The 84,930-nt window shown below is 48.2% G+C and carries 71 protein-coding genes, 1 tRNA gene and 1 pseudogene; 43 read left to right on the forward strand and 30 right to left on the reverse strand.

The window, feature by feature from the left end:
• A pseudogene (locus IKG78_RS02595) lies at window positions 1–711 on the reverse strand (thiamine pyrophosphate-binding protein); the annotation flags it as partial.
• A gap of 286 nt (window positions 712–997) precedes the next feature.
• Between IKG78_RS02595 and IKG78_RS02600 the strand changes: the two are divergent.
• Complete coding sequence (locus IKG78_RS02600) at window positions 998–2,176, forward strand: MBL fold metallo-hydrolase (RefSeq protein ID WP_290938860.1); 1,179 nt, start codon at window positions 998–1,000, stop codon at window positions 2,174–2,176.
• A gap of 99 nt (window positions 2,177–2,275) precedes the next feature.
• On the opposite strand, the gene IKG78_RS02605 is transcribed toward IKG78_RS02600, so the two are convergent.
• From IKG78_RS02605 to IKG78_RS02625, 5 genes are all read right to left on the reverse strand, one after another.
• Window positions 2,276–2,449 (reverse strand): hypothetical protein, encoded by a 174-nt coding sequence (locus IKG78_RS02605; RefSeq protein WP_290938862.1) that lies wholly within the window; start codon window positions 2,447–2,449, stop codon window positions 2,276–2,278.
• 37 nt (window positions 2,450–2,486) lie between these two features.
• Window positions 2,487–2,858 (reverse strand): PD-(D/E)XK nuclease family transposase, encoded by a 372-nt coding sequence (locus tag IKG78_RS02610; protein ID WP_366074621.1) that lies wholly within the window; start codon window positions 2,856–2,858, stop codon window positions 2,487–2,489.
• Between the two features lie 54 nt (window positions 2,859–2,912).
• Entirely contained in the window at window positions 2,913–3,446 is a 534-nt protein-coding gene (locus tag IKG78_RS02615) for a hypothetical protein (protein ID WP_290938865.1), read from the reverse strand.
• Window positions 3,447–3,683: 237 nt separating this feature from the next.
• Entirely contained in the window at window positions 3,684–4,073 is a 390-nt protein-coding gene (locus tag IKG78_RS02620; RefSeq protein ID WP_290938867.1) for a hypothetical protein, read from the reverse strand.
• Window positions 4,074–4,276: 203 nt separating this feature from the next.
• On the reverse strand, window positions 4,277–4,813 hold the full coding sequence (locus tag IKG78_RS02625) for a glycogen-binding domain-containing protein (RefSeq protein ID WP_290938869.1): 537 nt from the start codon (window positions 4,811–4,813) through the stop codon (window positions 4,277–4,279).
• Window positions 4,814–4,876: 63 nt separating this feature from the next.
• Between IKG78_RS02625 and rpe the strand changes: the two genes are divergently transcribed.
• A complete protein-coding gene (gene rpe, locus IKG78_RS02630; RefSeq protein WP_290938871.1) occupies window positions 4,877–5,530 on the forward strand; it encodes a ribulose-phosphate 3-epimerase in 654 nt (217 codons plus the stop codon).
• 160 nt (window positions 5,531–5,690) lie between these two features.
• On the opposite strand, the gene IKG78_RS02635 is transcribed toward rpe, so the two are convergent.
• Window positions 5,691–6,371 (reverse strand): hypothetical protein, encoded by a 681-nt coding sequence (locus tag IKG78_RS02635; protein ID WP_290938873.1) that lies wholly within the window; start codon window positions 6,369–6,371, stop codon window positions 5,691–5,693.
• 283 nt (window positions 6,372–6,654) lie between these two features.
• A complete protein-coding gene (locus IKG78_RS02640; RefSeq protein ID WP_290938875.1) occupies window positions 6,655–8,415 on the reverse strand; it encodes a glycoside hydrolase family 9 protein in 1,761 nt (586 codons plus the stop codon).
• 320 nt (window positions 8,416–8,735) lie between these two features.
• On the opposite strand from IKG78_RS02640, the gene IKG78_RS02645 reads away from it, so the two are divergent.
• Window positions 8,736–9,890 (forward strand): NYN domain-containing protein, encoded by a 1,155-nt coding sequence (locus tag IKG78_RS02645; protein ID WP_290938877.1) that lies wholly within the window; start codon window positions 8,736–8,738, stop codon window positions 9,888–9,890.
• Window positions 9,891–10,207: 317 nt separating this feature from the next.
• Here the strand turns inward: IKG78_RS02645 and IKG78_RS02650 are convergent, their stop codons facing one another.
• From IKG78_RS02650 to IKG78_RS02665, 4 genes are all read right to left on the reverse strand, one after another.
• Complete coding sequence (locus IKG78_RS02650) at window positions 10,208–11,506, reverse strand: TolC family protein (protein WP_290938879.1); 1,299 nt, start codon at window positions 11,504–11,506, stop codon at window positions 10,208–10,210.
• A gap of 98 nt (window positions 11,507–11,604) precedes the next feature.
• Window positions 11,605–11,679, reverse strand: a tRNA-Val gene (locus IKG78_RS02655).
• Between the two features lie 221 nt (window positions 11,680–11,900).
• Window positions 11,901–12,365 (reverse strand): PTS sugar transporter subunit IIA, encoded by a 465-nt coding sequence (locus tag IKG78_RS02660; protein ID WP_290938881.1) that lies wholly within the window; start codon window positions 12,363–12,365, stop codon window positions 11,901–11,903.
• Window positions 12,366–12,442: 77 nt separating this feature from the next.
• Entirely contained in the window at window positions 12,443–13,204 is a 762-nt protein-coding gene (locus tag IKG78_RS02665) for a type I 3-dehydroquinate dehydratase (RefSeq protein WP_290938883.1), read from the reverse strand.
• A gap of 472 nt (window positions 13,205–13,676) precedes the next feature.
• Between IKG78_RS02665 and IKG78_RS02670 the strand changes: the two genes are divergently transcribed.
• From IKG78_RS02670 to IKG78_RS02710, 9 genes are all read left to right on the forward strand, one after another.
• Entirely contained in the window at window positions 13,677–14,258 is a 582-nt protein-coding gene (locus IKG78_RS02670; protein ID WP_290938886.1) for an ATP-dependent Clp protease proteolytic subunit, read from the forward strand.
• A complete protein-coding gene (gene ftsY / locus IKG78_RS02675; protein WP_290938888.1) occupies window positions 14,258–15,178 on the forward strand; it encodes a signal recognition particle-docking protein FtsY in 921 nt (306 codons plus the stop codon). The genes IKG78_RS02670 and ftsY overlap by 1 nt, the downstream gene beginning before the upstream one ends.
• Window positions 15,179–15,217: 39 nt before the next feature.
• Window positions 15,218–15,598, forward strand: a complete 381-nt coding sequence (locus tag IKG78_RS02680) for a hypothetical protein (protein ID WP_290938889.1) — start codon at window positions 15,218–15,220, stop codon at window positions 15,596–15,598.
• A complete protein-coding gene (locus IKG78_RS02685; RefSeq protein WP_290938891.1) occupies window positions 15,598–16,071 on the forward strand; it encodes a DUF255 domain-containing protein in 474 nt (157 codons plus the stop codon). The genes IKG78_RS02680 and IKG78_RS02685 overlap by 1 nt, the downstream gene beginning before the upstream one ends.
• The gene (locus tag IKG78_RS02690; protein ID WP_290938894.1) at window positions 16,068–17,219 is read left to right on the forward strand and encodes a glycosyltransferase family 2 protein; all 1,152 of its coding nucleotides are present in this window, start codon (window positions 16,068–16,070) and stop codon (window positions 17,217–17,219) included. Before IKG78_RS02685 ends, IKG78_RS02690 begins: the two co-directional genes overlap by 4 nt.
• Window positions 17,220–17,475: 256 nt before the next feature.
• On the forward strand, window positions 17,476–17,934 hold the full coding sequence (locus tag IKG78_RS02695; protein ID WP_290938896.1) for a hypothetical protein: 459 nt from the start codon (window positions 17,476–17,478) through the stop codon (window positions 17,932–17,934).
• Window positions 17,935–18,162: 228 nt separating this feature from the next.
• Window positions 18,163–18,375, forward strand: a complete 213-nt coding sequence (locus tag IKG78_RS02700) for a hypothetical protein (RefSeq protein ID WP_290938898.1) — start codon at window positions 18,163–18,165, stop codon at window positions 18,373–18,375.
• A 225-nt stretch (window positions 18,376–18,600) separates the two neighbouring features.
• A complete protein-coding gene (locus tag IKG78_RS02705) occupies window positions 18,601–19,512 on the forward strand; it encodes a hypothetical protein (protein ID WP_290938900.1) in 912 nt (303 codons plus the stop codon).
• 11 nt (window positions 19,513–19,523) lie between these two features.
• On the forward strand, window positions 19,524–19,916 hold the full coding sequence (locus IKG78_RS02710) for a hypothetical protein (protein ID WP_290938902.1): 393 nt from the start codon (window positions 19,524–19,526) through the stop codon (window positions 19,914–19,916).
• A 201-nt stretch (window positions 19,917–20,117) separates the two neighbouring features.
• Here IKG78_RS02710 and IKG78_RS02715 read toward each other — a convergent pair whose 3' ends face one another.
• From IKG78_RS02715 to IKG78_RS02730, 4 genes are all read right to left on the reverse strand, one after another.
• A complete protein-coding gene (locus tag IKG78_RS02715; protein WP_290938904.1) occupies window positions 20,118–20,504 on the reverse strand; it encodes a GNAT family N-acetyltransferase in 387 nt (128 codons plus the stop codon).
• Complete coding sequence (locus IKG78_RS02720) at window positions 20,486–20,704, reverse strand: hypothetical protein (protein WP_014546264.1); 219 nt, start codon at window positions 20,702–20,704, stop codon at window positions 20,486–20,488. The genes IKG78_RS02715 and IKG78_RS02720 overlap by 19 nt, the downstream gene beginning before the upstream one ends.
• 284 nt (window positions 20,705–20,988) lie before the next feature.
• Window positions 20,989–22,059, reverse strand: coding sequence for a glycoside hydrolase family 5 protein (locus IKG78_RS02725; protein WP_290938906.1), 1,071 nt, complete (start codon window positions 22,057–22,059; stop codon window positions 20,989–20,991).
• A 47-nt stretch (window positions 22,060–22,106) separates the two neighbouring features.
• On the reverse strand, window positions 22,107–22,397 hold the full coding sequence (locus IKG78_RS02730) for a hypothetical protein (RefSeq protein ID WP_290938908.1): 291 nt from the start codon (window positions 22,395–22,397) through the stop codon (window positions 22,107–22,109).
• Window positions 22,398–22,485: 88 nt separating this feature from the next.
• On the opposite strand from IKG78_RS02730, the gene IKG78_RS02735 reads away from it, so the two are divergent.
• From IKG78_RS02735 to IKG78_RS02745, 3 genes are all read left to right on the forward strand, one after another.
• Window positions 22,486–23,307 carry a menaquinone biosynthesis protein gene (locus IKG78_RS02735; RefSeq protein WP_290938910.1) on the forward strand — a complete coding sequence of 274 codons (822 nt, stop codon included), beginning with the start codon at window positions 22,486–22,488 and terminating at the stop codon, window positions 23,305–23,307.
• Between the two features lie 50 nt (window positions 23,308–23,357).
• A complete protein-coding gene (locus IKG78_RS02740) occupies window positions 23,358–24,227 on the forward strand; it encodes a diguanylate cyclase (protein WP_290938912.1) in 870 nt (289 codons plus the stop codon).
• A gap of 69 nt (window positions 24,228–24,296) precedes the next feature.
• Window positions 24,297–24,539 (forward strand): hypothetical protein, encoded by a 243-nt coding sequence (locus IKG78_RS02745; protein WP_290938914.1) that lies wholly within the window; start codon window positions 24,297–24,299, stop codon window positions 24,537–24,539.
• Between the two features lie 66 nt (window positions 24,540–24,605).
• Here IKG78_RS02745 and IKG78_RS02750 read toward each other — a convergent pair whose 3' ends face one another.
• The 4 genes from IKG78_RS02750 to IKG78_RS02765 form a co-directional block, all read right to left on the reverse strand.
• Window positions 24,606–25,247 carry a bifunctional 4-hydroxy-2-oxoglutarate aldolase/2-dehydro-3-deoxy-phosphogluconate aldolase gene (locus IKG78_RS02750; RefSeq protein WP_290938916.1) on the reverse strand — a complete coding sequence of 214 codons (642 nt, stop codon included), beginning with the start codon at window positions 25,245–25,247 and terminating at the stop codon, window positions 24,606–24,608.
• A gap of 134 nt (window positions 25,248–25,381) precedes the next feature.
• Complete coding sequence (locus tag IKG78_RS02755; protein ID WP_290938918.1) at window positions 25,382–28,600, reverse strand: glycoside hydrolase family 9 protein; 3,219 nt, start codon at window positions 28,598–28,600, stop codon at window positions 25,382–25,384.
• A gap of 136 nt (window positions 28,601–28,736) precedes the next feature.
• Entirely contained in the window at window positions 28,737–29,942 is a 1,206-nt protein-coding gene (locus IKG78_RS02760) for an ABC transporter permease (protein ID WP_290938920.1), read from the reverse strand.
• A 193-nt stretch (window positions 29,943–30,135) separates the two neighbouring features.
• Entirely contained in the window at window positions 30,136–30,900 is a 765-nt protein-coding gene (locus IKG78_RS02765; RefSeq protein ID WP_290938922.1) for an ABC transporter ATP-binding protein, read from the reverse strand.
• A 227-nt stretch (window positions 30,901–31,127) separates the two neighbouring features.
• Here IKG78_RS02765 and IKG78_RS02770 point away from each other — a divergent pair, with 227 nt between their 5' ends.
• On the forward strand, window positions 31,128–33,251 hold the full coding sequence (locus IKG78_RS02770; RefSeq protein WP_290938924.1) for a polysaccharide biosynthesis tyrosine autokinase: 2,124 nt from the start codon (window positions 31,128–31,130) through the stop codon (window positions 33,249–33,251).
• Window positions 33,252–33,270: 19 nt separating this feature from the next.
• Window positions 33,271–35,373 carry an OmpA family protein gene (locus IKG78_RS02775; RefSeq protein WP_290938926.1) on the forward strand — a complete coding sequence of 701 codons (2,103 nt, stop codon included), beginning with the start codon at window positions 33,271–33,273 and terminating at the stop codon, window positions 35,371–35,373.
• Window positions 35,374–35,754: 381 nt separating this feature from the next.
• Here IKG78_RS02775 and IKG78_RS02780 read toward each other — a convergent pair whose 3' ends face one another.
• On the reverse strand, window positions 35,755–36,210 hold the full coding sequence (locus tag IKG78_RS02780; RefSeq protein WP_290938928.1) for a GtrA family protein: 456 nt from the start codon (window positions 36,208–36,210) through the stop codon (window positions 35,755–35,757).
• A gap of 26 nt (window positions 36,211–36,236) precedes the next feature.
• Between IKG78_RS02780 and IKG78_RS02785 the strand changes: the two genes are divergently transcribed.
• On the forward strand, window positions 36,237–37,730 hold the full coding sequence (locus tag IKG78_RS02785; protein WP_290938930.1) for an acetyl-CoA hydrolase/transferase C-terminal domain-containing protein: 1,494 nt from the start codon (window positions 36,237–36,239) through the stop codon (window positions 37,728–37,730).
• Between the two features lie 379 nt (window positions 37,731–38,109).
• Here IKG78_RS02785 and IKG78_RS02790 read toward each other — a convergent pair whose 3' ends face one another.
• Both IKG78_RS02790 and IKG78_RS02795 read right to left on the reverse strand, forming a co-directional pair.
• Window positions 38,110–40,278, reverse strand: coding sequence for a PorV/PorQ family protein (locus tag IKG78_RS02790; protein ID WP_290938932.1), 2,169 nt, complete (start codon window positions 40,276–40,278; stop codon window positions 38,110–38,112).
• The gene (locus IKG78_RS02795; RefSeq protein ID WP_290938934.1) at window positions 40,271–40,834 is read right to left on the reverse strand and encodes a hypothetical protein; all 564 of its coding nucleotides are present in this window, start codon (window positions 40,832–40,834) and stop codon (window positions 40,271–40,273) included. Before IKG78_RS02795 ends, IKG78_RS02790 begins: the two co-directional genes overlap by 8 nt.
• A 72-nt stretch (window positions 40,835–40,906) precedes the next feature.
• Here IKG78_RS02795 and IKG78_RS02800 point away from each other — a divergent pair, with 72 nt between their 5' ends.
• Window positions 40,907–42,097 carry an FKBP-type peptidyl-prolyl cis-trans isomerase gene (locus tag IKG78_RS02800; protein ID WP_290938936.1) on the forward strand — a complete coding sequence of 397 codons (1,191 nt, stop codon included), beginning with the start codon at window positions 40,907–40,909 and terminating at the stop codon, window positions 42,095–42,097.
• Window positions 42,098–42,372: 275 nt separating this feature from the next.
• Here IKG78_RS02800 and IKG78_RS02805 read toward each other — a convergent pair whose 3' ends face one another.
• Window positions 42,373–42,840 carry a hypothetical protein gene (locus tag IKG78_RS02805; protein ID WP_290938938.1) on the reverse strand — a complete coding sequence of 156 codons (468 nt, stop codon included), beginning with the start codon at window positions 42,838–42,840 and terminating at the stop codon, window positions 42,373–42,375.
• A gap of 351 nt (window positions 42,841–43,191) precedes the next feature.
• Here IKG78_RS02805 and IKG78_RS02810 point away from each other — a divergent pair, with 351 nt between their 5' ends.
• From IKG78_RS02810 to IKG78_RS02850, 9 genes are all read left to right on the forward strand, one after another.
• Window positions 43,192–44,058, forward strand: a complete 867-nt coding sequence (locus IKG78_RS02810; protein ID WP_290938940.1) for a DUF4423 domain-containing protein — start codon at window positions 43,192–43,194, stop codon at window positions 44,056–44,058.
• On the forward strand, window positions 44,055–45,287 hold the full coding sequence (locus tag IKG78_RS02815) for a hypothetical protein (protein WP_290938943.1): 1,233 nt from the start codon (window positions 44,055–44,057) through the stop codon (window positions 45,285–45,287). The genes IKG78_RS02810 and IKG78_RS02815 overlap by 4 nt, the downstream gene beginning before the upstream one ends.
• Before the next feature lie 120 nt (window positions 45,288–45,407).
• Complete coding sequence (locus IKG78_RS02820; RefSeq protein ID WP_290938945.1) at window positions 45,408–47,633, forward strand: carbohydrate-binding protein; 2,226 nt, start codon at window positions 45,408–45,410, stop codon at window positions 47,631–47,633.
• A 394-nt stretch (window positions 47,634–48,027) separates the two neighbouring features.
• Entirely contained in the window at window positions 48,028–49,029 is a 1,002-nt protein-coding gene (locus IKG78_RS02825; protein ID WP_290938948.1) for a PD-(D/E)XK nuclease family transposase, read from the forward strand.
• Between the two features lie 164 nt (window positions 49,030–49,193).
• Window positions 49,194–49,340 (forward strand): hypothetical protein, encoded by a 147-nt coding sequence (locus tag IKG78_RS02830; protein WP_290938951.1) that lies wholly within the window; start codon window positions 49,194–49,196, stop codon window positions 49,338–49,340.
• A 292-nt stretch (window positions 49,341–49,632) separates the two neighbouring features.
• Window positions 49,633–53,355, forward strand: a complete 3,723-nt coding sequence (locus IKG78_RS02835; RefSeq protein ID WP_290938954.1) for a hypothetical protein — start codon at window positions 49,633–49,635, stop codon at window positions 53,353–53,355.
• Between the two features lie 181 nt (window positions 53,356–53,536).
• Window positions 53,537–53,668 carry a hypothetical protein gene (locus tag IKG78_RS02840; protein WP_290938957.1) on the forward strand — a complete coding sequence of 44 codons (132 nt, stop codon included), beginning with the start codon at window positions 53,537–53,539 and terminating at the stop codon, window positions 53,666–53,668.
• Between the two features lie 20 nt (window positions 53,669–53,688).
• Window positions 53,689–53,838: a hypothetical protein gene (locus IKG78_RS02845; protein ID WP_290938960.1), complete on the forward strand. Its 150-nt coding sequence runs from the start codon at window positions 53,689–53,691 to the stop codon at window positions 53,836–53,838.
• Window positions 53,839–54,426: 588 nt separating this feature from the next.
• A complete protein-coding gene (locus IKG78_RS02850; RefSeq protein WP_290938963.1) occupies window positions 54,427–56,664 on the forward strand; it encodes a carbohydrate-binding protein in 2,238 nt (745 codons plus the stop codon).
• Between the two features lie 75 nt (window positions 56,665–56,739).
• On the opposite strand, the gene IKG78_RS02855 is transcribed toward IKG78_RS02850, so the two are convergent.
• A complete protein-coding gene (locus IKG78_RS02855; RefSeq protein WP_290938966.1) occupies window positions 56,740–57,588 on the reverse strand; it encodes a hypothetical protein in 849 nt (282 codons plus the stop codon).
• Entirely contained in the window at window positions 57,585–60,992 is a 3,408-nt protein-coding gene (locus IKG78_RS02860) for a hypothetical protein (protein WP_290938969.1), read from the reverse strand. Before IKG78_RS02860 ends, IKG78_RS02855 begins: the two co-directional genes overlap by 4 nt.
• Before the next feature lie 279 nt (window positions 60,993–61,271).
• Between IKG78_RS02860 and IKG78_RS02865 the strand changes: the two genes are divergently transcribed.
• Together IKG78_RS02865 and IKG78_RS02870 are read left to right on the forward strand one after the other, a co-directional pair.
• Complete coding sequence (locus tag IKG78_RS02865) at window positions 61,272–63,467, forward strand: carbohydrate-binding protein (RefSeq protein ID WP_290938972.1); 2,196 nt, start codon at window positions 61,272–61,274, stop codon at window positions 63,465–63,467.
• 255 nt (window positions 63,468–63,722) lie between these two features.
• Entirely contained in the window at window positions 63,723–65,858 is a 2,136-nt protein-coding gene (locus IKG78_RS02870; protein WP_290938975.1) for a family 43 glycosylhydrolase, read from the forward strand.
• A 548-nt stretch (window positions 65,859–66,406) separates the two neighbouring features.
• On the opposite strand, the gene IKG78_RS02875 is transcribed toward IKG78_RS02870, so the two are convergent.
• On the reverse strand, window positions 66,407–66,535 hold the full coding sequence (locus IKG78_RS02875; RefSeq protein ID WP_290938977.1) for a hypothetical protein: 129 nt from the start codon (window positions 66,533–66,535) through the stop codon (window positions 66,407–66,409).
• A 123-nt stretch (window positions 66,536–66,658) separates the two neighbouring features.
• On the opposite strand from IKG78_RS02875, the gene IKG78_RS02880 reads away from it, so the two are divergent.
• From IKG78_RS02880 to IKG78_RS02925, 10 genes are all read left to right on the forward strand, one after another.
• Window positions 66,659–67,504, forward strand: coding sequence for a TIGR02147 family protein (locus IKG78_RS02880; protein WP_290938982.1), 846 nt, complete (start codon window positions 66,659–66,661; stop codon window positions 67,502–67,504).
• The gene (locus IKG78_RS02885; protein WP_290938985.1) at window positions 67,501–68,769 is read left to right on the forward strand and encodes a carbohydrate binding domain-containing protein; all 1,269 of its coding nucleotides are present in this window, start codon (window positions 67,501–67,503) and stop codon (window positions 68,767–68,769) included. Before IKG78_RS02880 ends, IKG78_RS02885 begins: the two co-directional genes overlap by 4 nt.
• 150 nt (window positions 68,770–68,919) lie before the next feature.
• Window positions 68,920–69,828: an LPS export ABC transporter periplasmic protein LptC gene (gene lptC, locus IKG78_RS02890; RefSeq protein WP_290938988.1), complete on the forward strand. Its 909-nt coding sequence runs from the start codon at window positions 68,920–68,922 to the stop codon at window positions 69,826–69,828.
• Entirely contained in the window at window positions 69,825–71,204 is a 1,380-nt protein-coding gene (locus IKG78_RS02895) for a hypothetical protein (RefSeq protein ID WP_290938991.1), read from the forward strand. The genes lptC and IKG78_RS02895 overlap by 4 nt, the downstream gene beginning before the upstream one ends.
• Entirely contained in the window at window positions 71,201–71,938 is a 738-nt protein-coding gene (gene lptB, locus IKG78_RS02900) for an LPS export ABC transporter ATP-binding protein (protein WP_366074640.1), read from the forward strand. Before IKG78_RS02895 ends, lptB begins: the two co-directional genes overlap by 4 nt.
• A gap of 8 nt (window positions 71,939–71,946) precedes the next feature.
• Window positions 71,947–73,584 carry an RNA polymerase factor sigma-54 gene (gene rpoN / locus IKG78_RS02905; protein ID WP_290938993.1) on the forward strand — a complete coding sequence of 546 codons (1,638 nt, stop codon included), beginning with the start codon at window positions 71,947–71,949 and terminating at the stop codon, window positions 73,582–73,584.
• A gap of 405 nt (window positions 73,585–73,989) precedes the next feature.
• Window positions 73,990–74,307: a ribosome-associated translation inhibitor RaiA gene (gene raiA / locus IKG78_RS02910; RefSeq protein WP_290938996.1), complete on the forward strand. Its 318-nt coding sequence runs from the start codon at window positions 73,990–73,992 to the stop codon at window positions 74,305–74,307.
• The gene (gene hprK, locus IKG78_RS02915; RefSeq protein ID WP_290938998.1) at window positions 74,307–75,335 is read left to right on the forward strand and encodes an HPr(Ser) kinase/phosphatase; all 1,029 of its coding nucleotides are present in this window, start codon (window positions 74,307–74,309) and stop codon (window positions 75,333–75,335) included. The genes raiA and hprK overlap by 1 nt, the downstream gene beginning before the upstream one ends.
• Window positions 75,328–76,245: an MlaD family protein gene (locus IKG78_RS02920; RefSeq protein WP_290939000.1), complete on the forward strand. Its 918-nt coding sequence runs from the start codon at window positions 75,328–75,330 to the stop codon at window positions 76,243–76,245. Before hprK ends, IKG78_RS02920 begins: the two co-directional genes overlap by 8 nt.
• A gap of 200 nt (window positions 76,246–76,445) precedes the next feature.
• Entirely contained in the window at window positions 76,446–76,919 is a 474-nt protein-coding gene (locus IKG78_RS02925; protein WP_290939002.1) for a TraR/DksA C4-type zinc finger protein, read from the forward strand.
• Between the two features lie 301 nt (window positions 76,920–77,220).
• Here the strand turns inward: IKG78_RS02925 and IKG78_RS02930 are convergent, their stop codons facing one another.
• From IKG78_RS02930 to IKG78_RS02940, 3 genes are all read right to left on the reverse strand, one after another.
• Complete coding sequence (locus tag IKG78_RS02930; protein ID WP_290939005.1) at window positions 77,221–78,258, reverse strand: serine hydrolase domain-containing protein; 1,038 nt, start codon at window positions 78,256–78,258, stop codon at window positions 77,221–77,223.
• Window positions 78,259–78,602: 344 nt separating this feature from the next.
• Window positions 78,603–78,917 carry a hypothetical protein gene (locus tag IKG78_RS02935; RefSeq protein ID WP_290939007.1) on the reverse strand — a complete coding sequence of 105 codons (315 nt, stop codon included), beginning with the start codon at window positions 78,915–78,917 and terminating at the stop codon, window positions 78,603–78,605.
• A 45-nt stretch (window positions 78,918–78,962) separates the two neighbouring features.
• Window positions 78,963–80,036: a glycosyl transferase family 2 gene (locus IKG78_RS02940; protein WP_290939010.1), complete on the reverse strand. Its 1,074-nt coding sequence runs from the start codon at window positions 80,034–80,036 to the stop codon at window positions 78,963–78,965.
• A gap of 127 nt (window positions 80,037–80,163) precedes the next feature.
• Here IKG78_RS02940 and uvrC point away from each other — a divergent pair, with 127 nt between their 5' ends.
• The 3 genes from uvrC (at window position 80,164) to IKG78_RS02955 (ending at window position 84,767) form a co-directional block, all read left to right on the forward strand.
• Entirely contained in the window at window positions 80,164–82,041 is a 1,878-nt protein-coding gene (gene uvrC, locus IKG78_RS02945; protein ID WP_290939013.1) for an excinuclease ABC subunit UvrC, read from the forward strand.
• Window positions 82,042–82,101: 60 nt separating this feature from the next.
• A complete protein-coding gene (locus IKG78_RS02950; protein WP_290939015.1) occupies window positions 82,102–82,548 on the forward strand; it encodes a hypothetical protein in 447 nt (148 codons plus the stop codon).
• Window positions 82,549–82,949: 401 nt separating this feature from the next.
• A complete protein-coding gene (locus tag IKG78_RS02955; RefSeq protein ID WP_290939018.1) occupies window positions 82,950–84,767 on the forward strand; it encodes an ABC transporter substrate-binding protein in 1,818 nt (605 codons plus the stop codon).
• The last annotated feature ends 163 nt before the right edge of the window (window positions 84,768–84,930 follow it).

Raw genomic sequence — 84,930 nt, forward strand, 5'->3', positions numbered from 1 at the left:
ACCGAAATCGGCGCTGCGCATTTCGACCTTATTCGGGCCTTCAGCAACGTTCCAGGCTTCCATTTCGTCCATCTTGGCGCGGAGGCGACGGCCAGCCGGCTTCGAGAAGCCAGGCACCATCACGTGCTGGGCGATGTTGCGTTCAAAGTTCGGCACCATTGCCGGGAGTTCTTCCTTCGGAACGACAATAGACTTGGAATGGTCCACGCGGGTGGTCATGCGGAGGATGACAGGAATCTTGAACTTTTCGCTCGTCTGCATGGCAATGCGGAAGAAGTCGTAGGCTTCCTGGGAGTTGGACGGTTCGAACATCGGGCAAACGGATGCCTTCGCGTGGTTACGCGTATCCTGTTCGTTCTGGGAGCTGCCCTGACCCGGGTCATCGGCAACAATCCACACCATGCCGCCATCGACACCCGTGTAAGTTGCGGTATAGAGAACATCACTTGCCACATTCAAGCCAACCATCTTCATGGTGACCACACTGCGGGCATGTCCAAAAGCGGCACCGAGAGCGACTTCGGCAGCGACCTTTTCGTTCGGAGCCCACTGGGCATAGCCGCCCAGTTCAGAGTAATCTTCCAAGATTTCGGTGGAAGGAGTTCCCGGATAGCCTGCGGCAAGCTGAACATTGCAATGACGCATGGAAAGGGAAATGGCTTCGTTGCCCGAAATCAGCATCTTTTTCGCATTTGGATCAAAAGCTGGCATGATATTCCTTTTTGTTTTAATCGTTTTTTTAAACGAACGCAAATATAGAAAATTCGATTTTGCACATCCTTGGCACGAACTTCAAGAAACGCAAAAACAAGAAGTAATTTTTTGTTATATATTATTAGGGTTTTAACTATGCAACATTTAATTCTTTATGTCATTCCCGCGTAAGCGGGAATCTCCTTCTTGTAAAGCAATAAAGGAGGTGCCCGCTTACTTCGACTGCGCTCAGCACAGGCTCCGGCGGGCATGACAAGTTTAGGATTAAAATAAGAGGAATAAAATGATCGTTTCAGATTTTAGCGAAAGCATTAAGTTCGTTGGGGTAGATGACCGCGAAATTGACCTTTTTGAAGGGCAGTACAAAGTTCCTGACGGAGTTTCGTACAATTCCTATGTGATTTTTGACGAGAAGATTGCGGTCACAGATTCCGTAGATGCACATAAAGTAAGTGAATGGTTGACAAATGTTGAAAACTCATTGCAGGGCAAAACGCCCGACTACTTGATTGTCCACCATTTGGAACCCGACCACGCCGGCGGTTTTCTCGAATTTATCAAGAAGTACCCGGACGCAACTATCGCTGCATCTGCAAAGGCGCTTGCGTTCATTCCGCAGTTCTTCAAGCTCCCGGAAGGCACAAAGACGCTCACGCTCAAGGATGGCGACACACTTTCGCTCGGCAAACACACGCTAAAGTTTATCGCAGCCCCGATGGTCCACTGGCCCGAAGTTTTGCTCAGCTACGATGAATCCGAAAAGATTCTGTTCTCCGCCGATGCGTTCGGCACATTCGGACTCTCCGGCAAACTCGGCGAAGACTGGGTCAGCGAAGCAAGGCGCTACTACATCAACATCGTCGGGAAATACGGTATGCAGGTACAGAGCGTTTTGAAGAAGCTCGCCGGTATCGAAGTCAAGATGATTTGCCCGTTGCACGGCCCCGTTCTTACAGACAATTTAAGTTTCTACATTAACAAGTACAACACCTGGAGTAGCTACGCGCCCGAAACGCAGGGCGTGTTTGTCGCCTATGCAGGCGTTTACGGCCACACGGCAGAAGCCGCAAAAAAGCTCGCCGAATCGCTCCGCGAAAAAGGCGTTGATGTAACGATTATGGATTTGGCCCGCACATATTCTTCGGAAACAGTCGCACAGGCATTCCGCTACAGCCATCTTGCTGTATGCGCGACAACGCTTGATGCAGGCCTCTTCCCCGCAGCAGAAAAATTCCTCACGCATCTCAAGGCGAAAAACTACTGCAATCGCAAAGTAGGCATTGTCGAAAATGGCACATGGGCGCCGATGGCCGCGAAGAAAATGCACGAGATTCTTGACACGCTCAAGAACGTGACATTCTGCGAAACGACGGTCACACTCAAGTCCGCACTCGACGAGACTTCTGCCGCAAAGCTTGAAGAACTTGCTGTAGAATTTGCGAAGGATTTGGGCAAAGCGTAGTTTGTAATTCGAAAAAAGAAAAGCCAAGGATGCTGGCGTCATAGCGGACTCGATCAGCTATCAGTCTGCCATGACGTTTTTTTGCCTTTTTTAATGAGCCTACTTAGAATTATTCGAAAGTCCTAAAGAAGTTCGAATTTTATCCATTGACGCCCCCTTCTTTAGCATTCGTTCAACCTTGTCAATCACCTTTTCCTCAATTTTCTTGACAAAATCAGGGTGATCTTCAGCAAAAGCCAATTCTTGAGCATATCTGTCCCATTTCAAGTGCATAATATACCTGTACCTTTTAAGTTCCTTTTTATTAAATCTAGCTAGTTTGGCAAACGGAAGCAAGCCCTCGAACTTTTCCGTTTTTAGGGCTGGTGGAAGTTCCTTGAGGCGATGCAAATAGCGAAAAATAGACCGGTTTGACATCGTAATCCCAATCGGGACCGGGTTCGCCTTGTTGTACAATCATCTGGCTTGAATAAAACAACAAACGCTTCAAAAAATTCGTTTCTCGTTCAATTTGGATTTCAATCTCAATAAAGTTATAGTGTTCATCGCGACAATGCAGGTCAAGAATTGACGATTTAGACGCCTTGCTACCAGAATCATTGAGTTCCGGTTGTTGCGAAAACACATCTTTGATTTTTTGCGGGATTTGTCCTTGATGCATATCGTTTAGCAGGTTCAACAAGTTGTGTTTTATAATTTTTCAATTTCAAAACATTCATCAAAGTCAATCTTTCAACTATTCTAGCAAGTCATAATAAAATCTATCCGTAAACTTTTTAATGCACAAAACTACAGCATCATCGAAATTTCCGATATCATTTTCGTTTTTCGAAAACAGCAATGGTTTGCCTTTTGATTTTGTCATTGTTTGGAATACATAAAAACCATCTTCTTCGCCGTTTCTATAAAGCACAAGATTCACCGGTTTAAAGTTGTATGGAGTCTTGTCTTCTTTTCGCATAGACAAGCGAATTTTCAACGAGTCTCTCTCGGTCATGGAACTCTTAATCACATAGGCCTTGATGACTCTCGACAATCGGCTATTGATAAGCTTTGATCTTTCCGTAGCAGAGGAAATAGAATCCATCAATGGGATTCTAGGAGAAAAAGATTTAACAAATCCATTTTCGCGAAGTTCACCATACACAATACCAGAGAATGTCACGGGAACGGATTCCGTCAGCAAAACTTTTTCACCAGAATTTTTATCCGAGCATGCAACGCATAAAATAACATATAACGACAATACTACAGTTTTCAAGATATTCATACAAACGCCTCCCAAATTGATTTTATAAAAGCAACCTACAAAATCAAACTAAAGGGAAGCGGCGTTTTAACTGAATTAGTATGTAAAATTAAATTGTGGTTTTTTATGTTTTCAGTTTTACAAGATGCAAAAAAAGCCGGCGGAGGCCGACTTTTTTCGTTAAGAGATTGTTACTGGATCCCCTCACTTCGTTCGAGGATGACGAGGCAAGGACGGGGTTCTGGATGACGTTACTTATTACTTCTTGCTTGCGAGTTCTTCTTCGAGTTTTTTGTTGCGGCTGTCCTGCATTTCGCAAACATTCTTGAGGTTGCTGATTTCTGCGCTCTGCTTGGCGATTTGCTCCTTGAGGTCTTCGCACTTGGCTGCAAAAGTCTGTTCAGATTCAATGCGGCTGCTCAATTCCTTGCGGAGGCTCTCGATTGAACTGCGGAGCTGTTCGATGGTATCGTTGGGAACGCTCTTTTCTGCATCATCGGCAGTTTTCTTTTCTGCATTTTCGGCGCAGTTCGGAACTGAATCATCGCTTGCATTTTCGCAAGAACAGCAATTAAAAAACTTTTTCGAAACAGCAACGGCGGCAGCGGCTCCGAGAACGGCACCCACTAAAAAGCTATTCGTTTTCATTGTAAAACTCCTTTTTATACATTCATCTAGTAATATCAATTAAACAAAAGCAAAAGTCAAGAGGATTTTTGCATAAACCGTGAAAATCTATTTTTTCGCTAAAATAAAAAACAACCCCGCAATCCTTCGGTGCGTTCTTGGCATCGAAAATGCGGGGCTATCGTTAGCCTCTCGTCTGGAGAGACGCAAATTTTTAGTCTGGCTTAGACGTGCTTGATTTTGTTTTCGCCTTCGTCCCAGTACTGGCCATCACAAACAAACTTGTATTCGTAGTCGCCCGGAACGAGAGAAACCTTTGCAGTCCAAAGGCCGGTCTTCTGGTCTTTCTTGAGCATGTCTTTATCGACAGCCCAATCGTTGAAAGAACCTGCGACAGAAACTGTCGTTGCGAGCGGACAATCGGCGATAAATTCGACTTCTACAGTTTTCGGAGCCGCTTTCGAGGTTGCTTTCTTTGCCGGGGCTTTCGTAGCTTTTGCAGCCTTAGCCTTCGGAGATTCTTTTACGGTTTCCTTGGCCGGAGCCTTGACTTCTTTCGTTGCGACCTTAGCTGCCTTTACAGCTTTTTCTGCTTTAGGGGCGGCCTTCTTTGCAGGAGCTTCCTTGACTTCGGCTTTCTTTGTCGTAGCCTTTGCAGCAGACTTGGTTTCTACTTTCTTTGCTGCGGTTTTCGTAGCTTTCGCTGCAACGGTTTTCTTGGCGGCAGGTTTTTCTACTACAGTTTTGGAATTCTTAGACATGGATTATCTCCTCTTATTTCTTAGTGATGTCAAATTTAGTAAAATTTTTTTTAAATTTGTAGTATGCTCAAACAAATCATCGCACCCAGCGTCTTGAACGCAAATTTTCTCTCCCTCGGTGACGGCCTCAAAGCCATTGAAAACGGTGGCGCAGGACTTGTCCACCTTGACATCATGGATGGGCACTTTGTCCCAAATATCAGCTTTGGGCCGGGCATTTCCGCTTGCGTCAAAAAAGGCACTAAGCTCCCGCTCGATTGCCACTTGATGATTGAGAATCCCGAAAATTACGTGGGCGAATTTGCAAAAGCAGGTGCAAGCATCATCAGCGTGCATGCCGAAACGACAAACCATCTCGATCGTCTGCTGCACCAGATTGCAGAACTTGGCGTCAAGCCCGCCGTTGCCATCAATCCGGCGACTCCGCTTGAAAGCATCAAGTACGTGCTCGACATCGTGGATATGGTGCTTATCATGTCCGTCAACCCCGGATTCGGCGGCCAAAGCTTGATTCCGTACTGCCTTGACAAAATTCGCGAACTCCGCCAGATGAAACCGGAACTCGACATCCAAATTGATGGCGGCGTAAAGCTCGACAACATTCTTGCCTGCAAAGAAGCGGGTGCAAACGTATTTGTCGTCGGTAGCGCCATTTTCGGCAAACCGGACCCCGAAGCCGTCTGCCGTGAATTTGTCAATTTAGTCAGCGGTTGCTAGTAATATTATAGCTGCGGCGATTAAATAAATTTTAGAACAACGTTATGCCGCACGGATGGTGATGCTGTAGCGAATAAATGGCGATGTCATGCCGGATCTATTCCGGCATCAGTTGTTCTTGTCGAGACGGTTTATATTACGTTTGCTATATACCTTGTAATTAAAATCGTCTCAGCATGCCCGCTCGGTAAAGAATCCCTAGCGTGTTTAGATAACGTTTGTATTTAATTTCTTCAGGGCACGAATTCTTTTTGCAGTATTCGTCTATCTCGTCAATGACTAACGGTATTGTCGAGAAATTTCTTCTTTTCAAAAGATTCAGTATCTTTTGGCGATTCTCGTTCGGTTTCTTGCGGCTTTGAATTTTTTCGATAAGCTGATAAGGCAAAACGTTCACTGTGCTTAGTGACGTCTCGTTTGGATTTTTCCAAAGGACTTCGGAATACCCGTCGTTAAAGAAAATTCGTTTTACGTTTGGGTTCGGTATGTAATAGCCGTAACGGCGGATTTCTATTGCGGAATCGCGGTCTTGATAAAGGAAATATCCCGACTTGACGACCATCGTAATGGTGATGACGTATTGGTCTTTGGCGGGGCGGATCCACTTATCTCTTGCTTTATCGTAATAATAATCGACGAGAATTTTTACCCTTTCCAAACTGATAAAGTTAAACCGATTCATGAGTTGCTTGTATGTATTGCGGACATCCGGAGTTGCTTTTTTCAAGAGCAAATCGTTTCTTTGCATCAGTTGCTCGTTCAACAGGTAAAAAAGACTTTCGGCGACGAACAAATCTTCGTCATCGGTTGTTTCAAGGGCGCGTTTATCATTTGCTTCCAAGACATGCCCATACACGGCAATAAATTTTGTGTTAGAACTATCTAGTTTTGAACGGACCGATGGCAAATGCAAACGCTTTGAAATAATCGAATCTATTTTTTCTTCAAAACTTTTTTCGGTTTTGAGCTCTTCTCCTTTTGATGATTCCGGGGACTCAAAAGCATGGGCTTTAGGTAGAACGAATAAAGCAAAAATCAACAAAAAAAGGGTAGAGCGTAAAGTCATACCCGTAATATATATTATTGTGAATCGCAAATTGAACTTTTTTTGCTGTTCTAAAAGCTTATTTCACCACGGCAGCCGTGTGCCCGCTGTAAATGGCTTGCAAGGCGCCGGCGAGGTAAGCGAGCGGAGCGTTCCAGTTGATGGCCACTTCGTTTGTCGCATAGCTGCAACGGTTGTCGATATAGGCTAATGCAGGTTTGTCGGCAGAAGCGTAGTTCGGGCATTTCCAGAGTTCCTTGCCGTCGAGGTTGATGTCCTGCTTGCCTAAATGCGGACCGCCTACGAGCATGCCCGGCACCGGATCATCGACAAAGTCCGATTCGCTCACACGGTGGTGCGGGTTGCGCGGACTTCTGTAGCCAAAGCCTGTAACGTACGTGATTTCCATCGGATTCTTGCCCAAGAGATAATCGAGGCACTGCTGGGCGCCGTCCAAAAAGCTTTTGTCGCCTGTAACGTAATATGCGTGCAGCAAAACGATTCCGTTGTTCGCCATGGCACTGTTGCTGCCCCAGTTCCAGCTAGACGGGAATGCCGGGAGCCTGTAAGCGCTCGTATCGCCGACATTGCGAAGTTCCGTCGCAACGTGGAGCAATATTTTGCGGGCTTCGCCGCCGAGCTTCGCTCCAAAATCCGCAGAGTCGAGAGCTACATGGTAGGCGGCTAGCATGTTCACGTCTCCCCACCACGGACCATCGGGCCTGAATTTGTACTGCTTCAAGTCCTTGAGGTAATCGGCTTTCTTTGTTGCGCGATAAAGTTCCGTCGCTGCAAAGGCAAATTCGTCCTTGCCGTTTTCTTCACCGTACGTGTAGTTTCCGGTTTCTACGTCAGAGGGCTGCTTGTACAATGCTTTCGGGTGGCGCTTTGCCCAATAATAAGCGACTTCTGCCGCCTTGAGCATTCGCTTCGAAAATTCCGCATCGAACGGAGCATATACGCGGGAGGCTTGCGCCATCACAGCTGCAAAATCAAGCGTGGCGGTCAAGCTCTTTTCAATGGCGTAACGCAGAGATCCGTCAATTTCGGGCATCGTGCTAGAGCCGAACTTGAGCGATGTTAATTTGTGATAAACGGCGCCGTCCTTGTCCTGCATCGAAAGCATCCAGTCCAGATTCCAGCGGATTTCTTCCAAAAGCTCCGGCATTTTCGGGAATTCACGCGGGATGTTCCAATGAAGGGAGTCCATGAATGCTGGGAAGTGTTCGTAAAGCTCCAGAAGCGTAAAAACGGTAATCCCGGAGTTCACGATGTACTTGCCGTAGTCCCCTGCATCGTACCAGCCGCGCTGCGACTTGATAATTTTAGCATCCGCCTTCTTCGGAGCCGCCTTACCATTCGCCTTCGCGACCGCCGTCGCTGTCGGGAGGTCCGTGCCATAGACAATCACCTTATCGTCTATATGGCCCGCCGCGCGCGCCCACTTGCCTGCATAACGCGTTTCCAGAGCCATGCCTGCACGCTGGTAGTAGAACCACTTGAGAGCAGCTTTTGTTACGTCTTCATAGACATTCTCTCCCACCACAATCGGATTCCCGATGTAGCCGTCCCTGAACAGGCGGTATGTGCCCGGTTTCTTGATAGACGAAATGTCGTAAGTCTGGACTTCTTCGCCGCTGTATTCCCAGTCATAGACCATCGGGGCTTCGAGCGTAAGCACCACGTTGCCATTCATGTCGCGGACTTCAAGCGGATTGGCGTCGTTGCCGGGGATGACAACGGTCTTTTCGGATTCGGGGGCAAAACCAAGCTGGTTTACCAGCGGAATGGCAAAAGATGGCACCGTGAACGCTAATGCAGCAAATAGATGTTTACGCATACAAAACCTCATTTTTAGATAAAAAATACCTTTAATTTTTACAAATCGTACCCATGTACCCCATTTTAATGTTTACCATAGGCAACACCAAGTGTATCGAGTGTATCTTAGAGGTCTTTGTTGCCTGCTTGTAATTGTCACTTTGGTGCCATTGATGTTTTTCTATTTGTGAACCGAGATTGTGGATGCTGGATGTGTCCTCCATGGTCGCGATGATGCTTTGTGTCTTGCAAAACGGTTTGAATATATGAAAATAATTTTTCATGCATCGTTCACCCTATAGGTGTTTGTCGTCTCTTGTCTTTACTATATATACCATCATGAACCACATTGCAATTTTTATCGATGCAGAGAACCTGACCAACTGGATCAAAAAGGACGGCGTGCAGTCGCTGATGGACGAACTCTTGCCGCTGGGGCAGATTGTCGTGCGAAAGGCGTATGGCAAGTGGTCTTCCCGTGAGCTGATTTCGCTGCAATCGACGTTGAACGAGAACGGATTCGAGCTGGTTCACACGTTCCACCCGGTGAGCGGTAAAAATTCGACGGACATCAAGATGACGGTCGATACGATGGAAGTCGCGCTCGATTCGCAGGTGCAGTGGATTGTGCTTGCGACAGGCGATTCCGACTTTTCGCCCTTGTTCCGCAAACTCCGCGAGCAGGGCAAGGAAGTGATTGGCGTGGGGCCGAAGTCTCCGCTGAGCGAGTGCGTCAAGAATTCTTGTTCGAGATACATTTATACCGACGATACGACTGCAATGGACGACGATTCGGGCGATGAAGCCGCCGATGCAAAGGAACGAGCAAATCAGCTGGTTTCTGAAAAAATCGATTCCATGGAAATGCTCAGGAACGTGCTGCAAAAAGAAGACGGCCCGATTCTCCTTGCGGCGTTAAAGCCCAAGATGCTCGGGCTGGACAATGCGTTTAACGAAAAACGCCTCGGTTTCAAGACGTTCAAGGATTTCGTGAAATCCGCAGACTTTGTGCAAATGGCAGATGCCGGCGGCGGTTCTTATACGGTATCGCTTGCCGAACAGAAAGTGACCGTCGAAGAAGATTCGCAGATGATTCTGGCGAAGGCTTTAAAACGCAAGGGCTGGGACATGTTCCCGCGCAACATGCTCAAGAAAATTTATGCGGAAGCGTGCGACATCACGTCGTTCGTGCCCATGAGCAAGCAGGACCTGGTTCAGGAAATCGTTTCGAAGAACATCGCGGGCACGACGAGCAGCATCATCAACCGTGCGTTGGGAACGTTTTTCAAGGCGAAACTCGTGACCGTCAGTGGCGGCGATGACAAGCTTTGGACCATCAACGAGACGAACCAGTACTGGAAAGAAATCGATAAGGCGATGCTCGACAGGCTCCGCGTGAGCCTCAAGGAAACGGGCCAGAAAATTGCAAAGAAAGATATCGTTTCTATTTTGTACGGGAAATACGCCGAAGGCGAAGCCGAAAAGTTGGTGTAGCGGCTACGCCGCAGTAGGCAGTAGGAAGTAGAAAGTAGGAAGTAGGCGGTAGGAAGAAGTTAGGTAGGTATGAGCACGCACCCTTACGGGCGCTTTGTCTTTTCACCGTCATCCTCGGAGCAACGCGGAGGGGATCCAGTGCAGTACCCTTCACATTGTCACCCCGGACTAAGGTTGGTGAGCCTGCCGAACTATTCCGGGGCCAGCATTCTTTTAATCAACAACTGATGCCGGAACGGAGTCCGGCATGACATCGTTTGTTCTGTCTCCCCGGACTAAGGTTGGTGAGCCTGCCGAACTATTCCGGGGCCTGTGTTCTAGTCCAGCTTTCCTTGGTACAAATCCAGCAGATTGCGTGCAAGCAAGCTTGTGTATTTTGCGTTCGTGAGCGTGGATTGTGCGCTTTCGAGACGGTTCTTTTGCGAAAGGTAATCGGTATAAGTGAGCGCTCCGACGTTACGTTGTTCTTCGGCGACGAGCAAAGCTTCGTTTTCCGCTTCGACTTGGAGGATGGCGGCCTTCCACTGCATGTCGGCACTGAGAGCGTTCAGATAAAGTTTCTCGATGGTGTTTTCAAGAGTCTTTGCCTGCTCTTTTAACGCCACCATGCTTTCGGTTTCGCTGAGCTGAGCCTGCAATATTTTGTTCTCTGTCGCACCGCCGTCAATGATTGGAATGTTGATGTTCATCGAAATGCTGTGCGAATAACCGTTCTTGACTTGGCTGCCGTACTTGCCGGATTCCCATGCTTGGAGGCCCGTGCTTGCGCTTGCTCCGAGCGAAACCCTGACGGACTTGCCTTTGCCTGCGATTTCCGTGTTCTTCTTGGCAACCTGGATAGAAATGCTGTCGGACTTTAAGCCGGGGTTGTTGTCCGTCGCAGACTTTTGAAGTTCGTTCAGCGAAGGAATGGGGCTGAGAGCGTCCGGCGAAGGAGTTTCCGTTTCGGGAGCGGATACTTCGAACGTTTCGCTTTCGGGGAGTTCCAAAAGTTGGCGGAGAGTCGTCTTTGTTGTGTTGACGCTCAACTGTGCGGAAAGCTGTGCCGCTTCTTTTTGCAAAACGTTCGCTTGCGATTGCGTCAAATCTTTCTTGGTGATGGAACCTGCTTCGAACAACGTGCTGTAATGCTCGAATTCCGCCTTTGCCAGTTCGACGGATGCATCTGCGGTGCGCAACTTTTCGATAGCGGCAAGCAAGTTCATGTAGGCGTTCAGAACGCTTTCCTGGATGGTGCGTTCTGTTTCTTTAGTCGAAAGCCGTGTCGCTTCTTTGTTCAGCTCGCTTGCTTGGATGGAAAGCTTTGTAGAGCCGCCGTCCCACAGCGTATAAGAACCGCTAATGCCGACGCTTAAGCGGTAATGGTCTTGCGGACCATCGCGGAACGGGGAATCGTAAAGGGAATTGCCAATACTTGCCGAAAGAGTGGGGTAGTTTGCGACCTTCGCTTGCTCGATGCTCACGTCGGCCTTCTGTTCGCGGAGTTTCGCGGATTCGAGTTTGAGGCTTTTTTCTTTGGCCTGCTTGAGGCATGCGGCTAGAGTCCATGGACCGTCAGCGAAAACAAGCGATGCTGACGCAAGAATACCGAGAACGACTGCTTTTTTATAATTCATACCTTTTAAATGCCCCAGCTACGTATATTGGTTGCGTTCTTTTAAAATAGAAAATTTGTACATAAACAAAAAGGCTTCCCTGCGGAAGCCTTTTCGAATGGACGGTACTGGATTTGAACCAGTGACCTCTGCCGTGTGAAAGCAGCGCTCTAAACCAACTGAGCTAACCGTCCGAGGTGAAACCAAATATAGTAAAGCAATTGAAAGCTGTCAAGAGGTGAGAAAGTGGTTAGTGGTTAGTGATTAGTGGTTGGTGGTTAGTAGGAAGTAGTCGGTAGGAAGTCGGAAGTTTTTATAATCGCGGCATGGTTCGGCAAGCTCACCAACCTAGTCAGGTCCCTGAGCCTGTCGAAGGGCTGCCTACTGTTTACTAATCACTGCGCCTCTGGCGCTGCTACAAGTACTTGTCTTCTGCGGCGCGGAGGATGGTGAGGAACTCTGCCGGTGTCTTGGAAGCGATGAGGTCCTTGCGCACGTTCCCGTCAGCGAGCAAACGGCTCACAGAAGAGAGCGCCTTGAGGTGCGGCCCGACAGTGTTGCCCGGACTCACGATGAGGATGAGCAAATAAACCGGTTCGCCGTCAAAGGACTGGAAATCTAGACCTTTTTCGATGGTGGCGGCGACCATGCACATACGATCTACATAATCGCTTTTGGCATGCGGAACTGCAAGACCGCAACCAATGCCCGTGGAACGGCTTTTTTCGCGGCTCCAAATGGCCTCGAAAATTTCGTCACGGTGGTCTAGTTTGTAAGCGCTGCAGAGTGTATCGACCAATTCGTTAAGAATGGCTTCCTTCGTTTCACTGGAAGAATTAATCAAGATGCAATTATCTACAAATCTTTCAGAAAGTCGCATGATGTATAACGTTCCTTTTAATGTGCTTATCAAACAAATATTTTAGAAAAAATTTGCCATTTAGGAAAGATTTGTACCTAAAATATGTTTAAAAAAGATGATAATTCTATCTGTGAAGTCGTAATTTCGAGCTTGTCGATGGCTTTTCTCATGAGAGCGACGTCGATTTGACCGGGTGCGGCTGCTTTGCCAATGGAGCCGTAAGTGAGGTTTGCTCCTTCCTTGAGCGACCAAATTCGGCTGATTTTCCCTGTTTCGCCCATGCCGAAAGCTGCAATCAGTTTGAACCCTTTTGCTTTTTTGGCGAACTTGTACAGCCTTGTGCAGTCTTCGTCGGTGTTGCTCATGGCGGCGATTTTGATACCGTCTGCCTTGATTCGTTTGACGTCGGTGAGGTAGTTCTTGAGTTCAAGGTCGCCTGGAATGCGGGTAAAGTTGTGTTCCGAAACGAGTATTTTAACGCCTTTCGGTTCGGCGAGTTCGCGGAGTTCGTTAAAGTCGTGGAGATAGTCTCGTTCAAGATCTAGCCATTCCGGAATGTCCGCGGCATTGAGAATTTTTTGCCATAAGGCGGTACGCTCGATGGCTCTTGCATCGGGGAAAGTCCCGCCGTCGCGTTTGAGTCTGATCGTGCCCAACTGTATCGCTTTCGGTGCGATTTTGCGGACACGCCCTGAAAGCCCTAGCCATTCGGATTCGTCGAAAAAGTCATAACGGATTTCGAGGATGTCGCAATTTTCGTAATCAATGCGTGATGGGTGGAGTTCTTCGCTTTCGGCGGCGGTTAGCGTTTCGGGATCGACAAGCCCGACGAGGTATTTTGGTGAATCGGTTGGCATGGCTGTAAATTTAGCATAAGGCGAGCGTCGCGACAAGCGGACAAAGTACGATTGTCATGACCGAGCCCAGCATTGAACGCCTTTGGCGTTCGTGGTTGCGATTATGATATATCAGAACACAAGTATTCTGCTGCATCATAACCTTGCACACTACTGGTATATGAGCCGAAGGCGAATATACAAAGACGAGAGATGGAAAATGCATAAGGCGAGCGATGCATTAAAAACAAGATATAACTGGATCCTTCGTCGTGAACTCCTCAGGATGACGGCTTCAGAATGACCATGTTGAATCTAGTAACTAAGTTCTACAAGCGTAGCGTCTAACTTCTGTCAACCATTTACTCCCCCTAACCACTAATCACTAACCACTGCTTACTTTCTATTCCCTAATCACCGCCTACTTCCTACTTCCTACTTCCTACTGCTAATTGCGAATTTTCTAAATTATACCCGAACAAAAGGAATTTTTATGGCAGATTGTAACGAAAACAAAGAAAAGCAGACCCCGGACATGCTCAAGAAGGCTGAAGAATACCTCGCCTCCAAGCGAAGAATTTTCTTGTGGGGTGGTGTCGATGACGAAAGTGCCGAACGCATTGTGAAGGAGCTCCTGTATTTGGATTCTTTGAATCACGATGATATTTATTTCTTCATCAACAGCCCGGGGGGCGTGATTTCGAGCGGGCTTGCGATTTACGACTGCATGAACGCTATCCAGAGCGATGTCGTGACGGTTTGCTGCGGACAGGCCGCCTCGATGGGTGCCGTGCTCCTCACTGCCGGTGCAAAGGGCAAGCGCGCTGCATGGCCGAACGCCCGCATCATGATTCACCAACCGCTCATTCACGGCGAAATTGTGGCGCCTGCAAGCGACATCCAGATCCAGGCCGAAGAAATGCTTCGCATCCGTGGCATCACGGGCAAGATTCTTGCCGAAACGTCTGGCCACACGATTGAACAGATTGACCGCGACACCGAACGCGACAACTTCATGTCTGCCGAAGAAGCGAAGGCCTACGGTCTCGTGGATAAAGTCGAGAGTATTATCTAATGGGTTTATTTTCTGCAATTAAGAGTGGCCTCGCGAAGACCCGCGACGCTCTCCTCGGGGAGTTGAAGGGTATTGTCGGTGCCGGTAAGATTACGGACGAGACGCTCGAAGAACTCGAAGAGCATCTCATCAAGGCTGATGTCGGCGTCGAAGCGGCGTTCCTCTTGACGGATGCGCTTCGCGAAAACGCTTTGGGCAAGTCGCTCACGACGGAGCAGGTGCTCGACATCATGAGGAGTGAAGCGGAACGCCTCTTAAAGGACCCTCCGCCGTTCGAACTCAAGGGCAAGCCGCATGTGGTGCTCGTGATTGGCGTGAACGGTGCGGGCAAGACGACGACAATCGGTAAGTTGGCTGCACGCTGGAAAGACGAAGGCAAGAAGGTGATGATTGCCGCTTGCGATACGTTCCGTGCGGCGGCGATTGACCAGCTCGAAACGTGGGCCGAACGCAGCGGTGCCGAATTCGTGAAGCATCAGGAAGGTTCCGACCCGGCTGCCGTGGCTTTTGACGCTTGCAATGCGGCGGTGGCCCGTGGCTGCGATGTGGTGCTGATTGATACCGCAGGTCGTTTGCACAACAAAGACTACTTGATGGAAGAACTCAAGAAGATTGTCCGCGTCATCAAGAAGGTGAGCCCGGAAATGCCGCACGACATGTGGCTCGTGATAGACGGCAACACTGGACAGAACACTATCAACCAGACGAAGATTTTCAACCAGAGCTTCCCCTTGACCGGTCTTGTGGTGACAAAGCTCGATGGAACCGCGCGCGGTGGCTCCGTGCTCTCGATTGCAAGCTCGTTGCAAATCCCGATCCGTTGGGTCGGCATGGGCGAACGCATTGACCAGCTCGTGGAATTCAACAAGAGCGATTACGTCGATGGTCTTTTCGAGAATGCTTTGGAAGACCGAAAGTAATTTTTCGGATGTCTCGCATTTGAATAAATTGGTATGACGATGTACAAAAGAACGTTGTCTAAATTCGCTAGAATCGGAGCTTGGAAAACCGGGCTTCGTTTCGCGTTTTTCGGAGCGGCTCTTTTTGCATTTGTGGCGTGTTCCGATTCTCCTGAAAAAGCGGATGAACGCCTTGTGGCTGCGTTTGTCGAAATGCGTGTCGCAGAACAAGTCTATGGTGGCGAAACACCTTTTAGTCGTATTGCCCGCCGTGACATTTTGACGAAGTACGGCTACAGCCGAGAAGAATTTATCAAGTCTGTAGATAAAGTTCTCGATGATGAAAGACGTTGGCTTGTGTTCCAAGTGGCCGTTACGGATAGGATTGATTCTTTGCTTGGAATTCCGAAGCCGAAACCGGAAAAGAAAGGGAAAAAGTGATGAAAGCGTATTTGTGGGTCGTAATGGCCTTGAGCCTTGCTCTTTCTGCTTTTGCAACTCCTCCGGCAAAGCCGAAACTTGTGCACTGGATGAATTACACCGAAGCTCTTGAAAAAGCGAAAGGGGCGAACAAGCTCATATTCGTCGATCTTTATGCGGACTGGTGCGTCCCGTGCCGGATTATGGATGCGAACACTTATTCGGATCCGACGGTCGCTTCGCTTTTGAATACGCGATTTTTCCCAGTAAAGCTTGATGTGGATTCGCAAGATACGATTGTCTGCGATAACAAACGCAAGACCGTGCAGCGTTGCTACTTTGACGTGTGGAACCTGAGCGTGCTCCCCGCGTTTGTTCTGATTGCCCCGAAGGGCCTTTCGATTTTGACCATCAAGGATTCCTATACGGCAGAAGAAATGAAGTACTTGCTTTATCAAATTCTTGAAAAAGAGAAGGAGTGGATTTCGAAATGAGTGAAGACATTCTCTTTTATGTGCAAATAGCCTTTTGGGTTTTGCTTTTTTTGATCGTTCATTGCTATTTGTTGTTCCCGATGACGCTCCCGTTTGTGAGCGAAATCTTCAAGCGTAGAAAAAAGCCTGTTGCTGGAACGGTGGAATTGCCGACTGTTTCCATTTTGATTTCGGCCTTTAACGAAGAAGCGGTGATTGAACGCAAAATCCAGAATATTCTCGAAATTGATTACCCCAAGGAAAAGCTTGAAGTTTTGATTGGCGATGACGGTTCTGCGGACAAGACGGCAGAAATTATTGCGCGTTACGCGGACCAGGGAATTACGTTGGTCAAAGCTTCGAAAAATGCGGGCAAGGCGGCGATGCTGAACCGCTTGCAGAAAATTGCAAAGAACGACATTTTGCTGTTCTGCGATGCAAATACGATGTTCTTCCCGAATGTGGTGCGTAAACTTGTCGATCCGTTCCATGACAAAAAAATCGGTTGCGTTTGCGGTCACTTGATTCTTTCGGACAAGAGCGGAAGTGTTTTGGGCAAGGGCGAAAGTTCTTACTGGGATTTGGAAAGTGAAATCAAAAAATTTGAAGGCGTGCTCGACCGCTTGATTGGCGGTAACGGCGCTCTTTATGCGATTCGCAAGGAACTTTATACGGAACTCCCGGTGAAGAAGAGCGTCATGGACGACTTCTTTGTGACGACGAAAATTTTGCAGAAAGGTTTTTACTGCACATTCGTAGCTAGCGCTATCGGTACGGAACAGACTTCGAAAGAATCGAGCGGTGAATTTAGACGTAAAGTGCGTATCGGTCGTGCGAACTTCAATTACTTGTTCTCTTATCTGCCACTTTTGAATCCGTTCCGCCCGCTGTTGGCGTATCTGTTCTTTTCGCATAAGATTGTGCGCTGGTTTTCGCCGCATATCATCATTCTTTTGTATGTCGCAAATGCGTTGCTTTTGACGAAGGGCCTTTTCTATCAGGTGACTTTTGGATGCATGACGCTTGCGCTTATTGTCGCAGTGACGAAAATTCTGCCGAGCGCTTACTACTTTTTGCTCATGAATTTTGCGATGCTTAAAGGGTTCTTCCTTGCGTTTAAACGCGAACGTAGCGGCGGCTGGAAACGTGAAGCTCGCAGCGACGAGTAGTATCAGACGAAAGACCGCCCTCCGGGCTACAGACGACAAATGCGTAAGGCGAATGTTGCAGGGCAGCTCGCTGACCTATAACTGAGCCTAGCATTTGGTACTTGTACAAAGACGAAAGGAATTCGTCATCCTCGAACGAAGTGAGGGGATCCAGTAACGTCTTGTACCGTGCTGTCATCCCGGATTTATTCCGGGATCAGTTTACACATTCCCCTCTCGTAAATGAATAATAATTTGTATATTAGTGTATAGACCTATGAAAAAAATTTTGACAGCTATCATATTCGCCTTTGCTTTTGTCGCAGTCCCGGCAAACGCATTGACTTTGGACGCTCAAGGCGGCATTTGCAATCGCGTGAGCAGCATGGGCCACTTCAACATGAGCTTTTATGGGCACTTCTGGTATCCGATTGACCAGATGCTTTTTGCGGGCCTAGGCGGCGGATACGAGGAACTCAATAACGTGGGCTATATTCCTTTGTCTGGAAGCCTCTGGGTGCGTCTCCCGATAGGACGCACCGTGCTGCCGGTCGCCACAGGCGATTTTGGCTACATGTTCGGCAAGGACCATCAGATGTTCTGGCGTGCAGGAGCAGGCCTTGATATCAAGAATGGCGACAACTCGTCCATCATCGTGTCTGGCGGCTACCAGTTCTTGAACAACTCCGGCTATGGTTACATCTATTTCCACGCCGGAATTCTTATAGAGATGTAAAGCAGGCTGTCATCCTGAGCGAAGTCGAAGGATCTAGGGCAAGTCTTATGCTACCCCTTCTAGCGGGCTTCAGACGCCAGCCCGCAACGCCCGGGCTCGTCCTAATGCGAAAAATAACTTGACTTTTATACACTCTGTATATATATGATATTCGAATGGGACGAAAAAAGGCTAAAATCAATTTCGCCAAGCATAAGGTGACTTTTGAGGAAGCTCGGACAATGTTCTATGACGAAGATGAAATCATCCGAGTTATCTCGTCACGTCAAGAAGACGATTTGCATCAACATCAGTGAGTCGGTCCTTGCCTATTTCAAGGCTCTCTCCGAAAAGACTGATATTTCGTATCAGGTTCTAATCAACATGTTCCTTGCTCAGGCGAAAGCTGAAAAGATGGAACCGCGGTTTATTCCAAAATCCCGTAAAAAGCAAGTCGCCTAAATATAGGTCTTTATCAAATAGAATATGCCCTGATGGTTTGCGTTTCGTCGGGGCTTTTATAGTAAACATGGCGAATCATACAGATAAGCGAACTTTTCATGCAGTATTTTTGACCGTTTGTCGTAAAAGCGGATGATGTTCATTGATTGTGAATTGCTTCTTGCGTATATTTACATTGGATAAATTTATTTCTTGTTTGTTTTAAAAAGACAAGGGAGGGATTTTATGATGGGTGGAATTTTTAGGCTGATTTGTGTTGCGATTGGCGTGCTCGCATGCGTATGCATGTGGGGGTGTGGGGATGATGATTATCGGCGGTGGGGTGGACGATATGAGGGAACCCTAGTTGCAATAATAGATGATTCTCTTGCTTTGCTGACGAATTCCAGGGGGTATGAAGATTGTCATGATGTTTTCATGGGCAGCGAAGAATGTGAACGTGGGGGGACAAACGACGGTTTGTTCTTGGTGAATTATAGAAAACAACAATCTCCATATTGGGGGGATACGGTTGATGGTGAAATCAGTTTAATTAGCGGCTATTACAGTGACTCTACCGTGCTTTTTTCAAATGCAAAGAACGAATTTGGCTTTTGGAAGATTGGTGAGAGACCCAGAGTTGTTCGGAAGTGGAATTGCGAGATCCCGTGCAGATGTGATTGGCGAAAATACGGACGCCCTTGGATTGATGGAAATGTTTTGCTCAAGATGGAAAATCAAAAGGAGTGCCCTTATGCTGTGTTGGATACAGTATCAGGAATCGTGAAGAATCTGGAATTTTTAGGCGAATATGCGTGGCTGGAAGGATGTGATGATATCACGTACATTGATGGGGCGACTTTGTGCGTGAAAAGATTGGGAGATGTCATGGGATCCATAAGCATACTGACTTTAGATGATGTTGTAGATTCCTTGGAAAATACGAAGGAACGAGATTTTTTGGGTTATTCTCCTGTGTTGTATGGAAATTTTATGATGACGCAGGTATATAAGAAAGGAATGCTTGTGACTAAAATAAAGAAGGATGGCTTTGATGCGAATTATCCTGAAACATGGCTAAAAGATAATTCATTTGTTGATTCTACGGGTTCCTTGATAAGTTATTATCCCTCTGAAGATCTAATTGTTACGAAATAAGGAAATTGGTCATGAAAACATTTCTTTGTCTTATTATTGCAATCGTCTGTGTTGTATTTGCTATTCCAAAGCCGATGGAATCGCTAAATCACTACAATGTGGTTTTGGTGCATGGAGCAGCACCAGAAACACAAGGCTTTGAAAGTGAATGTAATAGTGGTGCTATAAGGGATGCTTACACTATTGCTGCCAATTATATTGACAAACCGGATTCGTTTGGTTGGAATTTGGGTGATGCCGTTGGGATGTTGGGGGCCTATGATAGGACGTTTAATCCTAACAAAGATGAGGATTATAATGAGAGGTCTGCAAAGCGTTGTGATGGAAATCGTTTCTGCAAAAGCGAGGCACATTCTCCCCGCGAAAATGTTCGATATAGAGTAGATTTACTCTTCTTTTTTTGAATGTCTGTTGCTGCGTCAAGTGGCCGCGTAAAAAATGCCCGCACATGGCGGGCATTGTAAAATTATGAACTGAAAGAATCCTGTCGGTCGCGACTTTCCTTTCAGGACGAACCTCTAAGTTCTAAGCTCTAAGTTCTAACTCCCCCTTTGCAATCATTTCCATGAATTCGGAGTCGAGTAGGTCTTTTTCCGTTTATTGCCTTACGCCACCAGATCCATCAAGTCGAAGTACATCAATCGTGTATGCGGATCGTTGTCTTCCAGATTCATCATGCGGAATCCGTTCTTTTCGTAGAACGGAACTGCTGCCAAGTAGGCGTCAACCGTTATAAAGCGACAGCCTGTCTTGTTGTTGATGACGAACATGGACTTGATGATGTTTAGAACTTGTGTACCGAGTTTTTGATTTTTGGCGCAGATGTCAACACAGGTGTAGCTGACCGCTAACATGTATTTGTCAAAAAGAGTTGCGCGATTTAAAATGAAATCGTTTAAATCAGCATCTCCGCAGTCAAAACTTTTGACTTTGTTGAATGGTTGCAGTCGAATAAATCGAATAGACTCGTTATCTATATATTGTCGAACCATGGATCTTTACCTCCGTTAGCGGCTTCGCGGGCACGCTTTTCTCGCATGCCTCGTTCAAAAGCTTTTAGGAAAAATTCGTAGTCCCGTAAACGTTGGGCACGAGCTTCCGGAGTTTCGGGGTGCCTCTCCTGCATACGGGCGATAAACCGGCGAGCATCCTCGCCGAACAAAATCGGAGTTTCTCTGATGGGTCTTGCCATGAGTATCCTATTTGTTAGTTGTTAGAATAAAAGTAACTGATATATTAACGCCCGGCTGGACCGGATGGCATCCTCAATGGATCCGTACTAAAAAATATATAAGCCAAAAATAAAATGCAAGGGGTCGGAATTTTGACCGTTCATTTCGTCAACAACTGTTAGCAAGGGACTGTGGCAAATGTGCTATTTGTTAGTTGCTCAATAGTAAAAAATGCCCCGGATTTAATCCGAGGCGTTCTTGTCTAAATTCTGAGTTCTGCTGGCTGCTTACTGCGGCTCCGCCGTTACCCCTTCGCAATCATTTCCATGAGTTCCGTGTCAAGACGTTCGGGGTTGTTGTACTGCGGTAAATCGTTGTGGAGCGATTCGCCCTTCGAAACAAGGCCGAAGTCCAGATTCTTGTAGTTCCAGTAGCTGTAACCCACGTCGGCATCGCGGAGAATGTCGAGAAAATCGCGCATCCAGGCGAGCTGATACTTGCGGGGAACTTGTACATACACACCGAACTCGTTGCAGCTTACGGGCAAGTCGTACTTGGCGCGGAAATCGAGAGCGTTCTGGATGCTCGCCTGCAAACGGGACTTGTCCCACTGGCCAAATTCCACATGGAGTCGCGTGGCGCAATCTCCTTCGGGGGCGGCGTAGTCGCCTGGCCACGGGCGTTCGATCTTGAAGAACGGGTCGTCAATCCAGGCGGCACCTTGGTGCGTGAACGTCACCGGCGTGTAGGTGTGGAAACTGTAGATGGCGTTGTCGTCGTCGAGCGGAGTGAGGAATTCGAATTCTCTTGCGCTGTTCCACTTGTTCGCTCCTACGACAATCGTGTTCTTGGGCGCGTGCTTGCGGATTTCCCAAAAGATTTCGTCCTTGACTTTGTCCCAAACCTTGGAGTCGCTTGCGGCAGGTTCGTTCAAAAGTTCCATCATTACGCGTGGCATGGAGCTGTAGCGTTCGGCTAAAAAAGCCCAAATCTTGCGGGTGTCCTTGCGGGCGTTCGCGTCAGCAAAGAAAGCTTGTTCGTGATTGCTTGCCAAGTGAAAATCGTGACCCGGGCATTTGTGCAAGTCCAAAATCACGTCCAGGTCTGCGTCCTGAATGTCCTTGAGCGCTTTGTCGAGCAGAGTGAACGCTTCTTCGTCGGGCTTGAGATCGTCGCCTTTAAACAAATTAAAGTAGTCCACCGGCAAGCGTACGTGGTTGAACCCCGCATCGTGGATGCGTTTAAAATCGCTTGTTCCAAGGAACGTCTTGATGTGTTCGATAACCCCCGGAAACCCGACAGGGTCCTTCTCTTCGATACAGTCCACCTGACTGAACCATCCGCCCAAATTCACTCCGCGCAATCTTTCTTTCATGCGTGACATCCCATACTTTGGCTGCTGGAACAGCCGGTTTGAATGAATTATTCGTTTACGATATTCAAATCTTCGTCGGCGATATTCAAGTCCATAATGACTTCCATATCGTCGGGAAGGTTATAAAAATCTACAACCAGGCCCACCTTCTTGTCTTCGTCCTTTTGCTTGTCGAACTGGATTACGTCGTAAATTTTCATCTTGACGACGGCTTCCTGCGTTACAGGGATTTCAATGGTCATTCCCTTGCTGATGGGTCCTTCTACAATCTTGCCTTTGAAAACCAGACTGGTCTGGTCCTCGCCGAGCGAGGTCTTCTTCACGTGAAATACAGCCATTATTCTTTAGCCATTAACTTATTATTTAATCGGTTTGTTTTTGATGTGGCCTACAATTTTACCACGTGTAAAAATTTAACTTTTTTACATGACTCTCCGTGTTGGCCGAATCCCTTTTTTAGTCTGTGCGCCGTTTTTCTTTAATTCTGTTGGGCGTGAAAATGAATTTCCGGATATAGAATTTTTGGATGGCCCGCCGAGTGCGCATTGTGCAGGTCTCAAGGATGGCTCGATTCATCTTTCTCCGGCATCGTCGATTACGTTTGCGCAAAAGCCCGGTGCTTTTGTGTTGTCGCCTTCGCTTTGTACGTCGTGTTCCTTCGAAGTGCGGTCGGTCAAGCTTTTTTCGCAGTTCCCGATAGAAGAATTTTCCGGTAAGCGCGTCCGCATGACTTCGCAGAGCAAAACTTCTGTTACGTTATTAAGGATTCTCTTGGAAAACCGCTATGGGCTTAAGCCCGAATATGTGTCGGGGCTTGCTGCGGAGGACGCGGATGATGCGTGCCTTTTGATTGGCGACTTGGCGCTTGAAGAAAACGAACGCCGCCGCTTTGCGTTCAGCTATGATTTAGGAACGCTTTGGCAAGAATGGCAAGGGCTTCCGTTTGTGTTTGGGGCGTGGCTTATTTCAAAGGATGCTCTCCAGCCGCAGTTGAAGCCAGTGCTTGAAAATTTCATGGATCGGTTGGAAATTGGCATTCGGGAATTCCGCAAAAATCCGTCGCAAGCTTTGGACGTGTGGCTTGCAAAATATCCAGTGAGCTTGCCTCGCCCTTTGATCGAAGATTATTTTAGTGTCTTGGATTACCGTTTTACGGATGAACGCAAACAGTCGCTTGCAATTTTCTTTAAATTGGCATCTCAAATGGGGCTTGTCGAGTCTGCTCCGCCAATCGAGTTCCTTGAGTAATTTTATTTTTGGTCTGGATTGGGCGAGTGTAGGGATGGCAAGGAGTAAAAATGGTAGAAGAAAAAATTCTAATCGTTGATGATGACGAGTTGGAGTCTAAAAAGAATTCGGGCATCTTGACGGACGTTGGCTACGAAGTTATTGTCTGCAAGTCTGGCGCTGAAGCTTTGGAGTACTTGAATCGTAATCCGGTGGAGCTTGTTTTGCTCGATGTCAACATGCCGGAAATGAACGGTTATGAAGTTTGTTTGAACATCCGCAAGCAATTCCCGCTAGATAATCTTCCCATAATTTTCCTCACGAATCAAGAGAACGAAGCTAGCGTGACGCAAGGATTCCAGTCGGGAGCTTCTGATTTTGTCTGTAAGTCGGCAGCTCCTGATATTTTGCTTGCAAGAATTGGTGTCCATTTGCGTTTGACGAGATCTCTACGCAACTTGCGCGATATATCGTTGACGGATGATTTGACGGGAGCCTATAACCGTAGGCATGCGATATTCTCTCTCCGCGAAATGTTTGCCCGCAGTAAACGTTACGGTACTCAGTTTTCGTTAATTTATTTTGACTTGAATGGGCTGAAACGCGTCAATGACGAACATGGACATTTGGCGGGCGATTTGTTGCTCCGTTCTGTTGTGAGCGTCTGCGAAAAGCTGCTTCGTGAATCGGATATGTTGTTTAGAATGGGTGGAGACGAATTCTTAGTGCTTTGCCCGGATACCGACTTGAAGGGAACTGTAGTTTGTGCGGAACGCATGCAGGCGGCGGTCAAGGCTCTTACGATTGTTGACCAGACTGTAGGCTTTGCGTATGGTATCGCTTGCTCCACCGAAGATTACAAGGATATGGACGAGATGCTCCAGAGCGCGGATTCTTCGATGTACGAATGCAAACGCAAAATGCGTGCGGAACGTGTTTAGACGACAAATGCGTAAGGTGAATGTTGCAGGGCAGCTCGCTGACCTATAACTGAGCCTAGCATTTGGTACTTGTACAAAGACGAAAGAATTTCGTCATCCTCGAACGAAGTGAGGGGATCCAGTGAAGTCTCGTATCGCATTCTTGTCATCCCGGATTTATTCCGGGATCAGCTTACACATTCCGTCATCCTCGAAGCTGTCATCCTGGAGCCTGTCATCCTCGAAGCGAAGCGGAGGGGAACCATTATTTCTTGGTTTGCATTTGGCGATAGGACCCATTATTGTCTCGAAAGTCACTTATCGAAGGATTAAAAAATGCCACGGGATTCCGCGGCATTTTCGCAATTGTCACCCCGGACTAGTTCCGGGGTCGCCATTTTATGCAATCGCAGCTTTCACTGCATCGAGCAACTTCTGGAGTTTAGATTCGATTGTCGTCCAGTCGCCTGCTTTCATGAGGTCCGCGTTGAAGATGCTTCCGCCGAACGAGAGCAAGTTTGCGCTTGCCTTGAGGTAGCTAGCCGCATTTTCTGCATTCACGCCGCCGCATGCCATCAACGGAATGTCGCGGAACGGCCCGCGCAGAGCCTTGATGTACTCGGGACCGCCCACGCAGTTCACCGGGAAAATCTTGATGGCGGTTGCACCGAGGTCGTATGCTTTCTGCACTTCGGTCGGAGTGAGCGCTCCCGGAATAATCGGGATGCCTGCGGTATTCGAAAGTCGGATGACTTCGTGACGCGTGTTCGGCGTGACGATGAATTCAGCACCGGCAGAAATCGCTTTTTCCACATCGCTCCCATGGCGGACAGTGCCTGCACCGACCTTGATGCCAAGAGGCTTGGCGTAAGATTTGAGCTTTGAGAGAATTTCAGTAGCGGCGGCGGTATTCATCGTGACTTCAATCGCCTTCAGACCGCATTTGGCGGATGCGTTCACGCACGCTTCTTCTGCACCTTGAGGAATGTCGCGGAGAATGCCCACGACCGGCATCGGTTGTAAAAATTCAAGAAAATTCATGATTTTAAAATAGATTATAGACGAGAGACGAGAGACGAGAGAAAATAAAAAAGTGTTGTTTTTTTTATTTTACAGAGAATGTAAAAAAGCGGGCCTAAGCCCGCCGTTATTTGCAAATCCCTAATCCCTATAACCTAATACCTAAATGTTTGTATCGCAAGTTGTTTGTTGTTTTGCATGATCCTTGCGACTAGAGTCCCGCGGTGTGGAAGATTTGCGAGGTTTACTTCTGTGCGAGTTCCGTCAAAGGTCTTTTCCATCAGCTGGTTTCCGAGCAGGTCGAAAAGCTTGAGAGTCTTTGTCCCTTGTGCTGTTGTAAAGGCGAAGAGTCTGTTGCCGTTCAGCTGCATGCGGGTTTTACTGATGTTTGCGACGTTTGTGATGTTCACGCGGTCGTTGGTGGTCTTGGCTGGGCCGTAACCCCACAAAAGTTTTCCCTTGCTGCGAATGACAATGTAGGGATCTTTAGGCGCATCTTGCATGTCGCCTTGGTCCTTGGGCCAGTCCGGGGTTCCTGCATAGGCCGGGGCGTCGTTGTTTGCAGCGTGGCTCGTAAAGCTCCAGGCTTCGGTGGCCTTGATTTTTGTTGTAGTGCGGAGAGTTTCACATAGCCCGTTGACAGAAACGCCAGAAGATATGCCTACGTCCATTCGGATTTTTGAGCCAAAGCCGATTTTGCCCACGCTAATCGGTTGTGCCCAGGTGTAAGTCTTTTTGTCTTTGTTGTACGTGTCTTCTACTTTCTGAGGAGCATTGGCTCTCATGAAGTTTATGATGTCTCTGTCATTACTGCAAGGCTTGCTGAATCCGATCATGTCATAAGATATGCAAATGTCTTCGTCAATGACGACTCCGCAGCTGTTAACGTCTTCCTCGGTAGCGTCAAAGTAGATGTATGCAACGACGCTGTCTAGGTCGTCCATTGTGTTGTTATGGATTTGGAGATTGAAAAAGTCGATATCGCTAAATGTATAGTGGTATGTTGTCGCATAGACTCCTTCCCCTGAATAGATTGCAGAAGAGTCGGATTTGCAGTTGTTGCATTGCTTTTCGAAGTAATCGTTACCGCCGTTGCTTACAAGGGTGAGTGCAGATAAAAGAGTCGCGGATGCGTCAAGGCAAGTTTCTGAAATGTGGTAATCTTCCCAGCTCTTGGAGGAAGGAATCCAAGAGTTTGTTTTATCTGGAGTGATACCGCCTAAAAGTCCTCCGACGGGAGGTCTGTATTTATAGCTGAGTCCCGGTGCGTTTTTCCCTTCGGGGTTTGATGCCCTGTGGTGCGGGTGCGCGTCATTCTTGTCGCCGATGCCATATACAAGCGAAATATCCCACGGGTTCATGCCGAACATGTAGTTCAGCTGGTTGATGCCAAGCTGGTGCATTACGCTTGTGTTGAATCCGGTGCTAGCCATGCTCGGAAACTTGATGCCTTGCTTTTCGATGTCGGCTGCCACATCGGCGTAAGCGAGAACTTCAAAGATGTTGCCTGCTTGGTAGCGGTTGTATGTCCAAGAGGCGTCAGTTTGCATAAAATACCATGTGGGGTCGTAATGGAGCGTGTTGGAAGTCCATACCATATCGTTTGTCGGTAACGTAATGTATGTCGTGAGATTGCCCACGCTTAAGTCGCCCAAGTTTGCAATCATGTCGGCAAAGCAGTCTTCGATGGCGTTTATGCGCTCTTCTTCGGTGAGGCCGTATTCGTCTATGGCTTTGGCCTTGTCTGCGAGAATGAGCTTGTACAGAGCATACAGTGCGTAGGCATGTGCGTTTGCCCAGCTTGTGTTTTTGGCTTTCTTTAGCATGGCTGCATCCGGGCTTGCAAACCAGCCGCCAGCAAAGAGACCAGCCCCTTCTCTGATGATTTGATCCTGGGTCAAGTCTTTGGCACGAATCATGTCGTCGGCGTAAGTTTTTTTGCCTGTGGCGTAGAGAAGTGCCACCGAGGCAAGAGCCAGATCGTCATAGAATTCATTGTTCCCGTTGTAGGCGTGGGTGCTGAAGGTCGGGCGCTTGTTGTTTTTGTAGTTCTTGCCTTGGGCAAGAGACTTTGCGAAGTCGTACATTTTTTCGGCGACCGTCAAGCAGCTGTCTGCAAATTTTGGATTGTAATTCTTGTAATTCTTGGAGAGGATGGCTAGCCCTGCTGCGATTTCGCCGGAGATGTTGGCTCCGAGTTCACCGAGGCGAACCGTTCTTGTTGCTGGACCGCCATAGTACATTGCTGCGGTAGAGCTGTCAACAGGAAAATTGTCCATAACTTCTGGGCGGCTCCAGAAACTGTGTTCAGGACCGAAGTTTCCGATAGAGACTGGCATGTCGTCAATAACGCCCTTGGCAAAATTGTACGCCTTTAGGAAAAAGTCGGCACCATGTTTTGCTTCGCGCAGCATGTCGGGCACGCCGTCGGTGTTGATGAAATCACCTTGGTTGAAAGCGTAGTGGTCAACGTCCTTTGAAGGGTTCGTGGCCGCCATCACGGCAAGCGCCATGAAGGCATAAGCTTGTGTTTGGGATTCTTTCAGGTAGTCTCCGCAATCGTACCAGCCACCGGCAAGAGTTCCTGCCAAGGATGCATCGAATGTTCCGCGGATATCTTCGTTGTCTGTCACGATGGGGCCGCCGCCGTCCTTTAAATGGCTCGGGCCGTGGAACCAGGAATCAGAATTGCCGCTACGCTGGATGCCGAGGAACTTGAGCGTCGCGTCTTTTGCCATGGTATAAACGTCGTCGCTTACGATGAACGTGCTAGAAATTTCGTTGCCAACTTTGATGCGTAGGCGCTTGTCCGTGGGGACGCTTTGCGGAATGCTGCCCACAAAAATATTGCCGGAAGGTCCTGTTATTTCGACCTTGTAGCGTTCTTGATCGGTTGTGGATGTGTTTGTGCCCGCAATGATTGTCCAGTCGCTGGATGTCGTAGCTTCGCTTGGTTTGAATGAACCTGTCACCTTGGGGCTGAGCGACTTGCCATAAGCATCGACGACTTCGAATTCTGTCGCTTCGTTTCCTATAAAGTAAAATTGCCGTTCCTTGTCGCTTTTAAGATAGCCCACTTGGTTTATGCGCAATGGCGAAATTTTGGTGTTTATTGCGTCGAGGTAGGCTTGGTCCAAGGTGTCGGGCATGAGTTCGCCGGCCTTGAAGCTTGCGGGTGTCGCTGCTTTGGGGAGCATCCCTGTTTTCTTGGTGACTGTTGTGTCGAACTTGTCGAAAACTTTTGCATCCCAATTTAAAGGCCATGTGGGGCGGATTAAGTCATAAGGGGTACTGGCCGCGAATGCTGCAGATGTTGAAAGTGCCGCTAAAGTAAAAATGGCCGTAAATGTTGTTGTATTTTTGGGGTGAGTCATCTTTCCTCCTATTTTACGCTAAATGAAAATACAAAAAATCCCGCTTGCGCGGGATGATGAAAAATTGTTGAAGCTTAAAATTTATTTGATACTCTATTCCCCTAATCCCTAAAACCTAATACCTACAACCTATACCCTATTCAAATCTCAACGCTTCAATCGGGTCGAGGCGGCTCGCCTTGCGGGCGGGATACCATCCGAAGAATACGCCGGTGGCAAAGCACACGCCAAAGCTTACGAAGATGCTCGTGACCGATATGCTCATGGGCCAGTTCATGACGTTTTTGACGATTTCAGAAGCGGCGATGCCAAGGCCGATGCCGATGGCGCCACCGAGCAAGCTGATAATGATGGATTCGAACAAAAACTGCAAGAGGATGTCTTTGCCGCGTGCGCCGATTGCCATACGCAGGCCGATTTCCTTGGTGCGTTCGGTCACGGAGACGTACATAATGTTCATGATGCCGATGCCGCCGACGAATAAGCTAATTCCTGCAATGGCGGTAAGCACGAGCGAAAGCATGTCGGACGTGCTTGTGACGGTCTTGATCATTTCTTCTTGCGTAAAGACGCGGAAGGGGTCGGTGGGTTTGGTCCAGCTGCGGCGTTCTTTCAAGATTCCCATGATTTCTTCGGTCGCTTTTTCGGCATAGCCTTCGCCGATGGAGTTCGCGTAAATTTGCCTGATATTCGTGGTCGAAGAAAATCGCCTCATCACGGTCTGGTACGGCGTGAAGATGACATCGTCCTGATCTTGTCCGAAATCGCCGGAACCTTTAGCTTTGAGAGTGCCGATAACTTTCAGTGGAATGCTCTTGTAGCGGATCGTCTTGCCGATGGGGTTCTCGCCAGCGAAGAGGTTCTTTATGACGGTTTGCCCGATGACGCAGACTTTTGCCATGCGGTCTGCTTCGTCGTCAAACATGACGCCTTCTGCGATTTCGTAATTGCGGATTTTGAGGTAGTCTGCGGAAACGCCAGAAAGTGTGGTGGGCGAGTTGTTGTTCCCGACGATGGCCTGGCCGCCGACCGAGACCATGGGGGAGACTCCGTCGATATAGGTCGCTTTTTCGCGCAGCTCGATGACATCTTCTTCTTCGAGCATTTCGGAAGATTCCGATTGCACGCCGCCGCGCCTACTTTGGTTGGGCATGATGGTGATGGCGTTTGTGCCCATCGCGGTCATTTGTTCCTTGATGGATTTTTTAGAACCTTCGCCCATGGCGACCATGGTGATGACGGCGGCGACACCGATGACGATGCCGAGCACCGAGAGGAATGTGCGCATGCGGTTGCGTAACAGCGCACGGATAGCGATTTTGACTAAAGTAAATGGATTCATAGCTTTTAGTAGGAAGTTGGAAGTAGGCGGTAGGAAGTTAGAAGTAGGTGGGGCATAGTGGTTGGTGGTTGGTGGTTAGTGGTTAGTGGTTAGGAATGTGTTAGGGAACGTTTTAATTACAATTCCTGTTTACTAACCACTGCTTACTAATCACTAAATTCATTCCTGTTTACTGCATACTGTTTACTAACCACTACTCGTCCTCCTCAAACGTTTCCGGGGGTGGCAGTGCTTCAAACGCTTCTTTTGCGTCTTGCACGTTTTCGTTGATGACATCCTTTTTTACGAGTCCATCCCTGAGGGTGATGGTACGGCTCGAAAATGTGGCGATGTCCGGCTCGTGGGTGACGAACGCGATGGTCTTGCCTTGGCGGTGCAGCTCCTGGAAAATCATCATGATTTCGTAGCTTGTTCGCGTGTCGAGGTTGCCGGTGGCTTCGTCGGCGAGGATGATGACCGGGTCGTTGACCAAAGCACGAGCTATAGCGACTCGCTGTTGCTGTCCGCCCGAAAGCTGGTTCGGCAAGTGGTTCATGCGGCTTTCGAGTCCGACTCTCTTGAGGGCTTCGATTGCCCGGTGGTGGCGTTCTGCTGCCGATATCGCGGGGTTATATAATAATGGGAGTTCTACGTTCTCGATGGCGGTCGTGCGGTTGAGTAGGTTGTAGCTCTGGAACACAAATCCGATTTTTTGACTACGGATTTTAGCAAGGGCGTCGCGTTTGAGTTTCTCGGTATGTTCTCCATCTAATATATAGTGTCCTGAAGTCGGGCGGTCCATGCACCCTAGAATGTTCAGCATGGTGGATTTACCAGACCCCGAGGTTCCCATGATGGTGACGAACTCTCCTTTATAAATGTCGTAGCTTACACCGCGCAAAGCATGTACGGTTTCTGTTCCCATTTTGAAATCGCGCCGCAAATTTTGAATAGAAAGGATGGGTGATTCTGTTTGCATAAAGACCTTTTTTTTCTTGCCTGTTTAGATGCTCTAACCCGTTGATTACGTTGCTTTTACATCGGAAGTGAGTGAATTTTTGTTTATCTACGGGCTGTATGTGCTGAAAAACATTGTTTTTTTATTTGATTGTTATGTTACTATGCATAAACAATAATTTTTTTTTTTATTTTATATTCCGATTTGGACTACCTTTGGTGGTTGGTTCTGTGTCCTTGGAGCTTTTAATGAACGAGATTACACCTCAAAATATATCGAAGCCGTCATCAGATGATGACGAAATCGATATTATTGAAATTTTGGTGTATTTGAAAAGCAGGTGGAAATTCTTGCTCGTTTTCTTGTTCCTGGGAATTGCTTTCGGCGGACTTGCTTCTAAGTGGATTCGTCCCTCGTTCAGAAGCAATATACTTCTTCAAGTAAATATAAAGGGGAATAAGCAGGGGCTCGCTCTTGGTGAAATGGGTGCTCTTTTGGATATATCTACCCCGTCCGCTGCTGAAATGGAACTTATTAAAAGTCGCGTCGTTCTGGATCAGGTGGTTAAGGATGAAAAACTCTGCTATTCCGCTATTCCGATGGACAAGATGGACCGCCTCATGCAGCGTGAAGGTCGCATGGATATTGAACTTTTGCATATTCCGCAAGCGTTCAAGGAAAGTAACGGCAAGCTTATTGCTCGTGTGACTGCTGATTCCAGTGCGTACGAAGTGCTTGAACAAGGGGGCGAGGTCTTGCTTTCCGGTACGGTGGGGGAAACTTACCGTAAGTCGTTTGCTGGTGATACGTTAGTGATTTGCGTCAATGCCTTGTCTGCGGTTGCTGGTCAGACGTTCTTGCTTTCTGAGGTTCATCCGTTAGAGGCGGCTGACGCTTTGCTCAGGGCGTTGAGCATTTTCGAAGAAGGTAAGAATTCGGGCATCATCAGAGTGTCTCTTGAAAATCGCTATGCGGATAGAGTTGCCTCCATTCTGAACACTATCGCGAATACGTACTTGAAACAAAATATCGAGATGCGTAGCGCCGAAGCGAAGAAAACTCTCATGTTCCTCGAAGAACAATTGCCGGGTGTCAAGGCGAAGCTCGATTCCGCCGAGCAGAAGCTTACGGCGTTCCGCCATGACAAGGGCACGATCGACCTTACGGGTGAAACTCGTCTGCATCTTGAAAAAGACGTGACGCTCCAGCAGCGTATGCTTGAACTCGAACAGAAAAAGCAGGAAGCCTTGCGCTTGTTCCGTGCCGAACATCCGACCGTCCGTACCATTGAAGAACAGCAGGCTAAACTCCGTCAGGAACTGGCCAAGCAGCAGCGTTCTGCTGCAAGTCTTCCGGTTGTACAACAGGAAGTTCTTTCGCTTCAGGAAGAAGTCGAGGTGAACAACAGACTTTACACGAACCTGTTGAATAACATCCAACAGCTACACGTGGTTCAGGCTGGCGAGGTCGGAAATGTGCGCATTGTAGATGTTGCTTACGTGCCGATAAAGCCGAGCAAGCCGAATCGTAAGTTGATATTCCTTGGTGTTGTGTTTGGCTTTTTACTTTTAGGTTGCTCTATTGTTTATGTGCGTCGCGTTCTTTCGAACGGTGTTGTTAGCAGCAGTGAAGTAGAACAGGCTACGGGAGTCGGAGTTTACGGAAAACTTCCAATGCTTGATGGCAAAACTCAGAATGATGTGACCAAGCCGAGCGTCGTTGTTAAGCCTGACGATCCTTTTGCCGAAGGCATTCGTGCACTCCGTACCGCACTTGAATTTTCTGTTTTTTCTGACGGCAAGAAGGTTCTTTTGGTTTCCGGCCTTGTGGAAGGTGTTGGAAAATCGTTCGTTTCGACGAACCTTGCTGCATCTTTTGCCATGTCCGGCAAGAGGGTTTTGCTGGTCGATATGGACCTTCGACGTGGGCATTTGTTCAAGCATAGCCAGAAAGGCCTGTGTGAAATGCTTAAAAATGGCTCTTTTGGTGACGAGTTCGTTGTCAATGTGATGGATAATTTCTACGTTCTAGGGGCAGGAGCTCGAGTCGTGAACCCGGGCAGTCTTTTGAACAGTTCTAGATTTAGCGCTTTCCTTGATTCGTTCAGGGATAAGTATGATTTGATTGTTCTGGATACTCCGCCGGTATTCCAGTGCAGTGACGCATTGCTTGTCGAAAAGCATGCGGATTATCTGTTGTGTGTTTTGAAGCATGCAGCGCATACCATTGAAAGCATCCAAGATGCCTTGAATACTTTTGACCGCAGCACGGAAACTCCTTTACCGAAGGCCTTTGTCTTCAATAAGTGTGAACGTCATGCGGGATACGGCTATGGTAGTTACGGCTACTATGGCAATCACAAGAATTATTAACCAATAACAAGGAGAATAGATGAAAAAAATAGTCGCAATGTCTCTCTTGGCCGGTAGCTTCGCTTTCGCGCAGCCCGGCCTGATGGGCGGAGCCGATGGTCTTAACCAGAAAACCGCACAAACCCTCGGTCAGGGTGGTTTGACAGCTGGTTTCGGTGGCCAGGTTTCCTTTGACGCATGGTCTCTTACCCGTGGTGGCTTGTTCGCCAAGGGCAAGCAGCATGGCTCGTTCCATGATGCATCCGGTAGCTTGACTGCAAATATCAATTTTGCAGCCGGTGTAACGGACTTCATGGATATCGGTCTTGCTTTGCCGCTCTACTACGACCATGCTAATGCTAAGGGTGTCGCAGAAGGCGATATGTGGAAGGCTAGCCGTGGTGACCTCGAACTCTGGGCAAAGGCTAAGCTTCCTCTCGACGAGATGACCGATGGCTTGTTCAACGCAGCTATCGCCGCTCAGTTCTACTTCCCGACTGGCGAACAGGGTGCGGGTGTCCGTCCTCGTCACGCTTGGTACGTGAATGCCAAGGGTGAACGTACGAACCCTTATACTCTCAACGGCATGGCCTTTGGCGGTGAATTGATCCTCACTTTGGACCTCCAGAAGGTGGGCGCTCCGCTCCGCTTCAACGCTAACGTTGGTTTCGTCGGTACTGTGGGTCGCGGTTCCAACACGTTGGTCTATGGTGGTGGCATCAACGTCCTTCCGACCGATTGGATGGATTTCTTCGTCGAAGCTAACGGCGAATTCCGCGTAGAAAAGGGTGAATATCCGCGTGATCCGATGTTTGATCCGTTCACTCTTACTCCGGGCTTCCGCTTCCATCTTCCGGCCAACATCGACATCGCCCTCGGTCTCGATGTGGGTATTCGTGCTCTCAACAACTTCACTTGGAAGTACGACAAGGAAATGAAGAAGGCTGACAAGTACACCTTGCACTATGTGGATGAAAAGGGTAGAGTCATTTCCTACGGTTATACGCCGACTCCGCGTTATGCAGGTACCGCTACTCTTAGCTGGCGCTTCGGTAACGTCCGCGGTGCTGACGAAGATAACGATGGCGTAAGCAATAAGATCGACCAGTGCGCTGGCACTCCGGCTGGTGCTGTTGTTGATACTGTTGGCTGCCCGGTTGACTCTGACAATGATGGTGTCTTCGACGGTCTTGACCAGTGCGCTGAAACTCCGGCTGGTGCTGTTGTTGACGCTGCTGGCTGCCCGTCTGACGCTGACAACGATGGTGTCTTCGACGGTATCGACCAGTGCGCTGAAACTCCGGCTGGCGTAGTTGTTGACGCTGCTGGCTGCCCGGTTGACTCTGACAAGGATGGCATCGCCGATCACCTCGACAAGTGCCCGAACACTGCTTCTGGTGCTCCGATCGACGCTAACGGCTGCCCGCTCGATTCCGACAAGGACGGCGTTCCTGACTACCTCGACCAGTGCGCTAATACTCAGGCTGGTATTCCTGTTGACGGTAAGGGCTGCCCGCGCGATTCCGACAAGGATGGCGTTGCTGACCACCTCGACAAGTGCCCGAATACTCCGAAGGGTCTCCCGGTTAACGCTGATGGCTGCAGCCCGGATACCGATAAGGACGGCATTGTTGACGCTCTCGACAAGTGCCCGAATACTCCGGCTGGTGTAACTGTTGACGCTGCTGGTTGCCCGGTTGACTCCGACAAGGATGGCGTTGCCGATCACCTCGACAAGTGCCCGAACACCCTCGTTGGCGTGGCTGTTGACAAGAACGGCTGCCCGAACAAGAACCAGGATCTCGACAAGCTCAAGAAGGGTATCCAGTTCAAGAGCGGTTCTGCTAAGCTCACTGCAAGCAGCAACAAGACTTTGAACAACATCGCTAAGTTGCTCAAGAAGCTCCCGAACGTGAACCTCGAAATCCAGGGCCATACCGACGACGTTGGTAAGGAAGAAAAGAACAAGAAGATCTCCGAACAGCGTGCACAGGCTGTCGTCAAGTATCTCGTGAAGAAGGGCATTGCTGCTGAACGTCTCCGCGCTGTCGGTTACGGTTCTGACATGCCGATCGCAGATAACAAGACGAAGAAGGGCCGCAAGCTCAACCGCCGTGTTGAACTCGTTCCGTTCGAAAAGTAATCTTCGAATCTGATTGAGAACTAAAAAGGGGCACCCGCAAGGGTGCCCTTTTTGTATTTGATGTTTTTGGTTATAGATAGTAGGAACATCCTGAGACCAAACTGAAGGGTCCAGTCGTAGTTTCTACATACAATGGCTAAGGATTTGGTTATAGGCTTTAGAGGTTAGGATCATGAGGGAAAACGTATTTGCAAAGAGAATCGTTTGTTGATGTCATCCTGAGGTTGGTGACAAAATCAAGCACAGCATGTCGGGCTCAGCTTACACGGAACTTCTTACTGTCATCCCCGACAATTGTTCGGGGGATCTCCTTACACAGTATTTCTCACAGATACTGAACCAATTGCATTCACCTAACCACCAACCACTAATCACTAACCACTAACCTCTAATCTCTCGTTTCTCCGCAAACACCCATTTCTTATAAAGTGTGTAGCTGACGAGAACATAGACGACGTTTGCAATAAGGTTTGCGAAATACGTTGGCTTCATGAATTTGGAAATGAATTCTGTAAAGCCAGCGCACCAGGCGGCGTTTTCAAGGATATAAACTGACCCTTCGAGGACGAGCAGGTTTACTCCGTACGAGCAGAGGAAAACGATGATAAATCGCACGACCTCGGTACGTTTTTGGTTCTCGCTCTTGAAGTTCCAAATGCGGTTGCATATGTAACTGTTGAGGCCGCCGGCGACGAATCCGAGAAAATTGGAGAGTTCCAAATTCCAATCGAGGACCTGGTGCAAAATCCACACGACGGCAAGCGTAATCAAGGTGTTCATTACGCCGATGATATTGTATTTGATAAAGTGCTTGTATTTGATAATGCGTTGTTTCACGAGCGTTAAAATACTAATTTTGCGATATGACCTGGATTACAAGTAAGAAATGCAGTGCCGCGGATGCGGCAGAAATGATTCAGAATGGTGATGTTCTTGGGGTTTCTGGATTTACTTTGGCTGGATACCCGAAAGCGGTTCCTTTGGCAATAGCGGCTCGTGCCGAGAAGTTGCATGAATCTGGCGAGGAATTCAAGGTGACGCTTTTTGCGGGCGCATCGACGGGCGATAGTTGCGATGGAGCTCTTGCCCGTGCAAAGGCGCTTGCGCTTCGCATGCCGTACCAGTCCAATCCGAGCTTGCGCAAGGCGATTAATGACGGTAGCATTCATTATATAGACGCTCACTTGGGCAAGATGGGTTATCTTGTGCGTACCGGGGCTGTTCCTGCACCGACTGTCGCGATTATTGAAGTCTCTGCGATTTTGCCTGATGGCCGTGTTTGCCTTTCGACTTCGGGAGGAAACTCCGTCTGCTATTTGGATATGGCTCCGAAGATTATTTTGGAACTGAACACACGCTTGGGCGATAGCTGCATTGGCATGCATGATAATGCTCTTCCGGAACTTCCGCCGCATGCGAAGCCGCTCCCGATTTACAGTGCTGGCGACCGCGTTGGCGATGAATTTGTCCGCGTGGATCCGAACAAGGTTATTGCGATTGTCGAAAACGAAGCTTACGATGAAGTGACTCCGTTCGTGGAACCAGACGACGTTTCGAAGAACATCGGTGAACGCATTTTGGATTTTATCCGTTTTGAGGAATCGCATGGCAGACTCCCCAAGGGGCTTGCGTACCAGAGCGGCGTGGGCAAGGTGGCAAATGCTGTGCTTTGTGCAATGGCGAATGATGACCGCCTTGGCCAAATCGATCTTTATACCGAAGTTATTCAAGAGGCCGTGCTTCCGCTTTTGAAAAATGGAAAGCTTGGTGTCGCGTCAGGAACGGCTTTGACGCTTTCTCAGGCTGCACAGAAAGAGTTTATTGAAAATAGTGCTGAATGGAAAAAACATTTTATTCTCCGCCAGCAAGAAGTGAGCAACAGTCCTGACGTGATTCGTCGCTTGGGCGTGATTTCGATGAACACTGCTTTGGAAGTCGATATTTTCGGCAACGTGAATAGTTCGCTTGTCTGTGGCTCGGCGATGATGAACGGCATTGGCGGTTCTGCGGATTTCGCACGCCACTGCGCTCTCGGCTTTTTCCTCACGCCGTCGGTTGCAAAGGGCGGCGCGATTTCGAGCATTGTGCCTTATGTGAGCCATGTCGATCATACAGATCACGATACGCAGATTTTCGTGACGGAACAGGGCTTGGCTGATTTGCGCGGCTTGCCTGTCGAAGAGCGTGCCCGCCTGATTATCAAGAACTGTGCCCATCCGGATTACCGTGCCGAACTCACGGACGTTTTGGAATACGGCATCAAGCATGCGAAGGGAATTCACTTGCCGTTAGCGCTTTCCCGTGCGTTTGAGATGCATACCCGTTTTATGGAAACGGGTAAGATGCTGCGTTTCTGAACGTCCTTCGTTTTGCGATCTTCGTGATTTTTGACAGTTGTGGTTTCAAAGGCGGGTTTGCTATTTTCATACAACATTGCTGTTGTATGAGTTGCGATGCAGTTGAATATGCAGGTGCTCGTTTGCCTATATCCTTGATGCGAAAATCAAAGGCGGCAGCCACGATGAATTAGCAATTTCAAGATGGATTCCATGTCAACGCTCCTGATAAATAAAGTTGATTGAATTTGAATTTTACTTCGAGAAGTTGCCCCTGTTAGTATATCGTTATTGCTAGGATGGATGTAAAGGGGAATACAAAAAAAGTCCCGCCCATTGGCGGAACTCTAGTTTCATAGGCTCTTCACTCTTTAAAGCGCTGTCGGTGCCTTCATACCTCTTAGAACCTAAATAGCATGCCGAAGCGCATTTGCCCATCACGCACGCCATCTGCACGGCCTACGTTCTTGATGGTAGCCCAGTCGAACTGCAATACGTCGGAGAGCATCACGCCGACACCGAAATCGACTTCGTTGCGTTTGCCGACACGGTCGTAGAGGTAGCCCAGGCGGAGTGCAATCGTATTAGAATAAATGAATTCCGTACCGAAATTGAACACGCCTTGGAGGAAGGAGTTCGTGTCGTCGTCGGGGTCAAAGAGGTCTTTCCAGCAAGCGATGTAGAACGGTTCCGGATCGCCCTTGTCATCGTCCATCACGACTTCGCGGTTGTAGTCGAATGCGACCGTCCACTTGTAATCGGCCATGCTGAGGATTTCGTAAGAGAGGCCGAGACGCCATGTCAAAGGAATCGGGTCTTCGATGGTCTTATCGACGTAATAGACGCTCGGGCCGATGTTTGCGAGCACCAATGCGAAGTTGAGCTTCGGGACGATGAGGTTCTTCTTCAAGATGCCAATATCGAATGCGTAACCGAAGGTGGTGGCTTCTTCTTCGCCAGCGGCTGCGCCGGAACTCAAGTCGGAGTAGAAGAACTTGATGGAGAGGCCGAGGCCCCAGTCGTTCGGGAAGCGTGTGCCGTAGCTGATGCCACCGACGATTTCGGAGCTGTTGTAGGCGACGAGATCGTCAGCGTCCAAGTCGCCGGAAACGACGGTCGAACCGAACGAGACGAAGTTCACATGCACGCCGAGCGTTCCCCAGTCGTTCAGCGGGATGGTCATGCCGCCGTAGAGGTGGTAGAGGTCAGGGATGTTCAATACCGGCAAAAGTTTTTCGTAGAATGCTGTGAGCTGGTAGTCGGCATCCTTGTACTGCTCCATGCCGTTCGCCGTGCTGAACCACACGTCGTTTCCTTCGGGGAGTACTGCCCAGACTTTATTCGTCGAAAGCCCGTTGCCCTGGTGGTAGTGCGTCCATTCGTCGTCGCGTTTGGTGATTTCGGTATCTTCACCTTTGGAGCCGCGTTCGAGTTCTGCCTTGCGTCCGCTGGCGGTCGCGTAGTCCGGCATGTGGCGCCATACACCGAGATCGGTTGCAATCCAGAGTGCGCCCTTGCGGTCAACTGAAACGTCGTTCACGGTGTTGTTGGCGAACTGCACTTGTTCCCACTTGCGCAGCGTAAAGTGCGAGAGGCCGCCCTTGTGGGTCGCCCAGACGTGGCCCGAACTATCGACGGCGAGTGCAGTCGGGGAGAGGTCCATGATGCCGTCTTCTAGGTTGAACAAGCTCCAGCGGTCCTTGTCGTTTGCGCTCTTCTTCGGGGTGAGGCGAGCGACACCTGCGCCATCGACGGCCACGTAAAGTTCCTTGCGGTTCTCGGACCAGACGAGTGCGTTGATTTTTTGACTGGGGAGGACCTTGCCCTTCTGTTCGAATGCGCCATTGCGATAGACGAAAAGTCCGTTATCCGTACCGATCCAGAGCGATGCGCCTTGTTTTGCAAGTGCTGTCACATGGCGTTCGCCGAGTTCCTTGTCGAAGGTTTTCCAGCCCTTGCCGTCAAAGCGGAAGAGTCCTTTCGGTGTTCCGACCCAGAGCTTTTCGGTGAGGTTTTCGTAGAGGATGGCCGTGATGGTATCCTTGACGACCAAGTTCCAGGGCATCTTGACTTCGACCACGTGTGATTCGTCGTCGGCGTTTTTGACGTCGTTGAATTTTTTCACGACTCGCGTGTATTCGTCGAGTCCACGTTCCGTACCGATATAGGTGCGTACGGCATCTTTAATCTTTGCGTTGCCCTGCAAGGTGACCGAGTAGTAATCGACCCACTGTTCGCCGTCGAACTTGAGAATGCCATTTGTTGTGCCTGCCCAAAGTTCACTCTTGTCGAAGAACCCGTTTTTGGAGCGGGACGCCATGTGTGTAAAGAACGGAGTTTGTTTTGCGTCGGCTTTGTAGGAACTGCGCCATTCGTCGGCGAGTGGCCCGAATGCAAGCCCTGCCGGGTTGTAATACATCGCGGTTGCGTCATCGGCAAGTGCTGCTCCGACTTCGCCCATGCCGAGCTGGCGGGCGCCGACTGGCATTTGCAGGGTGATAATTGCCGAACCTGCGGCGAGCGCCATGGCAGGTGCCAAAAGAATTGCAGATAATAGTGACTTACGCAAGTTGCCTCCAATCCGGGACGTTATAGGTGTTTCCGTGTGTCGGGATCACAGCCTTCCATCCGGATTTACTCGGGTTTTCCCAGGGCTGTTTCGGTAAAAGCTTACAGTCGCAGCCCAAAACATAGGGGGGTAAAATTTCCGCGTGATTACGAATCTGTTCGCGGGTGATGAAATTTTCTTCGCTGACGAATTTGCAGTAATTCTTGCCTTTGGGACCAAGTACAATCCTATAAGTGGCGATGCCTTGCTTGTCCCCTTCGTCAATCGTTCTTATGGTCTCTTCGAGAGTGTCGTTCCACTGGTCGAGATAAAATTGCTTTTGTTCTGGAGTCAAGTCCTGTGTTTCTAGCCAAGCCTTGATGGATGCTTCGGAGGGCTTCACAGCGGTGAGCGTCTCGCGTGCGGGGCGACCGATGGCGGCATACTGGCCCGATACGTCGATGACGGGTTTGGATTCCTCTTTCTCGTCGGAATTGTGCATGCCCACGTAGATGCCGATACCAGCAAGAACAATGGACAACAAAACAATTGCGATGACGATGATGATTGATAGCATATTTAAATCCGTTTACGGTAAATCATTACTCTAAAAAACTAGCATTTTCTATTTTATAAGATAGGAGATATTATGTCAAAATTAAAGTTTTTTCTAGTGTTGCTTACTTGTAGTGTTGTTTGGGCGGTGCCTTTCAAGGTTGAAGTCCTCAAGAACGGTGATGGAGACCCTATTCGGGCAGGTCAATTGATTCAAGTTCATTATAAAGGATACCTTGCTGCGGATAGCGCTCTCGTGAATCAGGCAGCAACGGATACGACGGTTGAAGTTCCTTATTTTGCAAATTCCTATTACAGTGGCGTACCTCTTGAATTCACAATTGGCATAGGACAAGTTATTGAAGGTTGGGATAAAGGTCTTGTGGGGATGCAGGTGGGTGAAATTCGCAAGCTTTCCGTTCCGTCGGTTATGGCTTATGGCGACAATTCTCTCGAAGGCATTCCGGCGAACAGCGACTTGATGTTCGTTGTAGAACTTGTTCATGCCGAGAAACCGCTCGATGCAGACAAATTCCCTGCAGATGTCGAAAAAATGAAATGGCGTGATTTGGGTCGTGGTCTCAAGATCTATGACGAAAAGGTGGGTACAGGCAAATTAAATGCTGCCGGCAATACTATTAAGGTTCATTATACGGGCTGGCTCTTGTCGGGCCGCAAGTTCGGAAGTTCCAAGGATTTAGGCAAGCCGCTTGAAGCTGTGATGGGTGCAGGCAAGATGATTAAGGGCTGGGAAGCGGGTCTTGAAGGCATGCGTGAAGGCGGTGTGCGTTGGTTGCGTATTCCTCCAGCGCAAGGCTATGGCGCTATGGCGTTTACGATGATTCCGCCGAACTCGACGCTCTTGTTCCGCGTTGAGCTGGTTTCGTCTGATGTAGATCCGGATCTTGCCGCGAAAATGGATTTCTTCCCGGATACGACGCTCCTCAAGTACGAAAATGGTTCTGAAGGTTTGCGTTATGCGATTGTAAAACAGGGCGAAGGCGAACCGGCCCGTTCTGGACATCGCGCGATTGTGCATTACACGGGCTGGATGGTGAACGGCTATAAGTTCGACAGTTCCCGTGACCGTGGCCAGCCGTTTGCGTTTGAACTCGGTGCAGGGAACGTAATCCGTGGCTGGGAACTCGGTGTGCAGGGCATGCTCCCCGGCGAAAAGAGAATTCTCGTGGTGCCGCCTGGCCTTGGCTACGGTAGTCGCGGTGCAGGCCCGATTCCGGGCGGTGCGACGCTCATCTTCGCGGTGGAATACCTCGGGGAAGAATAGCGGCGGAGCCGCAGTAGGAAGTAGGCTGTTGGAAGACGTCATCCTGAACGGCATTAGCCGTGAAGACAACTCAGAAGGCGAGCGTTGCAAAAATGAGTTTACTCATTTTTATAATCGAGCCAAAGAGTTGGGGCTTTAGCCCAATCCAGTGAAGTCTTGGTTATATAGAGAAGTCCGCTGTGCGCGGACTTTTTTTTGTAGGTGAGACGTAGTTGGATTTTTTGACGTGATACTATGTAGTATTTTGTTTGTAATAACAAAATAAATCGTAAATTTTATGCTGACAAGTATTTTTCGGGTACTTTGTAGCCGTACTTCAGGAGCTTTTGTGCATACTCTTTGTCTTGCAACCTTTGTTCGGATTCTTTGATGAGCTTACGTATTGTTTTAGCTTCTTTTCCAAACGCAATACGGCCTACGGTCATCCAAGAAAGCAATGCAATCAATAACAGAAATGATCCGCACATATAACATGGAAATTTAAACTTGTAAGGGACAATGGTGACTGCATACCAGCAGGTAATCCATATGGTGGTGCTGAGAAGGGCTATTTTTAAATTTAGCGAAATGTTGATTTTGTTTATGTCCGTTCCGATTCCTTCAATTGCGGGCTCGTGAACGCGCTTGTCAAGGAATTCCTTGTTACATTTGGGACAAGTGAATATCGGTGAACCATAACCAAAAGAATTCCAGTCTTCGCGGTTGATGATCGTCTTGCAATTGGGACAATAAGGTTTAAACATGTGATTGAATATAAGTTAAATATCGAGTTGAAGAACGAAAAAATGTGGAATTGCTGTTTTTACGTGAAAAATATTAAGATCAAGGTGATTTTTACGTAAATTTCGCCATTTCCCCCAAAAATGCCGTTCTACACATTTATTATCTTTAGCTACCTACTAATAACTATTGACCAATGACTAATGACCATCACTCGGAGTGCGGTCTAGATCCTACAACCTAACCACCAACCACTAATCACTAACCACTAATTACTAATCACTGCGCCTCAGGCGCCCCCATTGACAAAAAATCCATACCAAATATTTACACAATATAGCGACATGCGTAAGATTTAAATATTTTAATGATTGATGGTTACTTTTTCTGACATAGCGGATTACCGCGACTTCTTGAAGGAATTCTACGACAGGCGCAAGGTCGAGATGCCCTTCTACAGCTACCGCATGATGGGTGATAAGCTCGGGCTAGACTCCAGCTATCTCTATCGCGTATTGCAAAAGAAGCAGCACTTGCCTGCTCATGCATTACCTGCGGCTAAGGAAATCCTTGCGCTGGCTGGTCGCGAGGCCGAATACTTCGACCTCCTCTATTCTGCTGCTGTCAGCAAGGATAAGACCAAGCGCGAAGAACTTATGGCGAAAGCACTCTCGCTCCGCGACGTGGAACGCCATTCGTTGCAAGCCGCCGAACTTAAACTCCTTGAAAACTGGTGGATTCCTGCGGTACGCGCCTACCTGGAATTGAACGGTGGAGTGGTAAATGTCAAGCAGATTGCAAGGGACATTTGCCCGCCGATTACCGAGGATCAGGCTCTCGAAGCCATTGAAACTTTAAAGAGCGTCGGTCTCGTGAAAAAGCTTGCATCGGGTAAGCTTGCACTCACCGAAGCCCATTTGACAGTAGGGGGCCCCGAAAAGGCCAAGGCTGTGCGCAATTTCCAGCGCCAGGTGCTGAGTCTTGCGAGCGATGCGCTTGAAAACGTCCCCGTCAATGAACGCAATATTTCTACACTGACCCTTTCTGTAGATCAGTCCTGCTTCGAGGATCTCGGTGACATGTTGAGGGAATTCCGCCGCTTAGTCCAGAAAAGAGTTGACGGAGCCAAGAATCCTGATCGTGTTATGCAGCTTTCAATGGCATTTTACCCGGTAGCCCGTAAAGGAGGGGCTTCGGAAAATACTATAATAAAAGGGGAAGGTGCAGGAGATAAAAAATGATTAAACGGGCGTGGACATATAGTTTGGCGGCATTGGCCTTCTGCTATGTTGCCTGCGATAGCGGTCAAACCGCGGGATCGTCGATGGAAACGGAAAACTCCATCGCGGTGCTTACCCAGTTGGCCGATGGCACGCCTGCTGCACGTATGGACGTTATTGTCCGCCCTGAAAATTACTTGCCGGGTGCTGACGAACTTGGCTCAGACTCCCTCTACCAGTTGCATTTCGAAACAGACGAGTGGGGCCGAGTGGTTCTGTCTGATGTCCCGACGGGCTCTTATGTCATCGAAGCTCGCAACGATTCCTTGAATTTGAAGGGATTTGCAAAGATTAAATACGTTGAAGCGGATTCGACGACTCCTCTTACAGTTGAAGTTTCTGAGCCGACCAAGGTCTCTGGTCACGTCGGTCTTCCACAGATGGTTCGCCGTTCGGCGACTGTTTCTGTGCAGGGACTGGACTACCAGGTCCCGATGGATTCTACCGGTTACTTTGAATTTGAATCGCTGCCGAGTGGCGATGTCGAAATTGTCGCGTTCGTCAACGATGCCGCAGAAGATTCTGTCACGGAATATGGCAGAATTGCGATGAACGTCGGTGGTCAGTCCGGCGAGGGCGAACTTTACCTCGGCGACTCTGCCTACGTCAAGAAATACTTTGTATTTGATGACTTCGAGAATGGCGCGGGCGATTGGACGCCTTCGGCTTCGCATAACGCAAGTGTTAATTTTGATATAGTCTCTGCTGGACTTGACCGCAAAGGCAAGGCTGCACACTTTGTCTGTGTTCGCGATTCTGCGGCTGAATGGGATTGGGCTCTCATCGGTCGAGATCTCGGTGGCTTTGTCGATATGAGCGAACTTGATTCCATCAGGTTTTGGGCTCGCGGTTCTGTAAAGTCCCGGATTTCATTTGCGTTTGACATGCTCGTGAATACCGATTCCGTGACAAGTACGGACAATATAAAATCTTGGCGTCATTTTGATGTAGATACGGTTTGGACTCGCTATACTGTGATTCCGTCACAATTGGATACTGCGGATAGCAATGGCGGAAACGTCGGTTGGGATGCGGTCAAGAATCGTGTGACAAAGATTAGCATCTTTGGTGCTATGGGTACTGAAGTCTGGGTTGACGATATCGAGGTCTATGGTTATGGAATCTTTGATCCGTACGCACCTGTTAAAAAAAATGCTTTGAAAAAGAGCGATTCTAAGAAAAAAGACTAGTTTTATCCATTATTGACATTTTATCCATGAGACCTGCGGTTTGCCGTGGGTCTTTTTTTGCATGCGGAAATAGTTTTATTCAAGAGGTTGACCGTGTGAGGTCAGTCCAAAGGAGTGTGTATGAATATCAAACGTTTGGCTACATTGGGTTTGCTTGCGGGTTTTGGTGTGAACGCGCTTGCAGATAACCCGATTTCTAGTTACCATTATCTGGCGGACCCATCGGCGGCTTCTGATGGTGATACGTTTTACATCTTGACCGACGTCGATGACTACAACAACCAGACGAACTGGAATTACGACATTGTCGGCCTTTACGCCTTTACGTCCGAAGACATGAAGAACTGGACTGATCACGGCATGATTTTCCGCTCCAGGCGTGAATTTGGGAATTACCCGAACAACACTTGGGCTTCGGGCATCGCCGTCAAGAATGGCAAGGTCTACATTGTTTACCCTGATGGTGCAAGCGGCGTGGGTATGATTACCGCCCCAAGCATTGACGGCCCTTATACCGACCCTGTCAAGGAAACTCATGGAGTCAATAGAATTGCGGGTGGCGGCAGCCTTATCGGTAGCTGCGACGGCATTGCCCACTGCTTTGATCCGGGCATTTTGATCGACGACGATGGTACGGGTTACGTGATTTTCGGTGGTGGCGAAAGCAATAGCCGCCCGTATGGCAACAACTTTGATATTATCAAGTTTACCGAGAGCAATGGCAAGATAACTTTCGACAAGAATTCTCTGAAGAAGGTTTCTTTGCCGAATTCCTTCGAAGCTCCTTACCTGCACAAGCGTAACGGAACTTATTATTTGAGCTTCAACAACCGTAGCCAGGTGATTGACTATGGTATGTCGGACAATATTTGGGGCCCTTATACCTTTGTGGGTACGGTTATTCCGGGAATTGGCTCCGTGCCTGATGCACACGGCGAAGGCGGCAACAACCACCAGGGCTTTGCTCCGTTCAAGGATAAATGGTATGCCGTGTATCACGACCGCCGTTTGGTGACTTCTGATAACCATCCGGCAGCAACGACGCAGCAGGGCGTGCGTTCTGAAAATCCGAACTACGAAAACCACAGAAGCGTGTCCATCGACGAACTCACTTGGAATGGCGACAAGATGAACAAGCTGACCTTCACTCGTGAAGGCCCGAAGCAAATCAAGAACTTTGACCCGTACAAAACATATATAGCGACGACGAGTTCCAAGCAGATGAACATCCGTAGCCGTACGGACTGGACCAAGGGACAGCCAGTGAAGCATGTGCTGTTGCCGCTCACGAGCCGTAGCGAATCGTGGATCCGCGTGTCTGGTGTGGATTTCGGTAAAGGTGCCGAGAATCTACGCATCAAGGCTGCAAGCGTGGCCGATGGCAACAAGATTGAAATCCGCAAGGGGAGTGCAACGGGTACACTTGCCGGTACTTGCGAGATTGCAAAGACTAGCAACAACACGACCTTTGCTGATAACGATTGCGCTTTGACGGGCCTAACCGGTGTTATCGAACAGCTCTTTTTTGTTTTCAAGGGTTCCAAGGACTCTACGATGGGAATTTTGGAATGGGAATTCCAGGGCACGAAGCGCGAACCAGAACCGCAGACTCCGTTTGGCGGCAAGGTCTGGGCGATTCCGGGCAAAATTGAAATGGAAAACTTCGACGAACCAGGTTACGGTGAAGGGAACGATTCCTATTCCGACAGCGATGCTGATGACCACGGTGCCGAAAGCAATGGCGGCAAGAGCTACCGCGAAGGCACTGGCGTGGATATCTACAAGAAGGCTTCCGGTTATGTTGTTGGCTACAATCAGAAAGGCGATTGGCTGGAATACACTGTAGAAGTGGCAAAAGAAGGCGACTACACGATGTTTGCTGCGGTCGCATCTGGCAGCACGAGCGGCAGCTTCAAGCTGTCTGTGGATGGAAAAGACATTACCGAAGAAATCGCTGTCCCGAAGAACGAGGGCGAAGACAACTATGACGATTTCGGCAAGGTGAAAGCGAACGTGAAGCTCGCTGAAGGCAAGCATATTCTCCGCTTTACCGTGACTGGCGACTGGATGGACATCGACTACATTCAGTTTGCATCTGGCAAGGACGCTAAGGACCCTGATAATCAAACGGCATTGAAGCAAGCGTTCCGCATGAACGCGAATTCCGCTGCGACATTCGATGTGTTTGATTTGACCGGCAAGAAGGTGGCTAGCTTTACGGCTCGCGGCATGGCCGAAGCCAAGAAGCTTTGGCGTGAAAATGCTCAGGTCCGCAAGACGCAGGGAATGTGCATGATTCGCAATCGCAGTACCGGCATGATAGCAAAGGTCCGCGTGACCCGCTAGTTTTAAAAACAAACATCCATCCAATCAGGGCTTCTCGAACGAGAAGCCCTTTTTTGCTTATTGTCATCCCGGCCTTGTGCCGGGATCAGTTGTTTACACTGTCATTCTGGAGGGGCTATGCCCCGATAGAATCCATTATGATTCTTTCCTGCATCGTCATCCTCGCGAAGGCGAGAATCTTTTGCATATTTCTGCTTTGGGTTTTGTCACCCCGGCTTTAGTACCGGGGCTGCTTACACATTTTCTTTCAGCATTCCCAACCACTAACCACTAAATTTTTTTTTACAAAACAATCGCATCAATTTTTGGTCCAAAATCTCCAAAAAAGCGTGTTAATACAGTAGGAACCCTCAAAAGGGACTCCCCAAAAACACAACTTAATGGAGATTTTGCAATGATTACGGATGAAGAATTCGTCTTTGACCCGGAAACAGTAAAGAACGACATCGAAAGTGTACGCAAGAAGTTCGAGGGGCTGATGTACCTCGACCCTAGATGCGACCCTGCGTTCAAGGCGCTCTTGGACAGCGAAGATTCGCTCGTGAACTTCTTGAACGGAATCATGCATCTTGAAGGGGATGATGCAATCCAGTCGTTGACTTACAAGATTCAGCAGGAAGAAAACTTTCGCTTGCCGGAACCTTACGGTGTCAAGTTTGACATCGGCGCCCACACCAAGGTCGGAAAGCGCATCGACGTGGAAATGCAACAGGTTAAATTGAAGGAATACATCCCGCGCATGATGATTTACAACGCGTTCTTGCTGTTGCGGGCAAAGAATGATTACAACAAGGAAATCGGCTTCCACGATCTTCCTGACGCGGAAAAGGAAAAGTTCCGTTACAAGCTGCCCGAAATTTATTCCATCTGGATTATGGACCATCCCGTTGATTTCATGGGCAAAGGTATATACCGTGACGAAGTCGCTCTCTACAATAAATCCAACGTCGGGAAGGTTGATTGTGCTCCGATTTCATTGGAAAATAAGTATATTATTATTGACCTCACGAAGTTCGACAAGAAGTTCGAAGAACTCGAAAGCGATGAAGACCGTTGGCTTTACATCTTGAAGAACGCCGGATCGTCAAGGTCGTCGATTAAATTCGGCAATCCCGCCATCGAAGATGCCCTCAGGCGTATTGAATGCGGGACGGCAAGCGAAGAACTCTTAATCAGGCAGGCGAATATGACTGACTACATCAATGTGTGCCGTGCGGCAGTCGCCGAAAGCTATGACGACGGTTATGAAAAAGGTTGTGACAATCGTAATACAGAAATGGCTCTCGACATGCTTGCAGACAACAAGCCTATCGAGGAAATCGTCAAGTACTCGCACCTCTCCATGGAAAAAGTGCTTGAATTGCGTGATTCGCAAGCTACGTTCTCAGCAAAATAAGTTTTAGGCTGTGGAGTCGCGGCTTTCGCCTCAGTGTCATTCTGGAGCAAGGCGAAGCCGCCGCGATAGAATCCACTGCGTTTTCCCCTGCATTTGTCACCCCGGCATTGTTTTAACATGTCACCTCGGATTTATTGCATTAATGCAAAACCTACGGCTCAGCTATGCCAAAGAACGAGTTCTTTGTCGCAGTGTTCGCCTTAAAGGTTTTTCTGGGGTCTGTCATTCTGGAGGCGAAGCCGATAGAATCCATTATGGTTCACTTCGTCATCCCCGAATTTGTGACGTTCCCCACATTTTCATCTTTTTAATTACGTAAACTAAATTTTACAAAACGACAAAACATCCCATTTTCTGCGAAAAAAGGCACTTTTTGCTCCACTTTATGCGAAAATTTAAATTGACAAGGTTTTATTTGTTTTGTAACATTATTATATGTTTATGCTTTTTCCCATACCCTGTAGTGTGCCGAGCGCGTTCGTTGCGAACGAATTAATTGGCACGGAAATTGCGGGGGGGGGGGCTGCACTGTTGTGCAGTAGGCTGCAGGCCTACTAAAAATTTCCATAACATAAATTCCACACATAACAAAGGATGCTTAACATGAAAAAGAGTTTTCATGTGTTTTTCCTATTTGTCCTGTTCGCGTTTTTCGCCGTGAATGCGGCGTGGGCAAGGCAAGTAACACTTTCGATTGATCCATATACAGGCGACAGGTTTATAAATATTTCTAAAGACAGTAATGACCCAGATACCCTTGCTATTCCCTCGAATGTAACAACCTTCAAGGTGTATGACGATGGGGGCAAAGATGGTAATTACTCTTATGGATATTCTCGCCTTACTTTGACTACATCAGAAAGCAATAAGCTTTATGTGAATGGGTTTGCTTGGTTGGAGAAATCCAATAGCTACATATATATATATGATGGCGGAACTTCTGATGATACTAAATTTTCATACGTCTGGGATAATGTTGAAAATGCAAGAGCGTTTGATCGTCTAAGCTCTGGCAACTCCATAATGATTTATTTGGAAAAAAGAAGCTCGGGTCTTGCAGAAATGGCTGGTTTTGATTTTTCTGTGACAGTCATTCCTCCTCGGAGTGTCTCTGTTAAATCTGTCAGTGGCGGCAGTGCTGTAAGTAACAAGAGTTCTGCTTATTATAGAGATACGATTACATTGTCAGCGACACCGAACACTGGATATTTTCTTAAAGAAGTCACGTTAAAAGATGATGCCGGGTATAAGATGAATGTCGATGTCAATGTTGATTGGCTTTCTGGTACAGCCAAGTTTGTCATGCCCGATATGAATACGAACGTTTATCCTGTGTTTTCGAATAATGTAACTGCCGAAAACGGTTTTTATCTGAATATGCCATCATACACTTATAGTCAAACAGTACAACAAACTATTGATATTCCCGAAGGAACCGTTTCGTTTAAGGTGTATGACGATGGGGGCAAAGATGGCGACTATAGCCATCCAGGAGAAAGTTATCTCCAGTTGACAGCTCCGGCTAAGGGAGAAAGATTTCGGATAACAGGTTTTGTACAAACGAACGAAAGCCACGCACGCTTGACAATCTATAATGGAAAGAAAGGTACTACGGCGTTGCTAAATCAAAAATATAGCCCTACTTCGGCAGCTGAAATGACAGACATAGGGACAATTGTTTCTTCTAAGAACATTGTGACGTTATATTTCGTGGCGTATAATTTTGAATCAGCAGCAGGTCTTGACCTCAAGGTGGAAATCCTACAGGGAATATCGATTTCCAAAGCAGAAAATGGCTCTGTGACGACGGACAAAAATGTTGCTGAAGCAGGCGAAAAAGTCACCTTGACCCCAAATCCTGAGGATGGGTACGCTTTGTCGAGCTTGGTTGTTACGGATGCTGGTGGTAATGTTGTTCCTACTACTGAATTGGCTAACGGAACCTTTACGTTTAACATGCCGCGTAGCGGTGGTGTCACGGTTACTCCGACATTTGTACGTATTCCGAAAATCAATATCGTATCTGTACCGGGAGGCAAGATACTGACGGGCTATGCTAATGCCTCGGAAGGGCAAAACGTCATTTTGCTTATTTCACCGGATCCTGATTATGTATTTGCAGGTCTTGAAGTCAAGGAGGATGCGACAGGCAATGATGTAGCCGTGGTTATTATATCCGATGGAGAGGCTAATTACACGATGCCTGCCTCCGATGTCACCGTGACCCCGTCTTGGGCGCATAGTGTAGAAACCCCCAACTATACTGGTGGTACAGTCGCAGCGGACAAGGCGATAGCCTCGAAGGACGAAACCGTTACTCTGACTGTTTCTTCAGATAAAGGTTATGTGCTTCAAAAACTTGATCTTTTTAATCGTGCCACTGATGAAACGGTGGAATTAGTAGTTTCCGACGGAAAGGCTATGTTTACGATGCCTGAGGCTAATGTTGTCGTGACTCCGTATTGGGAAAAAATAAACTATAGCGTAAGTGTTATTGGTGGCGGGGTTAAAACGGACAAGAAAAAAGCGACGTATGGCGAGACTGTAACGTTGACAATAGAGCCGGATGACAACTATTTGTTCTCATCCCTCGACGTTAAGGATGTTGATGAAAATCCCGTGACCGTGACGCTTTCCGACGATAAGACTAGTGCAACGTTCACGATGCCCGCGTCCAATGTTTCTGTAACGTCGCTTTGGAATCAAATATATGACGTGGAAATAATTAGTGTCGCTGGTGGCACGGTGACGACAGACAAGGAACGCGCCGCAGTAGGGCAGACTGTCTCCCTTACGATTACTCCGGCAGACCGTCATGGGCTTACAAAACTCAGAGTTGCAAAAAAGAATAATAATAGCTATTCGTCGAAAGTGGAACTTACCGATGGAAAGGCGACTTTCACAATGCCTAATTATGACGTTGTCGTGACTCCATTTTGGGATGTTAACGTTCTTACGGAAGACGGCGAGGGGGGACTTTATGTGAACATGCCTGAGATAGGAACGAAGACTGTTGACATTCCTGAAAATGTGAAGTCCTTCAAGGTTTATGATGATGGTGGTAAGGACGAAAATTACAACGTACAAGCAGAAGGCTACCTTGTGCTGAATGCTCCAGAAGGATATCTGCTACAAGTGACAGGAACAGCGTGTTATACCTATGCCTATTTTTACATCTACGATGGTGATTCTGAAGCCGAGAAACTGTTTGATGAAGAGCATGCCCGCAATGGTATTGAAGTTGGAACAATCCGCAGTTCTGGTAATAAACTGACGATTCGTTTCCAGTCAAGAAACAGAACTCAGGGAACTAGTTTATCTGGTCTAGACTTAACGGTATCGCTTGTGAAGGTTGATTTCGGAGCCGTTTCCATCGCGAAGGCTGATGACGGCAAGCTGCATGCGACCATTGAAGGTGCCTATAGTGGCGATGAAGCCTTGAAAATCACCGAAGCGATAACTGTCGATAACGTTGAACTCAACCGTGAATTCTCCACCAACGGACAAGGTTTCTCGACTATCGTGCTTCCGTTCGACTTCAACGCGGCAGCCCTCACGGGTGTGAAATCCGTCATCGAGTTTACGGGCATGACTAAAAACGGTGATGTCGGCATGAGCTATATATGGTGCGACGAAAAAGTCCAAGAAAATATCAGGAAGGAAGCCGAAGCGGCGGGCAAGGGCGATAACTATGACCATTGCAATACCGACAAGGCCAACTTCCCGGGCGACATGATAGCTTATACTCCGTACATGGTGCAGATGGAAAATTCTCAGATTGGATTTGATTATGTAGGCGGTGTTACGCTTGAGGTGACGCCAGACAAAGCCCAAGCCCGCGTAGGCGACTGGGTGTTCCGTGGCACGACCGAGAAGAAGGTCTTTGACGCCGAAGAAACCAAGGACGGCAACGTTTGGGGCTTCGCCGCGAAGGTCCAGGATGCTGCCGAATATGTCGGCCAGTTCGTGAGACTTGGTGCTGGAGCATCTGCACAGCCGTTGCGTGCCTACATGGTCTTTGACCCGGTTAGCAGTGATCCGCCGGCACAGTTTGTGAAATCTTCGAAGAATGCATTCTCTGCCGCAAAGCCTGCCAAGGCGAACAGCGTTGCTGGTTCTGAAATCGCATCGCTACCTGACAACATTGACGTGGTCATCGTGAGCCGTGGCGGTAACAACGAGGAACACCGCACCGTCATCGGGACGCTCACCCGCAGCACCGGCGAGTTCAAGATGCGCCGCGACTACGATCTCAAGGGCCGCAAGGTCAACGCCAAGATCAAGGCAAGAGGTGCCTACTACGGAAAGAAAGTACTGAAGAAGTAGAGAGCGGAGAGAACGGCTTCGCCGAAGATTCTCGCCTACGCAAGAATGATGAATCCGATTGTTGTCACCCTGGAGTGAGCCGTAAGGCGACTGATAGGGTCCATGAATATCATGGTGGAGCCTTCGACCTCACTCCTATAAACCCTAACCACCAACCACTAATCACTAACCACTATTTATTATGAACAACATACAACTTGAAACCGAACAAAAGAAAGAATATGTCGCTCCGCAAATGGATATTGTGGAAATGGAACACCAAACAAGTTTGCTGGAAGGAAGTCCAAAAGACTATAAAGGTCCTATAGATTAATTTCCTCATTGCAAATTTCTATGCGACAATCTAGCGTGGACGTACAAAGAAAAAAGTACCAAAAGCCTTCGGTGAACGTCTATCCTGTTGATTTGCAGGGGACTCTGTTGAGTTGCAGCAATGATGATGACAGTATGTGTGTCGTCATCGTGCCGAAAACGCACAATTGACGACTGTTTTCATCGCTGCTTTTGACAGGTGCTTTTCATTATGATGCGAAAGCGCCCCGGGTATTCCGGGGCTTTTCGTGCATGTAATTTTATACCGCTGTGGACCCTATCCCCCGGCTCGGAGGCCGGGGCTAAAGGCTTAAAAGGCGAATGTAGCGGGGCTGCTTGCAGACCCATTACTGAGCCGACAGGCCTAAGCTCGAAGAGCAACGGCATTAATGGCTTCGCAACTCTATAGGCTCCAGGGTGACAGGTTTCGCCTGCATGATTGTCACCCCGGATTCCGGGGTCAGTTTTTTTCATTTGCGGTGGTAATAACAGACCGGCACTAGGCCAGGATGACCTCTCCGCTTATTGTTCATAGCCTCTAATCACTTTCTGCTATTGCACAAGATCCTTCGACTACGCACCTATGGGCTCCGCTCAGGATGACACCTCCTAACTACTAGCCACAAATCACTAACCACTCATACCCCATTGACTTTTTATCCATAAATCCTTTGGCGGCTTTGGGGTTGTTTGGTGTTTTTGGAAATAGTTTTAAAGAAAAGAGATGGACTGGTGTATGGTCGATCCTAAGGAGTGTTCATGAAACTGCTTAAGAACATAACGATGTTTGGAATGCTTGCGGGCTTTGGAGTAGGCGCGTTTGCAGATAACCCGATTTCCACTTACCATTACTTGGCGGACCCCGGTGCCGCAGCTGATGATGAATATTTCTACATCATCACGGACTCCGATGACCCGGCTCCGTACAATTCCGGATCATACGAGATTTTTGCTCTTTATGGTTTCCGTAGCAAGGATATGCAGAATTGGACCGACTTCGGCATCATTTATGATGCCCGCAAGGTGAACGGTATCGGCGCTATTTGGGCGTCTGGTATCGCTGTTCACGATGGCACGTTCTATATCGTGTTCCCGGATGGCGGTGGCGGCGGTATCGGTTATATCAAGGCTCCCGGCATTGATGGCCCGTGGGAAAACGCTGTGGGCCAGGGCAAGGATAAGCTGGTGGGCGGCCGCGGCATTATCGGCTGCGATGGCGTGTCCTGGTGCTTTGACCCGGGTATCTTTATCGATGACGACGGCACGACCTACGTGACGTGGGGTGGTGGCGAAAGCAATAGCCGTCCGAATACAGACAACTTTGATATTGTGAAGTTGAACGATGCCAAGAACGCTCCGGTGGGCAACGGCTCTCACGTGAAGGTGAACAACTTGCCGACTCGCAAGATGCTTGAAGCTTCTTACATCCATAAGCACAAGGGCACTTACTACTTCTCTTACAGTACCGGTTGGCAGCAGGGCGCTCCGACAATTGACTACGGTGTCTCTGACAATCCGATGGGTCCCTACACTTGGAAGGGCACGATTCTCGGCGATCCGAGCATGAACGGTCGTAGCATCAACGGTAACAACAACCACCATGGTATTGCCGAATTCAAGGGCCATTCTTACGTTGTTTATCATGACCGCCGTATCGCGAAGGGCCATAACGGTTTGGAAGTCATCCCGGCTGATGACGGCAAGCCGAACCCGAACGAAGGTTACCACCGTAGCGTTTCTGTAGATGAAATGTTCTACAATGCTGACGGAACCATCAAGCAAGTAGTTTGCACCAACGAAGGTCCGGAACAGATTGAAAACTTTGACCCGTACGATTGGTATCCGGCTCTCACGAGTTCCAAGCAGAAGGGTGTGCGCAGCCGTTCCAACTTTGTTCAGGGCAAGAAGGCTGAACATGTGTTGCTCCCGCTTTCGAGCAAGGAATCTTGGCTCCGCGTTTCGGGCGTTGACTTTGGCACGGCGGCAACGGGCTTCACGGTAGAAGCCGCAAGTGCAGCAGACAACAACAAGATTGAAATTCGCACCGGTTCTGCAACGGGTACTTTGGCAGGCACTTGCACGCTCAAGAATACTGGCAGCAAGACTGTTTACGCCGAAACCAAGTGCGAAGTGGAAGGACTCAAGGGCATTGTAAAGCAGTTGTTCCTCGTCTTCAAGGGCGACAAGGATTCTACCATGGCTGTCAAGGCGTGGGGCTTCGAAGGGAGCGGCACGACTCCGCCTGAACCGCAGAAACCGTTTGGCGGCAAGGCATGGGCAATTCCGGGCAAGATCGAAATGGAAAACTTTGATGAACCGGGTTCTGGCCGTGGCAGCGAAATCAAGTCTTACAGCGAAAACGATTCCGAAGACCATGGTGCCGAAAGCAATGACGGCAAGAGCTACCGCGAAGGCACTGGTGTCGATATTTACAAGAAGGCAACGGGCTATATCGTCGGTTACAACCAAGCTGGCGAATGGCTCGAATACACAGTGAATGTCGAAAAGGAAGGCGATTACACGATGTTTGCCGCAGTCGCATCTGGCGGTACGAGCGGCAGCTTCAAGCTTTCCATCGACGACAAGGACATCACCGAAGAAATCGCGGTCCCGAAGAACGAAGGCGAAGACAACTTTGATGATTACGGCAAGGTAAATGCGAATGTGAAGCTCACAGCTGGCGAACATATCCTCCGCTTTACCGTGACCGGCGACTGGATGGACATTGACTACATTCAGTTTGTCGAGGGCAAGGATGCCAAGGATCCGGATGATCAGACGGGAATCCGTCAGAGTTTCCGCATGAACGCCAATTCTGCTGGAACCTTCGATGTGTTTGATTTGACTGGCAAGAAGGTGGCAAGCTTTACGGCTCGCAGCATGGCCGAAGCTAAAAAACTTTGGCGTGAAAACGCTCAAATGCAGAAGGTGCAGGGAATCAGCGTGATCCGTAACCGTAACAATGGCATGATTGCGAAGGTCCGCACTACTCGTTAATTCTCATACACACCCATCCAAGAAAGACTCCTCGAACGAGGAGTCTTTCTTAGTGCATGACTAAGAACAAAAGAGTCAATGTCTTTGGGGAAAATTCAATCGAGTTGTAAACCCATTTTCAAAACGCACGATTGTCGGGGAATGGAATTCATTTGCTGAGTTCTCGTGCCATTTGCCACTACGGATGAAGTTGCCATTCATGTCAAACGCACGGAACTTTGTTCCTAGTGTAGTCATCTGATGTACGGGTGATTTCAGGGCTGTTGGAGAAATTTTTAGAAGATCAGCACCGCATTGGCGGACTGTGTCGATAAGACTACAGACATTGTAACGATTTCCTGTTTTATCATAGATGCAGAGTGTAGAAACAGGATTTGTTTTGCCTGCATATTCCGTGTATTCTCCACTAGAGTTTTTAATCATGGTATAGATAGAACTGTAAAAAGGAAACTTGCCATCAGGCGGGAGGGTGCCTCCATACATATTTTTTATTTTCTGCACTATGTCGCGAATCGTCGAGTCTGCTTCTGTTGCTGCCCCTTGGAAAACGCCGGCTGGCTGTAATCGGTTGAACTCTTCGATAATGATGTCCTCTATGTAAAGTTGGCCCGCCAAATTATCGCATTCCGTTTTCGAAGAACAAATTTGAAAAAATGAAATTTGATTATCGAAAAGAAATACCATAATCGTCGAATCCGAAGGGGCTATATAGGCTTTATAAGCCCGATTCGAACTGAGATTTTTCACCGAGGGTTCAAGCATTGACACTTTTGACAAGTCGAGCCCACGTCCTTTAAACAAATCGATTTGCATCGCAGGATACATCATGTCAAGAGTTTTGTAAGGAATAACCTCGCATTCTTGGGCATGAATTTGAACAGATGCGCAAAGAAGTGCAAAAAATACTAAAATGATTTTATTCATAAATTACTCATGCTTAATACTAGGCTGTTTGGAATTGGATTGAAGTCAACATGATAAAACTTGGCATATTGGTGAACGGAGATTGATTTTGCGAAGATTGTTCCGTAGAATAATTTCCTCGCTTGAGCCACAACAACATCCGAATACGGGGCGACAATATTTCCAGCCACCATGTTGTCAATATACATTCTTTGTCCATGGGCGTGCTGAATTAACTTGAAACCTTGAGCAATGATGCTGTATTCTGCTGCTTTGTTGTCCGTAGTGGCTCGCCATGTGAAATTCCCGTTCACATGCATAACGGTTTCTTGACCTGGTTCCATAAATTCAACGTTTGATCGAGAATCCAATTGGATGGATCCGATGTAATATGTTCCTGGTAGAATCTTAATTTTAGCATTACCTTCGACTTTCACAGAAGAATAGTAGCCAGGCCTTAGTTCATAAATATAACCTGATTGAGCTACAAACTCATAATTAGATTGAATAGTGTAATCTGCTAAATCATAATCTGGTGGCATGAATTTTGCATTCCAATTATTTTCTGACAACTGTGAAATTCCACCATCTATTGTTGACCCGTTTTGCATGTAAATGTTGTTTACATTAGATGGTTCTGCAAGATAGATGCCACCCTTCACACGGGTGTTGCTGCGAAGGAATACATTTCCTTTTGAATATATATCGCCAACAGTAGCGCGGGCTCCCACTTTAGCAGCAAAATCTCCATTGATTTCTTCGGCGGCTGAAGCGATATTGCAGAATCCAGTTGGCGTATTTTCGTTGTAGCAGATGACTCCATCGTTATAATTTAATTCGGATCGGGCATACAGTGTCACGCTTGCGACATTTGGTGGTACTGTTTGATTGTTGTCTTTGACGTAAACATCAGTTTCATTGTTGTCTTTTTTACCATTGTGATTGACATCTTCGGCTCCATCGTTTTTACCGTCACCATCGGAATCGAAATCTTTTTCGGCTCGTAACCCATCGCCATCGATATCGGCAAAAACTTCTTTGCTCACGCCAAAATCATTATAGGGTGTCGGTTCTGGATACTTTTCACGAATCGTATATGAAATGATTTCTGTTTTATCCCAAATACCATCTTGATCATAATCTTTATTGTAATCCTTACTTGCTGCTGCAAATCGACAGTATTCATCAAAGTCAAGTTTCCCGTCTTTGTTCGTATCGTGGTCCCAATTATAATGATATGTACCAAACCGATAATATTCATCAAAATCTATAAGTCCATCTTGATCGGCGTCTTTAATTTCATCTTGATCCATGAGACCGTTTCCATTTTTATCTTCGTAAAGTTCCGACATTCTTACGGATCTGTTAATTTCGCTTGGTTTTCTTAAAACGTAAAATTCGAATGTTTTAGGAGAAGGGTAGAATGTTCTCCATGATATAGTTCCGTCGTTATCGATATTATGGAAACGATAAACGTATCCCTCCACGCCTTCAAAGCCATAAGGTTCTCCACTAACTTTTATGGCTGCATCAATTAGCATGATGTGGCTATCTTCCCATATTATGACTGGATATCCGTCACGTAAAGCTGCAAGGAGTACACTATCGGATAATTCCCATCCGCCGAAAGTAAATCTGTTGTCTTCATCATCTGGATTGTATTTCCAACCGAAATTTTCTACATCTTCGGTGTTTAAAGCCCAACGGACTACCTGGTTAAAAAAGCCAGACCCTTCATCTCCATGTGGAAATGCGTTTAGTATTGGATCTTCGGGAAATTTTATTTGAGACGTATAGTGATATATTATTTCATCCTGCGTCAGGTTTCCTCCATATTTATGATTCAATTCTGCGATGGCAACGGCCCAGCACCGCCAGCCTTCTGCTCCATCGTGATAACGATGTTTTGGATCATTGAATCTGCGGTTGCCAAACTGATCCACATACCCCGAAGTGTTGTGCGGTTTATCCCACTCGGCGTCAAAAATGTGTTCACCCCATTTGAGGTCAAGCATGTAAGAGTCCTTTCGTGCCGCGAGAGGATCGACTTCTAGGTCATATTCCGGTTTAGCAGATGGAGCAAGCACGAACACCTTGTATTTGCAATAAAATTCTGAAGGAATATTTTCCCATGGTACAATGAAATCAACAGGTCTTTGCGAAAGAGTCAGTTCGTCAACCTCAATTGGAATCACCAACCACTTGTATTCTCCTGCGGGCAACGGCAACTGTAATTTTGTTTTTCCTGTAAAACCGTGATAAACTACACTTGCATCGCTTGCGTTCAAAACGGTGACTTCATAAGATTTGGCTCCAGCTGCAGGAATCCAGGCCAACACAGTTTCTTCTCCATCGCGTTTGAAAACGGAACTCCCGTCGCTAAGAACGAGTGGTTCGGCGAAAGGCCACTGAGAAGTCGGAATGTCAATCATATTTTCGCGGAACTTATTCCAACTGACGATAGAATCGCTGCCATTAGGGATGACTGCTCGGAAGAAATCGCCCTTGCGATAGATGGAAACAGGTCCTATGACAGGTCCTTCCGATGTGTTGAAGAATTGTTCTGGGTCAATAGTTCTGTTTTCGACTTGAAGTGAATCTGCAAAATTGCCACGAGCGCCCCAGACAATGTAGTCCAACGGCATGGAATCTTGGTATAGAACGAATTCGCCGACCTTCCCGAAGAAAAGTCCCGAGATACTCGTTACAACGCTGTCGTTGGTGCAGCTCGAAACAGGGCCGTTGCACACTCGCAATGAGGCTTTTGCACCAATTGTCAAATTGCTGAGGGAATGTGTTTCACCTGAGGCGTCCTTGATTTTTACGCCGTTCAAGGAAATCGGCTCATTGCCGTAGTTTTGGAGTTGAACCCAAGTAGATGTGGTATCGGCTGTTTCGGGTCGTACGCCAATAAATCGAAGTTTCAGAATGTCATCTGGTGCTTCAGCGGACGATAGGGTCCCTGCAATTATGTTGTCTCCTGCGTAAACTTCGTAAGTTATTGCTTCCGTGAATTCGCTACTGGGGTATTCGGGTTGGTTTTCCTTATGGAGTGATCCCCAACCTGAACGACGAATCCCGACGCTGATTCCGTCGGCATTTGGGATGGTGCCTTGGCCGAGAATCTGAATTCCGACATTTAGAACTGCTGTCGTATTGTCTATTTGTTCCAATTGCGCAGACAATCCTTCCAAGTAGTATTCGTCTAGAACAAGATTGTCAGTTGGCTGTTTTTTCAGGTAGTACTTGACTTGTACATTGTTATACTGCTGGCCTGAATTGTTGATGATGCGCATTCGCAGGCCCAGAATGTCGTTGTTATTAGGTTGTTCGTCCTTTACTTCTACTCGGAAGGGCTCGTTAGACCAGGCAAAACAAGCTAGAATCAACAAAAAACGAAAAAATGACCCAAAATAGGTATCCATTCCTACTCCTTTTTTACAACTGTTACTAAAGGTAATTTATTATCAAGGCAAAAGTGATATGCTTCTCGTATTTTCTGTTGTTTTAACAGACAACAGAATAAAAACCTTGTTTCAAGAAGACCTCTCACCCTCTTTCTCCATCCCACTAACCACTCCTCTAATTCATTGACTTTTTATCCATAATAGATATGGCGGTGCGGTGGCTTTTTCGCATGCCTGAAAATAGTTTTATGGAAAAGAGATGGACTCACGGTGTGTGTCGGTCCTAAGGAGTGAACAATGAGACTACTTAAGAGCGTAACGATGTTTGGGTTGCTTGCGGGCTTGGGTGCAGGCGTGCTGGCGGATAACCCTATTTCGAGTTATCACTATTTGGCGGACCCGGGTGCCGCTGCTGATGATACGTACTTCTATGTCATTACCGACTCGGATGACCCGGCCCCTGCGAATGCCAATGGCTACGAAATTAAGGCACTTTATGGATTCCGTACCAAGGACATGAAAAACTGGACCGACTTCGGTATCATTTACGATGCCCGCAAAGTCGATGGAATTGGTGCCATTTGGGCTTCTGGTATTGCCGTGAACCCGAATGACGGCAGGTTGTACATCGTGTTCCCGGATGGCGGCGGTGGCGGCATTGTCATGATTGGTGCCGACAGCATTGCAGGGCCGTGGACGAACCCTCTGGCTGGAGGCAAGAGACTTATTGGCTGGGGCGGTGGCGCTATTTCGGATTGCGATGGCATCGGTTGGTGCTTTGATCCGGCAATATTCTTCGATGATGATGGCACGGGCTATTTCACGTTTGGTGGCGGTAGCAGCGATTCTCGTCCGGCCAACGACAACAACAGTGATATCTTCAATATCTATAAGCTTGACAAGGATATGAAGGGCTACGATGTAAGAACCAAGACGCACCTGAAAATTGGTGGTCCGAAGGCGATGGAAGCCTCTTACATCCACAAGTACAAGGGCAATTACTACCTCTCTTATAGTACGGCTGATTTGCGTATTGCCTACGGTATGTCCAAGAACCCGATGGGTCCTTACGAATACAAGGGCATTTTCATGGGGAACCCGAGCATCAATGGACAAAATATTAACGCCAATAACAACAACCACCATGGTATTGCAGAATTCAAGGGCCACTGGTACGTTGCTTACCATGACCGCCGCATCGCAAACGGTTATGACGGCTTGGAAAAAATTCCCGCTGAAGATGGAAGGCCGAATCCGAACCCGGCATACCATCGTAGCGTAAGTGTCGATGAATTTACCTACAATGCGGATGGCACGATGAAGCAGCTGACTTTCACGAGGGAAGGTCCGAAGCAAATCGAAAATTTTGATCCGTACGACTGGTACCCGGCTTTGACGAGTTCCAAGCAGAAGGGCATCCGCAGCCGTTCGAACTGGACTCCTGGCAAGGTTGCTGAACATCTGTTGCTCCCGCTTTCGACGAAGGAATCCTGGATCCGCGTCTCGGGCGTGGATTTCGGTACGGCTGCAACGGGTTTGACGGTTCAGGCTGCTAGCACCGATGACGGCAACAAGATTGAAATCCGCACGGGCTCTGCAACGGGTACGCTCGCAGGCACTTGCACGCTCAAGAATACCGGCAGCAAGAACACTTTCGCCGATAACTCCTGCGAAGTCGAAGGCCTCAAGGGCATTGTCGAACAGTTGTTCTTCGTGTTCAAGGGTTCTAAAGATTCCACGATGGCTATCAAGGCTTGGGGCTTCGAAGGTAGCGGCACGACTCCGCCGACTCCGCAGGTTCCTTACGATAGCGTGGCGGTGAAGCTCCCGGCCAAGATTGAAGCTGAAAAGTATGATATTCCGGGAACAGGTCGCGGCGGCGATGTGGATTCTTATAGCGACAACGATTCCGAAAATCAAGGCGATGCCAAGTTCCGCGAAGACTTGGGTGTCGATATTGTCGAGGGCGGCACGGGCATGGCGATTGGTTACACCGCTTCTGGCGAATGGCTTGAATACACGGTCGATGTCCCGGAAGATGGCGATTACGCGATTAAGGCCTCTGCTTCGACGGGTGCTGAATCTGCAAGCTTCTGCTTTGTGCTCGACGGCAAGACTCCGATTGGCGATACCATTACGGTTCCGCAGACCGGCGAGGACTGGAGCGTTTATAAGGAATTTGACGGCGGCAAGGCCAAGCTTACCAAGGGCACGCACGTGATTCGTCTCGTGATTACTGGCGACAACGTAAACGTCGATTGGTTCTCCCTTGGTGATGTCAAGACCGATGCTCTTAAGCCGACTGTGAAATTCGCGGCTTCGAGTTCCAAGGTTTACCGCGTGTATAACGTTGGCGGAAAGCTCTTGGGCACGGTGGATCTCACGGGCAAGAAGTCCGGTGCAGCACTCTCTGATGCTGGCTTCACCAAGGGCGTTTATATGCTCAAGAGCGTCGATGGCCGCAAGACCTTCATGACCTCTGTCGCAAGATAAACAGTAATCGTCGTTCCTGCGGCTATCTAAAAAATCTCAATTCCAAAACTACATAACAAAACACCTCAGCTCTGCTGTGGTGTTTCTGTTTTCTCTCTGAAATTATTGCTTTGTTTCAAACCTCAAACTACTGCCCCGTCATTACCAAAATGTCAATGATAAAAATTCGCCAAAGTTTAGCATTCCTAGAAATGTGATGTAAATTACATCATGGAGATTCTTGCAATCTTGCAAGGACAACAGTATGGGATGTGTATGAGTTTAAAGCAGACGGCTTTGGCGACCGTTTTTGGTCTTGGTTTTGCGGCCCCCGTTTTGGCCGATAACCCGCTTTCTAGTTATCATTATCTTGCTGACCCCGCTGCTTTTGCAACGGAAGACGAGTTCTTTATCCTTACGGATACGGATGATGAAAGCCCGAACACGGGTGAGAATGACTATACAATCCGCTCTCTTTACATCCTCAGTTCTAAAGATATGAAGAACTGGACGGACCATGGCATGGTGCTGAGTCATGATCGCGAAGTCTCTTACATTAAAAACATTTGGGCACCCGGCATCGCTGTTGTGGATGGCGTGTTTTACTTAATTTATCCAAACGGTGCGAGCGGCGTTGGCATTGTATCTGCTAAGGATGTGGCCGGTCCGTATCACGATCCGGTGGGCAAGCTCCTTGTCGGCGGCGGTGGCGTTACCGGTTGCGACGGCATTTCGTGGTGCTTTGACCCGGCTATCTTTATTGACGAAGACGGCAAGTCTTATATGACGTTCGGCGGTGGTAGCGGGGGCAGCCGTGGCTACGGCAACAACTTTGACTTGTTCGAATTCAGCAAGCTCTCTTATGACAAGGTCGAACTCAATGTGGGTTCCAAGACGGCTCTTCAAGGCGCAAACCGCTCTTTCGAAGCATCTTACTTGCACAAACGCAATGGCATTTACTACTTGAGCTATAACGACCAAAGCCAAAATATTAGCTATGCGACTTCCAAGAACATCAAGGGGCCTTATTCCTATGTGGGAACCGTTATCGAGAACCCCTCGAAAATTAACGGCAAGGGCGGTAACAACCATCACGGTTTTGCAAAGTTCAAGGACAAATGGTATGCCGTTTATCATGACCGCCGCTTGGTGATGGCATCTGAAAAGCCGAAGCTCACCAACGGTCAGACGCCTACGACGACGGGTAACCACAGAAGTGTGTCGATTGACGAACTCACGTGGAATGGCGACAAGATGAATGTCGTGAAGTTCACGGATGCAGGCCCGGCTCAGATTGATGACTTTGATCCGTACCAGACTTACAAGGCGCTCACGAGTTCCAAGCAACGTAACGTCCGCAGCCGTACCGATTACACCAAGGGGCAGCCTGTTGTTCATGTGCTTACTCCGCTTGCCTCCAAGGAATCTTGGATTCGCGTGAGCGGCGTGAACTTTGGCAAAGGTGCCGAAAAGTTTGTCGTGACAGCAGCAAGCGTCGATGCAGGCAACAAGATTGAAATCCGTAGCGGCTCTGTGACGGGCAAGCTCGCCGGTACTTGCGAATTGCCTAAAACGAGCGGTTGGAAATCTTACGAAGAAACGGAATGCGAAGTGAGCGATTTGTCCGGCGTTGTCGATCAGTTGTTCCTCGTGTTCAAGGGTTCCAAGGACTCCACGATGGGCTTTACCGAATGGGGTTTCCTCGGCAGTGGCATGGCGACAGTGACGCAGGTTCCGTATGACAGTGTCGCGGTCAAGCTCCCGGCAAAGATTGAAGCTGAAAAGTTTGACCTCGGTGGTCGCAGGGCTTACAGCGACGACGATGCCGCAAACCAGGGCGATGCGGAATTCCGCACAGAAGATGGCGTTGACATTGTGCTTGGCGGAACGGGCATGGCGATTGGCTACACGAATGCTGGCGAATGGCTGGAATACACCGTCGATGTGCCGGAAGATGGCGATTATCCGATTGTCGCTTACGCCTCTTCGGGTGCAGAAAACTCTGGCTTCTGCTTCTCGGTTGACGGCAAGGCCGTGGGCGATACCGTAAAAGTGACAAAAACGGGCGATGATTGGAGCGTCTATAAGGAATTTGAAGCCGGTACGGCAAAGCTCACCAAGGGTACACACGAAATCCGCTTGACCATTACGGGCAATAACGTGAATGTCGATTGGTTCTCTGTCGGAAAGGTCGAAAAGCAGCCGGACGGTATTGTTCCGCGAATGAAGTTTGATGCCAATACCGTTACCACGTACCGCGTGTTCAACGTTTCTGGCAAGCAGGTCGGCTCGGTGAACCTCAGAGGAAAGACTCCGGCGGTAGCGCTTGCCGACGCAGGATTCACGCAAGGCGCTTACATCCTCAAGAGTTTTGACGGTCGCAAAAAGTTTATGGTCTCATCCGCAAGGTAAGGCCTAAAAGGTCCTCCTAAACCACACACCCTAATGACGCTGAAAGGCGTTGTTACGCCTCGGGACGAACGTTCCGAGGTGTTTTTTTGTATTAGGTAATAGGTTTTAGGGGTTAGGTTTTAGGATTGTCATCTAGAGGATCAGTCATCCTGGAGCCTGTCATCCTCGAAGCCGTCATTCTCGACCGAAGGGAGGGAAACCATTATTTCTTGTTTTACACTTGCGGAGGGGAACTATTATTTCTTGGATTGCATTTGGCGATAGGACAACCTCAAAAGGTGAGTGTTGCAGCCATGGTTGACGCTTCGCGTCTGCAACTTCAGCTCAACCATATATACGAAACTTAGAACATCTGTTCTCTAGTTGAGTTATCCTCTATGAGGAAAAAATGCAAGCATTTTTTGCGGCATTCGCTTTGTATGCTCTTGCATGGATATAACCGAACCTAAGAGGTTGGGGCCTACCCCAACCATTATTTCTCGTATCTACGTTTGGGACGAATGATCCCGTCAATTTCTGCATCGTATGACAAGATTTAACTGGATCCTTCACGGCTTTTCGCCGTTCAGGATGACGCGTTCAACGATGCCGTTCAGAATGAAAAACGCTGTATTATCAAAATTGCCATCCAGATGGTTTTGCCCATAGCTCAAAGCTTGCGTAGCTAGCGCTCCCATAGCTCACATCCCATTCCTCTAGTCTTTCGTCTCTCGTCTTTCGTCTAGCAATGGTTACTTAGGTAAACGAGAAAGTCTTTTTACCTATTGATATTGCTCCAAAACACTTCTATTTTATAGAGTATGGAAACAGGAGAAAATCATATAGTTGAACCTGATGTTCTGCAATACACCAACTACCGTGTGTATTTGCGGGACTACTATGAGTTCAAGAAGAAAACGGTCCCGGCGTTCAGCCTCCGCTTCTTCGCAGAAAAGGCAGGGCTTTCGAGCCATGCCCATCTGAAACTCACTATTGACGGCAAGCGTAACATTACAAAGAATACGGTGGTAAAGCTCATTCACGGTCTCGGACTTGAAAGCCATCGTGCAGCGTATTTTGAAAGTCTCGTTTTTTTCAATCAGGCTCAAACCGATGCGGACAAGCAGGTCTATTACGCCCAGCTTTTGAAAGCCAGCCCGCGTTCCAAATTGCACAAGATGGACAAGGCCCAGTTCCGCATTTTCCGCGAATGGCACCACTCCGCAATTCTCGAAATGGTCGCTCTCAAGGAATTCCGACCGATTCCCGACTGGATATCGAAACGCCTCGGCGGCCTTGTGACTCCCGCGCAAGTGACCGAATCGCTCAAGCTGTTGGTCGAACTAGGACTCCTGGTAAAGACTGCGAACGGTTTCCGCCAACGCGACCCTTTGATTACCACCGACGACGAAGTTCAAGATTTGATGGTGAAAATGTACCATCTGCAAATGCTGAAGCTCTCGGCGACCATGCTTTCGGAGCTTTCTGCCCCGCAAAGGGACGTTTCGGCATTGACTTTTAGCATAAAACGCGAAGATTTCCCCAATTTGAAAAAACATTTGCAACTCATGCGCAAAGAACTACTAGATTTCTCAGCAAAAGCGGGTGAGGCAGAAGAAGTTGTACAAATCAACATCCAGCTGTACCCTCTAACACGGGGAGTATGATGCGTTCTTTACATTCAATAATCGGTTGCATGCTAGTGGCGTTGTGGACTGTCGGCTGTTCAGACTCCGACACTACGGCCGGTATTGAAATTGGAAATCCGGAAGTCGCTCACAACATCGGGCTTACGGCTGATTTCTCGATAGATTATTCTGATGCAAAGCAGATTTCGCTTGCCAAGGCTGCTTCCACGGATGAAAATATCGTCATCGATACGTTCCGCCTCACGCTGACCGAGGTTCGCTCTTATTGTAGCTTCTATGCGGGCATGTCCGTCGATTTGGAATCAGGACTTATTCTTTGGCCTTACGAAGATGACCTGTCTGCGGTGCTTCCCATTTCGTTTACGGATGGCGAAGTTGTTAAGGACGCGTTCGAACATATCAACTTGCAGACAGAAGGGCGCCTGAAAGAAATAGGTGTTTCATTTGAAGTTGATAAAAAAAGAGGGCAGAAATCTATTTATGGACGCATCAACAAGAACGGCAAGAAAATACCGTTTGTCTATGAACTTTCCGAAATTCAGTTGTTCTCGTTGCTCTATCACTATTCGCAGATTGATGTCCGAGATTCTGTTGTTAATTTGTCCGTTGCGTTCCGCGTACATCGTTTTGTCGATGGCTTGAAATTGGACTCTGCAAAAGTGGGCGGAGACGGAGTTATCCATTTCAGCAAGAGTGAAAATGAGGAACTTTGGAAAGCATTGAACGAAAGATTCCTTTCTAGTTTTCAGGCTCTTCGGTATGAATACACTAATGCGGTTGGCAAAAATATTCGCAATTACGTGGATGATATTTGGGAAGAACTTAGTGGAAAGAAAAATAAAAACCTTGTTTCTAATGGAGACTTTAAAGAAGGTGGTTTTGATTGGATTTTGCATACGCAGTTAAATGGTGCTGCCGATACATCTATTGTTAAGGATGATAAGTCGTACGGAATGAAGGTTCATGTGACCAAGGGCGGCGAATATTCGTACAGCGTACAGTTGCTCCATGAAAATATTGCTGTTGTCGCTGGTGCTACATACAAGTTTAAATTTACCATCAAGTCTAATGTCGAAGGGCAAATTACGGCTCGCTTGGGTACTTACACCCGTTACGAAACCAATGGGTTCCAAGAGCATGTTAAGGTCGATACGAAGGAACGCCTGATTGAATATGAGTTTACTCCCGATGTAACGGATCCGTTTGCACGTTTGGATTTGAATTTGGGCAAATCCGAAAGAACGTTCTGGATCAAAGATGTTCAAATAATGAGAATAAAGTAGAATAAAGAAGGCGGAAGCCTTGCTAGGAAAGTTACACGAAATGTTATAGTGGATTGTTTTTTTTCTGATTTTATGAAATAATACGGGAAAAAAGGCAAAAAAACAGAAAAATCACAAAATGACGTGCTTTTATATTTGTAATTTGTAATTATGGCACGATTTTTGCAGTACGTTCTTGCAGCTAAGGTTGTTCGTCCGTTATCAACCTTCCGCTTCTCATCCCGGCTTTTCGGGATTTATGCCTGTGCCCTTTGTGCCGTTTTCATGCTCGGCTGCGAAGAAATTGAAGAACCTAAGCCATGGATTCGCGTTGAACGTCCGCAGATGCTCTTTACGGATACGACGCTTCTCGATAGTTACGACAAGGGCGTGCTCAACTGGCGTCTCAAAACCGCCTATCTTGAACGTTGGGCAGACAAGGAAATTGTGACCGTGCGTCCGGTGTTCGTCGATATTTACGATTCCGTAGGGGAGCGTGTGGCATTCTTGCGTGCGGACTCCGGAAGCCTCGACATGAAGTTTACTTATGTGTATGCCTACGGCCATGTGTATGCGTTGACTCCCAAGGGTGCATCTGTCCGTGCAGATTCGTTACTTTGGAACAAAAAAGATAATTTGGTCAAAACGGCAAGCTATGTGCGTGTAGTTTCTGAAGATGGCGACGTGCTGCAAGGCGTTGGCTTTGAAAGCGATGCCAAGCTCGACAACTGGAAAATCCTTTCGAACGTTACAGGCATATTTCAAGATGCTGCTAAGCGTATGAAGGACGAAGATAAAAAACAAGCAGAGGCGCAACGTCTCAACAATCCGCCTTCTTCGTCTTCGCAAGCGGTGTCGTCTCAGTCCGCAAAACCGTCTCGCCCTGCAGCGCAAAATCCTGTTGCACCGCGCTCTGCAACTCCACAATCCGCAGCGCCGCGTCCAGTGCCGCAATCCGCTTCGTCGAGTCCTGCAAATCCAACTCCGACGGCAGCTCCGACAAGTCAAAAATCTGCCCATCCGCATGCGTTCATGCGTCCTCACGGTCTCTTTGCAAAGCCCAATGCGGGGAACCCATGAGAAGGTCTTTTTCAAACAACTTTGTCTTGCCCGCAAAAGGGAGAATCTCCCTCTTGCTCTTTGTTGTCGTAACCTTCCTCGCATCCACTCTTGCGTTTGCGCAGTCGTCACCGCTGATTATGTACCATGCGGATAACCTTGAAGTGGCACGCAAACGCGGTACGCTTGTGTTGTACGGCAATGTGCACTTTGCTCACGATAGCGTTTCCTTCAAGACTCAGCGAGCCTTCTGGAACCGCAATAGCGAAACCGTAGAATGCGGTGGCGGATTCCTCTTTACGCACCCGTCCGGCTATATCCGTGCAAGGAACGGTTCCTATCAAAGAAAAAGCGAAATTGCAATCGCTTCTGGCGAAGTGAGTGCAGGCGATTCCGCCGGCAATTACCTCATGACCGGCCAGTATTTGAAGTACGACCGCAAAGAAGACATTGTCTCGATTCCTTCGTCGCCGCGCCTTTATCAGTACGAAAAGTTGAAAAACGGAAAAATTGATACCGTGACGATTCAATCCCGCTCCCTGATTTTCGATAAGAAAAATGGATTTGCGCAAGCGTTCGATGATGTTAAACTCACGCAAAAAGATTTGGTCGTCACTTGCGATACCGGTTACTTTGACCGCAAAAACAACTGGCTTAGCATGAAGGGCCATCCGACATGCGATATGAAAAACTACCACCTCACGGGTGATTCCATTTTCCTTGTCCTTGACGAAACCGGGAAAATGCTCAAGTCCGCTCTTGTGATCCGCAATGCCCACGGTGTCCAGAATGAAGAGCCGAAGCGCGGCAATCCCGGCAGCGTGACCGAAGCTTTTGGCGATACGCTTTATTGCGAATTCAAAAAAGGAAAAATTGAACGCCTTTACGTGAACTTGAATGCGAAGGGATTTTTCTACGAGACGGATTTAAAGGAATATCGAAATCTTATGGATGGGAACCGTCTAGATTTGTATTTTAAAAAAGGTCGAATGGATAAGGCTATTGTTTCGGGCAAGGCGCAGAGCACTTACTTTTATGTCAAAAAGGATAGAACCGTTTCCGGGAAAAACGAAGCGACCGGCGACACAATCCACATTTCGTTCGATGCCAGGAAAAACGCGGTGAAGTCGCTTAGGCTTTTGGGCAAGACGACAAACGCGAGCGGTCGTTACATTGATTTGGAAAAGGAAAACCGCATCAAGGAAAACGCAAAGAGGGATTCTCTTGCAAAACTCGATTCTCTTGCAGGGAAGAATTCGAAAAGACATTTGACCGTGACGGATTCCTTGATGTTTAAAAATTCTTTGATGAAAAATAACTTTAAAGGCTTGTTCAATCGCCGGAAAGACAAGGCGAAGCAGGCGGACGAAGCCGCGAAAACGGAGGACGCACAGTGAAAAATTTGGTTAGCACGATACGCACCGACAAGCTGCGCAAAATTTATGGTCACCGCCAAGTGGTGAGCGATGTTTCCATCCAGGTTTCGCAGGGTGAAATCGTCGGACTCTTGGGGCCGAACGGTGCCGGAAAGACGACCACGTTCTACATGATTGTGGGCATGGTCCGCCCGGATGCAGGCCACATCTTCTTGGACGATATCGAGATGACGGACAAGCCGATGTACAAGCGCGCCCGCTTGGGCGTGGGTTACTTGCCGCAAGAAGCGTCCATCTTCCGCAAGCTCTCCGTTGAAGACAACATCATGGCAATTCTCGAAACGCAAGACATGAAGCGAGCTGAGCGTAAAAAGAAGCTGGAACAGCTTCTCGAAGAATTTAAAATCACGCACATCCGCAAGACGAAGTCCATGAGTTGCTCGGGTGGTGAACGCCGTCGTCTTGAAATTGCACGGGCACTGGCGAGCGACCCTTCATTCCTCTTGCTAGATGAACCGTTTGCGGGCATCGACCCGATTGCCGTAGCCGACATTCAGTCTATCATTTCGGAACTCAAGGACCGCGGCATGGGCGTGCTCATTACGGACCACAACGTGCGCGAAACGCTTTCGATTACTGACCGTGCTTACATTATGTACAAGAGCCAGGTGCTTACCGAAGGCTCTTCGAGGCATCTTGCCGAAGACCCTGAAGCACGTCGTATTTATTTAGGTGATAGTTTCCGTTTGGATTAGGAGCTTTTATGAATCTTGGGATGCAGGCGAACATAGGACAATCGCAGGAACAGGTTATTGCCCCTGCGTTACTCCAGTCCGTGAAGATGCTCCAGAAAACTTCACAGGAGCTGGAAACGGCAATCAAGGAAGAAGTCGAAGTCAATCCGCTTTTGGAAGTTGATGACGGCGATTTTGACGATCAGGAAGTTCCAATTGATAAAGACCCCGAAGAACTCGACCCGCGTGCAAGCGAGTCCGATACGGAATTCCCTGAGGATATTGAAAACATGGCGCAAGGCTCCTTGGATGACACTGCCGAAGTCGATGGCAGCTACCTTGACGGGGATTCTGCGGCTGATGTGAACTGGGACAGTTACTTGGGCGACGGAACGTCTTACGATGACGCTCCTTTCAACGACTTGAACTCGGCTTCCAAGGATCCTGACGAGGATTGGGATCGCCCCATCAAGGATGTGGGCAAGAGTCTTCAGGAACAGCTCGAAGATCAGCTCCGTTTTTGGAACGGCACTCACGAATTGCTGGATCAGCTCGAAGCGTGCGGTGTCAGCGAGGAATATTTCCGCAAGCTCGTTCTTTACTTGATCAATTCCATCAATGACGACGGGTTCCTTTGCGATGTGAATCACGACGGTGCGGATGTCATGATTGTCAAGTCGGATGACCCTTACATTGAAGAAATTGAACGCGTTCTTCGCAAGGAATTGACTCTAGAAAAGGCGACTCTTCCGGTGCGCGAAGCGATTCACGTATTGCAGTCATTCAAGCCGACGGGCATTGGCGCACGCGACCAGCGTGAATGTTTCTTGATACAGGCTTACGCGATTCCCAATTTTCCTGATCTTGCCATCCGCATTCTCGAGGAAGAATACGAGAACCTCTTGCAGTTGCGCTACGCAAAGATTGCGAAATCTCTCGAAGTCTCTGCTGACGAAGTCAAGACGGCGGTTGCAAGTCTTTCTCGCTTGCGTCCGCATCCGGGGTTCCAGCTGTCGCGTTCGTATTCGCATATCATCAATGCGGATTTGAAGGTTGTCGAAAAGAAGGGCGAATTCGATGTCGTTTGCTTCAAGACGAAAATGCAGAAGTCTCTGCGTATCAACCAGACGTACAAGGCGATTCTCACGGACCCGTCTGCTTCAAAGCAAGACAAGGAATACGTCAAGGCCCAGCTTCTCAAGGCGACTGACCTCATCAAGGCGGTCGATAACCGTTTTTCGACGATGGAACTGGTCATGCGCGCTATTCTCAAACGCCAACGCGGGTTCTTTGAGAACGGCCCAGCGTTCCTCAAGCCCATGATTTTGCAGGACGTGGCCGACGATGTCCACATGGCGGTGAGCACGGTGCAGCGCGCGACAGACCAGAAATACGTCGAGACTCCTTACGGTCTCTATGAACTCAAGCAGTTCTTTTCGACCGGTATCAAGCAGGGGTCGTCCCCGGATGCCGAAGAATTGAGTGCCGCCCATATTCTGGATGCTATCAAGACGCTCATCGATGAAGAAGACAAGTCAAGTCCACTTTCCGACCAGGACATCAGCGACGAACTTTTAAAGCAGGGAATCAAGGTTGCACGCCGAACCGTAGCCAAATATCGCGAGAAAGAGCTCAAAATCCTCCCCAAAAACCAACGAAAACGGTAGTAAATACTCCAAAATGGAAGAATTATAAGTGGCAAAAAAGTCAAATTTACAGCCTCATTTAAGTTATGAGCGGGAAAAGTTGAAAAAAATTTGAGGAAGTACAGTAATTCGTCGGGAGAATGGAAGCGTCGGCCAAGGATGGGGAGGGTGCAGGGAGGGGCCCGTGCGGCCTTCGCAACTCTGAGCTGGGGCCCCGCCCGCATGACGTACATTTAGCAATAAAAAGTTTTTTTTGATGATGATCGGTAGTAATTACTCCAAAATGGATGAATTATTTATTTAAAATTCAATTTAGGTATGGTTTTTTGCTCGAAAAAGATATATATACTTTAAATGCGGAACGAAAGTTCCAAGAGAATTTTAAATAGTTAATCATCATTAACATTAACATAACGGAGGTTCATCATGGATATTCAGTTTTCTGCTCGTCATTTTAACGCGTCGGCAGGTCTTCAGGACCGTATTCAGGAAGAAATGGATAAATTGGCCAAATTTTACCCGAATATTACGAGTGCTTCTGTTATTCTAGACCATGAAGTTGAACACCAGCGCCATTGCGAAATTTCCGTCAACATTACGGGGTCTGTCATCAACGCTTCTGCCGACGAAGAAAATATGGGCAAGGCTGTCGATGTGACGCTTGAACGCATCAAGGTCCAGCTCAAGAAGGCCAACGACAAGCAGAACGATCATAGAGCTCAGCCTATCTCTGAATTGACGTAATGGCTGACCGTTTGAAAGACATCAAGATCCTGCACCGCGAACGTTTCCCGGTGCGGGACTTTTTTATTCGCTACGGCAAGGATTTGCAGTTGGTGTCGCATTCTCCCGACGAAGATTTGGATTCTTGCATCGAAGAAAGCGGACTTCACCGCCCAGGCCTTGCCATGGCGGGTTATACTAAAGTTTACAGCTCCCAGCAGATTCAGATCGTCGGCCATACGGAATGGAATTATCTGGAATCCATTGGCCCGGATGCCCGTGCAAAAATTTTTGAAAATCTGTCTGTATTCCGCGCACCGATGTGGGTTGTGACGCATGCGCAGACACCACATGTAGAGCTCAAGGCGATGTGCAACCGCTTGCATATCCCGCTGTTCTCGACGACGCTCCATACGTTTGAATTTTTCAAGATGGCGCAGCGGATTCTCGAAGAGTTCTTTGCGCCGCATGCCATTATCCACGGAAGTCTCGTGGATGTCTATGGCGTGGGCATGCTTTATGTGGGAGACAGCAATGTGGGCAAGTCCGAATGCGTTTTGGACCTTGTCGAAAGCGGACACCGCATGGTGGCAGATGATGTTGTCCACATCAGTCACGTGGGCAAGTCCATCATCGGGCGCCCGGACCCCTTGATACGGCATCACATGGAAATTCGCGGGGTCGGCATTTTGGACATCCGCTCGATGTTTGGCATCCATGCCATCCGTAAGGTGAAAAAGATTGAAATGATTGTCGAACTCCAGCAGTGGCGGCAAGAAGTTTCGTATGAACGCACCGGCCTTAACGAAATGGAAGAGAACGTCATGGGCGTGAGCATTCCGAAAGTGGTATTGCCTGTCGCCCCCGGCAAGAACATGACCGTCATTTCCGAAGTCATTGCGATGAACGCCCTCATGAAAATGAGCGGGCAGAACGTGGCACAAGAATTCAACGAGTCGCTGTTGCAGAAGATTAAGGCGAAGGCGAAAGGCGAGTTCACAGATGATTTGCTAGATTTTAATCCGCAGAACTGGTCTTTCTATGAATAGTTTGCTGATAAAAATCAAACAGAATATTCTTGCAATTTTTGTCTTTCTCGTGATCGTGGTCTCGTGCGGGCTTGCGGCTTATTTCTACCATCCGGCGAGCCCCTACCACAAACGTTATACGTTCGTGGTCAAGTACGAGACTATCGGAACGCTTTCTCCAGGAAACTTTGTCCGCGTCCGTGGCATAGTCAAGGGCGAAATCATGGATGTAAAACTCACCGAAGATGCTGTCTATGTCACGGCCCGAGTCCTTGCCGATGCGAAAATCCCTGTAAATTCCGAGTTTCGCTTGGTGACGGCGGGGCTGATGGGCGAACGCGAAATGAGCGTCATTACCGGGAATTCTAGCAAGCTGGTTGCCGAGGGCGATACCGTGAGCGGTCTTTATGACGAAGGTACGTCTGGAATTTCGAAGAATCTCGCTATAGTTTTCAAGGACCTTGAAGAAATCAAGCTCATATCGGTGGCTTTTATCGATACGATGACAAATGGCGAAATCGGGCAGCGGGTGGGCCGCGTGACGGATAAGGCGGGAAAGATTTTGCGCGTGGCGAAAGCCGATATCCTGAAATGGAAGTCTCTCGTGAATGGCCTGCTCGATGATTGTCACGAAATAACAGGAAAGTTAGAAAGCTCGTTGCAGGAAATTTCCGACCGTGGTGGCGAAGCTGCTGCCAAGGCTAACGAACTTCTAGACCGTGTTCATGGAGTCGTGGATCGCGTTAACGCATTGAAAGAAAAGAGTGTTGCGTTAATCCAGTCGATTGATGAGCGAGAGGGTACGGTCACGACGTTCAAGACCCAGTTTACCCAAATTAATGAGGAAGTTGACCTCTTGAAAAAGAACTTCGACGCATTGATTGCAGGCGTGAAAAGCAGTGGCCTCAAACTCAATGTGGATATTTTTTAGTGGTTAGTAGGAAGTAGGCCGTAGGTTTTGAGGTCGATAGTCGTTGGTCATTAGTTGATGGCCGATAGAATCCATGGTCTTTTTAACGTTTTGTCAACAATTTTTTTGAAAAAAACTTATTTTAATTGTTCTTTTTGTAAAAAAAAAGATAATTTAAAGCGGTACTTATCACAGTGTAACTCACAGAGAAGGAGTTTAATATGGCTGAGAAGAAACCCGTAAAGATGAGCGATGCTGATCTTAAGTTTTTTGAGGAAATGCTTTTGGAAAAGAGGCGCGAACTCGTGACTGCCCAAAGCGAATCCGAAAAAGCGAACGTGTTCCAGGGCCAGAAATCCCAGTCCGGTGATGGTGGTGATTCTGATAGCGCTGATTCTGCGACGGACTACAATTCGCTTGAAACCAACTTCTCGTTGGCGGCTCGCGAAGGCAAGTACCTCGTTTATCTTGAAGAAGCTCTCAAGCGCATCAAGAACGGCACGTTCGGCGTATGCAAGGTCTGCAACCAGTTGATTCCGAAGGCAAGGCTCATGGCTGTGCCGACGGCGACCAAGTGCGTGAACTGCAAGGAAGAAACGAAAAAGAAGGAAATCCTCGATAACCGCATGGAAATGGCGAAGATGTTCGCTGAAGCCCAGCGCAAGGAAATGCTCCGCAAGGCCGCAGGCCGCTAACGGATTTCTATTTTTGACTGTTTTTTTTTATTTTGGCGGTGAAATGCGGAATTTTTCGTCATTTTCACCGCCATTTTTTAGTTTGTACGTGCGTTTTTTGCGATAAAACGGGTGAAAATGATTTTTTGTGGCGGTGTTTTTATTGTTTTTTGCACTATTTCACCGCCGACATAACCCTCAATGGTAAAAAACAGCCTGATTTTGTATAGATAAATTAATTTTTGGCGGTGAAAATGCACATTTTTGTTTCATTTCACCGCCACTTTTGCATTTTCGGCATTTTCAACCGCTGAATTAGCCACTAAAGCTTTTCAAAGAACGCGTCCGCGAGTTTCGCGCGGAAGGCGTGGATACGGTCGGCGTTCGGTTCGCGGTGCGGGTACGTGAAGTTGCTGAGAAGTATGACGGCACCGCCCTTGTCGGGGTCCGCGACGATGCTTGCACCTGTAAAGCCAGTCTTGCCGAAAGCTCGCGGCGAGACCTTCGTGCCCATGAAGCGTGGCGCGTTCAGCTCCCAGCCGAGGGCGGCGCACGCACCGAAACCGTCGGGGAATGCATTGTGGCTTACGATGTCGAGCACTCCGGCGGGGATGATTTGCTTGTCCTCGAATTTACCGTCCATCATAATCATCTTGACGAACTTGAGGAGGTCGGGCACGCAGCTGAACATGCCGGCACTCCCGACGGGGAAAAGCTTTTGCAGCACCCAGGCGCTTTCGTCGTGAACTTCGCCTTGGATTTCGCGGTGGCGGAACTCGCAAAGTTCAGTGGCGGCGATTTCGGATTTCGGGACGCGGGCGAGCGGGTCGTAGCCGGTTCGCGTCATGCCGAGCGGCGTAAAGAATCTTTCGTTACCTTGTTCTTGCAGATTCTTGCCTGTTAGCCGTTGCAGCAAAATGCCGAGCAAAACGCTTGCAGGGTTTCCGTAGTTGAACACGGTTCCTGGAGCAGCTTCAAATTGGTACGTGTAGAGTGCTTCGAGAATCCCTTCGGGCGGGAGTGCCGTGAGCGTCTTCATCGGGATGCGGTAATCCAAACTGTGCGTGAGCAAGTTCGAAACGTAAATCTCGTTGCGGTAGTTTGTCTTGAGTTCCGGGATGAAGTCGATGACTTTTGCGTCAATCGAAAGCTTGCTTTCGAGAATGTAAGTCAGTGCAAGTGTCGAGGTCGGGCAGACCTTCGTGAGCGAGGCGATGTCAAAAACCGTATCTTCGGCGGTATTCAATGTGACGGTGTGGCTTGATCCGTCTGGGAGCAGGTAGCCGACAACGGCCTTGTCAAATATATCTTCTGTTTCTGCAATCTTTAAAAGTTCTGATATCTTCTCGGAAATTTCCATTTTTGCCCCAATAAAAAAAGGGCATCTCCTACGGTGCGAACACTCGAAACTACTTATCTATAAATGATAGCAGCGCCTCGGGGATTTGTTTTTCGCGTCAGAGCGCGCCTAAACTGAACCACAAGAGCAACGAGCTGAATTTTTCCTGTTAGATCGGGTGTAAAATCCGTGGGATGCCCGCTTATAATATACTTTCTTTAAATTCAAAATCAATAGAAAAAATATTAAAAAATAGATTACGGCCCGCAAATCCTCTTTTTGAAGGTAAAAAGCGCTTTTTTAATGAAAAAATCTCGGTGGTGTTACCGAGATTTTGAATATTGATGAAAAATGCGGATTTTAGCTTAAATTTGGCTGTTGGCTTTGGAAACTCCTTCGTCCAGCAGGAGCGAAAGTTCCCTAATATCCTTGTCCATCAGTTCGTGATGCGTTTTGGCCATGCGCAACTGCTTGCGCAGTTCGATAATTTCGGAAGTGAGTTCCACGGCGAGCAGGCAAAGCTGCTTTTTCAACTCCAGTTTGAATTTCGAGGAATTATCGAGACGACTTTCGATGAAATCGACAATTTCCTTCAAGTCCGTATCGGGCAAGTCCGTGCGGATGTGGATGCGTTCTTGAGCGACGTTAATGCTAACTGATCTAAGTGTCTCGTTTGCCATATTACTTCATTCCTACGCCAAAAGGATCGTTATCCAACATCCACCTTAGCCGAAAAAACCGGGTTGCGAGCCTCCATTGCTCGCGAACAGGTCTGGGGTTTCATCTTGCGGTTTTGTCACGACCGGTTCGGGGGCGGGTTGTTCCGCTTGTTCGGGGGCCGGTTCGCTGATGTTGAGTTCGGTGCCGAGTTCCGTTTCGATTGTAGAAAGGAGCTGCTGGAACTTGCTCTGGGCTTCGGCAATTTCTGTGCCCTGGCTCTGGACCTGGACATTGAGGTTGTCGATAGTGTCGTTCTTTTCGGCAATCTGGCCGTTCAGGCAGTCGATGATGTTGTTCTTTTCGGCGATTTGACCGTTGAGGTCGTCGATGATATTGTTCTTTTCGTTAATTTGGCCGTTGAGCGCGTCGATGATACCGTTCTTTTCGTTCATCTGACCGTTGAGACTGTCGATGATACCGTTCTTTTCGGCGACTTGGCCGTTGAGGCTGTCGATGATACCGTTTTTCTCGTTCATCTGGCCGTTGAGGCTGTCGATGATACCGTTCTTCTCGTTCATCTGGCCGTTGAGGCTGTCGATGATGCCGTTCTTCTCGTTCATCTGGCCGTTGAGGCTGTCAATGATGCCATTCTTTTCGGCGACTTGAGCGTTCAGGCTATCAATGATGTTGTTCTTCTCGTTAATTTGTGCGTTCTCGGAGTCGAGTGCGCTGTTCTTTTCGGCAATCTGCGAATTGAGAGAATTAATGAAGTTGTCCTTGTCGGCGGCTTGTGCGTTGAGCGCGTCGATGATTCCGTTTTTCTCGGCGATTTGGCCGTTGAGGGAATCGATAATGTTGTTCTTTTCGTTAAGTTGTTCGTTTAAACTATTGATGATGCTTTCTTTTTCGTTAATAGCATCATTTTGAGCGGCGACTTGATTGGCTCTCGCATTGAGCGCGGCTTCGTAGTCGGCAATCTTTGCTTGGGTGGATTCCAGCAAATTTTTCTGGTCTTCTGACTGTGATGCGAAGCCTTCAAGTTGCTGTCTGAGTTTGGCATTTTCTTCACGCAAGGCTCGGACGGTCCCAAGGACATTTTCCACCTTCTGCGCCAACAAGTTCATGTTTTCAAAATTCATTGTTTCTCCATAATTATCGGGGTACAAAACTTCCTATGTAAGATATATAAAATTTTGTTATAATGAGATGGATAGAAAATGAAAAAATGAGGCTTTCTAGCGTAAAAAATTCTATCTTCTGAAAATCATGATTCCTGTAAGTGAACATATTGAGCGACGACTGGCGGAACTCCCTCTATTGCCGGGGGTTTACATCATGAAGAACGCCCAAGGAAAAATCATTTACATTGGCAAGGCGAAGGTCTTAAAGAACCGCGTGTCGAGTTACTTTGATGGGAGTGACCATGCTGGGCATCGGGCGGCGACCCTTATGTTACCTTACATCCGCGACATCGAGTGGATTATCACGGAGAGCGAAACTGAGGCATTGATTCTCGAAGCGAACTTGATCCGCAAACATACGCCTAAGTACAACGTATTGCTGAAAGATGATAAGCATTTTCCGTACTTGGCGTTCTCCGTGAATGAACCGTTCCCGCGTCTGTTCTTGAGCCGTTCTGTGAAGAAGGATGGCTGCTTGTATTACGGCCCTTACATGAGTTCGCGAATGATCCACCAGTTGCAGGATATTGCTGCAAGGTTGTTCAAAATACGTGAATGCAAGTTGAAGTTGCCTCTGAATCGTTCTGTGCGGCCTTGTCTCAATTACCACATTGGGCGTTGCGAAGCTCCGTGCGCGGGGTTGGTGACTCGCGAAGAATACGGCAAAAAAGTGGCGCAGACGCAAATGTTGTTAGGTGGAAAACGCGACGACTTGATTACGCTTTGGGAACGTGAGATGTTCGAGGCTAGCGAACGCATGGACTTTGAAGCTGCCGCAAAAAAGCGCGATGCGATTCAGGCGCTCAAGGCGACGAGTGCGCACCAGAAAACGGACGTGACTGATGCAAATCTTTGTATGGACGTGATTTCGCTACGTCGAAATGGTACGATGGCTGCTGCCGTGATTTTTGAATACCGCAATGGCGTGCTTTGCGGTCGCCGCCATTACCGCTTGGAATGCAAGCTCGAAGAAGACGAGACTGAAATTTTCAGCCAAATGGTGGTGCAGTGGTACATGGACGTGGAATTTATTCCCGGTGAAATTGCGACAGATGTGCCCCTGCCCGAAGATTTGTCGGAACGCGAATCCATGGAACAGGCGCTTGCCTCGAAGACGACGCACAAGGTTGTGCTCACGAATCCGCAGCGCGGCGAAAAACTCGGCTTTTTGAAACTTGCGGGAGCAAACGCCGATATGATTCTCGTGGAAATGCGAGCCGAAGTGCAGAAGTATAGCGAAATCGACGGCAGCGTTTTTGAACTGCAAAAAGTTCTCGGCTTAAAGAAGACTCCGTTCCGCATCGAGTGCGTGGATATTTCTCATTTGTCTGGAACGAACACGGTCGCAAGCCTTGTGGCGTTCAAGAACGGTCGCCCCGACAAGAGCAATTACCGCAAGTTTATCATCAAAACCGTAACGGGTGTCGATGATTTTGCGAGCATGCGCGAAGTGATGACCCGTCGCATCCGCCGTTTAGAGGACGAAGGAATCCCGATGCCCGATTTGTGGGTGTGCGATGGCGGTAAAGGCCAAGTCGATGCCACGATGCAGATTTTAAAGGAACTTGGTCACGATAAGGATTTGCCGCTCATTGGGCTTGCGAAACGCCTTGAAGAAATCGTGTTCCCCGATGACCGCAAAAGCATCGTGCTGCACCGTACAAGCCCTGCGCTAAAGCTATTGCAGAACGCGCGCGACGAGGCGCACCGATTTGCTATCACGTATCAGCGCAGCAAACGCAAAAAAGATCTCGAAGTCGAATGGCTCAAGATGCCGGGCGTCGGTCACGAAACCCGCGTCAAGATTTTGAGCAAGTACAAAAGCGCCGAAGCGTTTATGGACGCGCCGCTCGAAGATATCATTGATTTGCTCGGAAAAGTTCGCGGCACGAAACTCCGCGAACAAGTTGCCGAATACTGCACCGTCGGTGAATCTGTCAAGGATGGTGGTTGTTTGACTTAATTGCATTGATTATTTAAATTTATGATGTTATTTTAAATGGAATAATTATAGAGGTCTATAATGAAATTTGAATTAAAAAGAATTGCTTTATTCTTGGTTCTTTTTATTATTTCGATTATGACGCAATCCTGCGCATTAATGGATAAAACAAAATATATTGAATATGCTCCACGTGATAGACAATTAGTTTTAAGTGGAAAAGTTATTTCTGAAAGTGAATTAGGTGGGGTTGAACGGTGGTATGCTATAGACAAGTATGGTGGCTCAAGTAAAGTTCGTTTTCAGGTAGGCTATTTTAGAGAAGAGCCTAATATTGGATTTGTGTTATATGAGGGAGGAACTCGAGGCGAATTAGCAATTTGTTATAGAGCTGGATTAAATTTAAGATGGGATTGGGGAAATTATTCCATTGTTATTAAATCAGATGGAACTGGCTTGTATTATGATTTCTCGTCAAAAACGACAGATGTTCCACCTAGAGAGACCTTTAAGGCTTATAAATTCTAAAACCATTTTGTAGAATTGAGATATGTTGCCGCAAATAATGTATAAGCGTTGTTTGCGGCTTTTTTATAGATAAAGCGGGAAGATTAGCTAAAGAACGACAAGTTTTTTTTGTTGTGAGAATAAGAGCGTCGGCCAAGGATGGGGAGGGTGCAGGGAGGGGCCCGTGCGGCCTTCGCAACTCTGAGCTGGGGCCCCGCCCGCATGATGTTTTTATAAGGGATTAAAGGGCGTTAGCCTTTGTTAAGTAAACTTTTCTAAATGTAAAAATTTCTTAATTCAAAAAGCGAAATCATCAATGCTTTTTTACCAAGTTGAAAAATAAATTTCATGCGGAATAATCTATATTACATTTGAATTTTCAATTAAAGGACCCCCGAGGGCCCTATTCTAAGAGGACTCAAATGATTGGACTGAAATCGATTGCTAGAACGGCCTTGGTGCTTTCTGCAACTGGCGCACTTTTTGGGTGCGGTAGCTCATCGCAAGACGAGCTCGCCAGCGGTTCTTTGCCGCGTCAGGAAACGCTCTATTTGTCTGGGCAGCAGAATGATGCTCCTGGTACGTTCAACCCCCTTGCTGAAAGCTGGATGACGACTTGGCCTGTGAGTGGCCGCTTCAACTTGATGTACGAACCGCTTTTGACGTACAACTCCCTGACGGGTGAAGTGGAATCGCTTTTGGGTACGCTTGTGAGCAAGAACAACGACAGTATCGTTGTCGATTTGAATCCTGCTGCACGTTGGAGCGATGGCGAAAAGGTCACTTCTCGCGACGTGAAGTTCATCTACACGATGGGTTCTATCAATACAAGCGAACAGATTTCTGCCATTCATGTTGATACGATTAAGTCCGAACCGGCAGGTGCAGTGGAACGCATTGCTTTCCTCGTGAACAAGAAGCAGCGTAACAACCCGCTTTCTGTGATGGACTTGATGCAGGCTATCCGCATCGTTCCGGCTCACGTGTTCGAACCGCTTATCGAAAAGCTCGGTTCCAAGGACGAAGTCAAGAAACTCCCGATGGACCAGAACCCGGTTGTTTCCGGTCCGTACGCTCTCCGCAGTGCTGACCCGAACAAGATTATTCTTGAACGTCGCGACGACTACTGGGGCAACGCCGCCCTTCACGAAGGCAAGCTCCCCGCTCCGAAGTACATCGTCCACCCGATTTACAAGAACAACGAACATAACACGATCGCTATGCGTAGCGGCAACCTCGATGCTTCTCAGAGCTACATCCCGCGTATCAACCGCAAGGCTGGCGCTGGCGTGCACACTTGGCTCGACAATCCGCCGTACTTCTTGCCGGGCGCAATGCCGATGCTCATCATCAACACGATGAAGGAACCGCTTAACGACAAGCGCTTCCGCCGTGCTCTTGCAACCGCTATCGACTACATGGCTCTCCGCAAGTTTGCCGTGTCCGACTACACGGACCAGATCAAGCCGGGCCTCATCATGCCGACCGCTCTCGAAGGCAAGTACATCAGCGACGAAGATCTTGCGAAGTATGGTGTCAAGCTCACGATCACCGACGAAAAGGAACGTGTCGAAACGGTGAAGCAGATGCTCTCCGAAGCTGGCTACAAGTCTGTATGGAACAGCGATGGAACGCTCGATCACATGGAAAACGCCAAGGGCGAAAAGATTCCGACGATGTACATCACGAGCCCGAACGGCTGGACCGACTGGGAAGCCATGGTGACTATCGCTGTTGAAGGTATGCGCAAGGCTGGTATCGATATCCGTGAAGGCTTCGTGGATGGCGGTTCTTACTGGCCGGCCATGGGTCTTGGTAACTTTGACCTCATCATGCACAAGCCTGTTGCTGACGTGACGCCGTCTCTCCCGTGGAGCCGCTTCAACGAAATCATGGCTAGCCGCGACTGGCAGCCGCTTGGCGCTTGGGCCGGCACGAACATTGGCCGTTACAACCAGCCGGGTACTCCGAACTTCCGTCCGGAAGTGGATAAGCTTCTCAATGCAATCCCGCTCATGAAGAACGCCGATTCTATCGCAACTGCTTACCGCGAACTCAACAAGATCTTCATGGAAGACCAGCCGTCCATTCCGCTGGTTTACCTGCCGGAACAGTTCTACGAATTCAGCGACCGCGTCTGGACGAACTGGCCGACCGAAAAGAACCCGTACGCTCCCGCTCAGCTTCCGTGGGTAGCTTCGGGTACGAAGACCCTTTGGAATTTGAAGCTTGCTAAATAAAGGATAAAGGACTACAAATGCTTAAACAATATCCTATGCTACGTTATGTCCTGCAGAAGGCGTTCTGGTACTTGCTGACCTTCGTCTGCGCAGTGGCACTCAACTTCGCGTTGCCGCGTCTCGGCGACAACAACCCGGTTGACATCATCATGGGTCAAGCCGG

Source organism: Fibrobacter sp. (genome assembly GCF_017545445.1).
In the GTDB taxonomy this organism is placed as follows: Bacteria; Fibrobacterota; Fibrobacteria; order Fibrobacterales; family Fibrobacteraceae; genus Fibrobacter.

What these genes read in the sequence shown, in the direction of transcription:
- IKG78_RS02895 (WP_290938991.1), top strand. Translation starts at nt 69,825, where the DNA reads ATGAGAAGGTCTTTTTCAAACAACTTTGTCTTGCCCGCAAAAGGGAGA.
- IKG78_RS02615 (WP_290938865.1), bottom strand. Translation starts at nt 3,446, where the DNA reads ATGAATATCTTGAAAACTGTAGTATTGTCGTTATATGTTATTTTATGC.
- IKG78_RS02700 (WP_290938898.1), top strand. Translation starts at nt 18,163, where the DNA reads ATGACGAAGATGAAATCATCCGAGTTATCTCGTCACGTCAAGAAGACG.
- IKG78_RS02660 (WP_290938881.1), bottom strand. Translation starts at nt 12,365, where the DNA reads ATGCGACTTTCTGAAAGATTTGTAGATAATTGCATCTTGATTAATTCT.
- IKG78_RS02730 (WP_290938908.1), bottom strand. Translation starts at nt 22,397, where the DNA reads ATGGCTGTATTTCACGTGAAGAAGACCTCGCTCGGCGAGGACCAGACC.
- rpe (WP_290938871.1), top strand. Translation starts at nt 4,877, where the DNA reads ATGCTCAAACAAATCATCGCACCCAGCGTCTTGAACGCAAATTTTCTC.
- IKG78_RS02710 (WP_290938902.1), top strand. Translation starts at nt 19,524, where the DNA reads ATGAAAACATTTCTTTGTCTTATTATTGCAATCGTCTGTGTTGTATTT.
- IKG78_RS02795 (WP_290938934.1), bottom strand. Translation starts at nt 40,834, where the DNA reads ATGCTATCAATCATCATCGTCATCGCAATTGTTTTGTTGTCCATTGTT.
- IKG78_RS02885 (WP_290938985.1), top strand. Translation starts at nt 67,501, where the DNA reads ATGATGCGTTCTTTACATTCAATAATCGGTTGCATGCTAGTGGCGTTG.
- IKG78_RS02860 (WP_290938969.1), bottom strand. Translation starts at nt 60,992, where the DNA reads ATGGATACCTATTTTGGGTCATTTTTTCGTTTTTTGTTGATTCTAGCT.
- IKG78_RS02875 (WP_290938977.1), bottom strand. Translation starts at nt 66,535, where the DNA reads ATGGGAGCGCTAGCTACGCAAGCTTTGAGCTATGGGCAAAACCATCTG.
- IKG78_RS02670 (WP_290938886.1), top strand. Translation starts at nt 13,677, where the DNA reads ATGGCAGATTGTAACGAAAACAAAGAAAAGCAGACCCCGGACATGCTC.
- lptC (WP_290938988.1), top strand. Translation starts at nt 68,920, where the DNA reads ATGGCACGATTTTTGCAGTACGTTCTTGCAGCTAAGGTTGTTCGTCCG.
- IKG78_RS02920 (WP_290939000.1), top strand. Translation starts at nt 75,328, where the DNA reads ATGAATAGTTTGCTGATAAAAATCAAACAGAATATTCTTGCAATTTTT.
- IKG78_RS02645 (WP_290938877.1), top strand. Translation starts at nt 8,736, where the DNA reads ATGAACCACATTGCAATTTTTATCGATGCAGAGAACCTGACCAACTGG.
- IKG78_RS02735 (WP_290938910.1), top strand. Translation starts at nt 22,486, where the DNA reads ATGACTCTCCGTGTTGGCCGAATCCCTTTTTTAGTCTGTGCGCCGTTT.
- IKG78_RS02810 (WP_290938940.1), top strand. Translation starts at nt 43,192, where the DNA reads ATGGTTACTTTTTCTGACATAGCGGATTACCGCGACTTCTTGAAGGAA.
- IKG78_RS02600 (WP_290938860.1), top strand. Translation starts at nt 998, where the DNA reads ATGATCGTTTCAGATTTTAGCGAAAGCATTAAGTTCGTTGGGGTAGAT.
- IKG78_RS02685 (WP_290938891.1), top strand. Translation starts at nt 15,598, where the DNA reads ATGAAAGCGTATTTGTGGGTCGTAATGGCCTTGAGCCTTGCTCTTTCT.
- IKG78_RS02855 (WP_290938966.1), bottom strand. Translation starts at nt 57,588, where the DNA reads ATGAATAAAATCATTTTAGTATTTTTTGCACTTCTTTGCGCATCTGTT.
- IKG78_RS02755 (WP_290938918.1), bottom strand. Translation starts at nt 28,600, where the DNA reads ATGACTCACCCCAAAAATACAACAACATTTACGGCCATTTTTACTTTA.
- IKG78_RS02950 (WP_290939015.1), top strand. Translation starts at nt 82,102, where the DNA reads ATGAAATTTGAATTAAAAAGAATTGCTTTATTCTTGGTTCTTTTTATT.
- IKG78_RS02750 (WP_290938916.1), bottom strand. Translation starts at nt 25,247, where the DNA reads ATGAATTTTCTTGAATTTTTACAACCGATGCCGGTCGTGGGCATTCTC.
- IKG78_RS02845 (WP_290938960.1), top strand. Translation starts at nt 53,689, where the DNA reads ATGCGACAATCTAGCGTGGACGTACAAAGAAAAAAGTACCAAAAGCCT.
- hprK (WP_290938998.1), top strand. Translation starts at nt 74,307, where the DNA reads ATGGCTGACCGTTTGAAAGACATCAAGATCCTGCACCGCGAACGTTTC.
- IKG78_RS02835 (WP_290938954.1), top strand. Translation starts at nt 49,633, where the DNA reads ATGAAAAAGAGTTTTCATGTGTTTTTCCTATTTGTCCTGTTCGCGTTT.
- IKG78_RS02925 (WP_290939002.1), top strand. Translation starts at nt 76,446, where the DNA reads ATGGCTGAGAAGAAACCCGTAAAGATGAGCGATGCTGATCTTAAGTTT.
- IKG78_RS02825 (WP_290938948.1), top strand. Translation starts at nt 48,028, where the DNA reads ATGATTACGGATGAAGAATTCGTCTTTGACCCGGAAACAGTAAAGAAC.
- IKG78_RS02770 (WP_290938924.1), top strand. Translation starts at nt 31,128, where the DNA reads ATGAACGAGATTACACCTCAAAATATATCGAAGCCGTCATCAGATGAT.
- IKG78_RS02870 (WP_290938975.1), top strand. Translation starts at nt 63,723, where the DNA reads ATGAGTTTAAAGCAGACGGCTTTGGCGACCGTTTTTGGTCTTGGTTTT.
- IKG78_RS02785 (WP_290938930.1), top strand. Translation starts at nt 36,237, where the DNA reads ATGACCTGGATTACAAGTAAGAAATGCAGTGCCGCGGATGCGGCAGAA.
- IKG78_RS02625 (WP_290938869.1), bottom strand. Translation starts at nt 4,813, where the DNA reads ATGTCTAAGAATTCCAAAACTGTAGTAGAAAAACCTGCCGCCAAGAAA.
- IKG78_RS02605 (WP_290938862.1), bottom strand. Translation starts at nt 2,449, where the DNA reads ATGCACTTGAAATGGGACAGATATGCTCAAGAATTGGCTTTTGCTGAA.
- IKG78_RS02940 (WP_290939010.1), bottom strand. Translation starts at nt 80,036, where the DNA reads ATGAATTTTGAAAACATGAACTTGTTGGCGCAGAAGGTGGAAAATGTC.
- raiA (WP_290938996.1), top strand. Translation starts at nt 73,990, where the DNA reads ATGGATATTCAGTTTTCTGCTCGTCATTTTAACGCGTCGGCAGGTCTT.
- IKG78_RS02955 (WP_290939018.1), top strand. Translation starts at nt 82,950, where the DNA reads ATGATTGGACTGAAATCGATTGCTAGAACGGCCTTGGTGCTTTCTGCA.
- uvrC (WP_290939013.1), top strand. Translation starts at nt 80,164, where the DNA reads ATGATTCCTGTAAGTGAACATATTGAGCGACGACTGGCGGAACTCCCT.
- IKG78_RS02935 (WP_290939007.1), bottom strand. Translation starts at nt 78,917, where the DNA reads ATGGCAAACGAGACACTTAGATCAGTTAGCATTAACGTCGCTCAAGAA.
- rpoN (WP_290938993.1), top strand. Translation starts at nt 71,947, where the DNA reads ATGAATCTTGGGATGCAGGCGAACATAGGACAATCGCAGGAACAGGTT.
- IKG78_RS02740 (WP_290938912.1), top strand. Translation starts at nt 23,358, where the DNA reads ATGGTAGAAGAAAAAATTCTAATCGTTGATGATGACGAGTTGGAGTCT.
- IKG78_RS02820 (WP_290938945.1), top strand. Translation starts at nt 45,408, where the DNA reads ATGAATATCAAACGTTTGGCTACATTGGGTTTGCTTGCGGGTTTTGGT.
- IKG78_RS02775 (WP_290938926.1), top strand. Translation starts at nt 33,271, where the DNA reads ATGAAAAAAATAGTCGCAATGTCTCTCTTGGCCGGTAGCTTCGCTTTC.
- IKG78_RS02840 (WP_290938957.1), top strand. Translation starts at nt 53,537, where the DNA reads ATGAACAACATACAACTTGAAACCGAACAAAAGAAAGAATATGTCGCT.
- ftsY (WP_290938888.1), top strand. Translation starts at nt 14,258, where the DNA reads ATGGGTTTATTTTCTGCAATTAAGAGTGGCCTCGCGAAGACCCGCGAC.
- IKG78_RS02760 (WP_290938920.1), bottom strand. Translation starts at nt 29,942, where the DNA reads ATGAATCCATTTACTTTAGTCAAAATCGCTATCCGTGCGCTGTTACGC.
- IKG78_RS02690 (WP_290938894.1), top strand. Translation starts at nt 16,068, where the DNA reads ATGAGTGAAGACATTCTCTTTTATGTGCAAATAGCCTTTTGGGTTTTG.
- IKG78_RS02640 (WP_290938875.1), bottom strand. Translation starts at nt 8,415, where the DNA reads ATGCGTAAACATCTATTTGCTGCATTAGCGTTCACGGTGCCATCTTTT.
- IKG78_RS02650 (WP_290938879.1), bottom strand. Translation starts at nt 11,506, where the DNA reads ATGAATTATAAAAAAGCAGTCGTTCTCGGTATTCTTGCGTCAGCATCG.
- IKG78_RS02705 (WP_290938900.1), top strand. Translation starts at nt 18,601, where the DNA reads ATGATGGGTGGAATTTTTAGGCTGATTTGTGTTGCGATTGGCGTGCTC.
- IKG78_RS02815 (WP_290938943.1), top strand. Translation starts at nt 44,055, where the DNA reads ATGATTAAACGGGCGTGGACATATAGTTTGGCGGCATTGGCCTTCTGC.
- IKG78_RS02850 (WP_290938963.1), top strand. Translation starts at nt 54,427, where the DNA reads ATGAAACTGCTTAAGAACATAACGATGTTTGGAATGCTTGCGGGCTTT.
- IKG78_RS02765 (WP_290938922.1), bottom strand. Translation starts at nt 30,900, where the DNA reads ATGCAAACAGAATCACCCATCCTTTCTATTCAAAATTTGCGGCGCGAT.
- IKG78_RS02695 (WP_290938896.1), top strand. Translation starts at nt 17,476, where the DNA reads ATGAAAAAAATTTTGACAGCTATCATATTCGCCTTTGCTTTTGTCGCA.
- IKG78_RS02830 (WP_290938951.1), top strand. Translation starts at nt 49,194, where the DNA reads ATGCCAAAGAACGAGTTCTTTGTCGCAGTGTTCGCCTTAAAGGTTTTT.
- IKG78_RS02725 (WP_290938906.1), bottom strand. Translation starts at nt 22,059, where the DNA reads ATGAAAGAAAGATTGCGCGGAGTGAATTTGGGCGGATGGTTCAGTCAG.
- IKG78_RS02620 (WP_290938867.1), bottom strand. Translation starts at nt 4,073, where the DNA reads ATGAAAACGAATAGCTTTTTAGTGGGTGCCGTTCTCGGAGCCGCTGCC.
- IKG78_RS02930 (WP_290939005.1), bottom strand. Translation starts at nt 78,258, where the DNA reads ATGGAAATTTCCGAGAAGATATCAGAACTTTTAAAGATTGCAGAAACA.
- IKG78_RS02865 (WP_290938972.1), top strand. Translation starts at nt 61,272, where the DNA reads ATGAGACTACTTAAGAGCGTAACGATGTTTGGGTTGCTTGCGGGCTTG.
- IKG78_RS02680 (WP_290938889.1), top strand. Translation starts at nt 15,218, where the DNA reads ATGTACAAAAGAACGTTGTCTAAATTCGCTAGAATCGGAGCTTGGAAA.
- IKG78_RS02665 (WP_290938883.1), bottom strand. Translation starts at nt 13,204, where the DNA reads ATGCCAACCGATTCACCAAAATACCTCGTCGGGCTTGTCGATCCCGAA.
- IKG78_RS02800 (WP_290938936.1), top strand. Translation starts at nt 40,907, where the DNA reads ATGTCAAAATTAAAGTTTTTTCTAGTGTTGCTTACTTGTAGTGTTGTT.
- IKG78_RS02805 (WP_290938938.1), bottom strand. Translation starts at nt 42,840, where the DNA reads ATGTTTAAACCTTATTGTCCCAATTGCAAGACGATCATCAACCGCGAA.
- IKG78_RS02880 (WP_290938982.1), top strand. Translation starts at nt 66,659, where the DNA reads ATGGAAACAGGAGAAAATCATATAGTTGAACCTGATGTTCTGCAATAC.
- IKG78_RS02715 (WP_290938904.1), bottom strand. Translation starts at nt 20,504, where the DNA reads ATGGTTCGACAATATATAGATAACGAGTCTATTCGATTTATTCGACTG.
- IKG78_RS02720 (WP_014546264.1), bottom strand. Translation starts at nt 20,704, where the DNA reads ATGGCAAGACCCATCAGAGAAACTCCGATTTTGTTCGGCGAGGATGCT.